At 40.6% G+C, this 115,343-nt stretch carries 110 protein-coding genes, 1 tRNA gene and 3 pseudogenes (2 of these 114 running past the window's edge); 49 read left to right on the top strand and 65 right to left on the bottom strand.

Features of this window, described 5'->3' with window-relative positions; translation table 11 throughout:
- Both FCN25_RS12260 and FCN25_RS12255 read right to left on the bottom strand, forming a co-directional pair.
- On the bottom strand, positions 1-41 hold the beginning of the coding sequence (locus FCN25_RS12260) for a hypothetical protein (RefSeq protein ID WP_137225157.1). 1,159 nt of this gene lie to the left of the window's left edge; only the first 41 of its 1,200 coding nucleotides appear in the window; it begins with the start codon at positions 39-41; the stop codon falls past the left edge of the window.
- An 88-nt stretch (positions 42-129) separates the two neighbouring features.
- Positions 130-420 carry an ABC-type zinc uptake system zinc chaperone gene (locus FCN25_RS12255; RefSeq protein ID WP_137225155.1) on the bottom strand — a complete coding sequence of 97 codons (291 nt, stop codon included), beginning with the start codon at positions 418-420 and terminating at the stop codon, positions 130-132.
- A gap of 236 nt (positions 421-656) precedes the next feature.
- Here FCN25_RS12255 and FCN25_RS21260 point away from each other — a divergent pair, with 236 nt between their 5' ends.
- Positions 657-782: a hypothetical protein gene (locus FCN25_RS21260; RefSeq protein WP_276611785.1), complete on the top strand. Its 126-nt coding sequence runs from the start codon at positions 657-659 to the stop codon at positions 780-782.
- A gap of 6 nt (positions 783-788) precedes the next feature.
- Here the strand turns inward: FCN25_RS21260 and FCN25_RS12250 are convergent, their stop codons facing one another.
- Positions 789-1,118, bottom strand: a complete 330-nt coding sequence (locus tag FCN25_RS12250; protein ID WP_137225153.1) for a hypothetical protein — start codon at positions 1,116-1,118, stop codon at positions 789-791.
- Between the two features lie 124 nt (positions 1,119-1,242).
- On the opposite strand from FCN25_RS12250, the gene FCN25_RS12245 reads away from it, so the two are divergent.
- Together FCN25_RS12245 and FCN25_RS12240 are read left to right on the top strand one after the other, a co-directional pair.
- Entirely contained in the window at positions 1,243-2,883 is a 1,641-nt protein-coding gene (locus tag FCN25_RS12245) for a mechanosensitive ion channel family protein (protein WP_137225151.1), read from the top strand.
- 102 nt (positions 2,884-2,985) lie between these two features.
- Entirely contained in the window at positions 2,986-3,876 is an 891-nt protein-coding gene (locus FCN25_RS12240; protein WP_137225149.1) for an aldo/keto reductase family oxidoreductase, read from the top strand.
- A 241-nt stretch (positions 3,877-4,117) separates the two neighbouring features.
- Here the strand turns inward: FCN25_RS12240 and FCN25_RS12235 are convergent, their stop codons facing one another.
- Both FCN25_RS12235 and FCN25_RS12230 read right to left on the bottom strand, forming a co-directional pair.
- Positions 4,118-4,951: a MaoC/PaaZ C-terminal domain-containing protein gene (locus FCN25_RS12235; RefSeq protein WP_137227399.1), complete on the bottom strand. Its 834-nt coding sequence runs from the start codon at positions 4,949-4,951 to the stop codon at positions 4,118-4,120.
- A gap of 486 nt (positions 4,952-5,437) precedes the next feature.
- Positions 5,438-6,346 (bottom strand): TraB/GumN family protein, encoded by a 909-nt coding sequence (locus FCN25_RS12230; protein WP_137225147.1) that lies wholly within the window; start codon positions 6,344-6,346, stop codon positions 5,438-5,440.
- A gap of 52 nt (positions 6,347-6,398) precedes the next feature.
- Between FCN25_RS12230 and FCN25_RS12225 the strand changes: the two genes are divergently transcribed.
- The gene (locus FCN25_RS12225) at positions 6,399-6,707 is read left to right on the top strand and encodes a prephenate dehydrogenase (RefSeq protein WP_137225145.1); all 309 of its coding nucleotides are present in this window, start codon (positions 6,399-6,401) and stop codon (positions 6,705-6,707) included.
- 387 nt (positions 6,708-7,094) lie between these two features.
- On the opposite strand, the gene FCN25_RS12220 is transcribed toward FCN25_RS12225, so the two are convergent.
- Together FCN25_RS12220 and FCN25_RS12215 are read right to left on the bottom strand one after the other, a co-directional pair.
- Positions 7,095-7,619, bottom strand: coding sequence for a DUF3016 domain-containing protein (locus tag FCN25_RS12220; RefSeq protein ID WP_137225143.1), 525 nt, complete (start codon positions 7,617-7,619; stop codon positions 7,095-7,097).
- 208 nt (positions 7,620-7,827) lie between these two features.
- A complete protein-coding gene (locus FCN25_RS12215; RefSeq protein ID WP_137225141.1) occupies positions 7,828-8,337 on the bottom strand; it encodes a DUF4240 domain-containing protein in 510 nt (169 codons plus the stop codon).
- Between the two features lie 66 nt (positions 8,338-8,403).
- On the opposite strand from FCN25_RS12215, the gene FCN25_RS12210 reads away from it, so the two are divergent.
- The 5 genes from FCN25_RS12210 to FCN25_RS20930 all read left to right on the top strand — a co-directional run bounded on the left by FCN25_RS12210 (position 8,404) and on the right by FCN25_RS20930 (position 11,672).
- The gene (locus FCN25_RS12210) at positions 8,404-8,802 is read left to right on the top strand and encodes a hypothetical protein (RefSeq protein ID WP_254693637.1); all 399 of its coding nucleotides are present in this window, start codon (positions 8,404-8,406) and stop codon (positions 8,800-8,802) included.
- A 116-nt stretch (positions 8,803-8,918) separates the two neighbouring features.
- Positions 8,919-9,716: a response regulator gene (locus FCN25_RS12205; RefSeq protein ID WP_137225137.1), complete on the top strand. Its 798-nt coding sequence runs from the start codon at positions 8,919-8,921 to the stop codon at positions 9,714-9,716.
- A gap of 152 nt (positions 9,717-9,868) precedes the next feature.
- On the top strand, positions 9,869-10,141 hold the full coding sequence (locus FCN25_RS12200) for an HU family DNA-binding protein (protein ID WP_137227398.1): 273 nt from the start codon (positions 9,869-9,871) through the stop codon (positions 10,139-10,141).
- A 363-nt stretch (positions 10,142-10,504) separates the two neighbouring features.
- Positions 10,505-11,191, top strand: coding sequence for a TorF family putative porin (locus FCN25_RS12195; RefSeq protein ID WP_137225135.1), 687 nt, complete (start codon positions 10,505-10,507; stop codon positions 11,189-11,191).
- 304 nt (positions 11,192-11,495) lie between these two features.
- The gene (locus tag FCN25_RS20930; protein ID WP_167496055.1) at positions 11,496-11,672 is read left to right on the top strand and encodes a PA3496 family putative envelope integrity protein; all 177 of its coding nucleotides are present in this window, start codon (positions 11,496-11,498) and stop codon (positions 11,670-11,672) included.
- Between the two features lie 86 nt (positions 11,673-11,758).
- On the opposite strand, the gene FCN25_RS12190 is transcribed toward FCN25_RS20930, so the two are convergent.
- Positions 11,759-12,736: a PDC sensor domain-containing protein gene (locus FCN25_RS12190; protein WP_137225132.1), complete on the bottom strand. Its 978-nt coding sequence runs from the start codon at positions 12,734-12,736 to the stop codon at positions 11,759-11,761.
- Positions 12,737-12,969: 233 nt separating this feature from the next.
- Between FCN25_RS12190 and FCN25_RS12185 the strand changes: the two genes are divergently transcribed.
- Complete coding sequence (locus FCN25_RS12185; RefSeq protein WP_137225130.1) at positions 12,970-14,322, top strand: flavohemoglobin expression-modulating QEGLA motif protein; 1,353 nt, start codon at positions 12,970-12,972, stop codon at positions 14,320-14,322.
- A 177-nt stretch (positions 14,323-14,499) separates the two neighbouring features.
- Here FCN25_RS12185 and FCN25_RS12180 read toward each other — a convergent pair whose 3' ends face one another.
- The 11 genes from FCN25_RS12180 to metB all read right to left on the bottom strand — a co-directional run bounded on the left by FCN25_RS12180 (position 14,500) and on the right by metB (position 26,258).
- Positions 14,500-14,898: a hypothetical protein gene (locus FCN25_RS12180; RefSeq protein WP_137225128.1), complete on the bottom strand. Its 399-nt coding sequence runs from the start codon at positions 14,896-14,898 to the stop codon at positions 14,500-14,502.
- A gap of 92 nt (positions 14,899-14,990) precedes the next feature.
- The gene (locus FCN25_RS12175) at positions 14,991-16,355 is read right to left on the bottom strand and encodes a sodium:alanine symporter family protein (protein ID WP_137225126.1); all 1,365 of its coding nucleotides are present in this window, start codon (positions 16,353-16,355) and stop codon (positions 14,991-14,993) included.
- Positions 16,356-16,571: 216 nt separating this feature from the next.
- Entirely contained in the window at positions 16,572-17,105 is a 534-nt protein-coding gene (locus tag FCN25_RS12170) for an SRPBCC family protein (RefSeq protein WP_175405864.1), read from the bottom strand.
- Positions 17,106-17,328: 223 nt separating this feature from the next.
- On the bottom strand, positions 17,329-17,694 hold the full coding sequence (locus FCN25_RS12165) for a cupin domain-containing protein (RefSeq protein ID WP_137225122.1): 366 nt from the start codon (positions 17,692-17,694) through the stop codon (positions 17,329-17,331).
- A 49-nt stretch (positions 17,695-17,743) separates the two neighbouring features.
- Entirely contained in the window at positions 17,744-17,935 is a 192-nt protein-coding gene (locus FCN25_RS12160; protein WP_254693777.1) for a cysteine-rich CWC family protein, read from the bottom strand.
- A gap of 310 nt (positions 17,936-18,245) precedes the next feature.
- Positions 18,246-19,367, bottom strand: coding sequence for a c-type cytochrome (locus tag FCN25_RS12155; protein WP_137225118.1), 1,122 nt, complete (start codon positions 19,365-19,367; stop codon positions 18,246-18,248).
- Positions 19,368-19,377: 10 nt separating this feature from the next.
- Positions 19,378-20,010: a c-type cytochrome gene (locus FCN25_RS12150; protein WP_137227397.1), complete on the bottom strand. Its 633-nt coding sequence runs from the start codon at positions 20,008-20,010 to the stop codon at positions 19,378-19,380.
- A 149-nt stretch (positions 20,011-20,159) separates the two neighbouring features.
- Positions 20,160-21,044: a methylenetetrahydrofolate reductase gene (gene metF / locus FCN25_RS12145; protein ID WP_137225116.1), complete on the bottom strand. Its 885-nt coding sequence runs from the start codon at positions 21,042-21,044 to the stop codon at positions 20,160-20,162.
- Between the two features lie 540 nt (positions 21,045-21,584).
- A complete protein-coding gene (locus FCN25_RS12140) occupies positions 21,585-22,070 on the bottom strand; it encodes a VOC family protein (RefSeq protein WP_137225114.1) in 486 nt (161 codons plus the stop codon).
- Between the two features lie 460 nt (positions 22,071-22,530).
- Positions 22,531-24,924, bottom strand: a complete 2,394-nt coding sequence (locus FCN25_RS12135) for a bifunctional aspartate kinase/homoserine dehydrogenase II (protein WP_137225112.1) — start codon at positions 24,922-24,924, stop codon at positions 22,531-22,533.
- Between the two features lie 170 nt (positions 24,925-25,094).
- Positions 25,095-26,258 (bottom strand): cystathionine gamma-synthase, encoded by a 1,164-nt coding sequence (metB, locus tag FCN25_RS12130; protein ID WP_137225110.1) that lies wholly within the window; start codon positions 26,256-26,258, stop codon positions 25,095-25,097.
- Between the two features lie 207 nt (positions 26,259-26,465).
- Here metB and metJ point away from each other — a divergent pair, with 207 nt between their 5' ends.
- From metJ to FCN25_RS12105, 5 genes are all read left to right on the top strand, one after another.
- Positions 26,466-26,780, top strand: a complete 315-nt coding sequence (metJ, locus tag FCN25_RS12125; RefSeq protein WP_137225108.1) for a met regulon transcriptional regulator MetJ — start codon at positions 26,466-26,468, stop codon at positions 26,778-26,780.
- Between the two features lie 75 nt (positions 26,781-26,855).
- Positions 26,856-27,596 carry a sulfite exporter TauE/SafE family protein gene (locus FCN25_RS12120; RefSeq protein ID WP_137225106.1) on the top strand — a complete coding sequence of 247 codons (741 nt, stop codon included), beginning with the start codon at positions 26,856-26,858 and terminating at the stop codon, positions 27,594-27,596.
- A gap of 378 nt (positions 27,597-27,974) precedes the next feature.
- Positions 27,975-28,304 (top strand): cytochrome c, encoded by a 330-nt coding sequence (locus tag FCN25_RS12115; RefSeq protein WP_137225104.1) that lies wholly within the window; start codon positions 27,975-27,977, stop codon positions 28,302-28,304.
- A gap of 144 nt (positions 28,305-28,448) precedes the next feature.
- The gene (locus FCN25_RS12110; protein WP_137225102.1) at positions 28,449-30,161 is read left to right on the top strand and encodes a DUF3373 domain-containing protein; all 1,713 of its coding nucleotides are present in this window, start codon (positions 28,449-28,451) and stop codon (positions 30,159-30,161) included.
- A gap of 56 nt (positions 30,162-30,217) precedes the next feature.
- The gene (locus FCN25_RS12105; protein WP_137225100.1) at positions 30,218-31,612 is read left to right on the top strand and encodes a tetrathionate reductase family octaheme c-type cytochrome; all 1,395 of its coding nucleotides are present in this window, start codon (positions 30,218-30,220) and stop codon (positions 31,610-31,612) included.
- A gap of 115 nt (positions 31,613-31,727) precedes the next feature.
- Here FCN25_RS12105 and FCN25_RS12100 read toward each other — a convergent pair whose 3' ends face one another.
- From FCN25_RS12100 to FCN25_RS12090, 3 genes are all read right to left on the bottom strand, one after another.
- Positions 31,728-32,693 (bottom strand): pseudouridine synthase, encoded by a 966-nt coding sequence (locus FCN25_RS12100; protein WP_137225098.1) that lies wholly within the window; start codon positions 32,691-32,693, stop codon positions 31,728-31,730.
- Positions 32,694-32,808: 115 nt separating this feature from the next.
- Positions 32,809-33,387: an LON peptidase substrate-binding domain-containing protein gene (locus FCN25_RS12095; protein WP_137225089.1), complete on the bottom strand. Its 579-nt coding sequence runs from the start codon at positions 33,385-33,387 to the stop codon at positions 32,809-32,811.
- A 228-nt stretch (positions 33,388-33,615) separates the two neighbouring features.
- Entirely contained in the window at positions 33,616-34,671 is a 1,056-nt protein-coding gene (locus FCN25_RS12090; RefSeq protein ID WP_137225087.1) for an alpha/beta hydrolase, read from the bottom strand.
- A 105-nt stretch (positions 34,672-34,776) separates the two neighbouring features.
- Between FCN25_RS12090 and FCN25_RS12085 the strand changes: the two genes are divergently transcribed.
- Both FCN25_RS12085 and FCN25_RS12080 read left to right on the top strand, forming a co-directional pair.
- Positions 34,777-35,238, top strand: coding sequence for a YhcH/YjgK/YiaL family protein (locus FCN25_RS12085; RefSeq protein WP_137225085.1), 462 nt, complete (start codon positions 34,777-34,779; stop codon positions 35,236-35,238).
- Between the two features lie 442 nt (positions 35,239-35,680).
- Entirely contained in the window at positions 35,681-36,604 is a 924-nt protein-coding gene (locus FCN25_RS12080) for a manganese-dependent inorganic pyrophosphatase (RefSeq protein ID WP_137225083.1), read from the top strand.
- A gap of 98 nt (positions 36,605-36,702) precedes the next feature.
- Here FCN25_RS12080 and FCN25_RS12075 read toward each other — a convergent pair whose 3' ends face one another.
- The 4 genes from FCN25_RS12075 to FCN25_RS12060 form a co-directional block, all read right to left on the bottom strand.
- Positions 36,703-37,107, bottom strand: coding sequence for a DUF1850 domain-containing protein (locus tag FCN25_RS12075; RefSeq protein WP_137225081.1), 405 nt, complete (start codon positions 37,105-37,107; stop codon positions 36,703-36,705).
- Positions 37,107-39,164 (bottom strand): TRAP transporter permease, encoded by a 2,058-nt coding sequence (locus tag FCN25_RS12070; protein WP_137225079.1) that lies wholly within the window; start codon positions 39,162-39,164, stop codon positions 37,107-37,109. Before FCN25_RS12070 ends, FCN25_RS12075 begins: the two co-directional genes overlap by 1 nt.
- A 182-nt stretch (positions 39,165-39,346) precedes the next feature.
- A complete protein-coding gene (locus FCN25_RS12065; RefSeq protein WP_137225077.1) occupies positions 39,347-40,300 on the bottom strand; it encodes a TAXI family TRAP transporter solute-binding subunit in 954 nt (317 codons plus the stop codon).
- A 341-nt stretch (positions 40,301-40,641) separates the two neighbouring features.
- Positions 40,642-41,919 carry a glycerophosphodiester phosphodiesterase family protein gene (locus tag FCN25_RS12060; RefSeq protein ID WP_137225075.1) on the bottom strand — a complete coding sequence of 426 codons (1,278 nt, stop codon included), beginning with the start codon at positions 41,917-41,919 and terminating at the stop codon, positions 40,642-40,644.
- 110 nt (positions 41,920-42,029) lie between these two features.
- On the opposite strand from FCN25_RS12060, the gene FCN25_RS12055 reads away from it, so the two are divergent.
- From FCN25_RS12055 to FCN25_RS12040, 4 genes are all read left to right on the top strand, one after another.
- Positions 42,030-42,689, top strand: a complete 660-nt coding sequence (locus tag FCN25_RS12055) for a DsbA family protein (protein ID WP_254693636.1) — start codon at positions 42,030-42,032, stop codon at positions 42,687-42,689.
- A 138-nt stretch (positions 42,690-42,827) separates the two neighbouring features.
- Positions 42,828-43,508, top strand: coding sequence for a monofunctional biosynthetic peptidoglycan transglycosylase (mtgA, locus tag FCN25_RS12050; protein ID WP_137225073.1), 681 nt, complete (start codon positions 42,828-42,830; stop codon positions 43,506-43,508).
- A gap of 274 nt (positions 43,509-43,782) precedes the next feature.
- Positions 43,783-45,717 (top strand): radical SAM protein, encoded by a 1,935-nt coding sequence (locus FCN25_RS12045; protein ID WP_137225071.1) that lies wholly within the window; start codon positions 43,783-43,785, stop codon positions 45,715-45,717.
- A gap of 229 nt (positions 45,718-45,946) precedes the next feature.
- Positions 45,947-46,381 (top strand): dCMP deaminase family protein, encoded by a 435-nt coding sequence (locus tag FCN25_RS12040; protein ID WP_137225069.1) that lies wholly within the window; start codon positions 45,947-45,949, stop codon positions 46,379-46,381.
- A 267-nt stretch (positions 46,382-46,648) separates the two neighbouring features.
- On the opposite strand, the gene FCN25_RS12035 is transcribed toward FCN25_RS12040, so the two are convergent.
- The 11 genes and pseudogenes from FCN25_RS12035 to FCN25_RS11990 all read right to left on the bottom strand — a co-directional run bounded on the left by FCN25_RS12035 (position 46,649) and on the right by FCN25_RS11990 (position 55,671).
- Complete coding sequence (locus FCN25_RS12035) at positions 46,649-46,978, bottom strand: hypothetical protein (protein WP_137225067.1); 330 nt, start codon at positions 46,976-46,978, stop codon at positions 46,649-46,651.
- A gap of 169 nt (positions 46,979-47,147) precedes the next feature.
- Complete coding sequence (locus FCN25_RS12030; RefSeq protein WP_137225065.1) at positions 47,148-47,690, bottom strand: hypothetical protein; 543 nt, start codon at positions 47,688-47,690, stop codon at positions 47,148-47,150.
- Positions 47,691-48,009: 319 nt separating this feature from the next.
- A pseudogene (locus FCN25_RS21165) lies at positions 48,010-48,126 on the bottom strand (transposase); the annotation flags it as partial.
- 285 nt (positions 48,127-48,411) lie between these two features.
- Positions 48,412-49,188 carry a transposase gene (locus tag FCN25_RS12020; protein ID WP_254693635.1) on the bottom strand — a complete coding sequence of 259 codons (777 nt, stop codon included), beginning with the start codon at positions 49,186-49,188 and terminating at the stop codon, positions 48,412-48,414.
- 523 nt (positions 49,189-49,711) lie between these two features.
- The gene (locus tag FCN25_RS12015; RefSeq protein ID WP_137225064.1) at positions 49,712-50,437 is read right to left on the bottom strand and encodes a hypothetical protein; all 726 of its coding nucleotides are present in this window, start codon (positions 50,435-50,437) and stop codon (positions 49,712-49,714) included.
- A 106-nt stretch (positions 50,438-50,543) separates the two neighbouring features.
- On the bottom strand, positions 50,544-51,170 hold the full coding sequence (locus tag FCN25_RS12010) for a DUF4272 domain-containing protein (protein WP_137225061.1): 627 nt from the start codon (positions 51,168-51,170) through the stop codon (positions 50,544-50,546).
- A 123-nt stretch (positions 51,171-51,293) separates the two neighbouring features.
- The gene (locus FCN25_RS20925) at positions 51,294-51,461 is read right to left on the bottom strand and encodes a hypothetical protein (RefSeq protein WP_175405863.1); all 168 of its coding nucleotides are present in this window, start codon (positions 51,459-51,461) and stop codon (positions 51,294-51,296) included.
- Between the two features lie 113 nt (positions 51,462-51,574).
- Positions 51,575-52,006: a hypothetical protein gene (locus FCN25_RS12005; RefSeq protein WP_137225059.1), complete on the bottom strand. Its 432-nt coding sequence runs from the start codon at positions 52,004-52,006 to the stop codon at positions 51,575-51,577.
- Positions 52,007-52,349: 343 nt separating this feature from the next.
- Positions 52,350-53,459, bottom strand: a complete 1,110-nt coding sequence (locus FCN25_RS12000; protein ID WP_137223011.1) for an IS91 family transposase — start codon at positions 53,457-53,459, stop codon at positions 52,350-52,352.
- Positions 53,460-53,463: 4 nt separating this feature from the next.
- Positions 53,464-54,300, bottom strand: a complete 837-nt coding sequence (locus tag FCN25_RS11995) for a site-specific integrase (RefSeq protein WP_137223013.1) — start codon at positions 54,298-54,300, stop codon at positions 53,464-53,466.
- A gap of 414 nt (positions 54,301-54,714) precedes the next feature.
- Positions 54,715-55,671, bottom strand: coding sequence for an IS1595 family transposase (locus FCN25_RS11990; RefSeq protein ID WP_137222847.1), 957 nt, complete (start codon positions 55,669-55,671; stop codon positions 54,715-54,717).
- Positions 55,672-56,024: 353 nt separating this feature from the next.
- Between FCN25_RS11990 and FCN25_RS11985 the strand changes: the two genes are divergently transcribed.
- Positions 56,025-56,600, top strand: a complete 576-nt coding sequence (locus FCN25_RS11985; RefSeq protein ID WP_137225057.1) for a protein tyrosine phosphatase family protein — start codon at positions 56,025-56,027, stop codon at positions 56,598-56,600.
- A gap of 155 nt (positions 56,601-56,755) precedes the next feature.
- Here the strand turns inward: FCN25_RS11985 and FCN25_RS11980 are convergent, their stop codons facing one another.
- From FCN25_RS11980 to FCN25_RS11970, 3 genes are all read right to left on the bottom strand, one after another.
- A complete protein-coding gene (locus FCN25_RS11980) occupies positions 56,756-57,715 on the bottom strand; it encodes a hypothetical protein (RefSeq protein WP_137225055.1) in 960 nt (319 codons plus the stop codon).
- Between the two features lie 233 nt (positions 57,716-57,948).
- On the bottom strand, positions 57,949-60,633 hold the full coding sequence (locus FCN25_RS11975) for a TonB-dependent receptor (protein ID WP_137225053.1): 2,685 nt from the start codon (positions 60,631-60,633) through the stop codon (positions 57,949-57,951).
- 85 nt (positions 60,634-60,718) lie between these two features.
- The gene (locus FCN25_RS11970; protein ID WP_137225051.1) at positions 60,719-63,553 is read right to left on the bottom strand and encodes a hypothetical protein; all 2,835 of its coding nucleotides are present in this window, start codon (positions 63,551-63,553) and stop codon (positions 60,719-60,721) included.
- 564 nt (positions 63,554-64,117) lie between these two features.
- Here FCN25_RS11970 and FCN25_RS11965 point away from each other — a divergent pair.
- Positions 64,118-65,326: a potassium/proton antiporter gene (locus FCN25_RS11965; protein ID WP_137225049.1), complete on the top strand. Its 1,209-nt coding sequence runs from the start codon at positions 64,118-64,120 to the stop codon at positions 65,324-65,326.
- A gap of 61 nt (positions 65,327-65,387) precedes the next feature.
- Here FCN25_RS11965 and FCN25_RS11960 read toward each other — a convergent pair whose 3' ends face one another.
- The 4 genes from FCN25_RS11960 to FCN25_RS11945 all read right to left on the bottom strand — a co-directional run bounded on the left by FCN25_RS11960 (position 65,388) and on the right by FCN25_RS11945 (position 67,957).
- On the bottom strand, positions 65,388-66,605 hold the full coding sequence (locus FCN25_RS11960) for a M56 family metallopeptidase (RefSeq protein WP_137225047.1): 1,218 nt from the start codon (positions 66,603-66,605) through the stop codon (positions 65,388-65,390).
- A complete protein-coding gene (locus tag FCN25_RS11955; protein ID WP_137225045.1) occupies positions 66,605-66,979 on the bottom strand; it encodes a BlaI/MecI/CopY family transcriptional regulator in 375 nt (124 codons plus the stop codon). Before FCN25_RS11955 ends, FCN25_RS11960 begins: the two co-directional genes overlap by 1 nt.
- 274 nt (positions 66,980-67,253) lie before the next feature.
- The gene (locus FCN25_RS11950; protein WP_137225043.1) at positions 67,254-67,430 is read right to left on the bottom strand and encodes a DUF3012 domain-containing protein; all 177 of its coding nucleotides are present in this window, start codon (positions 67,428-67,430) and stop codon (positions 67,254-67,256) included.
- Between the two features lie 161 nt (positions 67,431-67,591).
- On the bottom strand, positions 67,592-67,957 hold the full coding sequence (locus tag FCN25_RS11945) for an STAS/SEC14 domain-containing protein (RefSeq protein WP_137225041.1): 366 nt from the start codon (positions 67,955-67,957) through the stop codon (positions 67,592-67,594).
- A 302-nt stretch (positions 67,958-68,259) separates the two neighbouring features.
- Between FCN25_RS11945 and arfB the strand changes: the two genes are divergently transcribed.
- The 5 genes and pseudogenes from arfB (at position 68,260) to FCN25_RS11920 (ending at position 71,031) form a co-directional block, all read left to right on the top strand.
- Positions 68,260-68,676 (top strand): alternative ribosome rescue aminoacyl-tRNA hydrolase ArfB, encoded by a 417-nt coding sequence (gene arfB, locus FCN25_RS11940; RefSeq protein WP_137225039.1) that lies wholly within the window; start codon positions 68,260-68,262, stop codon positions 68,674-68,676.
- Between the two features lie 96 nt (positions 68,677-68,772).
- Complete coding sequence (gene aroQ / locus FCN25_RS11935) at positions 68,773-69,225, top strand: type II 3-dehydroquinate dehydratase (protein WP_137225037.1); 453 nt, start codon at positions 68,773-68,775, stop codon at positions 69,223-69,225.
- A 3-nt stretch (positions 69,226-69,228) separates the two neighbouring features.
- Positions 69,229-69,564, top strand: a complete 336-nt coding sequence (locus tag FCN25_RS11930; protein WP_137225035.1) for a DUF3859 domain-containing protein — start codon at positions 69,229-69,231, stop codon at positions 69,562-69,564.
- 283 nt (positions 69,565-69,847) lie between these two features.
- A pseudogene (locus FCN25_RS11925) lies at positions 69,848-69,931 on the top strand (DUF3859 domain-containing protein); the annotation flags it as partial.
- A gap of 92 nt (positions 69,932-70,023) precedes the next feature.
- A complete protein-coding gene (locus FCN25_RS11920) occupies positions 70,024-71,031 on the top strand; it encodes a class I SAM-dependent rRNA methyltransferase (protein ID WP_137225033.1) in 1,008 nt (335 codons plus the stop codon).
- 82 nt (positions 71,032-71,113) lie between these two features.
- On the opposite strand, the gene FCN25_RS11915 is transcribed toward FCN25_RS11920, so the two are convergent.
- Positions 71,114-72,877 carry an alkaline phosphatase gene (locus FCN25_RS11915; protein ID WP_137225031.1) on the bottom strand — a complete coding sequence of 588 codons (1,764 nt, stop codon included), beginning with the start codon at positions 72,875-72,877 and terminating at the stop codon, positions 71,114-71,116.
- Positions 72,878-73,244: 367 nt separating this feature from the next.
- On the opposite strand from FCN25_RS11915, the gene FCN25_RS11910 reads away from it, so the two are divergent.
- Positions 73,245-73,667 carry an organic hydroperoxide resistance protein gene (locus FCN25_RS11910; RefSeq protein ID WP_137225028.1) on the top strand — a complete coding sequence of 141 codons (423 nt, stop codon included), beginning with the start codon at positions 73,245-73,247 and terminating at the stop codon, positions 73,665-73,667.
- Between the two features lie 122 nt (positions 73,668-73,789).
- Here FCN25_RS11910 and FCN25_RS11905 read toward each other — a convergent pair whose 3' ends face one another.
- The 3 genes from FCN25_RS11905 to FCN25_RS11895 form a co-directional block, all read right to left on the bottom strand.
- Positions 73,790-74,800 (bottom strand): LLM class flavin-dependent oxidoreductase, encoded by a 1,011-nt coding sequence (locus FCN25_RS11905; protein ID WP_137227395.1) that lies wholly within the window; start codon positions 74,798-74,800, stop codon positions 73,790-73,792.
- A gap of 34 nt (positions 74,801-74,834) precedes the next feature.
- Positions 74,835-75,359 (bottom strand): DUF3087 domain-containing protein, encoded by a 525-nt coding sequence (locus FCN25_RS11900; RefSeq protein WP_137225026.1) that lies wholly within the window; start codon positions 75,357-75,359, stop codon positions 74,835-74,837.
- A 175-nt stretch (positions 75,360-75,534) separates the two neighbouring features.
- The gene (locus FCN25_RS11895; protein ID WP_137225024.1) at positions 75,535-76,302 is read right to left on the bottom strand and encodes an SDR family NAD(P)-dependent oxidoreductase; all 768 of its coding nucleotides are present in this window, start codon (positions 76,300-76,302) and stop codon (positions 75,535-75,537) included.
- A 105-nt stretch (positions 76,303-76,407) separates the two neighbouring features.
- Between FCN25_RS11895 and FCN25_RS11890 the strand changes: the two genes are divergently transcribed.
- On the top strand, positions 76,408-76,743 hold the full coding sequence (locus tag FCN25_RS11890; protein ID WP_137225022.1) for a helix-turn-helix domain-containing protein: 336 nt from the start codon (positions 76,408-76,410) through the stop codon (positions 76,741-76,743).
- 43 nt (positions 76,744-76,786) lie between these two features.
- Here the strand turns inward: FCN25_RS11890 and FCN25_RS11885 are convergent, their stop codons facing one another.
- Entirely contained in the window at positions 76,787-78,259 is a 1,473-nt protein-coding gene (locus FCN25_RS11885; protein WP_137225020.1) for an MBL fold metallo-hydrolase RNA specificity domain-containing protein, read from the bottom strand.
- A 371-nt stretch (positions 78,260-78,630) separates the two neighbouring features.
- On the opposite strand from FCN25_RS11885, the gene FCN25_RS11880 reads away from it, so the two are divergent.
- Positions 78,631-79,839, top strand: coding sequence for a porin (locus tag FCN25_RS11880; RefSeq protein WP_137225019.1), 1,209 nt, complete (start codon positions 78,631-78,633; stop codon positions 79,837-79,839).
- A gap of 147 nt (positions 79,840-79,986) precedes the next feature.
- On the opposite strand, the gene FCN25_RS11875 is transcribed toward FCN25_RS11880, so the two are convergent.
- Together FCN25_RS11875 and FCN25_RS11870 are read right to left on the bottom strand one after the other, a co-directional pair.
- The gene (locus FCN25_RS11875) at positions 79,987-80,496 is read right to left on the bottom strand and encodes a peptidylprolyl isomerase (RefSeq protein WP_137225017.1); all 510 of its coding nucleotides are present in this window, start codon (positions 80,494-80,496) and stop codon (positions 79,987-79,989) included.
- A 349-nt stretch (positions 80,497-80,845) separates the two neighbouring features.
- Positions 80,846-82,192, bottom strand: a complete 1,347-nt coding sequence (locus FCN25_RS11870; protein ID WP_137225015.1) for a M20 family metallopeptidase — start codon at positions 82,190-82,192, stop codon at positions 80,846-80,848.
- A gap of 147 nt (positions 82,193-82,339) precedes the next feature.
- Between FCN25_RS11870 and FCN25_RS11865 the strand changes: the two genes are divergently transcribed.
- On the top strand, positions 82,340-82,858 hold the full coding sequence (locus FCN25_RS11865; RefSeq protein ID WP_137225013.1) for a GNAT family N-acetyltransferase: 519 nt from the start codon (positions 82,340-82,342) through the stop codon (positions 82,856-82,858).
- Positions 82,859-82,961: 103 nt separating this feature from the next.
- On the opposite strand, the gene FCN25_RS11860 is transcribed toward FCN25_RS11865, so the two are convergent.
- Both FCN25_RS11860 and hcp read right to left on the bottom strand, forming a co-directional pair.
- Entirely contained in the window at positions 82,962-84,158 is a 1,197-nt protein-coding gene (locus tag FCN25_RS11860) for a hybrid-cluster NAD(P)-dependent oxidoreductase (protein WP_137225011.1), read from the bottom strand.
- A gap of 113 nt (positions 84,159-84,271) precedes the next feature.
- Positions 84,272-85,930: a hydroxylamine reductase gene (gene hcp / locus FCN25_RS11855; RefSeq protein ID WP_137225009.1), complete on the bottom strand. Its 1,659-nt coding sequence runs from the start codon at positions 85,928-85,930 to the stop codon at positions 84,272-84,274.
- 301 nt (positions 85,931-86,231) lie between these two features.
- On the opposite strand from hcp, the gene FCN25_RS11850 reads away from it, so the two are divergent.
- Positions 86,232-86,918, top strand: coding sequence for a DUF3157 family protein (locus FCN25_RS11850; RefSeq protein WP_137225006.1), 687 nt, complete (start codon positions 86,232-86,234; stop codon positions 86,916-86,918).
- Positions 86,919-87,020: 102 nt separating this feature from the next.
- On the opposite strand, the gene FCN25_RS11845 is transcribed toward FCN25_RS11850, so the two are convergent.
- Positions 87,021-87,281, bottom strand: coding sequence for a DUF5062 family protein (locus FCN25_RS11845; RefSeq protein ID WP_137225004.1), 261 nt, complete (start codon positions 87,279-87,281; stop codon positions 87,021-87,023).
- A gap of 293 nt (positions 87,282-87,574) precedes the next feature.
- On the opposite strand from FCN25_RS11845, the gene FCN25_RS11840 reads away from it, so the two are divergent.
- The 3 genes from FCN25_RS11840 to FCN25_RS11830 all read left to right on the top strand — a co-directional run bounded on the left by FCN25_RS11840 (position 87,575) and on the right by FCN25_RS11830 (position 91,659).
- The gene (locus FCN25_RS11840) at positions 87,575-89,731 is read left to right on the top strand and encodes a M3 family metallopeptidase (RefSeq protein ID WP_137225002.1); all 2,157 of its coding nucleotides are present in this window, start codon (positions 87,575-87,577) and stop codon (positions 89,729-89,731) included.
- Between the two features lie 212 nt (positions 89,732-89,943).
- A tRNA-Ser gene (locus FCN25_RS11835) sits at positions 89,944-90,033 on the top strand.
- Between the two features lie 351 nt (positions 90,034-90,384).
- Positions 90,385-91,659 carry an AAA family ATPase gene (locus FCN25_RS11830; RefSeq protein ID WP_175405862.1) on the top strand — a complete coding sequence of 425 codons (1,275 nt, stop codon included), beginning with the start codon at positions 90,385-90,387 and terminating at the stop codon, positions 91,657-91,659.
- Between the two features lie 392 nt (positions 91,660-92,051).
- Here FCN25_RS11830 and FCN25_RS11825 read toward each other — a convergent pair whose 3' ends face one another.
- Positions 92,052-93,149, bottom strand: coding sequence for a glycoside hydrolase family 5 protein (locus FCN25_RS11825; RefSeq protein WP_175405861.1), 1,098 nt, complete (start codon positions 93,147-93,149; stop codon positions 92,052-92,054).
- Positions 93,150-93,551: 402 nt separating this feature from the next.
- Between FCN25_RS11825 and FCN25_RS11820 the strand changes: the two genes are divergently transcribed.
- The 3 genes from FCN25_RS11820 to FCN25_RS11810 all read left to right on the top strand — a co-directional run bounded on the left by FCN25_RS11820 (position 93,552) and on the right by FCN25_RS11810 (position 94,885).
- A complete protein-coding gene (locus FCN25_RS11820; protein WP_137224996.1) occupies positions 93,552-94,010 on the top strand; it encodes a nuclear transport factor 2 family protein in 459 nt (152 codons plus the stop codon).
- A 13-nt stretch (positions 94,011-94,023) separates the two neighbouring features.
- On the top strand, positions 94,024-94,482 hold the full coding sequence (locus FCN25_RS11815) for a DUF1499 domain-containing protein (RefSeq protein ID WP_137224994.1): 459 nt from the start codon (positions 94,024-94,026) through the stop codon (positions 94,480-94,482).
- 211 nt (positions 94,483-94,693) lie between these two features.
- Positions 94,694-94,885, top strand: coding sequence for a DUF3185 family protein (locus FCN25_RS11810; protein ID WP_137224992.1), 192 nt, complete (start codon positions 94,694-94,696; stop codon positions 94,883-94,885).
- A 228-nt stretch (positions 94,886-95,113) separates the two neighbouring features.
- Here the strand turns inward: FCN25_RS11810 and FCN25_RS11805 are convergent, their stop codons facing one another.
- From FCN25_RS11805 to FCN25_RS11790, 5 genes are all read right to left on the bottom strand, one after another.
- Entirely contained in the window at positions 95,114-95,710 is a 597-nt protein-coding gene (locus FCN25_RS11805) for a 2-hydroxychromene-2-carboxylate isomerase (protein WP_137224990.1), read from the bottom strand.
- A gap of 299 nt (positions 95,711-96,009) precedes the next feature.
- Entirely contained in the window at positions 96,010-97,254 is a 1,245-nt protein-coding gene (locus tag FCN25_RS11800) for an ectonucleotide pyrophosphatase/phosphodiesterase (protein ID WP_137224988.1), read from the bottom strand.
- 87 nt (positions 97,255-97,341) lie between these two features.
- The gene (locus FCN25_RS21360; RefSeq protein WP_368074069.1) at positions 97,342-97,854 is read right to left on the bottom strand and encodes an alpha/beta fold hydrolase; all 513 of its coding nucleotides are present in this window, start codon (positions 97,852-97,854) and stop codon (positions 97,342-97,344) included.
- The gene (locus tag FCN25_RS21355; RefSeq protein ID WP_368074068.1) at positions 97,793-98,215 is read right to left on the bottom strand and encodes an alpha/beta fold hydrolase; all 423 of its coding nucleotides are present in this window, start codon (positions 98,213-98,215) and stop codon (positions 97,793-97,795) included. Before FCN25_RS21355 ends, FCN25_RS21360 begins: the two co-directional genes overlap by 62 nt.
- Positions 98,216-98,247: 32 nt before the next feature.
- Positions 98,248-98,550: a helix-turn-helix transcriptional regulator gene (locus FCN25_RS11790; RefSeq protein WP_137224986.1), complete on the bottom strand. Its 303-nt coding sequence runs from the start codon at positions 98,548-98,550 to the stop codon at positions 98,248-98,250.
- A 102-nt stretch (positions 98,551-98,652) separates the two neighbouring features.
- Here FCN25_RS11790 and FCN25_RS11785 point away from each other — a divergent pair, with 102 nt between their 5' ends.
- From FCN25_RS11785 to FCN25_RS11765, 5 genes and pseudogenes are all read left to right on the top strand, one after another.
- A complete protein-coding gene (locus tag FCN25_RS11785; protein ID WP_137224984.1) occupies positions 98,653-99,567 on the top strand; it encodes a permease in 915 nt (304 codons plus the stop codon).
- Between the two features lie 99 nt (positions 99,568-99,666).
- Positions 99,667-100,757 (top strand): annotated as a pseudogene (locus FCN25_RS11780) (GGDEF domain-containing protein); the annotation flags it as partial.
- A gap of 18 nt (positions 100,758-100,775) precedes the next feature.
- Complete coding sequence (locus FCN25_RS11775; protein ID WP_368074088.1) at positions 100,776-101,648, top strand: EAL domain-containing protein; 873 nt, start codon at positions 100,776-100,778, stop codon at positions 101,646-101,648.
- A gap of 194 nt (positions 101,649-101,842) precedes the next feature.
- Positions 101,843-102,589 (top strand): sulfite exporter TauE/SafE family protein, encoded by a 747-nt coding sequence (locus tag FCN25_RS11770; protein ID WP_137224979.1) that lies wholly within the window; start codon positions 101,843-101,845, stop codon positions 102,587-102,589.
- Positions 102,590-102,614: 25 nt separating this feature from the next.
- Positions 102,615-103,244 (top strand): flavin reductase family protein, encoded by a 630-nt coding sequence (locus FCN25_RS11765; protein WP_137224977.1) that lies wholly within the window; start codon positions 102,615-102,617, stop codon positions 103,242-103,244.
- Between the two features lie 261 nt (positions 103,245-103,505).
- Here the strand turns inward: FCN25_RS11765 and FCN25_RS11760 are convergent, their stop codons facing one another.
- Positions 103,506-105,041, bottom strand: a complete 1,536-nt coding sequence (locus tag FCN25_RS11760; protein WP_217495307.1) for a peptidoglycan-binding protein — start codon at positions 105,039-105,041, stop codon at positions 103,506-103,508.
- Positions 105,042-105,823: 782 nt separating this feature from the next.
- On the opposite strand from FCN25_RS11760, the gene FCN25_RS11750 reads away from it, so the two are divergent.
- The gene (locus tag FCN25_RS11750; RefSeq protein WP_175405859.1) at positions 105,824-106,813 is read left to right on the top strand and encodes an aminoglycoside phosphotransferase family protein; all 990 of its coding nucleotides are present in this window, start codon (positions 105,824-105,826) and stop codon (positions 106,811-106,813) included.
- Positions 106,814-106,987: 174 nt separating this feature from the next.
- Here the strand turns inward: FCN25_RS11750 and FCN25_RS11745 are convergent, their stop codons facing one another.
- Positions 106,988-107,506: a hypothetical protein gene (locus tag FCN25_RS11745; protein ID WP_137224973.1), complete on the bottom strand. Its 519-nt coding sequence runs from the start codon at positions 107,504-107,506 to the stop codon at positions 106,988-106,990.
- Between the two features lie 7 nt (positions 107,507-107,513).
- Complete coding sequence (locus FCN25_RS11740; protein WP_368074067.1) at positions 107,514-108,260, bottom strand: transcriptional regulator; 747 nt, start codon at positions 108,258-108,260, stop codon at positions 107,514-107,516.
- Positions 108,261-108,770: 510 nt separating this feature from the next.
- On the opposite strand from FCN25_RS11740, the gene FCN25_RS11735 reads away from it, so the two are divergent.
- Both FCN25_RS11735 and FCN25_RS11730 read left to right on the top strand, forming a co-directional pair.
- The gene (locus FCN25_RS11735) at positions 108,771-109,592 is read left to right on the top strand and encodes a cytochrome C (protein ID WP_137224969.1); all 822 of its coding nucleotides are present in this window, start codon (positions 108,771-108,773) and stop codon (positions 109,590-109,592) included.
- A gap of 10 nt (positions 109,593-109,602) precedes the next feature.
- Positions 109,603-110,199, top strand: coding sequence for a hypothetical protein (locus FCN25_RS11730; protein WP_137224967.1), 597 nt, complete (start codon positions 109,603-109,605; stop codon positions 110,197-110,199).
- A gap of 198 nt (positions 110,200-110,397) precedes the next feature.
- Here the strand turns inward: FCN25_RS11730 and FCN25_RS11725 are convergent, their stop codons facing one another.
- Positions 110,398-112,491, bottom strand: a complete 2,094-nt coding sequence (locus tag FCN25_RS11725) for a prolyl oligopeptidase family protein (RefSeq protein WP_137224965.1) — start codon at positions 112,489-112,491, stop codon at positions 110,398-110,400.
- Between the two features lie 286 nt (positions 112,492-112,777).
- Between FCN25_RS11725 and FCN25_RS11720 the strand changes: the two genes are divergently transcribed.
- Positions 112,778-114,283, top strand: coding sequence for a BCCT family transporter (locus FCN25_RS11720; RefSeq protein ID WP_137224963.1), 1,506 nt, complete (start codon positions 112,778-112,780; stop codon positions 114,281-114,283).
- Positions 114,284-114,359: 76 nt separating this feature from the next.
- Positions 114,360-114,638: a peptidylprolyl isomerase gene (locus tag FCN25_RS11715; protein WP_011639051.1), complete on the top strand. Its 279-nt coding sequence runs from the start codon at positions 114,360-114,362 to the stop codon at positions 114,636-114,638.
- A gap of 181 nt (positions 114,639-114,819) precedes the next feature.
- Here FCN25_RS11715 and FCN25_RS11710 read toward each other — a convergent pair whose 3' ends face one another.
- Positions 114,820-115,343, bottom strand: partial view of an arginine N-succinyltransferase gene (locus tag FCN25_RS11710; protein WP_137224962.1) — the 3' portion only. 208 nt of this gene lie beyond the right edge of the window; the window shows 524 of its 732 coding nt (coding positions 209-732); its start codon lies off the right edge, out of view — the gene reads right to left on this strand; it ends in the stop codon at positions 114,820-114,822.

Genomic DNA, 115,343 nt, shown 5'->3' with positions numbered 1-115,343 from the left:
GCCAGTGCCAATAACGAAACACGTGTGTTTAACGCAGACATGATATCTCCAAAATACAACAAGTAGCCGTTTACCTGGGGTTGATATCAACCAACAGATAACGGAAAAATAATTAATTAATGTGTTGGACTAACGAGATAAAGGAGGGGCACGACTTTGGTAATAAGCTTTAAATACGCTAAATGAAAAAGGCAGCGTATATTGCTGACGCTCAAAGGTTTGTTTAGTAACAACAAACACAATATTGGAAGAATGAATCGTTTTATTAAGCTGGTGTTGATGAAAGCACAGGGCACAATGATTTTGTACACCATCATTAAGATGTCGTACAGAATGCGCAGACGCAGCAATAGACAATACAATCAAAATGGCACTAAGCCAGATTGCAATAGTTTGTCTTATTTGGATGCGGGCTTTCAAGTACACTATTCCAGTAAGTTAATAAAAGTGAGCATAAGTGTAAAAGACCGTAGCTGAAATGCAATCAATAGATTGTGACAATTCATGAATTTTTTATGAAACATTAAAATGAATTGAGATCAACGCATACATGACAATCAATTAAACTCGTTTTAAGCTAGGCTTAAGTTGTCATTTATATTATGGCAACATTAGTCTATACAACATTAGTGTTCCATCAGTACAGGACGTAAAACATGCCACAATTTATTCGTGAAAATATCGGGGTTATTTTAGTGATGATCATCGTTGCTATTGTCGTACTAGGCGGGATTTACTACGTTGAAACGTCACTAGCAGGCCAAGTTATTGAAGTTAAGTAACAATAGTTATTTAACGTTAGTTTCTGTAGTTGGATCATTTTCAGGGGATTCTATAAGCTGTAAATGATCCATAATGTGCGATAAACCAATCATTATAACGGCTAATATAACCACAGGAGTGGTAATAAACGTCACATCCTCAGCAAAGTAACCTATTGCTGCGGCGGTTACACCACCATAAAACCCAATCATTTTGGCAAATGATAGAAATTTATTATGTCCAAGCCACGCTGCACAATGAGGGCATTGCACTTCTACTGACAAACCTTTACCGCGACTATCAGCCACCTTGGCAATTGAAAAAGATTTATAGCAATGGGCACATTGCAGCGACATGGTTATTTCCTCGGTTCCGTAATGACGACAAGTGTAACAAATTACCCTACAGATTGCTGTATTTGGTGCTTACAGGGGTTTTCCACTATCATATGCCCAACTTAAGACTACAGGATGGCCTTACATGCTCCGAATTTTACTTACCTTAATATTACTTACCGCGACATTTATATCGCCATCACTTCATGCTGAACAAGATTCTGTGGACCCGATTATTGTTAGTAATGAGCTAACAGAGACTCAAAAGCAAATTACTCGCTTGCAACATACTATCGAGCAAGAGACTCAATTATTGTTAAAGGAGAAAGGTGAGCTTCGTACATTTACTGAATATCGCATTAAGAACAAGTCATCTGAATTAGGTGATAAAATTGGCCAATTAATTGCTTCACCTGATGCTGATAAGCAATACCTAAAGAACTTAGTGCAAAACCGAATGACATTTTTGGGAAATATTAGTCACTACTTAGACCAGCAAATTATGAACATGCGTCTTGGCGTAAGCCAAGAAGATAGTAATAAGATTATCTTAGCTATCTCACAACGTGAAGTTGAACGCGATCATTATCTCAAGGCGCAATTTACCACTCTGCAATGGGCTGAAAATTTGAGTATGGATGTCAGTGTCCAGAAGCAAAAACTGACTGAATTTATGCTCAAACGAGCCGACAAATTCAATAGTTTTGTGCATTACACTCAAGATGAGTTACAAAAAGCCGTTGCTGAAGCCGAAAGTGCTGGAGCAGATATTAGCGCTGAACAAAAATCCCAGGTTGTAGCATTAAAAGAGCGCTTGGAGCAAAGCAGCTCGAGTTTAGCGGTTTCTGCTGGAATACTCGAAACACTAGACCAAGATGTATCGCAGTTTAAACAAACATTGTTTAGTGTATCGGGTGATATTACTCAAGATGTATTGAATTTCAGCGTTGCGTCTAACTTGCTACAAGGTTGGGGGAAAACGCTTAAAGATCAAACCATCAATAATGGCCCTAGCCTGACATTTAAAATTCTGGTGTTTTTGTTAATCCTATTTGTCACCAGTTTAGCCGCAAAAGTTGCCACTAAAATTATCGCGAAAACAGTAAGAGCATCAAAATTACAATTTAGCCAACTACTGCAAGATTTTTTCATCTCGTTGTCCGCTAAAATTGTTTTTGCTGTAGGTTTGTTAATCGCATTGTCGCAGCTCGGTTTTGAACTCGGCCCGCTACTTGCTGGTTTTGGTATTGCTGGTGTCATTATTGGTTTTGCGCTACAAGATACTTTGTCAAATTTCGCATCGGGAATGATGATCTTAGTCTATCGTCCATTTGATGTGGGCAATTTGATTAATGCTGCAGGAGTGACTGGCCGAGTCAGCCACATGAGCCTTGTATCAACCACCATTAAAACATTAGATAACCAACGCCTTATCGTACCAAACAATAAGATTTGGGGTGATACCATCAACAACATCACCGCTGAACACCAGCGCCGAGTTGATATGATTTTTGGCATTAGTTACAGCGACAATATTGAACATGCTGAAACTATTTTACAAAGTATTGTCGAGCAACATCCAAAAGTACATGCAGAGCCTCTGCCCATTGTAAAACTACATACATTGGGCGAATCGTCTGTCGACTTTGTTGTTAGACCTTGGGTTAATCCAGATGATTATTGGGAAGTCTATTGGGATATCACTCGTTCAGTTAAAATGCGCTTTGATGCTGAAGGTATTAGTATTCCATTCCCGCAACGCGATGTGCATATTTACCAAAAATAATTCAAGGGGTTATCGATTTAAGTCAGATGCATTCGTATGTTATCTGGCTTAGCTTTTCTTATCTGCTAAAGTATTATGACCTTCGATAATAAGTAACTAATCATGACTTCACCTGCATTTATGTTTTCAGATTTTATAGCCGGCTTTTGGCGGATTGATTCTTGGAATATGTCATTACAACAACGCCTTGGCTTAATAGAGCATTATCTTGAACTTGGTGTAACCAGCATGGATCATGCCGATATTTATGGGGTGTATCAATGTGAAACCCTATTTGGTGAAGCTTTAGCGCTAAAACCGCAATTACGTCAACAAATGCAGCTAATCAGTAAGTGTGGTATTAAACCAGAATTTAATGGTTATGATGGTCGCTACGTCAATCATTATGACACCAGTAAAATAAACATTATTCAAAGTGTTGAAAATTCTCTCACCAAATTAAAAACCGAATATTTAGATGTGCTACTGATTCATCGTCCCGATCCATTGATGAACGCAGACGAGATAGCAGAAGCTTTTGAGTTATTGCATGCCCAAGGTAAAGTCAGCCATTTTGGTGTATCTAACTTTACCACTAACCAATTTAATTTATTACAATCACGACTCCAAGCTCCGCTGATCACAAATCAAGTTGAAATATCGCCTTTGGCCATGCAAAGCTTGCATGATGGAGTGCTCGACCAATGTCAACAACACCGTATAACACCTATGGCATGGTCTTGTTTGGGAGGTGGGGAATTATTGTCCTCGAACACACCTCAAGCACTGCGCATTCGCAACACCTTACACGATGTCGCACAAAAAGTCGGAACAGAAGACATTAGCCAAGTGATCTACGCTTGGATTCGTATGCATCCTAGTTGCCCTGCGCCTATTATCGGCAGTGGTAATCTAGAACGCATAACCAGCGCAGTAAATTCAGCCAACATCCACTTAGACCGCCAACAATGGTTTAGTATTTGGCAAGCAGCAATGGGCCATGCGGTACCTTAAACAGCCATAAAAAAAGCTCAGGTAATTAACCTGAGCGGTTCTGCCACGGCAATTTAACTCATTTTCATTCTAATGAGATAGAGTCACTCATTAAAAATAGAATTAATTCAAGTCTACAATATCAAGCTTGTCATATGTTTTACCCAATAGGCATATTAACGCGTCAATATGCCTATTGTCAGTCGGCACTAAGCTGATGGCGAAACAAAGATTATTGATTCCAGAACTGAGGGTAGTATGCTTATAAGTAAGTCATGTTGCCCTGTAAATGTGGTCTACGACCTTTAACATCACGCATTTCAAAACGCTTACCATTTTCAATGCTTTCGAATGCAAATGTCACTTCAGATGGCATAAATACCGGCAGCTTAAATTCGACATCCACTTGAAAAGGTCTCTCACCGATAGACGGCATTAAGTGAGATAAGGCACGCGCCTTAGACCACATACCATGCGCCAACACTCGATCAAAACCAAAGCGTTTTGATAATAAAGGGTGTAAGTGAATTAAGTTATAATCACCCGATGCTTTAGCATAACGACGACCTAAATCATCAGTTAAACGCCATTGCTGTACGTTTTCCCATGCCATCTCAGAGGCTTTAGGTGGACGAGTTCGACGTCCAGCTGACCCAATGCGATATAAGTAAGTTGATAGCGCTTGCCACACCAATTCTTCGCCGACAAACACTTTAGAGACTAACTCAAACTCAAGTCCGGCATCAGTGGTGCGGCTTGCAGCAAGCTCACATTGTACAGTCAAGGTTTCATCCGCTCTCACGGGGCGAAATACACTGATACTATTTTTTAAGTGGATCATTCCAAGCAACGGAAAAGTAACTGCTTTATGTATAAATATCATTGCATGTAAACGAAATGCCCAGACATACAAATACGTTGGCGGCAACACTACACCATCGTATTCGAAACCACACACTTCAGCATATTGGCGAATTTTATCTTGAGACAAGATCACATTTGGTGCTTGTACATAAATATTAGGAAGCGGTTGATGATCCCATCCCGGTTTACGCCCAAACAGGATTTTGCGATACAAAGACAAAAGCGAAGGCATCGCTTTTAATTCGATAGCGTAGTCGTGGCTCACAATGTTGTACCTTAAATAGGCAGCAAAAAGTATGTGCTGCAAAACGGTTAGTAGATCATTATACCTTAGAGTCTTGGTATTGCTAAACCGCTAATTGTTGAATACGTTTAAAACAGTATGTCGTTACCAATGAGATTGCTTAAACCAGCACATCATTGCTCGACGCAACTATCCCGGCAACTGATATAAAACAGCTAACTTAACTTTCCTAGCCAATATGATGCAACATAGAAATGTTGATAATTTCAATCAAAAAATTTTTGCATAATAATTACGTTTCTACTAAGAATAATTACGTTGCAACGAAGAGTGGATTCCGCGAGCCATATTTTCACAACACGTCTCTAACACAGATAATATCTTGCAAATCACAATATGCATTGCTGACGCGGGCGGTAAATTATCACTAAAAATTAAGTTGTTAGACTAAAACCACACCTAAGCGAACCAACATTAGCACTGCAAGATGGTACAACGAGTGACAGTTGCACCTTGTTGTATCAGTAAATCAGGAATGGCTTGTCGACCCACAATATGGCCCGCTCCTACAACTATGAATAATTGCTTTTGGGTTTTATTTTGTAACAACTGGATGATTTTGTGTGTCATGGTTTGATTACGTTGCCAAAGTAACTTTTCAAGTAATTCATCAGTGTCGCCTGCTTGTGCTTCCATAATTGTCGCCAGCGCACTGTCATCCCCTTGTCGCCATGCATAGATTAAATCTAGCATTTCAGCATCGCTCGCATTTATCGATTCGTCGAGCATTTGTAACTGAGTCGCCGTTGAAAATGACGAAATCAATTCAAACTGAAACTGAATACTCTCAAGTTCAATCAAAGCTTTATCACCGCGATTTGCCATAAAATAAGCATCCACCCCTTGCTCGGCGCTGTAACCTAATTGCGCAAAACGGCCTATACTAATTTGCGCTGACTGCAACCAAGGTGCATAAGGTGCTAACGTTTGACACAAGGCCTGATTACTTTGACAAAAAATACCTCTAGTCGCATCTACGTCTGCGGCAATATGAGCAGATAAACCTCCATATTGCTGCAATAATGCGCCAGTATCACCTTGGCTAACATCAGCTTCAACCACCAATGCGTCCGATTGTGTAAATGCTGATTCAATATGCTGCGCTAATGGGTAAAAATCTTGACGACCAATGTGTATGGAACCTAATAAATAAGCCTGCTGTTGCTGATATTGAATTTTATAAAATACTGGAGAGTCAACAGCTGCTGCAGGGGCAGAGACAAAACACAATGCAAGTGCCACTAACCCGTAGCAATCACGTTGTAAATGACGATAAATCAAACTGATATTGAAAATAAGCGGACTTTTCCTTGTTGCCGGCATAACAGCTCCTTATAATTAGCCTTATTCTTAATACATGCACTATGAGGCAATTATGCCGTACACCAATGTTTTTCTACAAATAAAAGAAAACCTGCAAATAGCCTATAGACAAGCCATTGATTCAGACGCTCGCCTAGATGAACTGCGTAAAGCAGGTCACGGGAAATTTGTCGCGATTTTTACTGAAGAACAAGGTTTTACTCAACAGAGCAACCGCTTTCTACCTTATGTTCAGGAACTAGTAGCAGAATTCGATGAAATGCAAAACAGCACTCATGTTGCCCCAGAAACACTTGAAGCCTTTGTTAAAAAGCTAGCAACATTACTGCAAACCCTGCAAATATTTAAACTTGCCAAATAATGACATGCTCAGCCCTCCAATACTTGAAGATGAGGGCTTTGCTTAATATGGCATAATCTTGTCATTATTTCGTCATAGACTTGTTTCTTTGTAGCAACAATACCGAACGTAATATTGCTGGATAATTGGTCTAACTAGAACAATAAATTACGGCTATACAGCTCGTAAGCGAACTTGACAGTATTATCGAAAAAGAGTCTATAGAAGCTGTATCCTTTGGGGTTGTTTTCCATCGGTATTCTTTACCACCACAAGTGAAACAACAAGCAACAGAATACCAATTATCAACCCTGAGTTCTCAAGCAAAAAAACAGGCAAAACTTGCGTTGAATGGGTTTTACCTGCTTGACGAAAAATAAAACACTAATTAATAATTTAAGCGCGATTTTATAATTTAGGCGCTATGGTCTTGTTCAACCAATCATCAAACAAAGTCGTTTCATATTGAAACGGTTTATTGTTTAAACGACGAGTGTTGTACATAAAACTCATGTCAGTTATTTTTTCGTCCCCGGCAATAATAACGTTGCCGTTCTCAGTAATGGTATAACTAAATGTCGCTCTGGGTGGGTAGAGATCTTTAACCACACGAAGATCGCTTGGTGTAGCACCAAAGGTCGGACGCATATCACCTGCCAAATCAAAGTTGGTCACAATCATTTCCAGTTTTTGATTTGGTTTTAAGATTTTTTCAGCTTGTTTGTTAATATTATTGGTTAAAGTTTCAAATAACCGAGTTTCAAAACGTGATTGGAGTTCATTAGAGGTTTTGATATCACTGAAATCTTTTGGGTTTTGCCATTCAATTTTAACCACCCCAACTTCGATAACAGGATTAGCTGTTACCTCTTCCTCTGCATTGGCTACACAACAAAAAAATATTGACGCTAACAGTAAATATTTTACGTTCATAATACACCTCCAAAGGGTTTAAAATACCTGCAGTGCTACCTAATCAAACCGTGATGTCGGTAGTGACAAGTTGTTCGAGCAATTTTTCATGCCGCGAAATACATTGTCGTAAAATAAAAAATAATCAGTACTACATTGTATGCAATGATTATAACGCGCTGAAGCTAAAACAACGCTTAACCCTCCCAGTAGTATATGTTTCATACAACTAAAAAGGAAACCGTGCGCTCAGTAATGGATAAGTTTGGCGCATCACCTTCGGTTTGGTGCTAAATTTTTTGCCAACTGGCGAGTTTAGCCCTGAGGGTACGAATGGCAGTTCGTGTCCGGTGCGGTCTTCGTAAATTTTACCAGCAATCAAATCATAGTCTTCCACAAATGGGTAAGCGTAATCATCCACTAACGGCCATTGTTCTAACTCACCCAAACAATCAGGGTTGGCAATAATTTTGTCGTACCATTGTTGACCTAGTGACAATAAAAAACATCTAAACTCAGCAAAACCATAATCGGAATCGCAGCCTGTAACAATGTATGCCGCCCCCCAAATCGACCATAAATAACTGCGGCGTAATTGTTGGCCTAGCATTTTATCAAATGCTTTGAGTGCCTCATCGTCTAAAGTCTGCAATGTTTCACGTAAACGCAATTCAAGCTCAGCAGAAGACTGCTCGGGCTTATCACGTGTCACTAACGTCCAAAAATGTGTTTCTGTCATCAAAATATACCCATCATTCGATTTTGTGAGATATTCTACCTCAAATTATCCGGCTCGATGACCAATATGAATCAAAACAATGAACCCAATATGCCAATTAGAGTGATGCTTCTTATATCACTCTATGTTGTAGTCTCCGTTATTGCAATTTGGCGAGCAAGCACCTTTCAAGCGTTTGATTTAATAACGCTGGGGGTGATACCTGCCTTAATTGGTTTAGTTAAACGTGCCCCATGGACAAAAGTGTTATTACTCAGCTATGCAGGATTACAAACTCTTGGGTTTGCCGCCATCACTACAACAGCCATGATTGCCTATCAAATCACTCCTGATGACGTAAAACTTGTCTTTCAGGGTTATAACATTCCACTGTTCCCGTTATGGTTATTGCTGCTAAGCCTGGTGGTATTTCAATGGTGGGTAGGGTTATCGATCGCCACTAGAGATTATCTTATTGAAAAATAAACATATGCCACTATTACGCGGTCGGTATGTGATTTTTAAAGTATTTTTTAGTGTATAATCTGACAATATGCAACATTTAGAAAACAAAAAATCAACACGTCTGTGGGACGAGAATTATGACTAGTTTATCTCCAAGTGAATTATCAATCTTATTACTTGAGCCTTCTGAAACTCAACGTAAAATTATTATTACTCGTCTTCAGCAAGAAGGTGTAACAAGCATCCAAACTGCCGCAACGATTGCTGAAGCAAAACAAATAATTCAACGCCATAAACCTGACTTAATTGCCAGTGCGTTGCATTTTGTAGATGGTGAAGCGACAGAGCTACTGCAGTACATCAAAAGCACACCCTCATTAAGCGACATTCAATTTATGCTAGTGTCTAGTGAATGCCGTCGTGAACAACTCGAAATATTCAGGCAATCTGGCGTTGTTGCTATTTTACCTAAGCCATTTAATGCCGATCACTTAACCACGGCACTTAACTCAACAATTGACTTCCTCAGCAATGACGAAATGGATTTAAGCCATTTTGACGTGCATAACATTAGAGTATTAGTCGTTGACGATAGCCGCATGGCACGTAATGTGATTAAACGCACTATTAGCAATTTAGGGATGCAACTGATTACAGAAGCTGTTGATGGTGAACAAGCGATAAACCTGATGAAAGAAAACATGTACGATTTAGTGATTACCGACTACAACATGCCATCGGTAGATGGATTAGCATTAACTCAATATATCCGAAATCATAGTCAGCAATCGCATATTCCTATTTTGATGGTTTCTTCTGAAGCTAACGACACCCACCTAAGTAATGTATTTAGTGCGGGGGTTAACGCCTTATGTGATAAACCTTTCGAACCACAGTTAGTAAAGAAAATTCTGTACCAACTGCTAGAAGAGTAAATAAAGGGTAAAGAAAGACAATATTTGTAGGTTTTTTGCTTTAAAACTATTACCGATACTGAATTTATAAGATAAAGTGCTTTTAAACCTGCATGGCTTGTGGCATGTTAATCATGTTAAAAACACTTCTATGGAAAGCAGAGAATATCAATATGAACAAAAGTGAATTAATTGCAAAAATCGCAGAAAATGCAGAACTAACCAAAGCTGAAGCTGGCCGCGCACTAAAATCTTTTGAAGAAACGGTAACTGAAGCCATGAAAAACGGTGACAAAATTTCTATCGTTGGTTTTGGTTCATTTGAAACCACTCAACGTGCTGCACGTACTGGCCGTAATCCGCAAACTGGCAAAGAAATCCAAATCGCAGCAGCGACAGTGCCTAAGTTTAAAGCGGGTAAAACCCTAAAAGATAGCGTTAACTAATTATTGCGCATAATTTTTTTGATAAAAACCTCCTCTGTGGAGGTTTTTTTATATCTGTATTTTAATCTTCTTCTGACACTTAAATTAACAATAACTTTACCTTAAGTGTATCAAGCCAATAAAAGCCTGACCGTCTCTTAAGCCAATATCTCAGCATACATTACTGTTGCACAAAAAAAGTGCAGCCATGCATCATAAAGCGGCAACAAAACCATAACAAAATGTTCTAGATATATATAAGCACCTAATTATTAAGAAAAAACCAAACTGGCATGAGTTTCGCTAATTATTCTCCAAACAAACTAACATTGAGTTCATTTTATAAATGAATGTTCAGTGATAATAAAACGTTAAGGGATGAAGATGAAAAAATCACTATATCAAGCAATTGCATTATCAACCGGCTTACTACTAAGTGCCTCAGCCCTTGCAGAAGTCACTGGCAATATTGGCGCGACATCAAACTATTTATGGCGTGGTACTACGCAAACCAGTAATGAAGCAGCCATTCAAGGTGGTATTGATTATGCTCATGAATCTGGTTTTTATGCGGGTACTTGGGCATCTAATGTCGATTTCGGTGACGAGACTAGCTACGAATTAGACCTTTATGGTGGTTACGGTGGTAATTTTAATGAAGATTTCACTTACGACATTAGCTATCTTTATTATGCTTATCCAGATGCAGGTGGCAGCATTGATTTTGGTGAAGTTGCGTTAGTACTTGGATGGAAATGGTTGGATGTTGGTTATTCTCAAGTAATCAATGCTGACTCTGATGTCTCTGGTGCAAGTGACGAAACAGACTGGAACTATATTCAAGCCAACGCCAGCTTTCCGTTAACAGAAAAACTTAGCCTTGCACTGCATTATGGTTATTCACAAGGTGATGTTGTAGAAGATTTATTTGGTGATACTTATGCAGACTACAACGTTACATTAAGCGCTGAAACAGATTTGGGTACAGTATCATTTATGGCGTCTGACACAGACTTGCCAGACAGTGATGCAAAAATTGTTTTAGGCTATTCATATGGATTTAGTCTATAACAATTAACACAACCTCAAGTTAGATATAACTTTATTAATGCCACCTCTTGAAAGGTGGCATTTTTTATCTGAATTTATAACGTTCACCATCAAAACATCAATGATATTTGATACCAAACACACTCTAAGTCACGGGTTTACGGCTTTACTAGCAAGAAATATATTTACTGCTAAGCTAAAGTAGAAAGGTAAAAATAGCTGTCCAATAGAGACAAAATATTTTGCTTTCCAATTGATCAGTTTTTAGTTAAAAAATGCTCATTGAATTAATTCCACGTTTTTATTCAACATGAGGGTATCGCGCATGGCTAATCTTACAGATAGAGTGCCTGATGACACAGAAATTGACGCGATGACAGCGCCTAGAAACGTTAAATCCGCAGAAACATTGCTACATAAACGTCAAGTAAAACGAAGATTAGAAGACTTTCTCGAGCAAGCTCAATTACGTAAAGCAATTGGCGACGACGACTTTTTCTAAAAAATAGGGATAAACGAACATATCGTTTATCCCTGTCTAGTTAAAATCAGTTGTCTAAAGTGATTGTTAAGCGTTTAAAGTCACTGTTACTCGCTTTTACCTTGTCCTATTCGAGTGTGCTTACCTGCTTGTGCTTGCGTGAGCAGTAGCTCTGCTTTAGCACCTAAATAAACATATACCCCCAAACCCACTAATAATCCCACCACGGCTAACATCATTAAAATTGCCGGTTCAATGTATTGTTTCTCTCCAAGCGATGCTTTAAACATGGTTAAAAGAGCTTCAATTGAAATCGCAATCAAGATAGTCGAAATAAATCGAGTAATAGTTCTGCGGGTCGAACTGTGACGGAAGATATCTTTATGCATTAGCACTTCTTCTTCCAAAATGGTTTTGCCCAAATCAAAAATCGCTAATGCTAGCGTAAGAAAAATGATAATACCAAACGGCTGCAGCGGATTAGGAGTCTCGGTTATTTGGCTAAATAAAGTATAAATATCACGAATGACGGTCGACATTAATACGCTCACTAATACAAAAAGGCAGATGACAATTACAGCATAAATACTTTTAAAAAAGGGAGACATTTTACGCCTAGCACTGTCACCCATCATAAACTCGATCAATCGGGTTAGGTTGACATCAATAACCACAATAACAACTTGCCCAGAGGTCGATTTAATCATTTGCGATGCAGACAAACACAGGCCTCCACCAGCGTTCGACAAATACGGTCGAGTAATGTGGACTTTATCGAGTGCAGTTAATTGAGTAAAATAAGGTCGCTGACTTCGATCTGCATGATGACCACAGGCTAATAACTTTACTTGTTGATTAACAACGCTGATATTTGGACAAACCTGAATTCCTTGTTCATCAAGCAAATAAATGAGCTCCACAAAAGGATAGCTTATTGCCATGTCTTCAAAAACTTTTGCTGAAATAGGTTGCTCGAATAAATTAATATCACCCACACCAATCAAAATAGATTCTAATAATTCATGCACTAAGTGTTCATATTCATGATAACGCTCAATCACACTTAAATAGCTCATCGCTGCCATAAATGTTCCTTTCAAATATACCTACTTTAGACAAAGCAGTTTTAATGCCAAGAAAATAAGTCAACATTTTAAGTCACTTAAATAAAATACTTATGAAGAATTGCGATGTAAAGTGATGCGTTGCACTAAAAAAGTGCTTATAACACTGCATTTTTTCATTGCTGTTTTATGCTCAACATCTGCTAACATGAATGCCAGTGCTGCTGACAACATTATCTAGATTAGGGAAAACAATGTCTGACTCTTTATCGCGTTATCAACAAGATATTCGTCGTTTTTCTGATGAATTAATCCGTATTCAAGCTCCGATTAAAATCCTAGACTCGATAAAGTGGCCTAGGCAAATTGAAGAGGATTTTTTAGCAAAGCAGAACAAACAGCTTCCCAGTATTAGTAATGACTTTTATCAATCTATTCCTTTATCATTTAACCCACAGCAAACCCAAACCGACCTACTAAGCTTAAAAAGTGCCATTGAGCGAGGCTTAGGTAAACGCGATAAATTAGCCAAAATTCTACTGGCAAACATTGATCAATATCGGATCGTGATAGACATGCTCCACAATCGCGGTAAACCCATGTTTGGTCAACTCAGCCAAGAACTTTACGGCAGTGCAAGCCACAAATTACACGGTGATCGTCATACACTACGCCAACTTGGCGATCGCTTAAGCCATATATTTTCATTGCCCGCAGCGCGCCACATGAGTCACCGTCATCCTAAGATTATCACCGCTCCAGAAGCGGTAAATGTACTCAGCGAGCGCTTAGTGAAGTATTTTCATAACGATGAAATTCACGTAAAGTTAAGCGATGGTATTGTGTCAGATGCCGCCGTAGGTGGAGATACTGTCAAAATTAACACCCGTGCCATGTTCAGTGAATCCGATCTTAACGTCTATGAAGTACATGAAGGCTGGGTCCATGTGGGCACCACACTCAATGGTCGTGCCCAACCCCATGCAACTTGGCTAAGTGTTGGCTCACCACGAGTGACCGCTTCACAAGAAGGATTAGCAGTGTTAATGGAAATGCTCACCTTAAGCTCTAATCCAGGACGTGCTCGGCGTATTAGCGACCGAGTATCCGCGGTTGATATGGCTGAACAAGGTGCCGATTTTATTGAAGTCTATCGCTACTTTAGAAACCTTAATCTCAGCTCAAAAGAAAGCTATCGTGTTACTCAACGAGTATTTCGTGGTGGCATGGTGGGCGGAGGTAGCTTTTTTACCAAAGACATTTCTTATGTGCGCGGTTATGTAGAAAACATTAACTTTATTCGTAGTGCCATCAGCACTGGGTTACCTGAGCTAATCCCAATGCTATTTCTCGGAAAATTAGCCATTGAAGATATTCCTGTACTGTATCAGGCCTGCCAAGAAGGCATTATTGCTCAACCCAAATATTTGCCTCCAATGTTTGCAGATATTAGCGGTCTTTATGCTTGGTTTGGCTTTGCATCAGGGATTGGCAATATCGATCTTAAAGGCGTGCAGCGTCATTTTGCTCGCCAATTCAAACATGTTACCCCAACCTTTGCGGTCGATTTATTTGAAGATTCAGAGTTTGATAACAACTTCGAATAGAATGTTCGGCTTAACCGAACAGATCAAAAGTGGCAAGCTTCAATAAAGGGTCGCGCGCCCTATTGTTCTTCTAAAGCTAATATTGGCAAAAGTATTGTTATTAGCTTAATAAAATAAATTAACGCCTATTGCAGATCTGAATAGGCGAATTCAATAATTTATACCAATATCATTAAATTAAAAACCGCGGTCAATAACATATGCCTCACCGTTGCACTCCAAATACACACTACAAACTGGATAACTGACTTTACCGCATTGCTTCATCACGATAGCGTTACCACCGCGTTGAGCTACCTGTAATTTTAATGACTGAGTCAAGGAGGAAAGGCTCGGTATATCATTCAAGGTATCGGGGTTTAATGACGTTTCGCAATATGAAGTCGTCACATCACCTAAAAACCGCGCTCTGAAATTCGACATTTCTGACAAAGTATAAGTATTGACATCTTTTACTGTAGCGTTGCCAATTGCTATTTCACCAGCATTAGTTCGTAAAGATAAATTAGAACAACCAGACAACAACAAAGCGCTTAATAGTGCTGAGATTGATGCTGCAAAAAAAGTGTGTTTCATAAAAATCCCTTTTAAAAAAGTATATTCATCAATGTGGATGAATATACTTAACATCGTTACTGCTTTGTGAAACTAGCACACTATTCCCAGAATTAAGCTTTGACTTTTAATGCCCGCTGCTTAATAAAATACTCACGGGTTAAGCTAAAGACCACTGGGCTTAATAGCACTAAGGCAATTAAGTTTGGAATCGCCATCATCGCATTCAATGTGTCGGCTAATAACCAAATAAATTCTAATGAGCTCACTGCGCCAATAGGCACAACCAAGGTCCAAATAAGACGGAATGGTTTTACAGCTTTATCACCTAATAAATACTGAACACACTTTTCACTGTAAAAACTCCAACCTAAAATAGTGGTAAAGGCGAACACGGCTAATGCAATGGCCACAATGTAATTACCCATAGGTAAAGCATGAGAAAACGCCAGAGAGGTTAATGACGCGCCGTTTTCGCCAGAGGTCCACGCACCGGAAACCACAATAGCCAAACCAGTAATAGAACAGACGATAAGCGTGTCAATAAACGTACCTAACATGGCCACTAAACCTTGCTTAACCGGATTATTAGTTTGCGCGGCAGCGTGAGCAATGGGCGCACTACCCAAACCCGCTTCATTTGAAAACACCCCGCGCGCCACACCAAAACGAATTGCAGCCCATACCGCCGCACCAGCAAAACCGCCTTGGGCAGCGACAGGGTTAAAGGCACTTTCAATAATCAACATAAAAGCAGCAGGTACTTGTGCAGCATTAACAATCAATACGGCTAAACCCGCGGTGATATAAAACACTGTCATTAATGGCACTAGCTTACCAGCCACTTCAGCAATGCGCTTAATCCCGCCCATTAACACCGCGCCAACCAACACCATCAACACCAAGCCGGTCACCCAATTGGGCACCCCAAAGTTACTGCTCATAGCATCGGCAACTGAGTTAGCTTGCACGGTATTACCTATACCGAAACCGGCAATCGAACCAAAAATTGCAAATGCAGTGCCTAACCAAGCCCACTTACTGCCCAAGCCATTTTTGATATAATACATCGGGCCGCCAACATGATTACCGTTAGCATCGTTTTCTCGAAATCTCACTGCCAGTACAGCTTCGGAAAATTTGGTTGCCATACCAACCAATGCAGTACACCACATCCAAAATAGCGCTCCTGGACCACCAATAAAAATCGCTGTCGCCACACCTGCAATGTTACCAGTACCTATGGTCGCTGATAACGATGTCATTAAGGCATTAAACGGACTGACATCACCTTTTTCTGTTTCATCATTAACCTGACGACCCGACCATAATAATTTAAAGCCTCTATTTAGCTTTAAAATAGGCATGAACTTTAAGCCAACGGACAGAAACAGTCCGACGCCTAGAATCATAACCAACATGGGGACGCCCCACACTATACTGTTGATCATGCTGACAAAATTTGTGACTGCTTCCATGTAAAACCTCATAATGAGTAATGACTAATGTCGAAGTTATTATTAAATGTTTAGTTATTATTATAATTTTGGTTATTTTTATTACAGCTGCAACAGCCCAACTCCATTGCAACTATTTAATTTTTAGGTTACCCCGATTAAGTCAATCATGGCAAGACAAGCTAAGACCTAATAATTCATCTCCTCGATAAATTATCCTCGCCAACGTAAAATAGACTACTTTTCTAATACTACTTTTAACGTATCCAAACCTTGCTGTAAGTCAGAACCTATCATGGTTTCAAAGTCGAAAAAGAGAAACATTAAATTTGCAGGGTAGTCAAAATGACCGCTAAAACCCCAATCCACTTTTGTTTGATTAGAGTTAATTGTTGCTGTGGTCATATAAGCAGGTTCATTCGCTTCAAAAGGTGAAATAAACCGTAATTCAAAGTCGATCCGTTTGCCTTCATCTATGGCGATAATTTCTTGCTCGCCTACACCTACATCGGGATTTTCACTTGCCCATGCAGATACAAACCCCAATGTCGCATCGGTACCACGATAGGTTTTCACCATGTCGGGTTCCATTAGTGCCCACTTGCTAAAGTTATCTTGATTTTTTAGATGTTTAATATAATCAAAAACCTCAGTAACGGGTTTATCTATGGTAATCGTGCGGGTGACTGAATAGTCTTTTTGAACAAAAAGAGCCACGACAAAAGGGATCGCAATAATAGCGACCACGACAACAAGAATTTTTCTTAACATTACTATCCTCTGGTATAGATAAGGTATCTACTCGTGCTTTAGGCTTACTTGCCAAAAAACAATATTCTCAGTATACCGACTAACGACAGGCTAACAATAAAAAATTAACATAGAATTAACAGTAATGTCCTATAAAACAACACGCTTAAGTACCAACAAGCAGTCGCGCTAAATTGCAATCATGTTAGTCAAAGCCCGTCTCCAATAATTGTATCAGTCACCACTATATCCACTGATCATTTAATGCAGTGAGGTCGCTACCAATCTCGCCGGTATTGACCACACCTCGAGGTTCAATAATCATAATGTTACATTGCTCATTCGCCATTGGTTTATGCTCAACACCTTTAGGAATAACCACCATTTCACCTGTTCGCAGCGTAACCTCCTTATCACGAAAAGCTATTTTTAAGGTTCCTTCAATAACAATAAACACTTCGTCTGTGTCGGGATGATCATGCCAAACAAACTCACCCTCAACCTTGACCAATTTAAATTGATAATCATTCATTTCCGCAATAACACGAGGAGACCAATGATCGCTGAACTGCGTAAACTTATCGTTGAAATTGATGACTTTCGCAGGCATAGAAACTTCCCTAATAAATGATGGCTATGGTTCTAATTTAGGCCCTTAGTTATGGCATATATATTTCGACGGAATCTATATCGGATTGTTGCATCAATTTCAGCATACATGACTGGCAGATACATTGGTTGTCGGGAAAGCCTGCCAAAAAATTTATGGTTTTGTTCTGTGCAATAACTGATGGCATGTGCAATGGTTGCTTAGCACACCAGCATGCACTTATGTCTAATCCTTGTACCATGGCACAATCATTCGCTTGTTGGCAGAGTGGACAAGTTTGTGCTGTGGAGATTAGTAGTGTCATAGCCTAGCCTCTAATAAAATAAATAGATGAGTCAATATCGTCACTAAATTTACTCTAATTAACAGATGGTAAATAAAAGACAAAGTTAATATATAAAGATAATCCCGAATTTAACTCCGAGATCCGACATTCTTCACCATCTTAAATAAGCTCTATATTGTAATAAAAACCAAATAATCTTAAAAAATACCCATTAAGCAATAACTCGATGGGTATTTTTAATCACATTACTTTTATAGAAAAAACATCACTGTTTAACGGTATTTTTAAGCGGAAAAACCGGATAAGACTCAGAACCTAAAATAGGTTTACCCGCCACAGACTGACCATAATACCCTTGATGCTTATGATAGGTTGCCTGTGTTTTGCTGACATCACCTTCAAAACGAGGATCTTGCGGGCGATCAAACGAATTAATGTATGCTGCGACATCCCAAGCTTGCTGAACAGTGAGCTGGATACTTTTACCAAACGGCATATTTTCATAGATAAAGTCAGTAGCGGTATTCACTCGGTGCATTCCCGCCCCCCAATTAAAACTTTGTGGTCCCCATAATGGTGGTAATGCGGCGACACCAGCAATCATTTGTCCCTCGCCATCTTCACCATGACACACTTGGCAATGTGTTTGATACACGGTCATACCACGAACTGGTGAATATGCTAATTCTGGTTGCGGAGTTTTCGGATAACCACGTCCAGGAAGCTGACTTAATGCTGTAATATCTTGATGTTTGGCGATGGCTGCAGGCATAGGAAAATCATCTCGCTTTGCACCTTTAACTAACTCAACATCTGACAATTCAGGCACTGGACCTGCAACATTATATTGCGTCATTAATCCACTCATACCTAACCAGTATGAATACGCAGATATTGCCACTAACTCAGGTGAGCCTGATGCTGGCGCTTTACCATTCATCGAATAAGTAAAACAGCCTTGAATCCGCTCCTGAAAAGAATTTACTTTATCGTTTTTCTTGCGATAAGCAGGATAAGCAAAATATGCAGCCCATAAAGGCGATGCATTCGCTTTCATTCCGGCATTCATATGACAATTGACACAATTAAGATCATTGCCAACATACTTATCTCGAAGTTGTTGAGTATTCACAAACAGTTGATAACCTAAACGAACTTTATCGCCAAACGCGCCCGCGGGAATATCAGTTAATGACGCAAGTTGTAAATATTCATCAGTTGTTTTTTTCTCGACTGAGGGCAACGCAGCTTGACGATCGGGGAGTGTCGTTGAAGAGTCAGACGATTTTACCGAAGCAGGCTTAGGCGAAATGTCAGTTAATAATTCATTGGCCTGTAAGGGCAAGCTACACAGGATACCAATGCTCAATATCGATAATAATTTCATCGCTATGTCCTTATTTTATATTGGCAAAAAACTGAGATAAACCATCAATTTCAGCAGCCGTTAATTTCACCGCTATATTGCCCATCATGTTATCAACATCGCCTTTTCGAGTACCATTTTGCCATGATAATAATTGGGTTTTAAGGTAACTGACTTCTTGGCCCGCTAAACGAGGAAATTGACCACCACCTACTCCGGATGGACCATGGCAACTAGTACAAGCTGGAATGGTACGCGACCAATCACCTTGAAAGGCTAATGCTTCGAAAGGATCGCTAATGGCAACCTTGTCACCACGAAATTGTAGCGGAATATCTGCAACTAGCTGTTGACTAAAATATTGTGAAACCACAGCAATATTGTCTCCCTGAACCGTAGCAGCCATTGCTGACATGGTAGGGTTTTGACGTTTACCTACGTGAAATAACTTAAGTTGATTGTTGATATACTCGGCTGATAGCCCCGCTAAACGAGGGCCGGTAATACCAATGCCTTGACCTTGAGCACCATGACAGGATGTACATAGCTGAGCGGCGGCTGGAGTAGCTTGTTGTGGGGGAGATATTTCTGCGGCTTCAGCTGCCATAACATTACACATTGTTAGGCCTGCCAATACACTGAGCATATAAAAGGATGTTTTCATCATCACACCTCTTTATTGATTAATTATTGTTCTACCACCATAGACCTAAAATGTTCAAAAAAGAATACCCAAAATGTCGAATCGTTAAACAAAAAAACCATTAAAATATTCATTAATGGTTTTTTTAGGTGGTAACTATTTGGTGTTTTTTACTTTGGACGCACACCTAAAGTATGGCAAATCGCATAGGTTAATTCTGCACGGTTAAGGGTGTAAAAATGGAAATCTTTAACGCCTTCACGGGACAATACTTTCACCATATCAATAGCAACGTTTGCGCCCACTAACTGACGTGTCGCGGGGTCATCATCTAAGCCTTCAAACTGGCGATGTAACCAATGCGGAATAGCCACATTGGTCATGTCAGCAAAACGTTTAGTCTGCTTAAAGTTAGTCACGGGTAAAATCCCCGGAATAATTTCAACATCAATGCCTGCTGTCACGCAGCGATCACGAAAACGTAAGTATGATTCAACATCAAAGAAAAACTGGGTAATGGCGCGATTAGCTCCCGCATCAATCTTTTTCTTTAAGTTGATTAAATCCGCTTGAGCATTACGCGCATCGGGATGTACTTCAGGATAAGCCGCAACCGAAATATCAAAGTCGGCAACTGAGCGTAATAAACGCACTAAATCATTAGCAAACCGAGTCGGCTTTGGGCTGCCATCAGGTAAGTCACCACGTAAAGCCACTATGTCTCTTACGCCTGAATTCCAATAATGCTTTGCCAGTTCAACTAACTCTTCATCACTGGCATCAACCAAGGTTAAATGCGGCGCAGCAACTAGATTGGTCTCCTTCTGGATACGTTCAATCACGCTATGAGTACGATCTCGCACTCCTGAGTTGGCACCATAAGTCACTGAGACAAATTTAGGGTTTAATGGCTCTAAACGACGAACAGAATTCCACAAGATCTCTTCCATTGCTGGAGTTGAAGGCGGGAAAAACTCAAAAGACACATTAATATCATTCAGCTCAGACAAGCTCTGATTTAACGACTGGGCATGTTGCGCATGATGAAAAGCCATAATGTATTCCTTCAACTTCTGTAAAACTGCGGAGTCTATACCAATCAACTAATTTAACTCACTTAATTTAAGTAATTTAGCCGTTTGGACGTCTATATGTCCATATACTAGTTTAACTGCATCCTAAGTCAAGCTAAAAAACCACCAATAGACTAATTTAAGTCTACGCCTAAACAACAAACAATAAAGATAGTGCTAAATAACCAGCAAAATCCCTTGAACCACTATGCATCTAGTAAATTATTCATCGTATTCATTTGAGTGCACAACCAATCAATTGAATTACGGATACACCAACGTGTATAGGCAAATCGTGACCAAACAACCGAGCAATAAACCATAGAGCTAACAACGGGAATTTCGTATGCGACTGACTGGAAGCTAAGCGTTACTTGACTAAGCTTTCTAAGGTGTTTGATGGGCTAAAGTGAACTGAGTGTCTAAAGCAGAAAGGTCACGCAAAGCAACCTAGAAAATGTATCGCCAGACATAAAAAGCTACCATTTAGGTAGCTTTCAATTAATGTGTAACCAGATAAACTTACTCGTAATCAGTAGCGTAAGTTTCTTCATAAGTGTGTGAGTAAAGCTCAAACAAGTTGCCAAATGGGTCTTCCAAGTACACCATTTGCGCTAGATTACTGTCGTCTTCTGGATGGTAGCGCATAATATCCATACGCACTTTACCGCCATATTGTTCAGTACGCGCAATGGCCCCTTCAAAGTCATCTGTTTGCAAACAAAAGTGGAAGATACCAAGACGTGTGAAATCAACTTCATGACGTTCTTGGCGCTCTTTCATTTCAAACATTTCAACACCAATGCCGTCACTCGTCACTAGGTGGGCAATGTTAAAGCCTTTAAAACCTTCACCAAATACAGCCACACACATTCTGCCAATAGCAGTCTCACGCTCTTCTTGAACCTTAGTGTTACCCATTACAACTCTTAAACCCAGCGCTTTAGTGTAAAACTCAACCGCTGTATCCATATCGCCAACCATTAAACCTACGTGATTCATTTTCATAACTAACTCCAAAAATACTATTGACTGATTCGTCATTTGTTTCGATGGAGCCATCTTACGACGAACAAAATATAAATAAAAATTATCATAATTTATCAAATTAATAATTTTTATTTATACTTATGACCATTGCTAACCCTAGAGGAAACAGTTATCAAGGAATAGTTGCACCTTAATCAATAGAACAAGCTCAGAATCCAAAAAACTTGATGAAAATCAGATAGGAAAAAATGAAGTTAAAAGCTGAATAAATCCCCATAGCGACCCTTTCGCTTCTGTTGTTTACGCAAATAAGGAAAATGTTGCGGGTGACTGAGTTAATTTATTAACCAAGAATCAAGAGAGACAGCCGTTGGTTTTCTATTGGTCTGGTGTGGATAAAGCGCCACGACGTTAGTGGCCGCAGGCCATAAAACCTAAACAATAAAAAGGCCATTAATAATGGCCTTTTTCAACAAAACTACTCTTGAAGTAAGTCTTTACAAATATGCACTAAATCCGATTGCACCGCAGCTGCAGTCACCTCACGCCCAGCGCCAGGGCCACGAATAATCAATGGGTTGCCTTGATAAAACGCACTGCGAATAACAAACACATTATCGCCCGGGGTTAAATTAGCATAAGGATGATTGTTATCAACCCACTGCAAACTCACTTCAGCTTGCATTTTCCCCTCGATTTTATCTAATGAAGCCACATAGCGCAGCACTTTGTTTTGCTCGGCAGCTGCAACATACTGCTGTAATAAATCATCATCTAACTCGCTAATACGAGGCAAAAAGTCTTCTAATGATAGCTCGGCTAACGCTTTAGGTACTAACGAGTTAAGACCAATATCGTTTAACTCAACCGACAAACCTATCTCTCGGGCTAAAATAAGTAACTTACGCTGCATATCTCGGCCGGACAAATCATCACGAGGATCGGGTTCCGTTATCCCTAAGCTCCTAGCCTCTAGTACCAATTCAGAAAAGGGTTTCGTACCATCATAGTTTTCAAACAACCAACATAAGGTGCCAGAAAAAATACCACCGACAGCTTCAATAGTGTCACCACTGTTTCGCAAATCATTTAACGCATGTTGTATCGGTAACCCAGCACCACAACTGGCATTATAACGCCAAAATAAGCGACGATTACTCAACTGTTGTTTTAGTTCTCGGTAAAAAGGGAGCGGCCCAGAGCCTGCTAATTTATTGGCGCTAACCACGTGAATACCACGAGCAAATAATTGTGGGTATTGCAGTGTTAATGTGGCGCTAGCGCTGATATCTAACGCGACAATTTCGTCACAAGATAATTGTGCCAGCTGTTCAAATAACTGATCATAATTCCACTCTATGGCGTTGGCTTGATAATCTTGTTGCCAGTTATCAAGGTCAATCGCGTCATTTGAAATCAATGCTTTTTGCGAACCTACCACACCGATTAGTTCAACTGAGGCTTCTAATTCAAGATCTAAAGTTGGTCGTGCACGCTTAAATAACTCTATCCATGCTTCTCCAATATTACCGACACCCAAAAGTAACACGCCGATACGCATTCTAGGTCCTGCACAACGACGATGAACCTTTTGAGTCAGTAAGCTGACCTGTGCTTGTGGGACCAAAGTCACTAAGCTGAGTGCATCCTGATAAACCGGCTTAGCATCACGACTTAATAAGCGGGCAAAACTGCGCCTAAAGTGATGCGCATCGGCACTGACTAATGCCACTAAGCCTAAGTCGGTTTGCACTGTGACGTCGTCAATCAATAGTTCATTGCCATGCAGAGCCAATAATGCCAACAGTTGCTTTTGGCTTTCGAGGGTAAATGCTAATTCAAATTTATGTTGAGCTAATTCCCAATAGGCTAATGGCGTTAGCCCTGCCTCATTAAATATAGTCAGTAAAGGTGCAAGAGCAGAGCCCATTTTAAAACCAATCAATACCACTTCGTTTAAATTAGTCACAACAGGAGCACTGGCCGATGAACTCTGCGGCGCAATAAGCGTAAAATCGGTATGCGAGGCATAACTTGAGCGCACAGCAAGGCTAACGTGGGTATTAAATAATGGTTGTAATGTACGAGAATGTAATACGGGTGAGCCTAAACGCGCTAAACGGTCGGCTTCTGCTAGAGACATACTCTTGAGCAACTTAGCGTCATTGATTTTATTCGGATCGGCATTAAAGACCCCTTCAACATCGGTCCAAATCGTCACACGTTCAATGTCCGCTAAACTGGCAATTAATGTGGCACTAAAATCTGAACCATTGCGGCCCAGTAATAAAGTATCACCATGACTATTTGCGCAAATAAAGCCCGTTATCACTAAACGCTCTTGTGGATGTCGAGCTAATAAGGTTTGCACTTTCTCACGCGATTGCGCCACTAAAATATTAGGAATAGCACCTTCATCAGCAACTAAAATAGAACATGCATCAACATTACTGGCTGCTACGCCCATTTCTCGTAACAATGCAGCCATTAGGCGAGCGGACCAACGTTCACCAAAACTCACCACATGGTTTAATTGGTAATCATTATGTTGTTCTAAGGACAACAAACTGACTAACTGAGATTTATCAGTCGACAAACGTTCACGTAAATCACGTGCTTGTTCATTTGACAGTAATTGCTCAATTAACGTCTGCTGATAACTAATCAGTACTTGTAGCTCTTCTTGCCACAATTGACCACTGTCACGAAGGCTCAGTAATTTGTATAAGAAGTTAGTCGTTTTACCGGCGGCGGATACCACCACAAGATCATCACTTTGACCGTGGGTAAGCAAAATATGTGCAACACGGCGATAGCAGTCTGCATCCGCTAAACTAGAACCACCAAACTTATGTAAATGACTTCGCGCCATTACTGACTCCTTAAACAACTACGACTTTTATTGCGACGGCTTCTTGTTGCAATTAATGCTTTATGCAATAAATAGTGGTGCAATGAACTCTTTTTTGCATTTTAATCGTGCCACAAATGCATATTTTGTTATTTTACTCAAACCACAGCTAACATAAACTCAAATTAAGCTTATTTAATTGCCGCTACGGCAGCTAAACCAGCTTTCAGATCGGCAAGCAGATCTTCAGCGTCTTCAATACCGACTGATAGTCTCAATAAAGTCTCTTTAATACCAGCCTCTTGCCTTGCTTGTGGGTCCATTGCTCTATGGGTCATAGTGGCCGGAACGGCGACTAAACTTTCCACTCCGCCTAAACTTTCAGCAATACTGAACAAAGACAATGCCTGTAAAAATGCAACAACTTCGGCTTCACCGCCCTGCAATTCAAAACTTAACATAGCGCCAAAGCCTTGTTGTTGTTTTGCCGCAATGTCGTGACCTGGATGATCTTTTAAACCCGGGTAGTAAACCTTGGTAACCACATCACTAGCGGTAAGTAGCTCAACAATCTTTTGCGCGTTACGTTGATGCTCACGAATTCGCACAGCAAGCGTTCGTAGGCCACGCAGTGTTAAGTAACTGTCAAACGCAGACCCAGTTAACCCAAGGGTGTTTGACCACCAATGCAATAATTCACCTAATTCAGGATCTTTAGCCACAACCGCGCCACCGACGACATCGCTGTGACCGTTGATGTATTTAGTGGTTGAATGGATCACTATGTCAGCACCTAATAATAAAGGTTGCTGTAATATCGGTGATAAAAAGGTGTTATCTACCGACACCAACGCGCCAACGTCATGGCAAGCATGACTGACTGCTTCGATATCAATCACTCTAAGTAAAGGATTTGAGGGGGTTTCTAACCACACCATTTTAGGTTTCTGGGCAATGGCTTTACTCAATGCTTGGCTATCTGTTTGATCAACAACTAACAACTTAAATTGGCCTTTTTTCGCCAAATTAGTAAATAAACGATAACTGCCACCATAACAATCGTGCGGTACAACCAATAAATCATCAGGGCCAAGTAAGCTGGTGACTAAAGTAATCGCCGCCATACCAGTACAGGTCACCACACCAGTAGCACCTTGTTCAAGTTTGGCGAGTGCCTCCCCTAAAATACACCGAGTAGGATTACCTGAACGACTATAATCAAACTCACGAGGATTATTATGACCATCGAATGAATAATTAGTCGATAAATAAATAGGCGGTACAATTGCACCATGTTGTGTGTCTGTTTCAATACCTTGGCGAACGGCCAATGTGGCGCTTTTATGTTTTGTCATAATTGATTCCTAAAATGTCACAAACACACAAGTAGATGTCTAGACGTCCAAATTTACCGAAAAGTTCTGCATCCGTCAACAAAATAGACGCGTAGACGTCTAAACATCAAGAAATCTATTTGCATCGAGGTTAAATAGTCGCAATAATTTGACTAGAGCTTGTAACGGTTTAAAATCCGCACCGTATTTATCGTTAAGGGTAAGTTAATGACTGAATGGAATGGCGAATATATTAGCCCATATGCCGAACATGGCAAAAAAAATGAACAAGTAAAAAAGATTACAGTTTCGATACCGCTAAAAGTATTAAAAATACTAACAGATGAACGCACTAGACGTCAGATCAATAATCTGCGTCATGCAACTAACAGTGAACTGCTATGTGAAGCATTTTTGCATGCATATACAGGTCAACCATTACCTTATGACGGTGATTTATCAAAAGATGAACCGGACAGCATTCCAAGTGAAGCTAAAAAGATAATGGATGATATGGGCATCGAATGGGAAGAGCTGGAATAATCCACAGGTTAGTGACAACGTCATCGACTTGGAAACTACCCTAATACGAAGTAGTCTTGTTTTAAAAGAGAACATATGATGTCGTTTATCGATCCTACAACCTTGATACTGGCATCAATTATCATTTTTTTAGGCGCGTTAACCCAGAGCTTAATTGGTTTTGGGTTAGCCGTTGTTGCTAGTCCCCTGCTGTATATTGTTAACCCTCAACTAGTGCCAGTACCAATTATTGCAATGGGATTTGCCATTTCTGCAATGACCTTATTTAGAGAACGCAACCACCTGCAATTTAATGGTTTACAATATGCTTTGCTCGGGCGGATCCCCGGCGGATTTTTAGGCGCTGGGTTATTACTGTTTGCACCACAAGCCATATTAGGTTTAGTGATTGCCGCTATTGTATTTATTGCTGTGATATTAAGTATTTATCGCATTACAGCCCCCATCAATCGCATCAGTTTATTTATCGCGGGGGTATTTTCGGGCATATTTGGCAACATCGCCGCCATTGGTGGTCCACCTATGGCGATTTTACTTGCAGGCCAAGATCCTAGTAAATTTAGAGCTGCACTGTCTGCATTCTTCGTACTCAGTTCACTGATTGCTTTAGCTATTCTAGCCATAGTCGGCTTGGTTGAGATGAAACATTTGTGGTTGTCGCTAATGTTATTCCCTTCCGTTGTTACCGGTTACTTGGTCTCTGGATTGTTAATTAACCATGTCGATAAAAATAAAACCCGCATTGTGACCTTAATATTATGTAGTATCAGTGCGACTTTGTTAGTGGTTAAATCGACCAGCGCACTAATCAACTAATCAACTAATCAACCCAGTAACTCATAATGAGCTAACTATTCTCTCATTATGAGTTATTAAACCTTACCCAAAAAATTTTCTCCTAAAGACTTCCACCCAAGTAATACACCAAATTATTTTTCCCTATCCATAATTGTTGTTCCAAATCCACTGCGAAATTTTTTATCCCAATAGCAAATTGAATATTGTCACGAAAGAGATCCACATCACATAAGTCCATTAGATTTGTTTCAATTAACTTTTTTTCAATTAGATTTTTCTCATGAACATGATCTACTTCAAATTAACACTACTCACTTTTAGGTAACATTATTCACAGCAAAGAAATAAACATAAATTGCAAACGCACCACTAATAAGAAGCCCAATAGAGGATAAAATGATGAACACATACGTTAAAGTTGGTATCGCACTCGCTATTGCATTATCACTAGGTAGCCAAGCAATGGCAGCCGAAGGTGGTAACCCTAAAAAAGGCAAACATCTTTACAAAAAAGAATGTAAAGCTTGCCACAGCGCCGATAGTGAAGGCCCAGAACTTACTCCTATGGCTAAAACTATGAGTCAATGGGATCGCTTTTTCTCTCGAGATAAACATAAAGCTAAACCTGCCGTTTTTGAGGCTCTATCAGAAAAAGACTTGAAAGACATTCAACAGTTTTTATATGACCACGCAGCCGATTCTGATCAGCCAGCAACTTGTGGCTAAATCATAAAAGCTGAGAGCCTTTCGCTCTAAGTAAATCATAAGCAAATAAACAATCTAAAAAATTGGGGCTTCGCCTCAGGGACTTTTACAACAAAAATTTGCCAGATTGAGTTAATTCATTTGGCAAATTGGGGGAGCAAGACTATGAGAACTCTCATATCAATACTCGTTGCAAATGCACTCTTTATGAGTGGTGCTAGCCTAGCGGCAGACACAGATGCACAAAAGATTGCCGATCTAAAACAACAACTCGCGACTATTAACGAAGATCTTGATGATTTAAATTCACGAGTTGACAAAACCGAGCGTCACACTGCGTTAGACAGAATATCCATTACTGGTGATTTTAGAACCAAAGCACATTCATTACATTACCAAAATGTCACTTGGAACCCGGCCATGAATGTCAATTTTACTGACTTCGCTACAAAAGCCATGTCAGGTGTATTTGGTGACCCGAGTAGTTCTACCTCGTTATTAGGCCAAATGATGATGGCCAACCCTGATCTAGCCACCGCGTTTCAAAGCGGCCAGCTACAGGGCGTGATGCCAATGGTGTTAGGTCAAAAAACTCAACAAGATATTGATAATGATATTTTTTACACCACTCGATTACGCCTAAATATTGATGCAAAAGTATGGGACAACGTCAGCTTTGCCGGACGCTTAACCATGTTTAAGAGCTGGGGAGACTCTACTGGAGTTAAAGTATTTGATTCATGGAACTCATTCACAATGGACGGCACAAGTAGTGGCAGCACCAGTGGTGATGAGTTAAAAGTAGAGCGTGCCTATTTTAACTGGAAAGACATTAACGGCAGCGGCACTTACCTTTCTATCGGACGTCGCCCTTCAACATATGGTCCACCAAGTCATTATCGTGAAAATGAGCTACGAGGCGGCACACCATCAGGTCACTTAGTCAATTTCAACTTCGACGGTTTAACCCTAGGTTACAATTTGGGTGATATCACGGGTATTGAAGGCCAAACGGTACGCTTCTGCTATGGTCAAGGCTTTGAATCTCAATACGGAAATGGCGAATTGTTCGGTGACATTATCACCAAAGACACTCACCTAGGCGGGTTTAATATCGACGTCATCAATGACGGTAACCACTTCCTACAATTAACTTTGTTCGGTGCTAAAGATGTTAATGATGGCTTTACAGGCACCATGGCATTCCCTACTCAACTCGCGAGTATCTTTGCCCCAACAATGTATCAAGACATGCAAAAGTTTGAAAACTTTAACTTCGTTACTCGTGTACAACCAAGTGGTGTAATTGGTGATATGTACTTAGGTGGATTAGGTTATGCCTATGAAACTGATGACGATTTAAAAATGTTTGCTTCACTTGGTTGGACTCGTGCTGAACCTAGCGGTAATGCAGGTTTGTTCGGTGGTATGTTAAGCGATGCAGTATTTGAAGCAGAGTTGAATAGCACTGCTACTGAAATCATTATGGTGCCAAAAGAAACAGTTGATAATGACACTAAAAATGGTTACGGCGTGTATATGGGTATACAAGTACCTGCTCCATACGGAAAATTCGGCTTGGAATATAACTACGGTTCAAAATACTGGAGTCCTTTCACCCAAGCGCAAGACGACCCTATTGGCAGTAAGTTAGCTACTCGCGGTCATGTTGCCGAAGCGTATTATATCTTTGATATCAATCCTAAGATGTTCATCAAGTTAGCAGGTTTGTATTACGACTATGAATATACCGGAAGTGGCTCACCAGTAGGTGCACCACAGAAAGTTGATGATGTAATTGCCGGTACTGCATACTCAATGTTACCAGTGATCGACACAGCCTATGACGTCAATGCATCAATAACAGTTAACTTCTAACTTGAACTTCTAATTTAGTGCCCCTGAGTGCAAGCTCAGGGGTGAGGATAATTATCATGAAAATATCATCAGCACTGGCTGTATTATTGATATTAAGCAGTAGCGCACAGGCTGCCTTTAACCACAAAGAGGCGTTGCCAGGGCCTTTTGCTAATGGCCCTGAAGTGACGACACAATGCTTAACATGCCACAAGGAACATGCCGAAGAGTTTATGAAATCTTCACACTGGACTTGGGAATTAGAGCAAAAATTACCTGGCCGCACAGTTATGCGCGGTAAAAAGAACAGTATCAATAACTTTTGTGTTGCAATAGCGGGTAACGAACCACGTTGTACTAGTTGCCATGCAGGTTATGGCTGGAAAGATTCTACATTTGATTTTAAAGACATGACCAAAGTGGATTGCTTAGTCTGCCACGACACAACAGGAACTTACATTAAAGATCCTGTTGCTGCGGGCGAAGTATTTGCCACAGTCAACTTAGCCAACGTAGCACAGAATGTGGGTACTCCCGTACGTGATAACTGTGGTACTTGCCACTTTTATGGTGGCGGTGGTGATGCAGTTAAACATGGCGACTTAGACTCATCAATGTCTTATCCAGACAAAGCTACCGATGTCCATATGGACGCAGACGGTAATGACTTCCAGTGCCAAACGTGTCATGTCACCGAAAATCACCAGATTACTGGTAATGCGATGGGCGTATCACCTGGAGGAGAAAACAATATTGGTTGTGAAAACTGCCATGACGCAGCACCTCACAAAAATAAAACGCTCAATACACACTCACAAACAGTAGCGTGCCAAACTTGTCACATACCAACATTTTCTAAAGTTGAACCAACAAAAATGCGTTGGGATTGGTCACAAGCCGGACAAGATCTACCTGACACGACAGATAAATACGGCAAGCACACTTTCAATAAAAAGAAAGGTAGCTTTATTTGGGAAAAAGACGTTATACCACAATACACTTGGTTTAATGGCCGCGCCGATGCTTACATGCCTGGCGACAAAATGGACCCGACTAAAGTGCTTAAACTTGCCTTCCCACTCGGAGATATTCGCGACCCTAAAGCTAAGATTTATCCTTTTAAAGTGCATACAGGTAAGCAAATCTATGACACCGAACTCAATATCTTACTAACACCTAAAGTTTATGGTGAAGGTGGTTACTGGACTGAATTTGATTGGGACTTAGCAGCCAAATTGGGAATGGAAGCTAACCCAACCATGGTAGAAAAAGGACTCAAATACAGTGGTAAGCATGGTTTTGTTGAAACTGAGATGTGGTGGCGTATCAACCACATGGTGTCACCAAAAGACAAGGCGTTACAGTGTAATGACTGCCACAATAAAGGTGAGCGTTTAGACTGGAAAGCCCTAGGTTATGACGGTGATCCAATGAAAAATCGCAAAGGTGTTAAACACACTAAAGCTAAATAACAATGCTATAAGCAACTAGTGTAAACGACTAGTGTAAAATAAAAAAACCGCCATCAACTTTTACGATGGCGGTTTTTTATTAACTAAATGTTCTGAATTCGGGATAAATAACAAACTAAAAATTCAACCCCTGGCATTGAAAATCTTGCGAAATACCACTAATAGGGTCGGTAAAACGTAATCGTTTAGCCAATAGCTGTAATGGCTTATCAAAATTATCCGGCCCTTTAGGCTGTAAAACTGGATAAAATCGGTCATGTAAAATCGGCATACCTAAACTTTGCATATGCACTCTTAATTGATGAGTTTTACCAGTAATCGGGCTTAACTCAAACAAACCAAAGCCGTCTTTTACCGCCACTAAACTGATTTCTGAATGGCTATTGGCCTCACCTTCAACTATCTGCATAGTAAAGCTGGGATTTGCTGCAACAATCCGATTTTTAACCGTCCAATGCACTGGCAGTATCACTGTGTTATCCGCTAATTGAGCCAGCAACTGCGGCGTTAATGTAGCAATAGCCTGATAATCCTTGGTGATCTTGTCATCTAAAAAAAGCTGATGATAGGCATGCCTAGTTTGCGGGTTTAATGTCATTAACATTACCCCAGCAGTATCTTTGTCGAGCCGATGGGCTGGTGCAACGGTATCAATTTGAGTTGCGATACGTAATCTATGCACTAAGCATTCATTAACGTAATTACCACCAGGGGTTACAGGTAAAAAATGCGGTTTATAAACAACAATGGTGTCATTGTCTTGATATAACACTTGCTCAGCAAACGGTACTTTCGTTTCGGCCAGCACTTCACGATAATAATATACCCGCGCAGTGGCTTGATAGATGCTGTCTGCAGTAATTAACTCACCATTTTGCCAATGCACCTTGCCAGCTTCAATCCGTTGCAACCAAACACTGGCATCAATTTGCTTAAAATGCTCTATCAAAAATTCAAGTACCGTGTGGTATTGCTTACCCGCTAACTCACTCACGCGCGGCAACACGACATACGATGGTTGCGCTGCAATAGCGGTAGTTGAAGACAATGATTGATCGTGCGGATTTGATAAATTCGGCATAAAAGGGCTATTAAGGAAATGAGATGCAAAAAACAATATCACTATGTTATCAGGCTAGCCTATAAATGTATCTGTATTAGCGTGTATCGGTAGGTAGCATTCTTTATAAAAAAACCTACACATCCACATAGGATTTAAGTAAGTGCAACACAAAATCCATGGTTTTATGACAGTTAGGTTGTTCAACTAGAATCAGCTTATCACGATTATACATAGGTAAAACCTCTAACCAACGTTGGCTGACCCACGCAGCATCTTCTAAATGAGTTTGTGAATATAACTCCAGTAAATTAGGATTCACTTGATAAAATTGCTCCAGTGCGGCGCTAATTATTTCAAACTCACCCACTATGGGTTCTTGGGTCCAATTAGGACAAGGTAGTGCGCGAGCTATCCAGCAACCATTACGTTTTTTTGCCGCCGATAAGATTTTAAGGCGTTGTGACCCTTCGATAATAATACTTAAACAACCGTTATCTAACTGATTAAAATCAATGATATTGCATTGAGTCGCCGCAATATAACAAGGTAAATCACTATTCACTTTTAAGGGGGCAAATGCTAACTCATAGTAACCTTTTAGCACATCGGCAACCACGCACAAATCACTGGGAGTCACGACACTAATTTCAAGTCGTCCACCCGGTAATAGCACTGCATCTTGAATAAATAATGCCACTTCTTTTGTTCGCATAACAGCCTCCGACACCAAAGGTGAAGTTACTGAGCTAAAGTCAAATCAATAAAACAAGTGTAGCAGTGGTTAATAATTCAACAACTTGAGAAAATGTAAATAACACAGATTGCCGACATCACCACTGCTTACACTAGGGCCTGTTTACACTAGGTTCTATTTAATAGACCTTATTTTATACGACTACATTTCAAAAAAGAGCAAAAAACATACAATTACTACGCTAATTTATAAACGTTCAATACGGTCCATTATCGTGCCAGAAGCGACAATATTGGCAAATTCGTCGGCTAATACTTGGCTTTGTTGTACACTTTGCTGCCAATAAGCAATCCGGCTTTCGGTATCTAAATGCTTAAAGTCTTCACGATCAGGAATTTTACCAAAGGGTAAGCTGGCAATAAATTTCTTACTCGGCGCTAAAATTAATCCATTGTGGTAATTGGCTTTCGCTTTACGCCACAACAAGGATTTATCGAACCAGCCAGGGCTCATATAAGGATAAAAGTGCGGATATAAACTTAGCCCAGTTGCTGCAGGTAATGGCATATCAAAATGATAATCGGTTATTCCCCCATCGTAATATTGACCTTTGGGCGATCCTTGCAGATCGTTAACTGGGTCGAGCAATAACGGGATCGATCCGCTAGCCAATAAACCATGGCGGATATTGTCTTGGGTCAACTTAACCTGTTTAGTGGGTAAATCTTTCAATCGCCTAAAAGGTGACGCATCGTCTTTATGACTTAATATCACCCGCTCAAAATGCCAGCCTAAACTTTTACGGTTTACCACATTGCTTATCGCCGCCATCGACAAGCCCATCATTAAAGCAAACTTGGCATGAATGCGATTTAAATGGCGAGCACGACAAGCCACCATATGATGACGAATTAATGGGTTAGCAATAATATCCGCACCTTGTTGCTCACCTAAAATACCATCCACAATTTGCAATACTTGGGCACTAACCTGCTCTCGGGAAGGCTTTTTATCGTAGCGCTGATGAATATAAAAATGCTCTAACCTTGCATAAGCCGCGAGTGGATCTTGTTGCGCCATACAGGCCAAACGCCACGCACCCGATGACGCACCCATGGTATAGAGTGGGTCTTCGCGTCCCTGAAAAAATTCACTGAATAAATACTTATCTAAGCCTGCGATGGCCAGCCACTTAGGGCCACCAGAGGCCGCAAAAATTTGCGTAAATAATGATTGGTCTAAGCCATTCGCTTCGAGTTGTTCGTAAGCTGTTGGTCCAGCAAGTAAACGTAATGCAGGCAATGTACAATCCTTATTATATTTGTAATGCTGTTATCTTGGTAAAAAGGTATGCTTTAGGGTTAATACGCTAGCATGCTTTTATGATTTTTATCTTACGGAATTTTTATGATTGTTGATACTCTTGCAAATCGTCACTTATACACTCAACTGAGCCCGAGACTAGCCAAAGCTCTAGCCCATCTCGCGAGCACAGACTTTAGCCAGCTTGAAGTCGGAAGTTACTCACTTGAAGGTAAAGATATTTTCGTTATCGTTAATGATTATGAGACTAAACCTAAAGAAATAGAGCCATTCGAAGTGCATCAACAATATATTGATGTGCAATATGTGGTGAGTGGCGAAGAAGAGTTTGGCTATCTGCCCTTAGCTAATCAAACGCCTTCTAAGCCCTATTTTGACAAGCATGATTATGCAGAATACGACTATGAATCTAACCGGCATGATGCGGCGTTTATTCCTCTAAAAGCGGGCATGTTTGCTTTATTTTTTCCTGGTGACATCCATATGCCGGGCACTAGTGCTAAACCTCAGCAAGTTCGTAAAGTGGTGATAAAAGTACGGGTATAGCGATGCCATTTTAATCAATGACAAATATTCAGTACTAAGGCTAAACCACTAGCAATAAGTCATTAACAATATTCATGAGCAATAAAATCGCTATTTGAATGAAACCTACTAAAGTTAATTCGAGCACGGTATTCAAGCACAATAAACACCTATACAGAGCTATTAGCACTTAAGATAGAGCGTTTAAGATGGACTCAATAGACTACTGAATAGATAATTCAATAGCGTTGTAGCCCCCAAGCTAAAGACAAATATACACTTACCCTGTGTAAAATAGAAAAAACCCCGAGACTCTCCGCTCAGGGCTTTTTTTGTCAATTACAGACACATATCATCATTGATAACACTCATATGGTAAGTTGAACCTTTGAAGTGGTATTTTTTAATGCGATGAAGATCAATCCTTGTTAAAATCAGGGCAACTTTATAGGAGAGTCTTTCAATGGCAATGTATGTAGTGGGTCACAAGATCCCTGATTCAGATTCAATTTGTGGTGCTATAGCATTAGCATATTTAAAAAACCAAATCGGTGAGCCAGCAATAGCGGCCCGTTTAGGCGAATTATCACCAGAAACCGCATTTATTTTAGAGAAATTTGGTTTTGAAGCGCCAGAATACAAAACCAGTTACGCGGGTGAAGAAGTCTATATTGTTGACCATTCAGAAATTACTCAAGCGCCAGATGATATCGCTCAAGCAACTATCGTGGGCATTGTTGACCACCATAAACTAGGCGATTTAACCACTTCTACTCCGCTAGAATGTTGGATCCGTCCAGTAGGTTGCAGTAACACAGTCATCAAAATGATGTACGATTTTTACCAAGTAGAAATCCCTGCGAACATCGCTGGTATCATGATGTGTGCCATTTTAAGTGACACTGTTATTTTCAAATCGCCAACCTGTACCACCGCTGACATTCGTTGTGTTGAAGCCTTAGCTAAAATTGCTGGTATTGAAGATTTTAAAGCTCTCGGTATGGAGATGTTTAAAGTAAAATCAGCAGTTGCAGGCACCCCTGCGCGTGACCTAGTAATGCGTGACTTTAAAGACTTCAACATGAACGGAAACTTAGTCGGTATTGGCCAATTAGAAGTTATCGATTTGTCTGTATTTGACGATATCAAAGCTGACTTAGAAGCAGATATTGCTAAATTAAAAGTCGAAGGTCATCGCCACAGCGTATTATTACTGCTAACCGACATCATGAAAGAAGGTTCAGAAATGTTAGTGGTTTCTGATTTACCAGACTTGACTGAGCGTGCTTATGGTAAACCTACCGTCAACGGTCGTGTTTGGCTAGACGGCGTACTAAGCCGTAAAAAACAAGTGGTACCTGCACTACAAGATGTGTTTGCAAAGTAAATCGTTGTGAACGTCTTGAAAAAAAGAAAAAGCTGAATCAATTGATTCAGCTTTTTTATACTTTAATACCAATCATTAATCTGTCTCATTACCGTTCATTATTCAGGTATATCACAACCCCATAGCTCTATTGATGGTTGCTTTGCCGTTGGCTCGCCAATCCAATAACTCATTGGATGACACTGTTGCTCGGTCTGAGTCGATGACACACATAACTGATAATCGCCTGCTTCTGGGGTGCGGCCTAACTTTAGCATTGGCAACACGGGTAAATGCGGTTTGTAATGCCAGCTGCCGTCTTTTAACACCGCATCGGCAGGAATTTCCATCCCGGCACCACTGCCTTTAACCCTTGCTTGCTCTAAAATAAACCCCTCGTTAATTAAGCGATAATCTTCCGCCCAACGAATTTTTTCAATAGTATGAGTCCACGACAATGTCATTTGCTCTGCAGGCACTTGAGCCCATATTGAACCTGCTAGCCCTAGGCATAAACCTAACATTATTTATCCTGTGCTAAACGTTGTAACTTACGAGCACGCCATAAATGTTGTAAAATAAACGCCACGACCAAACCAAAGCCTAACTCATCACTTAACGGTGTCGCCATAATCAAACAACCACCAGCAATAAAACCTAAAACACGCTCCCACCAATAAAGGTTTTGTAATAAATACCCTGTAAATATCACACCCCAAATGCCAATCGCAACCGCCGCTTTAAGTACCACAAAAATGGTATCCAGTATGCCGCCACCTTGAAGCATTAATGCCGGATCATATACCGCCATAAACGGAATAATAAACCCTGCTATAGCAATTCGAATAGCCCATAAACTTATTTTTAAACCCTTTTCTTTCGCAATAGGTGCCGCCGCAAAACACGCCAATGCAACCGGTGGTGTAAGGTCAGCCATAATGCCAAAATAAAACACAAACATGTGCGACACGATCAACGGCACACCTAAATCTAATAATGCTGGGGCGGCAATGGAGCTGGTAATAATATAATTAGGGATGGTTGGGATCCCCATGCCTAATACCAAACACGTCACCATCGTCAGCAATAAAGACAAAAATAAATTATCTTGCCCGACGGCTAAAATATAACCTGCAAACGTAGATGCTATACCCGTAAGTGACACAATCCCAATAATCACCCCAACCAATGCACACGCAATACCAACAGGCACAGCGTGACGAGCACCTTCAACTAACGCGTGCAAACATAAGGTTAGGGTTTCTTTACCACCTTTAACAAACCAACAAATCACCACAAGCATAGCGATAACGCCAAACATTACCCCAATGCCTAACTGAAAAAAGCCAGCACATATCACCCCTAGCGCTATCCAAAAAGCAAACCGCATTGCGGCTGATGATAGATTAAGGATAATCGCTGAACCTAAAATCACAATCGCAGTGAGTGCTAAACCAACCATGCCAGAAAACAGCGGTGTACGACCGGAAAATAACAAACCAATCAAAATAAATAGCGGAATGAGTAAGTACCAACGCAACTTAATTGCCGCCCACGGATCAGGACATTGATCTTTGGGTAAGCCAGATAAATTGGCGCGTTTAGCTTCTAAATGCACCATCCAGAACACCGAACAAAAATACAATACTGCGGGGATCATCGCCGCTTTAGCAATTTCAATAAATTGCACATTAATGGTTTCAGCCATAATAAAGGCTACGGCACCCATAATCGGCGGCATAATTTGGCTGCCCATACTGGATGTGGCTTCTACTCCCCCCGCAAAAGCAGAGCGATAACCAAAACGCTTCATTAATGGAATCGTAAACTGGCCAGTTGTCACTACATTGGCCACCCCCGAACCCGTAATGGTACCCATGAGTGCCGATGACACCACCGACACTTTTGCAGGCCCTCCTACTTTATGGCCAAATAAGCCCATAGCAAAGTCGGTAAATAAGCGGATCATTCCAGCCTGCTCTAAAAAGGCACCAAACAGAATAAACAAGAAAATATAGGTCGCAGATACATAGGTTGGTGTACCATATAAGCCTTCTGTACCAAAGGCCAACTGGTTAATAATTTGGTCAAAACCATAGCCTCTGTGCATCAATTCACCAGGCAAATACTCACCAAACAACCCATAAGCCAAAAACAAACCGCAAATGATCGGCAGTGCAATCCCCATCACCCGTCTTGCTGCTTCAAACAATAACACGACCAATACGACACCTATTATCATGTCATTTTGAGTTAAGTCACCAGAACGTTGAATTAAGTCTGCTTCAAATACCCATTGATATACAGCGGTTGTCATCCCCGCTAAACCGAGCACCCACGCCAATGGTTGCCATGGCTGACTCTTGCCGATGCCTGGATAACTAATAAACACCACTAATAATAAAAAACCCACGTGCACGGCGCGTAATACTTGGGTCGAAACAGGATGAAATGCCGCTGTGGTAATTTGAAAAATAGAAAAAATAAGTGCTACAGCAAACAAGGCTTTTGGCCAATTACGAGTGTCGGCGCTAAGGCCTTGCTCATGCTCGTTTGTCAGGTTATTGGTTTGATCGTTCATGAAATGCCTCTACACTTATATCACTAAATAATCTCAACTTTGGGAAAAAATAAGTAAACGATTAATAATGGCCTTAATTGAGCAACGCTATTTATTATCCTAAGTTAAAGAATAAAAAATACAACCAATACAAAAAGCGCTTGCTGGGTTACCAAACAAGCGCCAATCAAAGGACTCATATTCTATAGCGCATTCACTTCTTTATAATAACGTTCTGCACCAGGGTGTAATGGAATAGGCAGATCTTTGGCCGCCGTGGCTAAACTGATAGCCTTCGCAGCCGAGTGTGCAGTACCTAAACGGTCTAGGTTCTCAAACATCAACTTAGTCATTTGATACGCAATCTCGTCCGATACACCACTGTGACTTACAAGCAAATTCTGAATTGCTACCGTACTGATATCTTCTGTTTGGCCTTCGTAAGTATTAGCCGTAATCACCCCAACTTGATAAGCAGGATTATTAATTTTAGCCACAACATCTGCAGGGATAGCCACAAAGTTGATATCCATTGTTGCGGCTAAATCACGAATGGCTGCCATACCTAAACCAGATGATTGTAAAGTTGCATCCAGTTGGCGATTTTTAATCAGCTCAACAGATTCGGCATAAGGTAGAAATTCCACGTTACCCATATCGTCGTAACTCAACCCTGCGGCTGCAAAAATGGCACGTGCGTTGAGTTCAGTACCTGACTTAGGCGCCCCGACAGAAATACGTTTGCCTTTTAAATCTGCAAGGCTGTTAATACCAGCATCTTTATTGGCGACAATTTGGATATAGTTAGAATAAGTTGCCGCAATAACACGTAATTTGTCTAACGGCTTTTTAAAACCAGCCTCTGTGTCACCTTTCCATGCAGCCGATACAGAATCACCTAACGCAAGCGCTAACTCACCGCGACCAGCTTGTAATAAGTTAAGGTTTTCGACAGATGCTTTGGTTGCTTGCACAGAGGTTTTAGAGCCCTCAATGCCATTGCTGTAAAGTTGAGATAAAGCGACACCAATAGGATAGTAAACGCCACTAGTGCCACCAGTGAGAATATTAATAAAGGTCGGTGCTGCCATCACTGCGGTACTGATAGATAACACAGCTGCTGCGCCGATCATGCAAAATCGTTTGGTTAATTTCATTTACAATATCCTTATTTTTTATATGATTATGAATTTTATTGTGTTGTTACACTACCACTGACATCCTAGGCAATCTATATAGACTAAAGGCTAATAACAGCGTTAAAATATCTTTTTCCAAACTATTTCAGTAACTTCGCTAATTCCCTCAAAAGCATCCTTAGCTTTTATCATCACCAACACCCTCATAAACTTAATTTATAACTCGATTGAGTGAACAATAAATACGCCTCATTCTTGAGTATAGTGATTAGCATAAAAAAGGTGCCAACAATGTCGGCACCTTCTTTAAGTATTTGACTGGTTCCTTGTCAGATAATAGACAAGAATACTGTTGGCCGTTACATATCCATGCAGTTAGCGTAATAAGTCACTGTAGCTGGCCAGTCAGAAAACACACCCATTACCCCAACATCTTTTGCCAGTACATCTAGCAGTTCAAAAGTATCACCCTCATTGTCTATGGCATCTGCAATACTTTGATAATACCAACCGCCACCGCCTTCGCTAAGTGGACCCGAACGCTCTAATGACCACGCAATAATTTTTAACCCTGCAGCACTGGCCGCTTTAGCATATTCAGAAGGCACGATGGCCTTGTTAGCATCTAAGGTCACCAGCATCCATAACGGTGGCGCGATAATCTTTACTCCATCAGCGGCTAAAGTATCCATGCTTGGTGACCAAGTTGTACTATTTTGCGGATCAAAACCACTCAGATCATAACGATCATCAAGGTATACCGCCTGCTCTGCAAATTCTGGAGCATTGGCGATCCAATATTTTACGTCGTCTAAATTAAACGATTGCGGAAATACCTGCGATGCATCCACACCAGCCAAAGCATATTCATCTAACATTTTTTGCGCGTAATCTTGTTGGGTCAATCCATCATATGGCATGCTGACACTGGCCGACTTAAGCTCTGGGGTCATCTTTACTCCAGCAGCTTTAAACAAGGCAATACTCTCAGCATGAGTCATTAAGGTGCCATTACCTGCATACAAATCGGTGCGCCAATTTGGCGTGCCATCCATAAACTCTTCTACTGTGGTGGCATTGGGATTAAAGCCATCCATTTTACCTTTTAAGGTTTTAAATTCAGCTAAGCTGATATCACTCGTACAACAGGTTGCTGTCGCGCTAACGCCATTGGCGGCATCCGCTGGTGAAAAAGGCACTGAACATTTATTGGCAAGTTCAGGAATAGCTAAAATATTAGTGGTAGTCGCTAAATCACACTGCGAGTGACGGCAAACTAACTCTTTATCTGCGGTAAACGTCACGTCACATTCCACAATACCTGCGCCCGAATCGATAGCAGCTTGATAAGCTTCTTTGGTATGTTCAGGAAATTGCATTGACGCACCACGATGGCCAATTGAAAAGTCAGTACGATAGAATGAATTTGAAGCACATTGAGCTAATTGATTTTTTAACTCACTATCTTGCATTTGATCAATTAAAAACAATGGTCTAGGCCCAACTTGAGCACTAATACTTTTATCAATATCTACCGACGTTGTATTATCGCTATCGTTACTATTACAGGCTGATAAACATATTAGGCACGTTATTACCGACGCCACACTCAGTAAAGCCCTAGTATTCCCTGTCATGTTATTGCTCCATATTATTATGCTAATGATTTGATGTTAGTCAAGAATGATAACTTGTTGTTTATATGGCATAGTCTACGGACTGAATATGAATGAAATAGCGAATTTATATGACAATTGAATCAACTCAAACAACTATGCTTAATCCGACACTGTATTATGTTCATGATCCAATGTGCAGTTGGTGCTGGGGATATCGCCCCACTTGGAATGCCTTACAAGTTCAGCTACAACAACAGTTTGGCCAGCAATTGAGCCTACAGTATTTGGTCGGTGGTTTAGCTCCTGATTCTACTGAACCTATGCCAGAACCGATGCAGCAAATGTTACAACAAACCTGGAAAAATATTACACAACAACTGGGAACTGAATTTAACCATGACTTTTGGCAACGTTGTCAGCCAAAACGTTCGACTTACCCAGCTTGCCGAGCCAGTATTATTGCTCGCCAATTTGGTCAAGAACGTGCAATGATCAGTGCCATTCAACAGGCCTATTACCTACAGGCACAAAACCCATCTGATATTGAGGTATTGTGTACATTAGCTGAATCCTTGGATATGAATGCAGCAATGTTTAAACAGCAACTACTCAGTGAAGATATTGATCAACAGTTACAACAAGAAATAGCCTTTACCCGTCAACTGCCAATCCAAGGATTTCCATCATTAGTATTAGTGGTTGATAATCGTGCGTACCCCATCACGCTTGACTATCATCAATGGCAAACCAGCATGGCAGATATTCAGGCCGTGTTGTCTGAACACTAATTCTTCATAAAGAATCCACAAAAAAGGCTATATCAACTGAGACTTTGTTCATCCATTGATTAGCCTTTGGCCTTAACGCCCAATATCCTATACTCTTGCCAACAAAACCCCAAAAGCAAACTAAACACGAGGCAGTGAATGACAAATCGTAAACGAGGATTTTTCGGTTGGGCATGGTTTGTCATGTGGCGTTTTTTGCTATTACTGGCGCTATTGATACTGCTGCTGAGATTTGTGCCACCACCAACGACGTCATTTATGCTGCAAAGTGATTATCCGGTGAGTCAGCACTGGATAAGCATTGATGAACTGCCAGCACACATGCCATTAGCCGTGGTTGCCGCAGAAGATCAGTTGTTTCCCGAACACTTCGGGGTCGATGTTAACTCCATCAGTAAAGCTCTTAACCAATACGACGATGGCGAGGGCCTTCGTGGCGCCAGTACCATCACCCAACAAACCGCGAAAAACCTGTTACTTTGGCCGGGGAGAAGCTTTGTTCGCAAAGGATTAGAAGCCGTGTTGGCCGTGAGCCTCGAAGCTATTTGGGGTAAAAAACGTATCTTAGAGGTGTATTTAAACGTCGCTGAATTTGGTAAAGGTATTTATGGTGTAGAGGCGGCTAGCCAACATTATTTTAATAAATCGGCCCGTTATTTATCCAACAACGAAGCTGCGCGGTTAGCGGCATTATTGCCGAGTCCACGCAACCGAAACCCTAACAATTTAACCCCATACCTGCGCCAAAGAGTGGCTTGGGGTGAAAAGCAAATGCGCCAACTTGGCTCTGGCTATCTAAAGTCTATTTTGGCCAATTAACGGCAATATCATACGAGTAGCTATCGCCCTATTCTAAGGGCAATAACTACTCGAGCTAAACCCCATACTGACATGAGAAAAACATTGCTCATTGTTAAGCAATTAGCCTCTTATATTGCTCAAAAAATACATTCTCCCTGCAATAGTCATCACACACCGAAAGACATGATGCCAAGCAGTAAGCCTGATGAAAGCCGGAATTAAAGGGCTTTGCAGCGTTTTTACTGTTAGAATACGACCTCATTTTTATCCGCTTTTACGATCAAGGCAGGCTATGACCGTTCTTCTAATGACTCCACCGATGACCCAGCTGAATACACCGTATCCAGCAACAGCGTATTTAACCGGTTTTTTACGCTCACGAGGCTATGAGGCGGTTCAACGAGATCCTGCGATTGAGCTTTTCCTTGAGATGATGACAGCACCTGCGCTGGACATTATTCGTCAGCACGTAGAAGAAAACTTCGAACATTTTGAAGACGATGAACTGCCTGATGTTATCTTTAATTTTCTGGCTGAATTTGAGCGTTATCATCTCACCGTAGAACCTGCCATTCGCTTTTTACAGGGCAAAGACCCCAGCCTTGCAATGCGGATTAACACCCGCCGCTTTTTACCCGAAGGCCCAGCGTTTGATGCTATTGCTGAGATGGAGGCTGTGTCTGGTGACGTATTGCAAGCGGCCTTTGGTAATTTAGGCGTACAAGATAAAGCCAAATATCTGGCCACCCTGTTTATTAACGATCTGTCGAACGTCATAACTCAAGGTGTTGATCCCTACTTTGAAGTCAGCCGTTATGGCGAGAAATTGGCCGCGGCCAACCCAAGCTTTGACAACCTTTACGACACCTTAATGGGTGAACCAAGTTTTAGCTCTGAAATTTTGGAGCAGTTGGTCGAAATGTATCTGGAAGACACGCAACCTAGCGTCGTCGCATTAACCGTGCCGTTTCCCGGTAATATGTTGGGCGCGTTACGTATTGCGCAAACCTGTAAAGCCATTAACCCAGACATTCCTATCGTCATCGGCGGCGGGTTTGTTAATACCGAGCTACGTGCACTAAAAGATCCTCGTGTATTTGAGTTTATTGATTTTATCTGCCTGGACGACGGCGAACGCCCGCTTATCACTCTGCTGGAATATTTTGAAGGCAAACGTGAAGTCGATGAGCTAGTACGTACTTACTTTTTGGCAGAAGATGAAAATGGCCAACCTTATGTTCACCTCAATCAAAATACCGAGCTACACGATATTCCACAAAGTGAAGTTGGCGCACCCATTTACGATGGCCTGCCACTGAGCGATTATCTGTCTTTATGTGAAATGCTTAACCCGATGCACCGCATTTGGAGTGACGGACGCTGGAACAAACTGACCATAGCCCATGGCTGTTACTGGCGTAAATGCAGCTTCTGCGACGTCAGTTTGGACTATATCGACCGCTACGATACCGCTGGCGCTGATGCCTTGGTTGACCGCATTGTAGAGCTGGTTGAAGAAACCGGACAAACTGGCTTCCATTTTGTCGATGAAGCCTTACCGCCAAAAACCTTATTTGCGTTTGCAAAACGCCTCATTGAACGCGGCGTAGTGATCAGCTGGTGGGGCAACATTCGTTTTGAGCGGACATTTAGCCCGGCGCGCTGCCAATTACTGGCAGACTCAGGTTGTATCGCGGTTAGCGGCGGCCTTGAAGTCGCGTCGGATCGTCTATTAAAACTGATGAAAAAAGGCGTGAGTGTTGAGCGAGTCGCCCATGTTACCAAAGCCTTTAGTGATGCCGGTATTATGGTTCACGCCTATTTGATGTATGGCTTCCCAACACAAACAGAGCAAGAAACCATAGACTCACTAGAAATGGTGCGACAAATGATGGAGCAAGGTTGTTTCCAGTCAGCCTACTGGCATCGTTTTGTCGCCACCATTCACAGCCCGATTGGCATAAACCCAGAGCAATTTGGTATCACCCTTGCGGAACGCCCTGAGATTTTATTTGCTGAAAACGATGTCGACTTCACCGATCCAACCGGTACAGATCATGAAATGCTTGGCGAAGGCTTGCGTAAAGCAATCTACAACTACATGCACGGTATCGGTTTTGATCAACCAATGAGTTTCTGGTTTAACCAACCCGTTACCCGCACTTCAATGAAAAAAGACCTAATTTCAAAAGCGATTAGCAACTTTATTCTTAGTAATGAAGAGTAGGTAATAACGAATAACCTGGGCTATCTCATTGGAATAAGTAAACGCAACCTAAAAAATGGGCAGTCAAATTCTGCTATACAGGCGCACTACGACCCTACTTATATAACAAAGGGTAAGTGAGTTTAAGATTAGAATATTGAAGGTTGATTTATCATTGTTCTCCATAGAGAATAGCGCCTAATTGAAATAATAGTTAACGTGATACATAAAGCATAGGAACGGCAATAAGATGATGACAAAATGGGCGAAACGCTTTTTACAAATGGCCGAGCTCGTAGCATCTTGGAGTAAAGATCCCTCCACCCGAGTTGGCGCGGTAATCACCGAAAACAACCGCATCGTCTCTTTAGGCTTTAATGGTTATCCTCACGGAATATCAGATAGTGCTGAAACCGATAACCGTGAAATGAAACTGCTAAAAACGCTCCATGCAGAAGAAAACGCCATATTGCATGCCAAACGAGATCTCAGTAGCTGTGAGATTTGGGTGACCCACTTTCCTTGCCCAAACTGCGCCGCCAAGATTATCCAAACTGGATTGCGCACTGTGCACAGCCCGCAACCCAACGAAGATTTCCTGTCGCGCTGGGGAGATAAGATTAAAGTCAGCCAAGATATGTTTGAGCAAGCAGGCGTTCAAGTCGATTGGATGCAAGTAGATTAACCCTACTTTTTCACCGTCGTTCCGGCAATGCGGTTGAGCCGGAATCCAGGTGTTTATTCTTTGCATTTATGGCCTGCGTCGCACTTCATCATAGTAAAGGGTGAACAGTCTAGCTTCACTTTACTAGCTGGCTTTAAAAGGCTAGGTAAAAATTTAACAACGGATGCCATGATTAACTCGTGTCGTTTACAAGCTTTCTAAGAATATTTGCCAAGTAAAAAATAACAACCACAGAAGGCCAAGCATAAAAGCAACATCTTCTTTAATCTATGAGCCAAACTCTGAGCTATTATCACCAAAAAAGTAACCTACCGGTTTGGAGTATATTACTGCCGCTAAGCATAAACCTGGCACAAGATAATACAGCACCCAATCTTCTAAATACGTGCTTGTTTCATCGACACCCATTACAACGTAACTGTGCCCATACATCAGCAAATAGACTATGTATATTTGTACAAGAATTACGGCAAAATACTTACCCCATTTCCATTTTTTTAAGTTATCCGAAAGCGATAAATCGAATTCATGATTTGAATAAATGCCAAAAAAGATCAATGGCAGCATCAGTAAACAAATGCCTAGAAAAGTACTCAAAATACAGCTCGCTCCAGAAATTTAACGGTGGGTGGCATGGTTTAACGCCTTTACCCTGCCCCCACTAACTCACCTTTAAATTTACTTTTACCACTTTTATAAGCGATTAAAATAAGTAGTGAACGATCAATATTTATTGTCCTGCTTTAATGGCTTCTTGTACAAAAAATTATTCTTTCTTTGTTAAATAATTAACATAGTTAATTTCACTTGTATGATTTGACTCGAAAGCATAGCCTTCATAGGTAATTGATAAGTTATTTGATAAATACAAAAGGTTATTATAAATTTCTACGTTTACAGTCATTTCCCATAGAGGCTCTTGAAAAACTTCGACAACAATAAATTTATCATTTGTATCACGATTCGATTCGGGATAGCTGTAGGGATTAATTGTTTGTGAAATAGATTCTACAGGGGTTCCTGCACAATCAGAGGTATCATATTTATGTTGAATTATTTCTAAATTGACACTATTTATGACTAATTCATTTGTATAATATGCCAAATTTTTCCTTTCGCCACAATTTGATAACCATGAACCAGTAAGGTCGAATGTATCATCAATAGGCACAGAAACAATGGGAGGAGCTATACTTTCGTCTTCCACTTCAGAAGTGCCGCCACAACCGTACAATGTTACGAAGGCAATGCAAATGATGAACCTAATGAGAAAATAGTTAGTGAAATTTATTTTAATATTAGAATACACAGAAAATTCCTTTTATATATGTGAAGTAGATAGCACCCGCCTAACACTCAATGTGTAGACGTGGCTTTTAGCATTGTTTGCTAAAACTATAACCAACAAAACCATGCCACCCATAATTTGCATAAGTAATATATCTTGTTTTCATTGCTTTGGCGAGAGTTCAGCTCAATGCACTCAACTCATCAACTTCAATCAATATGTCTAAATCATTAGCGTTATATGAGTGGTTTATTCGTCATCAGCAGAATTCAGCACAGCTGAAAAACTTGATGTTAATCAAGTTCAAGGTGAATTGTAATTTGGGGGAGGAAGTTAAGACTTAAGCGCACAGCCAGCGCTGGCAATTTGCAGCACCTTGTCGTCGTTTTCGGTCTAAATGCTCACAATATTCAGTTAATGCGGGTAATGCACCAACAGCGCCTTTAAATAACGCACTAATGGATTGTGGGTGGCAGAAATTTATCGGTGGGCGGCATGGTTAACACTTGGGATATGGACGACTGTTAACTATGCCACCCATTTTTTGAACAAGTAACATAGCTCGTTTTCATTTCTTTGGCGAGAGCTCTGCTTGACTTACTCAACAGATCAATTTCAATCGATATGGCTAAAACATTAACGCTAAATGAGTGATTTATCCGACATTCGCGGAATTAAGCACATCAGAAAATCTTGATAGCAATCAAGGATAAGTTGAATTATGATTTTGAGGAATTAATGCTTAAGCACACAGCCAACGCTGACAATTTGCAGCGCCTTGTCGCCGCTTTCGCTCTAGATGTTCACAGTATTCGGTTAAGGCAGGCAAAGCCCCTACCGCACCTTTGAATAATGCACCAAACTCTGTGGTGATTTTCAACCAGTTTTCAGCAGGAATATTTAATCTATTAAGAATGTCTTGGCTACTTGCGCTAATAGCGCCTCGCTTATCTTCACGAATAATCCGACCGGTATCTTCGACTAGTACTATGTAATCTTTCACACTGAACATTAGCCCGTTAGGCATGTTTAGTCGTTCATTACCCACAAACGGTAATAGTTCTGTTGGTTGCTCACCTTTAATCGCTGAATTTATACGTCGTTGAATACTGGTGTAGCCTGAGTTTTCAGGGGTGGTAGCCATCCTGGCACGAATAGGATTTAAATCGACATAAGCCATACAAGCTAAAACGGCGGCTTCATCAAGCAAAGCCTGCGATTTAAACCGCCCTTCCCAGAAACGGCCAGTGCACTTATCTTCTTTATTGGCCTGTCTGGCAATCGGTTCATTCAAGGAGCGCATAAACCAACTGATATTGACTAAGCGTTGTCGGTATTGGTTGATACAGTCATTTACCGTCTTTAACTCAAATTCATTCAGGTCTTCACCTTTTACAAATTTATGTGTCAGTAAGGTACCTTTAAAACCTTTATGCCACTGTATCAGCACATCTTTATCTAACCAGTGTTTTGCTTTATCTGCATCGACTTTAACGACGACATGTAAGTGATTGCTCATCACTGCATAAGCACAAATATCAATAGCAAAGATGGTAGCAAGTTCAAGTATACGAGAATCAACCCATTCACGTCGATGTTCAAAATTGTCCCCTGTCTAGTTATCGATACCACACAAAAAGGCTTTACGCACTACACGCGAGCAACAATGATAAAAAGGAGTGTCTTCTAAGCTAACGATAGTTTGTCTTGGTCTGGCCATCATTCATTACCTACAAGTAAATAAAGATAATTAAAGACTAGACCAATGCTTAAATATTCGCCAACTATCTTGGGTGGCCATGTTTTTATTGGAAAGAATTCAACTCATCTAGTGACTTAATTCCGTTATAAATGAAAGTCCCTGATGCATCTAGTTCGGTACCTAATGCAAAGTTTTTCCACCATTTTTCTGGATTCATAACATATTCTCTCTAGAGGCATAACGCCACGCTAAGCGGATTCAAATAGTGGGTTAAAATGTGGAGCGAAGCGAAACGTAACCCACTTTTAGTTCCGTTTAAGCGTCTCTTGTTAGGCATTTTTTACCACACTGTAAACTCTTTTAGTTCAATGTTTTCTCTTTTCCCAATTTGTGCAATGTCAAAAACAATATTTTCATAGTCATCTTTTGACTTAATTTGTGAAAAGCGAGAACGCATAATTACTAATTCTTTATCTGTAGCCAAAGGCGCTATGATGGAAAGTGACTGCTCATAATGAGTTATAGCGGAATTAATATAGGTTGCCTTAACTGAGCTAATAGTCATCCACGCATAAAAAGCAACACCAACAGCAAAACAAGCATATGCGGTTTTATTCAAAATGCTGGCTTTAGTTGCTGTCACTGAATTATTCGCACGTAGTCTAGAAATACGTTCGTGAATACTCTCTTCAGGTTCATTCGAACTATTGTCTTCACTATCTATTGCTTCTTCAATGTCATCTAACTCTTTATCTATAGAAGTAACATTAGACACTAAATCCTTTGTTTTTCTGGTAAAAAGGAAAAAAGCGAAAGCAACTGCCACCCCAACCCAATAGTAGATATCATTCGCCAAAGTAAGACTTGAAGCTTCGTGAAAACCTTTCGCTATTTCGTTATATAAATCATCTTTGAATGCTTCCACCCCCAAAGTGGCAACATTTAGCGTCGCAGATATACTCCATGCAAATACAGGTTCAAAAACATACTTCCATATGCCGTTCCCTAAACCACCAACTATAAGTGCCAGAATCACACCTACAACTGCTTTCTTACTAAAATTCACTGAACATCTCCTAATGCCTAACGCTTTTTATAAATGGCGCGCGTTTTTTGCGCGTCCAGTGAAGGCCGCTTTTTGGCCGTAACGATATTTAATAAACTTGTTAGAACTACGTATCCAACTGTACCTCATCCCAATTATCTTCTACACCGTAAACCCAATCTATAGCTTTACGCCTTGCTTCGATAACTCCTAGATCAAGCTTGCTAACATCACCTTCTCGATAGCATTTTTTTGTGTACCAATGCAGTCGATAGAGTAAATCGCACTCTCTTTGTATTTCTTCAATCGGTCGTAACTCTGCACTTTTAATAAAGTTGGATGGATCTTTGCCAAGTGGAAAATTATCAGCTAAATCCTCATCACAGTAATTGAAATGATCTAGTTCGACTAGTCCAAGGCACCAAGCCAAAGCTTGAATTGATTCAGGTAACCAAGAGTATTCATTTTTAACTTTATCGCTAATTTGTTCGACTTTAAGGGATCTCTTTTCTGCACTGGTTACAGACTTCCCCCATAATTGATATTGCTCTAACTGTTCAATAAGGTCTTCCCTATCTGCATCATAAATTAAGCCAACGACGTAACCGATTGCACATGCTCTTGAGGCGACTTGTCGAGAGGATTTAGGTTTGACCTCAGATAGTCCCTCAATTGTTGGGAGATTAAGATTTGTTTCAATTTGCAAAGAAACTAAATATTTTTCATTTTCTTCCTTGAGCTTGACAAGATCCATTGCAGTTACCTAGTAGTTCTAACGCTTTGCTAAGGGGCAAATAATGGTTTGCTATAATGCGCGAAGCGCAGCAAACTGTTATTTGTCCGTTTGAGCAACTTGTTAGTTGCAACAGTAAATTGATTATATTTTTTTCTTATTTTTACGAAATAATCCTATCCAAAATAAGCTTTCAAAAATTACGCCTAAAATTATAAACACAAATATTCCAGTTGCATTACCATAACTGTATGAACTTAGTGCGGCAAAAATTAATACCGCGAGGATTAAGAATCTAGTTATTTTATTCATAAAACTTCCTTTTAATAGTCTTGCAACTAACGCCCAATTAACGGGCTAAAAATTGTGGGCTAAAATGGAGCGAAGCGAACAGCCCGCTGTTTTTAGTCCTGTTGAATTGCTTGTTAGCAGTACATTACTCGGCTGCTAGGGTCTTTGTTTATATAGCCGTACCCTTTAATGATTACTGATTGACTCACTAAACCATAAATAGGAACTGAAGTGGCTACAACTGGAAAATTAAGTTTAGTTAAATCAGCTTCATTAGGCTTAGAAATACCGAACCAAAAGTTGATTGCCTCGCCTTTTACGAACATACAAGGCTGGGAATACTCAACTTCAGTTAAACCGTAATTAATATAACCTACAAACTCAGAACCAACAGCATCAATAAATTTAGCCTTAACGATCAGTTGAGAGTTAGGATTTAAAGCATCATTTTTAGTTGCAGGAATAACAATTGTTTCGTCACAACTATCATCTTTCCACATCGGAAATTGCCAAACAGCATGTTCTGATAAATCTTGAAGAGTAATATCCCAGAGATGCTTGCTCATAACTTTCCTTGTACTGCTAACGTTTTAGTATTTATGCGTTGCGCTGTTTGCAAAGCATAAATCGCTTGTTGGACTTGGCCGATGCCACATCCAAATTAATCGGTATGTTTTATGCTATAGGAATTTGCTTTTTAACGGTAGTGGTATTTTGTACAACCTTTCGGCTAATCGTCTGTTCTGATTACACCTTTTAGGGTCGATTTTGTTGGCTTTCATCTTTTTCCATTACTCGATTATTGCCTTATTTACTGATTTCTCGATACCAAATCGTGTGCCATCGTCCCACCTAATCCAAGATTAGCTGAGCCTGCTTTATTTGCTGACATCCCCCCACTTAATCTGACTAACCTGACAGCTTCAACTTTGCTTCACGCGCTAACATCGTTAGCAGTGGCACCAGTCCCATAAACATTAGCCGTCCATTGGGGCACTGCGGACAACACCAGTGGCCTAATGTGTCAGTGATTGCTGCTGGGATATCTTTCGCTTTACTCCCCAGTTGCTCTCTAATTTTGGCGAGCCTTTTACGCCGACAGCTGTTGGCTAAAAAACCAAAATGCCTTATCCGCATCACCCCTTTAGGCAGTACATGTAATAAGTAACGCCTAATGAGCTCTTCAGGAGTCAGTTGCATGATTTTACGTTGGTTATTGACATAGTCTGTGTAGCTGATATCAACACGCTCTTTGGTGACCGCCTTAAGCCGTGATTCATGCAGCATGCCTTTTCGAGTGTAACGCCCGAGATAAGCCACTACGGTTTCAGCTTTATAAAGACATGCTTTACTGTATACGCACCACGCCTTATTGATGAGGTTATTGGCCTCGGGAATGGTCAGTTCACGCTGGCGCAGAGCAGCCAACATCTTAGCTTTGAACACGGTTGAGACCGCCTTAACAGGAAATAAATAGTCTGATTTAACGCCGCGCCACTGACCTTGCTCAGTGACCACTCCGCCTGGGATTAAACAGTGTAAGTGGATATGCTGGGTTAAGGTTTGCCCCCATGTATGCAGTACCGCTGTGCACCCTAACTGACCTTGTAAGTGTTTACGGGTCATGCCAAATCGGCTTAAGGTTTGCCAAACGGCTTCAAATAACGCGCTGTACACAAGCTTTGCTTGCTCATCGGTATGAGTGAGCGCGTTGAGCTCATGGGGCAAGGTAAACACCAAATGAAAATAGCGACAATGCAGTACTTGTTGTTGCTGTTTCTCTATCCATGCTTGGGTTTGTTTACCTTGGCAGCGTGGACAATGTCTGTCTCGGCATGAGCAGAACACGCTTTGCTGATAGTGACATTGATTACATTGCCACTGCTGTTGACCAAGTGCGGCTGTGCGGCAAGCCAAAATACGCTGACACACCAAACGCTGTTGCTGACTCAGTCGATGATGTTGCTGGTAGTGACCATAGTGGGTTTGCAATATGTCACTCAAGTGATAATGCGCCATCTCATCACCCCAAGTCAGCGAGTAAATCGCCCCCTTTATGCCCAAGCTCTGGCGACCAGTGCAGATATCGCTCTGTGGTTTTAATGCTTTTGTGACCCAGTTGATGTTGGAGTTGATTCAGTAACATGCCAGCGGCCAATTGATGTGTCGCATAGGCATGGCGCAAGCTGTGCGGGCTGCAAGGTTTGGTGATCCCTGCGGCTAACGCCGCTTTCTTGAGGGTTTTACGCACGCTTGATACATCTAACGGGTAGGTGTTGCCATGGGAATGCACACCAAACAGCCACGTTTGCGGATGATACTTAAGCCAGTAATGGCGCAATAAATTAAGCAGTGAGGGAGAGATGATAACTAAACGGTCTTTAGCACCTTTGCCCTGACACACTTTGAGTAACTGCCGCTGACCATCAATATCACTGACTTTAATATTGACCAGCTCACTGACGCGTAATCCACAGCCATAGCACAGCGCTATCATGGCGTGATATTTCTGATTAGGGCAGTACTGCAACAACTGACCAATATCTTGCTTACTGAGCATTTGCGGCAGTTTTTGGCTAGGACGAGGCAAACACACGTCAATTCTAAATTGACGCTTTAAAATGTGTTCAAAGTAAAAGTGAATACCGTTCAGTTGAAGCTGAATAGAGGCTCTTGATAGTTGCCTTTCAAGGTTTAAATAGCGGAAATAATCACTTAACTGCGTATCGGTAACAGTATCAACTGGTTGATGATAGTGTTCTGCCAGTTTAGTAATGGCATACAGATAAGCTTTACGGGTTCGCTCAGAGTAGCGTCTAAGCGTAATTTCATCATGGAATAATTGAGTGTGTACTAACATGACTTACCTCCTTGATAGTGGGAAATCCACTGAGGTAAGTGTGGTTCAAATCACGGGTCTTTGGGCTCCGCGCAGCGGCTTAGTTCAACAGCTTATTGAACGGCTCGCCCAATAAAGCCGACCGTTTAAGTTATTGATTTATATCATCCTACATTCTCTATCTCATTGATGTAAAGCAATTTAATGACTCTGAACCTCCAATATAAAACTTCGTTTGCGCGTTAAAAGTGTCGAATTTAAATGCTAAAAAATTAAATTAAACAATATCAATAAATTAGAATTATTCTATTTCTCTCACCGTACTACTTTAGTTCGATTTTCAATTACGTTTTGTTGTTATTCAATCAAAACCCATTATAACTGTATATAAAAAAGGGCTATCCACTTAGCACAACCAACCACTATATGTTGTGGTTATCGATTTTTAATTGATTGGTACGTTATCGGCTTAGAACGCACTGCTTGTTCAAGCAACCTGTAGAATAATAATCCCCGAGAATCTGACTTTCTTCTATTGAAGCGAAATGTAAACTCATCTAAATAATAATCAAGTTGCTTAGCCTTTACCGCGCCTTGATATGTACCTAAAAGCCATCTTTTACATAATGATGAGACTCGATGTACCCCAGCCATTGTTTCATGTGCAGGTACAGATGAACCTAAATGCACTATTCGGTTATGCTTATATCCTTTCTTGTCTATTTGTTTGTATGCTTGAGAGCCATCACTACAAATTGTACTACCAGGTTCAATTACATCTTGAATGAATTGATGGATATGTTCTTTGGTTGCACTTTCCACTTGCCTTAAACGTATCCGGCCAAATCCAGAGGGTGATAGCAGCTCAACAGCGACCAAAACTACAGCCTTACGCTTACCCTGTTGATTTTTAATAGATGATTGGGGAACGACGCCACCTATTAGTGTTTCGTCAACCTCTACGATGCCGGACAGTTTATCCCTTTCAGGATCAACCATGGCATGTCTTAACTTGTGCATTAATGACCAAGCGGTTTGATAACTCCCAAGACCTAATAACCTTTGAACTCCAAGAGCGCTGACCCCATTTTTTTGATTTGTAATAAACCAGACGGCAGCAAACCAACTTTTCATGGGGGTTCTTGTTTTGTCAAAAAGTGTACTTGATGTTACTGAACACTGAGAACGGCAAGCATGACATTTTAACTTGCCATTACTTAACTGATAAGGTGATTGATGGCTTGAACAGCTTGGGCATATGAATCCGTTTGGCCAACGAAGTTTGTAAAGGTAGCTAATGCAGGATTGTTCATCATGAAACCAATCAACAAATTCGCCCCAACTTGTAGGGTAATCTACACCCGCTTTTAATAAATACGATGAAGTTTTCATCACTACATATTGACACTGGTGGCGCTAAATGGATAGCCCTTATATAAAAACAGTATGGATAACATAAAGGGGGATGTGATGACGGTAGGGGTATATATAGAAGCGATTTTACCCACACACATTGAGTAATTTTTATGTTTCTAGCAAACGAACGGCGTGCTTCCAGTGGTACGCAACAAAGCGCTTTGTGTTCATTTTCGTTTGAAATTAATGGAGTCAGAATAAACTTTACTGGTTAGCAGCCAATCCAAAATTTTCATCACATTTGACTATCATTAATGGCGCCGTTAACTTGAACAGAGTAAAAAACTCATCACGCGTTATCACGTATCAGCTCAATCCAAAGGAATCACATGAATATACTGCAACGTTATAACCTACTGTCCACCAGCATATTAATGTGTTGTGTCTTTTTTAGTGTGGGTGTGTTCAGTGCGGAGAGTGCGGCTAACATTGACACCAGTAAACTTGGCAACATAAAAGCGATTAAATTTAATAACCAGCAAGTGATTACCGCAGGCTTACCCACAGAGCTGCAATTTGCACAACTCGCTCAAGCAGGTATCAAAACAGTGATTAATCTTATTCCTAATGACAATCCGCATGCATTACAAAATGAGCAGCAAATCGTCACTCAACTCGGTATGAATTATCACAATATTAGCGTGGACTGGCAGCACCCAACCCAAGAAAATCTACAGCAATTTTTTAGCCTGATGGAGCAAAATGGCGACGCACCGGTGCTAGTGCATTGCGCGGCTAATTATCGTGCATCAGCATTTTATTATTTATACCAAATTCGCCAAATCAACGCGCCGACGATGGCAGAAGCACTAACACCTTGGGGCGACTTACAACAAAGCTTTGCTGAATATCCTCAGTGGCAACAACTGATAGAAGACGCAAAACAGCAGTATCAAACTCAATAGCCAGATTGAAAAAATCCAAAGAAAGAGTTGGCGCTCTCCAGGCAACGCTTAAAAAACCGGGAATCTAAGCATTCGGGATTATAGCTTAAAGCTATGCCCTGTCTGTGACTGTATCTGGTCTGTTTCTGTTTCTGTGCCTGTGTAAATAACGTTATCTACTGCAGCGTACCAGCACTGTTCAAATCCATTTTATACAATGGCGCTGGCAGTCGTTCCGAAGTGATAAAAATACTGCGGCCATCTTGGCTAAAACCCACCGCTTCGGCTTGCTTTATGCTTGGCAACATTATCTGTTGCGGCTGTGTAGCAAACAAGCTTAACCAATCGCTGGGCTGTGGTTGAGTAAAATAGAACGCGTGGGTGTAAGTTAATACCACAGCCGATAAACCATCAGCTGATATATCCATTGCTGTAGGCTTGCCGGCAAAACCAATCCAAGTATAAATACTGGCGTAATCGAGCATAGCCGTGGGTAATGGCGCGATTTCACCCAGCCTTTTGGCTTGCTTGTTAACCATTTCAACCGATGAATTATTTGAAGCGTTTTGCCCTGACGGAGCTATTAATGGCAGCTCAAATAATATTGGCAGTTTATCGCGTTTAGTCAGTAACAATATTTTTTGCTTGGCTAGATCAACGGCTACGGATTCACAATCGTGTGCGCCATCTGGATAAGTAAAAGTCATGCTCCAACTGGGTTTCACCGACAGTGTTTTTTGTCCATTCAGTTGGCTTAAATCAGGTTCTTTGATTAGATGTAATTGGTACTGCGATCGTTTCGCTTGGTTATCACCCACGTCGGCGATCAATAAATACGATTCACCTTGATAAACAAACGAGGCGATATCTTCCCAATCAATGTTCTTTACACCAGTAATGTTGACTGTCGCCAGCGGATTACCTTGGGTATCGATGGCAAAAATTCTTGCGGTGTCACCACTGTCGTTATGCAGCCACAATATTTGATCATTAATACGCGACACAGCTAATCCGCTGGCTTCGTCAATAGACGGAGCAGTAATGCTACCCGCTTGAGTCATGCCTGTCGGCATAGCGCACGCACTGGTCGAAATAGCCAATATTAAGTATAAAAACAGGTAAGAACGTTTAAACATAATGGTTATTAACTCGGACTGCTGTTTACAAAAAAGTAGGCGTATTCTAACAACAATGTTTTCAAAAAGATTGATTTAACTAAAAGACTCACAACCTATGGGATGACTGAAGTTACACACTAAAAGGCCACTTTCTTTGTTGCGAAGAAAGTGGCCTTATCAGTTTTTAGCTATTGGTATAATGAGTCATACCGTTAAAAAGGTACGTTTTTCAACCTTGTTGTTTAAGTGTATTAATACTCATAACTAAACTGCAAGGTGAACTCTGTACCTGGGTCTTTGGCATAAACTTCAATATCTTGTTGTTGATACTCAGTGGTTTCACCTAAAATATTCTTCGCTTTTAACTTCACTGTGGTGCTAGTGCTCGGGAATAAAGTATAGGTAAAATCAAGGCTATGGAACGGTTTTTCAAATACATCATCCAAACCACCTCGTCCGCCATAAGCAATACGTTCACCAAACACGTTATACACCAATGTGGCACTGTGATAACTGTCTGACGAGTCGTAACTTAACTGTAAGTTGGCTACCCATTGTGAATGGCCAGTCATACGACGAGTGTTATTAGTCGGGTCAATTTCACCATTGGCAGCAATATCAATTTCTGAGTCGCCAACCGTTAGGTTACCCGCTATAAAGAAGTCTTGCCAAATGCTGTCTTCGCCGCCTAAAAACTCAAGCTCTTGTAGAAACTCGGTTTCCAGACCGTACACATAACCAGACTCGGCGTTATAAAACTTAAGCTGACGACCCGCTTCTGAAATACGTTGAATCGGTTCAATCGGTGCATCTACATCTTTATAGAATGCGCCCATGCTGAAGTTGTTGCCAGTATCAGAATAGTATTCCCAACGTAAATCAAGATTGAGAATGTCTGAGCTTTCAAGTTCTGGATTACCGAAGAAGTCAAAACCAGTAACCGGATCTTGGAATCGAACCGGTGATACTTCACGAAGATCTGGACGAACGATAGTTTTACTCGCCCCAAAACGCCATTGAGTGGTATCGGTTTGTTTCCAGGTTAATGACAGCGATGGGAACCAACCATCTTCAGCGATCACATAGTCAGTAAGATCATAACGACCGCCTTCATCAGATATTTCACCTTCTGGGTCAATCGGTAATGTCACACGACGGAAGTCTTCATAACGAATACCGGCATAGACTCGCCAAACATCGTCGAAATCGATATCCATGCTCACAAACGCAGCATCGTTTTTCTCTGCGGCGATGTAGTCTTCCGTGTCAGTTGATGCGTCTTTAAGCTCCAGTCCTAAGGTGTTATTGCTAATGTTTTCATCAGAGAAAATATCATTAAAATCACCGGATAAAATAGCGCCATTGGTATCAGTAGGGCTTAAATCGACATCAAAACCTAAACGAGTGGCATAGCTTTCACGAGTGCGTTCAAAGTATTCATAGCCGGTAGTCAGCTTAACCACTGCGCCGTCTAAATTAATTGGGTACATAAAGTCCCAACCATAGTTTTGGCTGTCATCTTCTAAGCGACTGTAAACATACTTTGGTGCATCTTGAGTATTAAGATTACGTGATAATAACTGGTTGTTATCATCTAAAATCACGTTATAGGTATATGACACTTCATTAGGCGCATAACGTTCTGAACGTGCATCAGAAAACTTCCAATTAAATTCAGCGTCGTTTAACAACTCAATAAAGTGATGACCTTTAATCTGATTACTGATTAAAGTGCGCTCTTCATAGTCAATTGAATAAACTTGCAATGCATTAGGCTCACCCAATGTATCAATGGTTTCTTCAAGTCCTATCGAGACATCATCAGAGGTGTCTTGCAAGTAAGTGGTAAAGGTTTCAATTTTATGGTTGTAACCAATCTCTAAACCCAAGTTAAGCATACCAGACACTTGTACAATTGAGTCTGTACCCACGATGTCTTTCTGGTTTTCAACTTGTACTTGGCTACTGTCGCCGTCAAGTTCAACTTCACGTTTGGTATAGTTTTCAGCTTGTTTTTTATATGACACAGCTGATAACGCACCAAAAATAATGTCGTCGGTAATGTCCCAACGATCACCAATGGCGATATCACCGCGCATTGCGGGGTCTGTACTTTGGCTATGTATCGTCATGTCGCGATACATATCTAACGCCAACTCACGGTTAACTTGTTGTGCTGCGGAATAATCTAAACCGCCATTTGAGCCACTCACCATGTCGATTGGGCTGATACCACCATATTGGTTGATGGTGTTGTTAATACTACTCGACATACTGCGAGTGCCATCATCTTGGCCAGTCCAATCATCGCCACCACCGTTATAGGTGTAGCTGTCATTTGAGTCATTGGTGTTATAACGACCGCCCACTGACGCTTTAAAAAAGAAGTCCGCAGGTATAGATTTAGTACGAATATCAACGTGTCCGCCACCAAAGGCCGCTGGCGAATTGGCAGACGCTGACTTTTGCACCGATAACGATTCAATAATCGATGCAGGGAACATATCTAGTGGTACAACATTACGGGTTGGATCCGGTGATGGCACTGTCGCGCCATTAAGCGAGGTACTTGAATAACGCTCACCAAGACCACGAACATAAATGAATTTGCCATCTTTTAAGGTCAAACCCGTAACACGACGAAGCGCTGCGGCTGCGTCACCGTCACCGGTTCTTGAAATTTGTTCTGAGCCCATAATATCGGCTACAGCAATTTGTTCACGACGCTCTTCGGTAGCTTCTGAAGCTGAGCTACGTAAACGTCCTGTGACTGATATCACTTCAATCGGTTCAATTGGAATCACTTCACCTGGGTCACGTGCAGGTTCTGGTTCTTGCGAGTATACGGGGGTAGCTGTTAATAATGTCGCCGCAGAAATAACAGAGAGAATGGCAAGGCTTAACTTATTAACGGTAAAACTCGGCTTGGTTTTCATACTTATACTATCCTGTATGCGGTTCAGAGATAGCCGCCCTTTCGAGCGGCTATTAATAGGTCACAGATTTACGTTATCGAGGTGATTACTCTGGCTCGTAAGCCCAACCTTGACGCCAGTCAGTCTGGCCATCGAATGCACCAATAAAGTTGGTTGATTCGAAGAAGCTATCTTCTGTGCTTAAGTCTTTACCATTACCCAGTAGCGTTGTATCCGTTGCTGCTGGCATACCGTCAGTAATAGTCACTGCTGTTGTAGAGTTACCATCTTGGCCTAAGAACCAAGTTTCTACATTTACAGCATCTGCTGTAGCGGCATTATCTGAGCTGTATTTAAATGGCTCGTTACAGTCGATAATTGAGTGAGACATAGTCAGGGTGCTGTTGTTTACGTTATCAACCAAGCCTTCATAAGTCCCATCTAGCTCTAAACACTCGCCAGACTCTGTTTCAGCAGTAGTGCCTTTACGACCTTGTACTAGCACGTTGTATAACTCACCTGCTGTAGCAACACGAAGCAAGATACCTTCACCTTTATCGCCACTGCCGTTAGCCGTGTCTGTACCAGGTAAAATAGTGAAGTTAGCTAACATAGGTGCTGATACTGGCGTATCTGTGGCACCTTTATGGCTGTCGCCTTCAATACCACGGTTTGCATTGCCATCTTCATGGGTGATGTACACAAACTGTGCTTTACCTGTCCAACCGTTAGTCCAATCTAAGCTGTCATCAAAGTTTTCAGTTAGGTAGACATATTTCAAGTTAACTGCACCACCCCAGAACTCAACGCCATCATCGCCGTTAGCATGTACTTGGATATGGTCAACTTGGGTACCGCTACCTACTGCAGCAAATGAGATACCGTTCATTTCTTGAGTATCATTCACTTTAAAGCCAGCATACTTAATCACTACGTAGCTGATTTGACCGCTGTTATCTGCGTTGTCGTTACCGCCATAAGGGAAGTCACCGACTTCAAACGACGCTGAACAGGCATTATGATCAGGACATGTATTGGTTAAACCATTACCCAGAATGACCAATCCACCCCACTGACCGCGTTCACCTTCTGCACCAGTAATAATGTCTTCTTCAGAAGTCATTACGATTGGATGTTCAGCGCTGCCTTGAGCCATAATTTTAGAACCACGGCTAACGGCAATATAGCTGTTAGATGTAGCAAATAATTTAGTACCCGCTTGAATAGCTAATGTTGCAGATGTAGTTTTGTCAGCACCGACAAGCACTGCGCCACCATCAATTTTGTACATTACGTTTTGACCAGCAAGCAAGGTAGTGTTGCTCAACACATTACCTTCAAGGGTACAAATTAGCGTAACAGATGAGTCTTTGTATAAACCCTCTGTAGCCGCTGAAGCTGTAGTGCCTACAGGGCAAGACGTCAATACTGGTAATTCTGTCGCCACTGGGTCTACGTCATCATGAATAGCCGTAGTCCAACCTGTGGTCCAATCGTTAGTACCGTCAAATGCGCCAATATATTCGGCATCAACTAGGCGATCATCTAAGTTAGCTAAATCTGCTTTACCACCTGTTAATGCAACTGAAGATGAGTTAGGCATGTAATCAGTTAAATCAGCAGCCGCGACTAAGTTACCGTCTTGCCCCTTGTACCAAGCCTCTACATCTAGTGCTAAAGTACGGCCTTCAGCAGCATCAGCCGAGGCATTTTTAAATGGCTCAACACAATCAATTAAACTGTTTTGCATCGTTAATTCAGCAGTGTTGGCGTTGTTAACAGTATTGTCATCGTTAACTTCTAAACATTCGCCAGAATCAACATCACCTTTAACTAGGATGTTATAAGCATTAACGCCCGTGCCTTTACGGAATAAAATACCTTCTGCATCGTCACCACCACTATTCGTACCGTTAGCCACTTGAACAGTAACGTTAGCTAACGTCGGTTTTGACATAGGCACTGCGCTGGCATCACTGTTACTGTCGGCTTCAATACCACGGTTAGAAGCATTATCAGCCAGACGAATATAAACGTGCTGTGCACTACCTTGCCAACCGTTTGTCCAATCTAACGAATCATCAAAGTTTTCAGTCAATACGATGTTTGATACTGAAACATTGCCACCCCAGAATTCAAAACCGTCATCGTTATTCATGTGAACTTGTACGTGGTCAACTTCAGTACCCGCACCCACACCGGCAAAACTGATGCCGTTCATTTCTTGGGTGTCATTGATTTTGAAACCACCAAACTCAACCCGTACATACTTAATTGAACCTGAACTGTCTTCAGTATCGTTTCCGCCGTAGCTGTGGTTACCCACTTCAAAAGACGCTGAACAATTGGTTAAATCAGGACATGTATTGACTGGCGCATTCCCCAGCAACACTAAACCACCCCACTGGCCAGCTTTACCTTCTTCACCTAGAGCGGTTTCAACAGAAGTAAATACGATTGGAGCAGCTTCAGTACCTTCAGCCATGATTTTTGAACCACGACTAACCACTAAGTATGAATCACTGCCGCCTAAAATTTTGGTGCCTGGTAAAATAGATAACTCAACAGCATCGGCATTGTCGCTACCCGCTATTACTGCGCCATCAAGTTGCCATACAACGTCATTACCCAATACAATTTTGTCGCCATCTTGGCCACCGGTGGTAATCGTTGATGATTCAGTAGAAGGTGCTAACGTACCCTCTAAGATCCAAACTTCTTTTCCATCCACAGCAGTAATCGCAGTGCTTTTAGTTGCAAAGCCACTGTATGATTTTTCTTGATCTGTCTGAGTTGGTGTAGTTGGAGTTGTTGGCGTAGTAGGTGTAACAGTATCGCTACCCGCATTGATATTAATATCACCACCACAACCAGCAAGCCCTAATGTTGCAGCAAGGGCAGTAGAAAGCGCAGTAAGTTTAAAAATGTTTTTCAGTTCCATTGTCATCTCCGAAGACGGATTTAAGCGTGTGAGTTAGTTGGCTGGATGACAAACTAACCTGCGAAAATGACAAAAAGACTGCGCTTATGTGACACTCACATTTCATTTACATTGCAGAAATATGCAAACTTAATGCGGCTGCGGCTTAGAAGGCGTTTTGGTAGGCTTAATATTTTAACAAAATAGACAAAAAAATAACGTTATCATTGTTTATATAACAAAACAGGATGATTCACACAGAGCAAATAGCACAGAGCAGTTAACTGGTACTTGGTATACCGTGCACAAACCAAATCACGGCAACTACTAACAACAGCTAACAACAATTTACCTTATACTTCAAACACCAATGTTGTATTAAGCATTATCGGTATCAAATAACAATGCCGACCCAATAACTAACCGAGAGAGCAAATAAGCCAAATATTTTGATTTCTGCTTACTTATCTCATTTCTTAACTTTTTAGAGATTAATAATTAAAAAATGCTTATAAAACGTAGTTGGGCTAATTTAATGCTAAAATAGCCATTAAGTACAATCTTCATCACACAAGGAGTGCCCATATGCCACCAGATATCATTATTTTAGGGATCTCCATACTTATTGCGATTGGCATTTTACTCCATCACCCGTCTAAAACATTGGGTTTACCTTCATTATTGATTTTCATGGCCGTAGGCCTTGCTTTTGGCAATGGTGAATTTGGTTTTGTATATGATGATCTTCAACTTACCTCACTCATTGGTACCCTCGCGTTAAACACCATAGTATTTGTTGGTGGTCTGAACACCCCAATGACACACATTCGTTTTGCCTGGAAAGAAGGCGGAATGTTGTCTACTGCAGGCGTGATCCTTACTACCATTATTTTTGGTTTTATCTTGAATGCGTTACTCGACTTTAACCTCATTACTTGCATGTTGTTTGCCGCGGTAGTGTCATCTACCGATGCGGCGGCAGTATTCTCTATTTTAGAGTCAAAAAAACTCAAATTAAAACACGGTACTGGCACTATTTTAGAATTCGAATCGGCTACCAACGATCCCATCGCATTAGTAATGGTAGTCATGCTAACCGACTATATTATCAATAGTGCCAATACCACACCCACGGTTCTGTCGGTACTTTCTACTCTAGGACAACAAATTGGTGTAGGTACAATTATTGGATTATTAATGGGTAAAATGGCCGTTTGGGCACTTAATCACATTAAACTGCCTGAATTTGGACTTATCCCCGTTTTTATTTTAGCCAGCTTTGCCATCACAGTATCAAGCACCGAAATATTAGGTGGTAACGAACTTATTGCGGTTTATATTGCAGGGGTGATAATCGGTAACTATTTAAAGAAGGGCGCCGAAGTCAGTAAGCATTTCTTTAATGGCTTATCGTGGTTAGCTCAGTCATTAATGTTTATCATTTTAGGTTTACAGATATTCCCGCAGCAATTATTGCCTGTATTTATAGCATCGCTGCTACCTGCCATATTACTTATTGTCGTCGCACGCCCATTAGCTGTGCAGCTGTGCTACTTGCCATTTAGACAAGCCAATTGGCGCAAGCGTTTGTTTGTTTCTATGATCGGATTAAAAGGTGCAACCCCAATTGTATTTGCGCTTATTCCCGCAGCGGCTGGCGTAGAGGGATCCCGTGAAATGATCCACATGGTATTTTTCATCGTGTTGTTCTCGGTCATCATCCAAGGTACCGCAATTGAGCCGCTCGCCAATAAACTAGGGCTAAAACTGCAACCCAAAAAGCCTGATCTATAAAAATGATTCAATGCCCCATAGCAATGAGGCATTGAATCATTTTCAGCATCTCTAATATTAGTTATTTTACAGTGATTCTCTCAACTGATTTCTCAGGCTGATGGATAACATAGTCTAACTGTACTTGTAGGTCTTTAAACCCATTCGCAGAGGGTTGATACTTCCATTGTTCAAGCGCCTCAACAGCCGATGCATCAAACACTTGTTTCGGCGACGACTTAGTCACCCTAACATTGTTCACACTTCCATTTTGACTGATATCAAATGACATTTGAACATAACCATTAAGCCCTTCTTTAGCAGCATCAATTGGATAGCTAGGCTCAATTCTTATCACAGGCATTGCCATAGCTTCGGCTTTGTTTTCAACGCTAAGATTATTGCCTGCAAATACTTGCTGATTAAACATAAAGGCACTAACACCAATAGCAAGTGTCATTCCAATCAATGCTAAGGTGCTTTTTCCATGTTGTTTTTTCATCTGTAAGATCCTCTCTTTTAAGATGGTTTTATCCCCATAATGGGTGTGTAACATGCTCAACGGCGCATGCTGTGAATAGGCCAATAGTGTTCTGCTATAGGCAATTTTAGCTTGGGCTTTCATGTCGGCAGTGACTTGCGCATCGCATGACAATTCTTGATCTTGTCTAAATCGGCGGTAGCTCAACCACATCAACGGATTGAACCAAAACAAAACGGTTAATCCATAAGCCAAGGCATTTGCCCATAAATCACCACGTTGATAATGATAAACCTCGTGCTGAATAATGGCTTGCTGCTGACTTTCATCTAGTTGTATAAAGCTCGTTGGCACCAAAATACTGGGAGTAATAAACCCTGCGAGCATAGGTGATTCAATGTCTGGATGGACTAATACCTTAAGCTTTGTAGAGGGAATATCTAGCTGACGCCCACGCTGGATTAGTCGTTGCAGGTAGCCGTATTCCATCACTATATTAGCGACTAATAACGTGATAACGGCACCGTAGAGATAAGGCAGGTATAACAGGTCAAGTAAGCCTGCCGACAACGCAGCGGTATCGCTAGCAAACACATAATATTGCTGGATGATTGAGGCTGCGTTATTACTGCCAAACCAGTTAACGTGGTGAGGCAATATCATTTGCAGTAAATCTGCAATGATTAATAGTGGCACTGATATCCACATAAAGTAGGTATAGTGCGCTCCAAATCTAGACAATAACAACCTGTGCATTACCAGCAAGGTTAAACACACCACGCTCAATGAGATGGTTTGTTCCATAAACCAATTAATCATCACTTTTGTTCCTTTTGCCAATCATCAAGTAAGGTTTGCAGTTCGGCGACATCTTCTGCCGACAGCTTGTTCTTCTGCGCAAAACCGGCAACCAATGGGGTTAACTTGCCAGCAAACATGCGATCCACAAAAGAAAGCGATTCTTTAACGGTATAGTCTTGCTCAGCAATTAATGGTGAGTAATGGTAAACTCGGCCTTGTTTTTCAAAACTGACGGCTTGTTTTTTGACTAAACGATTAAGCAAGGTTTTAACCATTTTTTCATGCATATCATGGCTTTTCTCTAACGCATCAACCACTTCACTCGAGGTTAATGGTGAATGTTGCCAAAGCTGTTGCAACACGACTAATTCACTATTGCTGATTTCTTTCATGCTATACCGCTCATTTGTTGTTAGAACTTGTTAGGCTAAAAATGGATTACAGATGTAATCCATTCATTTAAATTACAGTTGTAATCTTAAATAAGCAAGTGTTATTTTTAAGCAATTTACTAATTAAAATGAAAAAGCCTAATCGGATGATTAGGCTTAAAATTGAGTATCACCTAGCGAGTAGGCTTTATGTCGATAGTTATTTTGTTCTTCGTTGCAGTGGCCAACCTGTAATAGATGTGCAGCGATATTAACCATCACAGAGAAAATGATATTATTTAAATACGCAGTATTTGGCGTAATCAGCTGCTTCATTGGCAGTCCAATCACCACTCTCTTTTTCTTTCATTTGCTTACACCAAGCATCGCTGCCCACTTCTGGTGCACATGCCGTTAAGCTAAGGGTTAACAATAACGCACTTGATGCGGCAAACAATTTTGATAATGACATAAGCTATTTTCCTAAAATAATAAAATCAACATTAGAGTTAGTTGACCTTTCGAGATGAATTTTGCAGTAGTTAGTGACAATTTACTACAAAGTGGAGCTTATAATAGGTAGTTTTTTACCCAAATAAGCAATAACGTAGTAAATAAGCCATTAAGTTGCTTCTAGCGATGAGAGCGTTTGGCAATCCAAGCTACCGCATCTTGTTTATGCTCTAATGAAAACCATGCAACTTCGCCTTGCATAAACGGCCCCATAAGCCTAACTGCATTGCCGACCCAATCGGGGCCGCCAACAAATACTAAAGCATCAAACTCGGGTAACTGTACTTCACCACTGCCAGTGAGCGAACCAAACTCCCAGCCTTCCAATAACACATCGGCTTCAATATAAAGACACACTTGGTCCCAGTCTTTTCGGTAACTCTTAATGGCGGGTTGTAAATGAGTACGATAATCGTGTGCCGATAAACGGCCACTGACAAATAAACTAATGACACCTTTGGTAATATCAGGTATTTGACATAACATAACGGCAACTCCAGCCTTGTGATCAGGCCATAGAATAGACTTTATACGGTGATGTTATCGTGTAAAGCAGCAATGGTCGTATGATAACAAAACTATTCTATTCATTTCATTAAATATCTAATATCTCAGATCCTAGTCAGACTTTTTATATCAAGCATCACGGATCTATCACGACAAAATGCCAACACAAGACAAGGCTGAAAAATTTCTGAGACTACGGTAAAATAAATATTAGAAAGATAGAATAAATTCTCATGCTATAGAAAAATTAATAGCTAATTTAAGGGAACCACCACAACCAAATGATACAAATTACCCAACGAGTCATACTGCAAGACAATGAAATTGAATGGCAGTTTGTTCGTTCAAGTGGTGCTGGTGGTCAAAATGTCAATAAAGTGTCGACCGCAGCCCAACTCAGTTTTGATATTGCCTCATCGTCTTTGCCTGAGTTTTATCAACAAAAGCTATTAGCCAAAGCTGACCACCGTATTACTAAAAGTGGCAAAGTCATCATTAAATGTCAGCAATCTCGTAGCCAAGATTTTAATCGCCAAACCGCGTTAGAACAATTTATCGAGTTAGTAAAAAGTGTCGGTATTGTGCAAAAAACCCGTATACCTACTCGAGCAACAAAAGGCAGCCAAACGCGACGTATTGAAACAAAAAAACAACGTGGTGCCACCAAAGCCATGCGTCAAAATAAGTCAGACTATTAATTTTCCTTGGTAGCTGAAGATTTTGAGGTTTACCAAACGGTTATCTTCAGTAAGAATGAAGGTGTTTAGTTTATTGCCCACCACACAGGAAGTATCATGAGCAGCATAGCCAAAATTTTAATTATCAACGGCCCTAATCTTAATTTGCTTGGCCGCCGTGAGCCTGGGCATTATGGCCATCAAACCCTAGCCACCATAGTGAGCGATCTCACTGAAACGGCTAGTAAAGTTGGCGTAACCTTAGAACACATTCAGTCAAATGCTGAACACCAGCTTATTGATGCGATTCATGCTACCGATGCACAGTTTATTATTATCAATCCTGCCGCGTTTACCCACACGAGTGTAGCCTTGCGTGATGCGATACTCGGCGTAGCTATTCCGTTTATTGAAGTGCATTTATCTAACGTACATGCCCGTGAGCCATTTAGGCATTATTCGTATTTTTCTGATAAAGCCCAAGGTGTTATCTGTGGCCTCGGTGCACAAGGGTATGACTTTGCGCTGCAAGCGGCAATTAAATACCTAAAAGAGAACGCTAAAGGATAAGATTTGAGTAAGTTAAAAGCCGATGTAAGTATTATTTACAGCGGCATATTCAGTCAATGGGACACTCAAAGTGATGACTTGCCGCGTTTGTTACAGGCAACCGTTCATGTGCCCGCGATTATCGACACCGAATTTGGCTTTATTACTCGGATCAAAAAAGCCAAAAACCAAGTACTCAGTTACTGTATTTATCATCCCGATATACCAGATGACAACGGCCATATCCGCCCACCATTTGATGGCGAAGTTTATATCAAAGAAAATGATTGGCGCTTTTATCTGGGCGATTGTATCTGGGCGCCAATATACCAATCCTTATTGAAGTATGGTCTATTTTAGGCGTTGTCACAGTGCCAAGTACAATTCAAATGACTGATGGTGTAGTCATCTCCATCGAGGGCATTTGAGGCAGTAATTGGTATTGTGACACCGCCCCCGAAGGGCGAATTTATTAGTGCGCTCTTCTTTGTTAGTCTTTCTTGACGTACGACTGCATGGATGCAGGAGGTAGAGCAACGCAGGAGCAGTTGCCGAGAACAACTATGGCTTCAAAAGACTGCCGCGAATACCACGCTAATAATTTTCGCTAAAAGAACAAACTTCAATGCGGATTGGTATTTACAAAGTGGGTAATTGGCGCATGACACTAACATTAAATGGCAAAATTATTGCCGACAAAACCTTTAAAGTGCATCTACCAGATTAATTGCGCCCCTCTAATAGTCTCTGTAGCAACTTCACTAAGCCAGAATGTTTGCTATAATCCGCGCCAATTGCCCCACCATTTAACGAGCATCCATGTCGATTCAAGCTGTTGTAACCGAAGCACTAGCCAAACGTGCGAGTTTTATTGAGCAAGCAAAACAAAATAACACCGATTGTTATCGGGTATTTCATGGCACTGTTGAAGGTGAGAATGGCCTAAATATCGACCGTTACGGTGATGCATGGTTAATCCAAACCTTTCATCAAACATTAACGGCGCAACAACTTGAAGACATATCAAGCATACTTACCGCCCACGCAGACTACCATATCGTTTACAACGATCGCTCAGGCAGTCATTCTCGTGTGGTAAATAATGTCGAAAATGAAGCCCAAGACTACTCACAATCAGAACAAGTTATCCATGAAAATGGCATTGCCTTTACTTCCAAACTGCGTCATGAAGGTCAAGACCCACTGTTATTTTTAGACATGCGTATCGGCCGTGAATATGTTTGCGACAATAGCCAAGACAAGACGGTATTAAACCTGTTTTCATACACTTGCGGTATTGGCACTGCTGCAGCAATGGGCGGTGCTCGTAGAGTCATGAATGTCGACTTTTCATCATTTGCATTGGCTGCAGGGCAAAAAAATGCTGAGCTAAACAATGTCACCGATGTGTGTGAATTTGTGCAAAGTGATGCGTTTCCGGCATTACGTCAATTAGCGGGTTTACCCATTGGTGGTCGTCGTAATCAAAAACTGCCTAAATACCCTAAACTGCGCGCAACTCAATTCGATTTAGTGTTTTTAGATCCTCCACGTTTTGCTAAAAGTGCATTCGGGATTGTCGACTTAGTGAATGATTACCAAGGCTTGTTTAAACCAGCAGTATTAACAACAAAAGTTGGCGGTAAAATTGTCTGTTGTAATAATGTCGCTAAAGTTGAGCGCCAAGCATGGTACGACAGTCTTGTACGCTGCGTAGAAAAACAAGGCCGTAAAGTGACCGCGACTCAATGGTTAGCTTGCCATCCAGACTTTCCCGCATTTGATGACAATCATCCATTAAAAATCGTGGTATTGACTATAGATTAACGTTAATGATTTGATTATGTGTATAAACAATTCAGCCACCTTTACGGTGGCTGAATTGTATCGGCGAATTCACATCAACGCATTAAGACACCGACGTGACTTTTGGGCTACCTGCGGTACTCGTGGCGCTGTAACCACGGGCATCTAACTGAGTAAAAGTCTTATCTAAAATAGTGTCGACATATTGCCAATCACTGCGCACTTCATCTTGAGTAAATGTCAGTAATAAATAACCACGATCTTTTAAATTTGCGTATTTAAGATCGCTAATTAAACTCACTATCGCCGCTTCTGTTGCTGGCATTTCATCATCAGCTAAGCCTAAGTAATACTCAAGCCCAGGTGATGACACAGAGCTAGTGGCAAACTCAACACCAACCACATCACCATTGATGTCGGTTAAATCACTTGCCCAAGCGTTATGGGTGTCACCAGCAATAACGACTAAATTCTGATTTAGCGATTTTGCCGTTGCATAAATCACTTCACGCTCATAGGCATAGCCGTCCCACGCATCTAAATTGTATGGAATTGAAGGCAATTGTAATAGCGCTATCACCTCTGGGGTTAACTTGTCTTGATTCGCTTGCAAGTACGTAAGCTCTTCAACCGTTAATGTTGAGTCACCCGCTTGTGCACGAGCCGCTAGTTGAGCTAACCCGGCAAGCTCAGCAAATTGTGGAATACTCATTTGTTGAGTAGCAATAGCCGCAGGCATTAACATTTTACCCATCAAAACTTGCTGACCTAGCACTTGCCATTTAGCTGTAGACTGCAATAACGTTTGCTGTAACCACAGTAACTGAGTCTGCCCAAGTAATGTACGGTTGGTATCGGTCACATCAGCTGCAAATGTCGAGCTGTCAAATGATCCTGTAGCAGAGTCAATATAATTTCCGTACTCTAGCTGTTTATCGCGAGCCAATACTCGAGTATCGAGCATGTGCAAATCAACCAAGTTACCGTAATTAAAACTTCTGTAAATTTCTTCATGGTTACCTTCACTCCAAGGGCGTATTGGCAGCCATTCAAAGTAAGCTTGTAGTGCAGCTTGTTTGCGCTCATCAAAATCGCCTTCGCCGTCATTATGATTTTCGGCACCGTCTTTCCAAGTATCGTTTGCTACTTCGTGGTCATCCCATACGGTAATAAACGGCACTTTAGCATGCAGTTTTTGTAAGCTTGAATCGCTACGATATTGGCTGTAACGAGTACGATAATCTTCAAGTAAAAACAACTCGCCTTCTGGTAACACTTCACGATCTAACTCAACGGCATGCTCGCTGGCATATTCACCACGAGCATACTCATATAAATAGTCACCTAAATGCACCACAGCATCTAAATCATCTTGCTGCGCAGCCATTTCATACACATTAAAATAGCCTGCTGGGAAATTAGCACATGACATTACCGCTAACTTTACCGAATCAACACTGCCCTCAGGTAATGTACGAGTCTGGCCCATTTCCGATACTGTGTCACCAGCTTTAAAGCGATAGTAATATCGTTGACCAGCTTCAAGTCCTACCGCGTCAACTTTAACGGTATAGTCTCGGCTTTGGTTCGTAACAGTTTCGCCATTAGTCACTAACTGACTAAAATCACTGTCGGTGGCAACTTCCCATGACACGGTAATATCACCCTCTACATCGGGTGTCACTCGGGTCCATAAAATGACTGCATCAGTTGCAGGATCACCACTGGCGACACCTTGTAAAAATTGGCCTGATACTAAATCGTCATCATCACTACTGCAGCCCATTAATCCATACGACACGACTACAGCACCTACACCTTTGGCTGATATTGCAAGAAAATCACGACGAGTCACAAACCGTTTCATAGCCTATCCTTTATATCATTAATTGTTTATATGGCTGTGCTTAGCAAAGCCTAAGAGGTCTAATGAGACGCTATTGTGAGAGCTAATGATGACATAAAGGTGACAGAAGAATGACAAGCTAATCAAAATGATATTGAGCTACGGATAAAGGTTCAACACCGTCAGGTGACTGTAAATACAAATTCACACAAATTAAATTGTACACAATTTAGTTGCCATAATAAGAATCTAGCGTTATAGTAAACACAATTAGATTGTGCGCAACTTAAACTGATTGATGATGAAGTCTACTGCATCTAGATATAAGCCATAGCAATCGACTGAATTGATACAACCAACATCTTTAACATACTTTATGAGGTCTATTATGAAAGCGTTATACACCACTTCAGCTACAGCACTAGCAGGTCGTAATGGCCAAGTTTCTACTGAAGACAAAAAAGTCGACTTACAATTAAGTTACCCAAAAGAAATGGGTGGCAGCGGTGAGTTTACTAATCCAGAACAGTTATTTGCTGCAGGGTATGCTGCGTGTTTTTCTAACGCAATTCTACATGTAGCAAGTCAAACTAAGATGGCTATCAAATCGGCTCCAACCACAGCGACTGTAGGTATCGGCGCCAATGACGCAGGTGGTTTTGCACTCACAGTTGCACTTGCTGTCGAACTTGAACTCGACCAAGCAGAAGCTGAAAAACTGGTTAAAACAGCTCATCAAGTTTGCCCATACTCAAATGCAGTGCGTGGCAACATCGATGTTAAACTGACTGTAAATGGCCAAGCTATTTAAGTTTGTTGAGTTAATTCTGCTGATGTAAACATAAAAAAACCAAGACATCAGTCTTGGTTTTTTATGTTTTAAGTAACTAGCAACTTAGCACTTACTCAATAAACTAGCTGACTTTGGCTTCGTTATTGCTTCACGTTCATTAAAATATCCAAGGCGCGTAAACGATGCTCGTTGTCATACAAGTCATTAGTAAACATCAATTCGTCTACTCCAAGCTCCTCAACAAACATCTCTAATCGATGCTTAATGGTTGTTGGGCCGCCACAAATAGACAAACTTAAAAAGCTATCAACATAGTTCTTTTCTTGCTCGCTCCACAAACCATTCATGCTAGCGATTGGCGGTTTAAGCCACATTTCTTGACCACGAATTAACGCTAAAATACGCTGTTTAGAGGTAGTACTAAGATGCTCAGCTTCTTCATCTGTTGGTGCAGCAACTAAAGGTAAGCCGACCATGACATAAGGTTTAGCTAACACTGCAGAAGGGGTAAATTCACGACGATAAAGTGCGATAGCTTCTGACAGAAAACGCGGTGCAAAATGGCCTGCAAACACATATGGCAAGCCACGTTCTGCTGCTAATTGTGCACTGAACAAGCTAGAACCTAATAACCAAATTGGCACATTAGTATCTTCGCCAGGGATCGCTCGCACCGCTTTATAGTTAGTATCTTGGCGCTGTTCACGTGGGCCAAGTAACGATTGCAACTCGCTTACCTCATCAGGAAAATGTTCCGCCCGTTTATTATCACGGTTGAGTGCTAAGCTGGTCACCGGATCGCTCCCCGGAGCACGGCCTAAACCTAAATCAATTCGATTAGGATACAAGCAGGCTAACGTGCCAAATTGCTCAGCAACCACTAACGGTGGATGATTGGGTAACATAATTCCCCCAGCACCAACACGCATTCGCGCTGTGCCACCAGCAATGTAACCAATTAAAATGGATGTAGCAGAACAAATAATGCCCGGCATATTGTGGTGTTCGGCTAACCAAAAACGATTTACTCCAAGGCTTTCGGCATGTTGAGCATAACGTAAACTGTCTTGTAGGGTTTCTGATACGGTTGAATCTTCACGCATCGGCGCGAGTTCGAGTAATGAAAAAGGAATATCTGCCAGTATTGACATCATGGCTCCTTATTTAAGGTATGAATAGGTTGTACTAAAAGGCTTGTAGCATCTCGGGAGAAAACTCATCCACATCAATCGTAAACCCTGCTGCATCGATGCGCTGTTGCAGTTTATCTAACTCATTATTTACGTTCGACATGGTTAAGGTGTTGTTATCTAAGTCATATACTAACGCCAAGCTTTGATAATAAAAACTCAATATCACTAACGCATCGCGATCATTATTTTTGGCGGCTTGTTGAATCGCTTTTAGTTTGCGGTAGATTTTGTTCTGCAATTGCTTGAGTTGCCATACATAATACACTTCGTAAAACTTGGGTTTGTGACGAAAGTTGCGCACCAATAAACTACACACCATTACGGCTAAAATAACCCCACCAAAATTCAAATGAAAATTACCCGTCGATTCAGCGCCCGCTATCGGTTTTACGCCCAAAAAATAAATCATCAATTGGCCAAATACTAGTGACAAAATAATCAATATAGCGACCAAGCCTATCTGCATCTGGTTATTATTCGAACGGTATCGGGTTTTATCTATTTTAACTAACTTCATCACGCAGCTCATATCACTTATTTGCGTATAGTTTAACGCGTCATAGCGATTTATAGAATGAAATATTAACGCTTATTAAGTGTGATTAAGTCTACTGGGGGTAAGTTAGCTGATAATAAGGAGCGATGAAGATCGCTCCCCAAACATTCATACTTCAAAAAAATAGATGCCTCTATTAATTACGGCCAGCTATCACGCCACCATCAACATCCCATATTGCACCCGTCACCCAAGATGCTTTATCTGATAATAAAAACACTATGCTGTTTGCCACATCGGTAGCATTTCCAATTCGTCCGATAGGATGAAATTCATTGAAGCTTTCAAGTACGCTAGCCATATCTTGAGGTTCAATAAAGGCTTGATAAATTGGCGTACTGACCACGGCTGGCGATACTGCATTGACACGAATATTATGTGCAGCCAATTCCATTGCCATGTGTTGTGTCAGTGCATGCAAACCGGCCTTAGCCATAGAATACGCACTTGATGGCGTAGCTTTAATGGCTTGTTTAGCCCACATAGAACCAATATTCACAATACTGCCACCTTGATGTTTAACCATGTTTCTGGCAACAGCTTGAGAAATAACAAAAATAGCTTTGTTAAGCTCCATGTAAATATCGTAATCACTCACTTGATGGTCTAAAAATGGCTTGGGACTAAAGTACCCAGCAGCATTAACTAAATACGTAATCTTGTTATCGGTTGAGTCGATCATATTGATCAAACGCGCAAGATCTTGGCTGTCGTATAAGTTAGTTTGAAATCCACTTACACGGCCTAGTGCTGACAGTTGTATCACAGCTTCGTTGAGCTTATCCGCTTTATTACCAACAATAATGGTATCAATACCTTGAGCAACTAATTGCTTGGCAGTTTCAAAACCAATACCACTTGTACCGCCAATAATAAGCGCTGTTTCTTGAGTTAACTTCGTCATTTGTTCACACCTAATATAAGAGTAAGTGTGGTAAGCTTATTGGCAAACTATCCGATTGAATAGTAAGTACAAATCGGTTGCATAGGTACTTTTAGGTACATATTAATGAATACAAACGAAAAATTATTTGCGCGAAAATCGGCCCCAGAAAAAAGTGCCCGCATGGTCGAAACCATTTACGGCTGTAAATGGTCCTTAACTGTGTATCAGCTATTGGCGAACAAGATTAATCGTCCTGGTGAAATGGTCAAATCCGTTGAAGGTCTCAGCACCAAAGTGTTGAATCAATGCTTGAAGAAAAATATTGAATTCGGCATTTTACATAAAATCAACTATCCCGAGATCCCCCCTAGAGTGGAATACGAGGTAACTGAATTTGGGCAAAAGTTTATGCGTATTTTAGATGATATTGAAAAGCTGCAAGACGAAATTGATGCTTAGCCCGCAGCTAATTATTATTCCACTAGTCCCACGTTCACTTGAATCAACGTTCTGATGGCTCATTGGATTCACTTGCCGTAGTAAGCCACACCAACTGAGGTAAAGCATTTAAGTCTAAGCAATCTCCTCGTTTGGCAATAGCGCTATGTTTCGGTTTAGTCGCGGGGTCTTTATTCAGTGCTTCAATCAATACTTGCTGTGCTTCTGGTTCACCATGTACCAATATCACCGCGGGTGATTGCTCAAAATGACGATACCAAGACAATAATTCGGCTTGGTCTGCATGGGCAGATAAACCACCTACAGTATGAATACTTGCAGCAACCTTAATACTTTGACCATGAATGGTCAGCTCTTCTGCACCGTCGACTAATAATCGTCCGGGTGTGCCCATCGCTTGGAAGCCACAAATAATAATGTCAGTTTCTTTGCGCCATAAGTTATGTACAAAATGATTACGAATACGACCCCCATTACACATACCACTACCGGCAATCACAATCAGCCCTTCATGAATATCGTTTAGCTCAATCGATTCTTCAGTACTGTTAATGAATTCAGCACAAGATAATAACGGATGTTGTCCCGGAGATTGACGGGTAAAACGTTTAAAGTCTTCATCCATTAATGGGTAATTATTAACATAAACTTCTGTCGCTTTTATCGCCATTGGGCTGTCTAAACAAATACGCCAACGCGATAAATCCCACTCTTTTGCATACAAATGAAACAGATAAAGTAGCTCTTGTGAGCGGCCGACAGAAAATGCGGGGATCAATATATTACCGCGGCCTTCATGAATAGTGCTTTTAAAAATTGATTTCAGTTCAACCAATGTGTCTTGCCAGCTTCGGTGTAACCTATCACCATAAGTACTTTCCATTAGCACCAAATCAGCTTGTTCGATAAACGTTGGATCGCCTAGAATCGGCATACCTGCACGACCTAAGTCACCACTAAAAACCAGTTTTTTCTGTTCGGGTTTATTGCCTAACCATAACTCAACCACAGCAGAGCCTAAAATATGTCCTGCATCGGATAAACAAACCTCTACTCCATCGGCAACCTGCACGCGTTGGCCGTAATCAACCACCTCAAATTGCGCCATCACGAGATCGACATCTTTCTCAGTAAATAACGGTTCAAGCAGCTCTAAATCATTTTTTGCACGCTTTTTATTTTGTCTGTCGGTATCTCTCTCTTGCAACATGGCCGCATCACGTAACATGACATCACATAACTCCGCGGTGGCTTTTTGAGTATAAATGGGGCCAGTAAACCCCTGATTAATTAAATAAGGCAGACGACCGGAATGATCAATATGTGCGTGGCTTAACACCACTGCATGAATTTTTGACGCGTCGAATGGAAAGGGATCGTGATTACGTAACGAGTCAGCTTTACTCCCTTGAATTAATCCACAATCAAGCAACACTTGCTGCCCATTGACTGTGAGTAAATGGCAAGATCCAGTAACCTCTTGAGTTGCGCCGTGAAACTGCAAAGTCATGTTCATAATGTCACCCTCGATAAAATCAATAACAGGCCCTAAATTAAGCGTAGGACATTGGTGAAATAATGTAACGATCTACATCAAGTAAACCGCTAAAAATGATTTGTTTTTTAAGGCGCAATAAAAAATCACTTTAAGTGCATAATAAACCACAAATCAACATTTCCTTACAATAACCAACAAAATACAAACTAATTATTAACAAAAAAGTTTGCTAAACCATTGAACGATGAAATTTATGATATATATCGCCTTTTGTGAACATATTTCACTTTATGAGTGGATGGAGGGTTTGCTACTCTCCGTCGACTCAATAGAAAGAATGTTAAATGAACTAAGCTGTGCTTATCCAAACAACAAGACAAGAGATTAAAATGAATAAAACTTTAGTTGCAGCGTTGATTTCAACTGTTCTGGTAACACCTTCGGCATTAGCCACCGAAATTTTTAAAGATGATGTGAACGCAGTTAGCATTGGCGGTTTTGTCGATGCGCGAGTGATCAATACTCAAGGTGAAACTGAAGTCGTTAACGGCGCGTCACGCATTAATTTTGGTTTTGATCGTCAATTACAAGATGGTTGGAAAGCGTATGCAAAATTAGAATGGGGTGTAAACCCTGTGGGCAGCACAGACATTGTTTATAACAACCGCTTTGAGTCAATTCAAGATGAGTTTTTTTACAACCGTTTAGGTTATGTCGGTCTTGCACATAACACTTACGGTAGTATCACAATTGGCAAGCAGTGGGGTGCTTGGTATGACGTGGTCTACAGCACAAACTATGGTTTTGTATGGGACGGTAACACGGCAGGTGTTTACACTTACAACAAAGATGATGGCGCGGTAAACGGTGTCGGTCGTGGTGACAAAACCGTCCAGTATCGTAATAGTTTTGGCGATGTTAGCTTCGCTGTACAAGTTCAGCTAAAAAACAGTGAGTTCTATACCTGTGATATTGAAGACATTACTCAAGAAGCTTGTGAAGATTTATGGACAACAGGTTCAGCAGAAGCTCAGCAAGTTGAATATAACTATACCTATGGTGGTGCAGTAACTTACCAAGCGACTGAAAAATTAGTCCTAACGGCGGGTATTAACCGTGGTGAGTTTGATGTGACCTTTGGTAACGGTCGCGCATCCACTGCCATTGATCTCATTTACGGTATGGGTATCACTTGGGGTAACTTTGATCAAAATGGCTTTTATGCCGCCGCCAACGTGAACAAAAACGAAAATCATGACACCGACAATATCGGCCGTTTAATTGATGAAGCCGTCGGTGTTGAATCCTTGTTCTCGTATATGTTTGACAACAACATCCGTACGTTTGTGTCATATAACATCCTTGATGCTGGCAGTGATTATGTTATTCAGCCTAACTACAATGCCGATCCAAATGATGTGTTTAAACGCCAATTTGTGGTCATGGGTTTACATTATGTGTTTAACCCTGAAACCGTTGTTTATTTAGAAGCTCGCCGAGATTACAGTGACTTCACTAGCAGCGACAAAGACCAACAAGCCAGAATGGAACTGTCTGAAGATGACGGCGTTGCCTTTGGTATTCGTTATTCGCTTTAATCCAGTTTAATTGCTGATCAAAAAAGGTTCGACATTACTGTCGAACCTTTTTTATTGCGCTGACTTTTACTTGATTAGCTAAAGGTAGCAAAGGGTAACGAAACGCAACTCATTAACCCGCAAATCTGCGCTAGTTTTAAGCTAGCTCTATGCAATAGTCGGCTCATCAATAATAGTCACTTTCTCAATCACAATAGGCTCACGAGGCACATCATCATGTCCGGCTATTGTAGTGGTTTTGACTCGCTCCATTTGCTGAATAACATCCATACCCGCGGTGACTTTTGCAAACACCGCATAACCCCAGCCTGAATTGGTCGTTGCTGTATGATCTAGAAAATCGTTGTCGGCAACATTAATAAAAAACTGCCCTGTAGCCGAATGCGGCGCATCAGTACGCGCCATAGACAAAGTACCCACTACATTTTTTAAGCCTTTATTGGCTTCATTAGTGATAGGATCGCGAGTTGGCTTTTCTTTCATTTTGGCTGTTAAGCCACCACCCTGCACCATAAAACCTTTAATGACCCGATGAAAAATAGTCCCTTCATAAAAACCATCTTGGCAGTATTTTAAAAAGTTTTTTGACGTGACTGGCGCATGTTCCATATCAAGCTCTACAGTAAAATCGCCAAGGTTAGTGCTAAAGATAATCATATAATGCCCATGTTCCAATAAGTAAGGAGTTCCAAAAGTAACAATAACCACCATTATACGACTATTACACTTATTGATAACGAAATAACGCCCTTCTATACATTTTTTGTTATTGCGCTGTTTGATTAAATAAATCCATCGCGGATTTTGTCATAGCCCTAACCCCAGTACGGATAGTTAACTGCATAGATAACCGGGTGCAAACTGGCTTGAATGTAAACGTTCAAGTTTATTGCGCTGGTTGATTAAATAAATCCATCGCGGATTTTGTCATTGCCCTAACCCCAGTAAGGATAGTTAACGGCATAGATAAACGGGTGCAAACTGATTTGAATGTAAACGTTCAAGTTTATTGCGCTGGTTGATTAAATAAATCCATCGCTGTGCGTGTCATTGCCCTAACCCCTGTACGGATAGTTAACTGATAATCTGGCGCAAACTGGCTAGAGTGTAAAGACGGCAAGGTTTCGCCAGATGCAACACTTGCTTGATACTGTTTAGGATCAACAGCGCCGAGCCAAAATAAGGTAATAGGACGTTTCTCTGGTGTGAGTCCATATAAACCAAAATCTTCACCCGCCATTACCGGTGGTGCCACCAGCACATTATCACTGCCCAATTCAGCCTCAATACTGGCTTTCACTTTAGCGGCTAATGTTGGCTCGTTGTAGGTTGAAGGGATCGTTTCATCGTCATGCACATACACCACAGGCATGAAATCATCTGGCAAACCAGCACTGATCGCAATACCTGTAGTAATACGTTTAATCGCCGCTATTTGTTGTTCACGAACCTTAGGATTATACGAGCGTAATGTCAGCTGCAACTTCACTTCATCTGAAATAATATTGTGTTTCGATCCGCCATGAATAGACCCCACAGTGACAACATTAGGCTCTAACGGTGACACTTCACGGCTAACTATGGTTTGCAACGCAAGTACAGTGCGTGCAGCAAGTACCACGGGATCGATAGTTGAGTGCGGATAAGCCCCATGCCCGCCTTTACCCTTAATCGTAATATCGACAGAATCAACGTTCGCCAATGCATAACCGCTTACCGTGCCCACTTTACCCGCAGGAATTGACGCGCTCACATGCAAACCAATAATACTATCCGGTGTTGGGAACTTGCTAAACAACCCTTGTTTAAGCATCGCTTTAGCCCCACCGCCCACTTCTTCTGCTGGTTGGGCAACCATCATTAAGGTGCCTTGCCAATCGGCTTTATGTTTAACTAATTGCTCTGCTGTACCAATCAAACTAGTCATATGAATATCGTGGCCGCATCCGTGCATAATTCCGACTTTATTGTTGTTGGCATCTTGCGTTGTCACAGTGGACGCATAAGATTTACCGGTTTGTTCTATAATGGGTAATCCATCTATGTCAGCGCGGATCATCACCACTGGCCCCTTGCCATTTTGCAATATGCCAACCACACCGTAACCGCCAAAATTGTCTGTCACCTCAAACCCCAATTGTGCTAACTCTTGCGCCATCCGCTGACTGGTGGCTTTTTCTTGGTAAGACAACTCAGGGTGTTGATGCAAATGTAGATATAACTTTTCAAGTTTAGGTAACGCTTGAGTAACAGATTGATCAAGATCGCTCTGTGTTGCAATAGCATTAAATGATAAAGACGAAGCTGAAAACACTAACGCCAATAAGGGGTATGCAGCACGGGAGCAGATCATATTGTTATTCTTAATTGTCGGGAATTGAGTAGTTAACCTAGCATAAGCTTAAGCTACTTTGTAATTCGTTTTAGGTAATCTCAATTCGAATTAAGGGATAAAGTGATTAAATCAATAGGGATATAAAAACAATAACAAGGGAAAATAATGAAAATCATTACTGAAACACCAAGGTTGATTATCCGAGAATTTACCCTTGAAGATGCACCAGCAGTATTGCATTTTAATACACCAGAGCAAGTCAATCGTTACACTGGCGATGCAGGCGTATGTAATACCTTAAGCGATGCCGAAAACATCATTGGCAACATTTGGTTGGTGGAATATCAACAATACGGTTTTGGCCGTTGGGCGATGGTGCTTAAAGACACCAATACTGTGATTGGTTTTTGTGGATTTAAAAATGAAACCCGCATTAATGCCGTCGATATTGGTTATCGGCTCCATCCAGATTATTGGGGAAAAGGGTTAACTACAGAAGCTAACCAAGCCTGTATTGACTATGCCAAACAGCATATGGATTTAGACATAGTCTATGCCGATGTTGCAAATGCCAATAGTGCCTCGATAAACGTGGCCACCAAACTTGGTATGACCTACCACTCACAATATCAACATGGTGAATTTACGTTCAATCGTTACGAGATATCACTAAAATCTGGCTAGTATGCAGATAGTAAATTCATGCTTGCTACTGACAATAAAAAATCCCTTAGTAGCCTAACCACTAAGGGATTTTTATTGTTTAGCGTCCAAAATCTAACGTCTACTACATTTTTAACTGCACATTCGAGGTTATTTTAGTTGAACAAGCCAACACAAAACCTGTTGCTATTTCGTCAGGTGTTAACGCCATTTGGCTGGTTGATTTGACTGTTCCCGACACAACCTGACATTTGCACGCGCCACAAACGCCAGAGCGACAAGCAGCGATAATCGGTAACTTTGCAGACTCGATGCCATCCAATAACGTTTGATCGCCCGTTAACGGAATGTCTTTATCGCCAATGCTCAACATAAACTGCTCGGTTGATGGATTACTTTCCAGCGCAGCTTTCACACCCATGGCACTGCTTTCACCAAAGCTTTCTTGATTGAACTGACTCATATCAAATTCAGCGGCTGCTAACAGTAATTTTACGTCGGCCATATAAGATTCAGGGCCACACACAAATACCGTACGCTGCTGATAATCTGGTACCAATTTGATTAAGCTTTCTAAGTTTAAGCGACCAATGCCAAAGCCTGTAGCCTCATGTTTATCAGTGAGTACTTGGCTATTTTCATCTGACTTAAGCATATAATTAAGATTGAATTTTTGGCTTCGTGATGCCATTGATGCCATTGAATCTGCAAACATAATGTCATTGACACCTTTTGCGCTGTGTACAAAGGCAATATCACTATCGGTAGTGGTATCGCAAAGCCAGCGAGACATTGAATGCATAGGCGTAACGCCACAGCCTGCGCTTAAAAACAAATATTTGTCGGCAACAATGTCGACTAAATTAAAGATACCATCTGGGCCTGTGACGGTAACGTCATCGCCCACATTTAAGGTGTCGGCCAAATAATTAGACACCAAACCATCTGCGATTCTTTTCACTGTGACAACCAGCGAAAAAGGCCGAGAAGGTGAAGATGAAATAGTGTAACTTCGGTAAACCTTTTCACCATTGATATCTAGCTTAAAGGTAAGAAACTGCCCCGGTTTAAAATGAAACTTAACCGGTGTTAATCCTTGAAATCGAAAACTAACCACATTGTGGGTTTCATTCCATTTTTCAACACAGCGCAGTTGCACCTCTCCTCGTTGCCAGCTATCGGCAGCCAAAAGGGCTTCTGGGGTTGTCAAAGCTACTGGTTCAACCTTTGGCGGAGCCTCACTAACAGGGGCAGGTGATTTAGCGGCTTGGGCAGAAAGTGCTTGAGAAAAAGAAAAACCAACAGAGGGAGAGCTACTCATTTTGATACCTTTAACACAGTAAAAAAGAGAGGGGCGATATGAAGAAACTCATACCGTCTTTAATCGAAATAGTGCCTATAAGTTGGACTTAAAGGCACTATAGTTCAGACAAATTACGCTACTTTAATCATAGCTTTTAGGTCTGTTTCAACATCAGTAGTGCCGCGTAAACCAAACTGCTGCTCTAAAATGTTCATTAAGTTTTCAGACAAGAACCCTGGAGCTGTTGGCCCTGTACGAATGTTTTTAACCCCAAGAGATAATAAGGTTAACAAAACTACAATCGCCTTTTGCTCAAACCATGACAACACAATGCTCAAAGGTAAATCGTTAAGATCACATTCGAAAATGTCTTTTAACGCTAACGCTAACTGAATGGCAGAATAAGCATCATTACATTGACCCACATCTAATAAGCGAGGCACACCATTAATGTCGCCAAATTCTAATTTATTGAATTTGTACTTACCACAACCTAAAGTCAAAATAATTGAATCGTCAGGCACTGATTTAGCTAAGTCAGTAAAGTAATTACGCTCTAATTTGTCGCCATCACAACCACCAATTAAGAAAAAGTGCTTAATAGAACCATTCTTAACGTTTTCAACAACTGTAGGTGCTGCTGCCATTAATGCATTGCGAGCAAAACCGATAGTGATCATCTGTGGGATTTCATCGTAAATAAAGCCTTCAAGTTCAAGTGCTTTATTAATCACTTCGCTAAAGTCATCACCTTCAACGTGTGTCACACCAGGCCAACCCACAATACTACGGGTATAAATACGGTCTGAGTATTCGCCCACCGTAGGGTCGATAATACAGTTTGATGTCATCACTACTGCACCAGGGAAAGTGGCAAATTCTTTTTGCTGATTTTGCCAAGCGCCACCGTAGTTACCCACTAAATGTGAGTATTTTTTAAACGCTGGGTAAGCAAGAGCAGGTAACATTTCGCCATGAGTAAAGACGTTGATACCCTTACCTTCAGTTTGCTCAAGGATAAGCTCTAAGTCTTTCATGTCATGGCCAGACACTAAAATGGCCTTACCTTTAACTGACTTGGTGTTCACTTGAGTTGGCTCAGGATGGCCAAATGAGGTAGTTTCGCCCAAATCTAACATAGCCAAAATACGATAGTTTAATTGACCGATTTCCATTGAACAAGCAAACAGTTTGTCAGCATCAACAGAATCTTCACCTAAGAATGCCATGATTTTATGGAACTCAGCGGCCACATCAACGTCAGTTTGATCTAATATGCGCGCATGCTCCATATAAGCTGCTGCGCCTTTTAAACCGTATAAACATAATAAACGTAAGCCCAGAATGTCTTCATGTACGTCACCGCGATTAAGCAGTGCAACTGGCGCTTGAGCTAAGATTTCAGGTTTTGAAGTGGCGAGTAATAGTTCACCTTGTGCGCTAACCATTTCAGGCTCTACGCCTTTTTCTTTACACGCTGCGATATACGCCGCTTTTAATTGGTCACGATAGGTTTGTGCCTGATAGGCATAATCAATTAAGCGTTCATCATCAAAGTTTACGTTAGTCAGAGTAGCAAAAAAGGCCTTAGGGACAAATGCGTCGATATCGCTGTCTACAATGCCAAACTCACGGGCTTTAACTGCGTAAGCAGACACACCTTGCAGCATATAAATTAATAAGTCTTGAATATCAGACGTCGACGCTAACTTGCCACACATACCTTGCGAGTAACTACAGCCGTTACCTGCTGGTGTTCTAATGGTTTGCTCACATTGCACACAAAACATAACTCTACTCCTCAAATGCTATTCATGTATAAAGTTTACATGTTATGAATGAGTTTACTCTTTACTCTGTAAATCAAAACCCATTTTTGCTGCCAATGTTGTATTTTATGAGCCATATCACCTTCAGCATTCGCTAATATAACTGGTTATTAGCTACACTAATGTTAAAACTGAATGCCCCAAAAAAGCGACGTTATAACGTCCAGCATGAGTCGATAGGCTTGCCATCAAAATATTTTCCATTTAATTCATGAAAACACGTAGAATTAAGCGATTAAAGACTCTCAATCAGGATGAATAGATGAAAACCAAATTTAATGCGATTGCATCAGCCTTATTGTTATTATTTGCCCCTGCAGCAATGGCAGCTGATGTTGCAGTGATCACGTTGGAAAATGGCGCCAATGTTCGCTTAAAAGACGACTTCACCTGGGAATACATCATCACCGAAACGGTTACGCAACCTGTTGTAGTGACTCAAGTAGCGGCCTCGCCCGCTGTAATGGCAAAATCAGTATCATCTACGGCAACCGCTGTTGCACCTATTGCAGTAGCAAACACGCCAACAGTTAGCGCTAAAACACCAGTTGAACCTTCAATTTCCCCAGCTATCGCCACAACACGCTTAACCGCTGCAGCAATGGCACAACCCAGCTTACTTGGCAGCACAGCTAAAGACGGCATAAAAGTGACTCTAGCTAACACGCAATGGAAAGGCGACAAACTCGGACTTGTGTTTGATTTTGACAGCACGAGTGACGATCACGTTACCGTCGTCAATGTTGAAGCCAGTTTTTTTGACGATCAAGGCGGTTTAATCAAAACCGAAACCATAGAAGCGTGGGAAGCTATTTTCCGTATGCCAGAAACCTATTTACGCAAAGGTCAGCACCGTCAAACAACACCATTTTGGGTAGAAGGTATTAATAAGCAACAATGGCAAAAGCAGTTAATCAGCTTAAAAATTATTGAAATAGAGTCGCGCTAATAAAATCAATATTAGCGACTGTACAGACAGACGCTAAAGACAAAAAAGCCCAAGTGAAATGCTATTTCATTTGGGCTTAATTCATTATTCACGTCAGTAACGTTAGTTCAGTAACTCATGCTCTTTAGGCAATTGTTTACTGATCCATAAAATCAATTTATGTTTACGATTGGGACCATCATCTTTATCTTCGGCTAACGGTTGGATTAAATTGTCTTGCACTAATAACCGATAAATACATTCCACTTTATCTTTTGGCGAAATGCCTTTACCAAAATCATCAAAACCACGCTTTTGTGCATATCCCACACCAATCTCCATCGCGAGCTTGAGCAGTTTTGTATCGTGTTTACCCGCTTTCATCTATCACCCTCATCGTACGTATCTATGACTATTAAGCTACGCGAATATCCACAAATTGCCACTACAATTGCAGCCAAAAGGTTCTAAAATCTAACAAACATCACTATTGGCAATTTTAGTTACAATAATTAATCTAAGTTAATAGCATTAACCTATGCGATAAGCCATAGGCTTGGTATTGTATTAGCGTTATGACATTACATTTTTATTGTCACTATTCTACTTTACGTAACAACAACATTTTGAATAGGCATAAAAACACCCCAAAAGGGCCCAGACCCAAGGATATTTCAATGCGCAAAACTCTTATTACCACTGCCGTCAGTGCGGCCTTGATGCTCAGTGCATGTTCAGAGCAATCAGCAGATACCGCAATGACCAGTAAAACAACTGAAGATGCTTCAAAAACAATGACTAAAGCAGCTGACACTGTCGACAATGTATTATTAACTGCCAGTCCATTACCTTTTATGGCGCCACAGTTTGATAAGCTTAACACCAGCGATTATTTACCGGCCTTTGAACAAGGCATGCAAGAACAAAAAGCACAAATCGCTACGATTACTAACAACAGTGAACCCGCTACATTTGAAAATACCATTGTCGCGTTAGAAAAAACCGGTGCTATCTTAGACCGTACTCAACGTGCATTTTTCAATCTTTCAGGGCTTATTTCAGACGACAACTACACTAGTATTGAAGAACAAATCGTCCCAAAATTAACCGCACATCAAGACAATATCTACCTGAATCAGAAACTATTTTCCCGCATTCAAGCTATTTATAAAAATAAAGCCGCATTAACTGGCGAAGATTTACGTTTAGTTGAAGTGTATTACGACCGTTTCGTGCGCGCGGGTGCAGAGCTATCTGCTGCAGACAAAACAAAAATGCGTGAACTAAATGGTGAATTAGCCAAGCTGGAAACCAGTTTTTCACAGAACGTATTAAAATCATTTAAAGATGACGTGATTGTTATTGAAGATAAAGCCCTACTTGACGGCTTATCTGACAGCGACATCGCATCATTGGCAGCAGCGGCAAAAGATGCTGGTAAAACGGGTTACATGATCACATTAGTGAACACCACCACCCAACCATTGCTGTCTAGCCTTAAAAATCGTGATGTTCGTAAGCAACTATGGGAAACCTCTGCTTATCGCGCCATGGACACTAACGCGCCTTTAAACATCAAAATTGCCCAACTACGTGCAGCTAAAGCCAACCTATTAGGTTACCCAACATGGGCGGCTTATGGCCTAGGCGATCAAATGGCTAAAACCCCAGAAGCAGTTTACGGCATACTTGATGATCTAGCGCCAAAAGCCTTGGTTAAAGCCAGAATTGAAGCCGCTGACATTCAAGCTGAAATCGTTAAAGACGGTAAAGACTTCAAACTTGAACCATGGGACTGGGCTTACTACGCAGAGAAAGTACGTAAAGCCAAATATGACTTAGATGACAGCCAAGTTAAGCCATACTTCGAAATGAATACCGTACTTAACGACGGCTTATTCTTCGCCATGAACAAGCTTTACGGCATCACAATTAAACCTCGTAAAGACTTACCTGTATGGCACAAAGACGTATCGGCATATGAAGTCTTTAACAAAGATGGCAGTGCCATTGGTTTATTCTATCTAGACCCATATGCTCGCCAAGGTAAGCGTGGTGGTGCATGGATGGACGAACTGGTTACCCAGTCATTCTTGAAAAACACCAAGCCAGTAGTGTATAACGCGCTAAATATTCCTAAGCCAGCCGAAGGTCAACCAACGTTAATGACATTCGACGAAGTGAGCACCATGTTCCATGAATTTGGTCATGCTATCCACGGACTATTTTCGCAAGTTAACTACCCTAGTCTAGCGGGCACAGCTACCGCACGTGACTTTGTTGAGTTTCCATCACAAGCAAACGAAGACTGGAGTATCGACCCACAAGTGCTAGCTAACTACGCTAAACACTACAAAACAGGCGAACCTATTCCAGCAGAACTACTTGCAAAAGTATTAAAGTCGCACACCTTTAACCAAGGTTTCGGCACCGTTGAATACTTAGCGGCTGCATTACTGGATATGGAATGGCACTCAATAGCTGCGGGTACTGAAATTACCGATGTTGCCGCCTTTGAAAAGCAAGCCTTAGCAAAACACGGTTTAGATTACACTCCAGTACCTCCTCGCTACAAAACCACTTACTTTAGCCATAGCTTTGGTGGCGGTTACTCAGCGGGTTACTACGCGTACTTATGGACTGAAGTGTTTGCTGCTGACGCATTCTCTTTCATGATGTCACACGGTGGATTAACATTAGAGAATGGCCAAAAATACCGCGACACTATTTTGTCAAAAGGTAACAGCCAAGACCTAATGCAAGACTACATCGACTTTGCCGGTAAAAAACCATCGACTGATGCCTTATTAAAGCGTCGTGGTTTGGTTAACTAGTCGTTATTCTTGTCATGGCCTCTCTCGTTAGACTACTAGTCAATGAAAGAGGCCATTGGCAATCTAAAACGACATTCAAATAAATGAATAGTGTGATAAGTATAAATATTATGCGATCGTGAGCTGTTTTAGGTGATTTTGTGCATTTGTTGCGCCATTGAACACATCAAGGCTTTACATTTTCGTCAATACCCTTATTATTCACCCCGTTCGGAGGGATGGCAGAGTGGCCGAATGCACCGGTCTTGAAAACCGGCAACGGTTTATCCCGTTCTAGGGTTCAAATCCCTATCCCTCCGCCACATTCAAATAAAAAGGCTCATCAGAAATGATGAGCCTTTTTATTTGGCGAAAGATAGGACTTTGAACCCAAGGGTTCCTTTTTATTACAAGCAAGCTATCCCTCCGCAAGAACCAAGAACAACACGAAAAAGTATCATCAGGCATTGCAGATTAATTATGGATGTCATAATTAATTTAATTAATTTTCCCCTATCGCCAAAGCAATGAAAACGAGCTATGTTACTTGTTCAAATAATGGGTAGCTCAGTTTTACATGAACTAAGTATCGGCCTAGTTCTATAAGCGGCTTATGCTATAAACAGTGCAACGCATAAAGACTATTTTTTGAGTACTTATTGTTGGAAATGTTAATGAGAAGATTAAAAGCAGAAAGTATATTTACTCCTAAAGGCAATTCTGTAAACGAAAAAATGTATGTTCCTCGAAGCGAGTTAGAAACTGCTTTCATAAAAGCCCTACGTAAACCTAAACACATAATTGTTCATGGCGAAAGTGGCTGTGGTAAGACATGGCTTTATAAAAAAATTCTAGCAGAAAGAAAAATAAAATATGAAGTACTAAATGCCGCAACCGTTAATACTGCAGGATCAATTTCTAATGCAATTAGGGCTTTAACTGCTCGTTTAACTCCTTTCGAAACCAAAAGTTATGAAGAGCGTAAAGGGGCTACGGCAAGTGTTGGTGTTGCAAAAGGTGATTTGCAGCATACAAGAAAATATGACGCTTTACCTTTAGAACCATATCTTGAGTTGATCCGCATTTTATATAGGAATGCGGGGGCAAACGACTCATTTTTAGTTATCGAAAACTTAGAGCATATTGTTAAAGATGAAAAATTAGTCCGAGAGTTGTCATCAATTTTAATGTATTTGGATGATAGCGAATATGCAAAGTATAAAATACGAATTATTCTCGTAGGCACTACAAGTAACTTAAGGGATTATTTTTCTAAGATAGACTCTAGTCAAACAATTATAAACAGGACTCAAGAAATTCCTGAAGTGTCCGTACTGTTATCTGCAGATGCTAAAGCATTAGTTAAAAGAGGTTTTTTTGATTTACTAAAGGCTAAATGTTTAGTTGATCCTGCCAAAGGTTTTGATGAAGGATATTTACTTAATGCTATATCTTGGTTCTCAGCAAATGTTCCCCAGTATATTCATGAACTTTGCCTAGAATTAGCTCTTGAGATTGAAGCAAACAATTACATTATTACAAATGAATTATACACCCAATGTCTGCGTAATTGGGTCCAAGAGGCACTGGTTAGTGAAAATACCCGAATGGAAGCACATCTTAATTCTAAAGCCACAAAACACGCTAGAAGAAATCAAGTTATATTCACCATAGGTCTGATATCAAGCAATGAGTTTTCAGCTCAAGAAGTCGAAGATTCGCTAAGAAATCGGTTTCCTGATAGTACCTATGGAAAAACTCTAAATATACCCGCAATTTTAAATGAACTTGCAAGTGGCAATAGCCCGTTAATTAGAAAAACACCAAAAGGTACAAGGTTTCGTTTCCTAGATCCTAAAATCAAAATTATGGCTAGATGGATTCTTGTAAAGGATGAAGGAAAAGATACAATTACGGTGAAGAAATTTGATGAAAGTATAAAATTCTGACAAAAGACCATGGCGTTCATTTACAATTTAATCTATAAATACTTAAATGCCATATATAGACTAAGAATGTACACTTTTTGAGATGTGATTTTTCGATTAGCAATTGATTATAATGAATTTTAGTTTTATTTTGAGGTTGAGGTTGATTTATTGAGTTCTTTTTTATAAAACATCTCTATCCCTCCTCAAGATTCAAGACAAAATGCCAAATCGACAAAGATAAGGCCTTTTTATTTGAGCGAAAGATAGGACTTTGAACCCAAGGGTTCCTTTTTATTACAAGCAAGCTATCCCTTCTGCACATCAAAAGCAAAAGACTAAACATATAACGGATCGTCTTTGTTTCTGACGTTCGGTCATTGAGTTAAGACGCTCTCAGTGAATCAATATTATTATTGTACTGGAACTAATGCCTCTATCAAATGTGGTCGCCATTGCTGAGCTTTTTTGTCGTATACACCAAAGCTCGATGAGTATTCCCAATACGCCCAACTGATATTCCGTTTTTCTGCTTCACGTGCAATAAAAGCCGTCCATGCTTTTTGCTGCAGGGGATCGGCATAGCGCGAATAGACACCAAATTCACCTAAATAGATTTCAAAATTACGATTAGCTTTTGAATTCCAACGAGTCATATTATCTAATAACGTGATTAACGGTGCTGTTTCGCTCTCAGTGCCTAGCCATTTAGTCCCGATCCACTTGTTTGAACCATTAACCCATTTAGCTCCTTGGTGAGTAAAATGAAAGGGTTTGTAATTGTGCACTGTAATAATTGTATTATATTTATTTGCATAGTGTGGCAATGACAGTTTAAGTAAGGTATCAGGTACATTCCAATAAGCAGTACCTACCATAACAATACGTTGAGCATTATTTGTATGTGGGATATCTGTATCGCCCCAAATGACCGCCAATAATCGTTCGATAATGTCGTTCCAATCATTGTAGTGAATACTGTCTTGCGGCTCGTTTAGTAGTTCAAAAATTAGATCCGTTCGGGAATACTTAGAAAGCGGAAATTGCTCATTAATTTGTTTCCAGATACCTTCTAAACGTAAAATGTGTGTCATTTTTTCGTTTTCAGTAGCTCGCATCAACTCCGTGTAGTGATGCACATTGATAATGGCTTTAAGACCTGAGTTGTTGGCCCAACCTACAACCTCTCTAACACGATTCATAAATGCAGAATCAATAGTATAGGGAAAGGTTTTATCTGAATGAGCAGTCCAGCGAATAGGAATACGTACATTTTTAAAACCTGCTTTGGCAATTATTTTAAAATCATCTTCAATCAAGACCTTACCACCAGTCCAATCACCTTCAAAAGGAGCCTCTAAGTAATTGCCTACGTTAATTCCTCTACCTAATTGTGTCTGTTTTAGGCCACCACTTATATTCCAAGAATATAAGTCACTATAATAACTGTTTGGTAATACCACGGGGTCTTGTGTTGAACTCGTATTAGAGTTTCCGCAACCTAATAACATATAAATCATTGTGAAAAATATTATTAGATGTATATGCCTACCAATAAGTAAGCATGCTGAAGTACATATTTGATAAGCGAAGTGAAGAGCTCGCTGAAAATATCCTAACCTAACCCACTTATGTTGATATAACAGGTTTTCTCTCGTCATATCATCAACTTTGCATGATAAAGTTCTGTACTGCGAAGATGAGAGGTAATGGAAAGTGACGGTATTTTCTAAATCCTCGATAATTCGTCTTGGTTTAAACATCATTTACCACCAAACCAATTAAAAGATAATTAAAGACTAGAGCAGTAATTCAAAACCTGCCACAATCTTTAGAGATCTTCTCCTAATTCTGAAATGGTGCGCTAATTTTGACCACCTAACCTTGTCACTGACACATTAGGAATTAAAACGATGAAAACAATCGGTTTGGTTTTATTGGCCTTGATCTCAATGTCATCACTGGCTGATGGCAAGGCTTTGACTGACACAATGAAAGCCCTTGATACTGCAGTGTTTGACTCATTTAATCATTGTCAAAAAACTGAAGAACTTGATAAGCACTCGAGCTTTTTTGCAACTGACGTTGAGTTTTATCATGATAATGGTGGTGTAACGTGGGACCGTGAGAGCATGATTGCCAATACCAAAAACAATGCCTGTGGTCAGTACACCCGAAAATTGGTTGAAGGCTCTTTTAACGTCCACTCGATTAAAGATTTTGGTGCGATTACCGAAGGGGTGCATATCTTTTGTCAAAATAAAACCAACCAATGCGAAGGTAAAGCTGACTTTGTCATGGTTTGGCGTAAAGTAGACGACAAATGGAAAATTACTCGCGTATTAAGTTACGGTCACAGCGAAAATAAATAAAAGGATCTGAATAATGTACAAGCAAATTTCAATATTAACACTTAGCATGATGCTATTAATGGGTTGCTCTGGCACTGTGCCTACATTGGGCGTCAATAATGACAAATTAACACCGTGTCCTGAATCACCAAACTGTGTTAATAGTCAACAAGCTGCAGATGAAGAGCATTTTATCGCACCGATCGATTTCACTGGAACACAGCAAAAAGCGCAAGTGCGCCTTTTACACATACTAAAAGCTGCAGAGCGAGCAAATATCGTTGTGGTCGAGGACAATTATATTCGCGTTGAGTTTACCTCTCAGATAATGCGCTTTGTTGATGATGTAGAGTTTTATTTTCCAGCAACAGCATCCGATAAAATAACCATACATGTTAGATCGGCTTCACGTATTGGACGCTCAGATTTTGGGGTTAATCGTGAACGAATAGAAAAAATTAGACACGAATTTAACGCATTTAAACCACTTTAAAGACTGATAATCACAATATTACGATAGCTTTTTTTAATGCCATTTTAGCTAAAATGGACTCGATAAAAGCTATCAATAATTTGGAAGTTAACAGTAATGCTAACGAGGCATTTCTTATCACGAGGTATTATTAATTTGATTAACCTCGTTAATTTTAGGTCCATCAATTATGGTCTTATCAACAGTTGTCTCACCAACGTTTGGAGTAAAAATGAACAGTAAAATTATTGGGATTGTACTTGTTATTGCGGGTATTTTTTTAGCGTTGTGGGGCTACAATATTTATGATGCAGCCAGTTCTCAAGTAACCAGGGCATTAAATGGTGATACCCCTATCGAAGCGTGGGCTGGAATGGCCGGCGGAATTATTTGCGTATTAATTGGTATTACAAGGTTAAAGTAAATATCTTGTCATTAAATACTGAGCAAAGCATTCAAGGATAATCATTTCCCTTTATGCCAAAACTCAGATTTAGTGCAACATAACCTACGTGTGCTGTCCGCTCATTAATAGCCTAGTCCGACAAATCAAACCCAATAATCGCGCTTATTATCACTATTATCTAAAGAACGCTGTAAAAATGCCATTAATGGTCGCGATTACTTTGCGTTAACTCATCACTTAATAACCTTACTCACTCAACTTATCATTGAGCAAGTCCAATCTATCTTGCCCCCAGAATGGTTCATTTTGGTACACGTAAGTTGGGACGCCCAACAAGCCTTTTTCGATGGCTTCTATTGTATTTACTTCATATATTTCATCAATTTCGCTTGATAAAGCTTGCTGTACAATACTGTCGGTGTCGACATTAAGCGAGGTTAATATTTGTCGAATAACCGTTTCATCAGCAATGTTTTGATCTTGTACCCAACATGCGGCCAGTACATGCCCAAGAAACTCACTGACATCTTGCCCTGCTTGCTGTAATGCAATAGCGCATCGGTCGGCCAAACTTGGATCTGCCGGGAAAAAAGCGGGCTGCAGATTAAGGGGTAAATGACGTTTTTTAGACCAGCGAGAGAGTTCAATTAAACGATAGTCTTGTCGAGCTTGTAGGCGTTGCTTGACGGGTAACACCCCTAATTCGGCAAACAGTTTGGCTAATTTTATCGGCTTATAGTGGATGGTAGTATTGTGCTTGTTAGCCAACGAGGTAAAAGTGCTGTGGCCTAAATAAACATAAGGAGAAAGGCTGGTAAAATAATAATCTATTGCTGTAGTCATGGTTCACATTACCTTTATATTAATAGGACTATTCAGTTAACCCTATTATTTCATTTAAATTTATCGTTAAAACTGGACGTTGCATTGAGAGAAAAATAGTTCGTTATAACACCAGGTACTGGCGGTATTGAAGGTGTTAATCACCTCGAAAAAATCAAATTTACAACCATAAATACATAGGCATACTGGCCAACAAAAAATGACAATCCATTCACTTTATATTACACAACTTTTACAATCTATTGACCATTTGTGAGTAAATATTGCGGCGAGTATTAAACCACAATCATCATCTACCATCATTGAGCTAATAAAGGTGCTAACACAGTTAACTGACCATCAATAGGTTCGGTTATCGTTAATCCTAAAATATGGGCGATGAGTGGGTACAAATGAATATTGTCGGCATGGTCGATATGTTGCTGATTAAACGCAGGCCCTTGAGCATATAGCACTGTGTTCATGTCGGTTATTACACTGGCATCATAACCGTGCTTACCTGTCACTCCGGCCCCTGCATCAGTGCTAGTAATATAATGTTGATTACTGATTAACACGGCATCCTCAATCGATTGATTGTCACTAAAATGTAAGTAAGCAGGAATATCTTTCTGACGATAAAATTGCAAACCAGGGACTTTTTTAGTGAGCACTTCTAAAACAGCTAAATCTTGTTGTTTATTATCACCAAGGGCACTCACTAATGAAAATGCCGCATCATTATTAAAACTAAATTTGGCTTTTAAAGCTTCATTACCAGCAAATAGTTTATCGGTATATAAGCGTGGAAACCCCGAAACATTAGCCATGCCATGATCGGAAGTAATTATCACATTGACCTTAAACGGTAGCGCTTGTATTCCAGCCAATAATTGTCCAATAGCTTGATCAATGTCTTGCACTGCTTGATAGGTATTGTTCGATGTTGGGCCAAAATGATGCCCTGCTGTATCCACATCGGAAAAATACAAAGTCACAAACTGTGGGCGCTCAGCTTCGGGTAAATTAAACCACTGTAAAACCTGATCTACTCTTTCATTATTCGGTGCATCGTTATTATAAGCCAGCCAATAATCAGGTCGTTGGCCTGCAATTTTCGCTTCCGATCCAGGCCAAAAATAAGTCGCACTTTTTAATCCTTGCTGACCCGCTAATGACCACAATGGCACCCCATTGTAAAAACGACCGTCGGTCACTGCTTGTTTAATCTTCATACTATAGGGCTGTTGTAGAGCATGGTTATAAAAATGGTTCGAAACTATGCCATGATGAGCGGGATACAATCCAGTAACAAGCGTAATGTGATTTGGAAAAGTTACGGTGGGAAACGACGGTATAAAATGAAGAACCTTGGCAGCATGCTTAGCAAATTCAGTTAGATGCTTAGGATTATGTAGGCGGTTATAATCAAAACGGTAACCATCTATAGAAACCAATAATACATAAGGTTTTTCTGCTACTGTAGGGATTGAACCCGCAGATAAACAACTAATGCTAGAAAATAATCCGCTGGCAAAAACACAGATGATGGCAAAGGCGCGCATGATGTTTGTCTCAATAGTAAAATTAATTAGGAAATAATAATATCAATTAAGTATGACAACTTTATTGATCTCTACTGTCACGTTAGCTTACTCAATACTCTGTCTAAACTGCAAATAAGCCGTGCTAATGGCGTCTGCATCTTCAATTTGTGGATAGTGGCCCAACGTTGCCATTTCACAGATATTAGCATTAGGTATCAATTGACGATAACGGTTAATCATATGCTGCCCTGAGACAGGATCCTGCACGCCTGCGATCAGCTTTATGGGGATAGTACTGTTAATCATTGCTCCCACCCAACGCTCACGATGTTGTTGTCGTTGAGTCATATAACTAATCAGTTTATGCATTATTGCCAATCCGTTATTGTGGTTTAGCAACTGCCACAACGTATCGATAACTTCAGGATTTGGTGGTGTCGACGGCCCAAATATACGCTGTAAACTAGTGGAGAATCTCTGTTTGTTAATCAATTTAGACACCAAAAAGCCTAACGGTGACAACAACAGTTTTTGGATTAATAGCGGCTTATGGGTTTCAGGAAATAAGCCACCATTTAAAAAAACACACGCTTGCGATGTGCATATGACTATTGTCATCAACTTGTCTTGCTAGCAACTCTTGTGCGACCGTATCACCGTAATCATGGGCTAAAATATGATATTCGCTGACACCAAGCTTATGTAAAAATGCCTGAAAAATATCGGCTTGCTGACTTATCAAGTAAAGCGCATCTTTAGGCTTATCTGATAAACCAAAGCCCAACATATCAAGGGTGATAACGTTATAGTGCTGAGTGAGCGTATGCCACATACCTTCCCAATCCCAACTAGCACTAGGATAACCATGAATTAGCAATAACACTGGCGCTTGTTTACTTCCCGCCTGACGAGTAAATATTTGTTGACCGTTAATCTGCTCGAATAGTCCCTGTTGCTGCCATTCACTCAATGTTATCATTGTGACGTTATTCCTTTAATCCGCTATCCTAATCATGCTGTCGGGGTCTGCTCATCTGCACAACATTCATCTTGTAAAAAGCCAATCACGGTTTGCAAAGTATCATATTCGGCAATACAAAAAAGTGTTCTCCCTTCGCGGCGCTGAGAAATTAAACCAGCAGACACTAAACCAGATATATGATGAGATAATGTCGAGCCGGGTATTGCCAGCTTTTCTTGTAAGCCACCAACAGCAATACCTTGATACCCTGCACGTACTACCGACTTATAAATCAACAAGCGAGTCGGATGCCCTAGTTCTTTCAATGCCTTAGCAATCGCTTCAATATCCATAAAAACATCCCAATTAACTCTATATTTCGATATTACTAGAAATATCTTGATTAAGCCATCAAACACATTTATATTTCGGTAATTCTAGAAATATAGGTTTATATGATGATAACCAATAATATGCTACAAGAAACATTAAATATGTTTGTTTTTTTAACGTTAGAGTTAACTACGCTATTTCTGCTAATTAGTTATTTAGTCGGTGTTTTACAAATGTATATTCCGCCAGAGAGAATCCAATCAATACTCAGTGATAAACATGGAAAAGGCTATATTGTCGCCGGATTTTTAGGCGCGATCACGCCTTTTTGTTCTTGTTCAACAATCCCGTTTTTAAAAGGCTTATTAAGAGCAAAAGCAGGCTTTGGCACCATGATGGTATTTTTATTTGCTAGCCCTTTACTCAACCCGATTATTATTGGCTTATTTGCGGTGACCTTTGGTATTAGCGTAACGGTATTTTATTTTGTCTTGGCAATGGGAGTATCTATTATTGCAGGCTACAGTTTAGAAAAACTCGGCTTTGAGAAATATATTAAACCCGAAGCTTTCATCGTGCCTGCAACAAAATTTTGTAAAACATCATGTTGTGGTCAAACAGAGTCTGTCAGTAAGTGGACACAAATCTGGCAAACTACTTGGACAGACTTTAAAAAAGTGCTGCCTTATTTAATTGGCGGTATTGCTATTGGCTCGTTAATTTATGGTTTTATGCCCACTGAGTTAGTTATTCAATATGCCAATAAAGATAATCCATTTGCTATCCCCGTTGCGGCTGTTATTGGTATTCCTCTATATATACGTGCAGAGGCGGTTATTCCATTAAGTGCAGCATTAGCGTCTAAAGGCATGGGGCTTGGCGCTGTGATGACATTAATTATTGGCAGCGCGGGCGCCAGTTTAACCGAGGTTGTTTTACTTAAATCTATTTTTAAAAATACTTTAGTCACAACATTTCTTATCGTAATTTTGTACATGGCCATGTTGGCAGGCTATCTATATCAATTTTTGTTTTAAATTATTGCGTAGTGTCTCAAAACAAAGTGACCACCACTTAAAAAATACTATAAACGTAGTATTTTTGAGCATGGGAAGTATACTGATCATTATTCAATCATGCTGACGGTATACATGTTCATGACTGCACAAGCAGATCCGCAAATACTGAATGACCATCTAAAGTTATTATACCGTAGCGCAATCCCTGGCATTGCCGTTACCCTAGTAGCATCTGCTGGTCTAGCTTTTGGATTTGAAAATCATTCCGCAACTAATGATAAATTATTGTGGTGGTTGTGTTTATCTGGATTAATTTTATTACGTAGTGTTGATACTTTCTTTTGGTTGAAGCGAGCGAATAAAGATATATTAGGAAGTCAAAATGACTTATATCGTTATAGCGTCGGAGCAATACTCACAGCATGTTTTTGGGCATTTTATTGCTTATTTTTTTACACTAAATTAAGTATCGAAGAATTATTTTCTGCTTTGGTCATTGTGTCGGCCATGGCGGGCGGTGCAGCCACAATATTATCGGGCAATAAACTCGTATCACAAACATACACCTTATTGTTGTTGGCTCCCTTTTCAATTCAAATGATCGTTGGCGGAAATCCGGCCCATCAAATGTTAGGCTATTTAGGCCTCGCCTATGCCTTTGTTATGTTCTCAATAGCTAAGACTGCGGCTAATTTTACTGAACATTCTATTAAGCTACGGAATGAACATAATCAATTATTAAAAAGTATGGAACAACAGGTCATACAAAGAACTCACAAAATTATTGAGCTCAGCCAACATGATCCTCTAACCCATTTGTTAAATAGGCGCGCCTTTCTTGAGGCCGCCAATCATCAGTTTACACAAATAAAATACGATATTAAGTATGCTATTTTCTTCCTCGACTTAGACGGTTTTAAACTGGCTAATGATAACTTTGGCCATAATGCCGGTGATGAAGTTCTTATTGAGGTCGCAAAGCGAATTAAACAAGCTTGTCAGCATGATGAAATTATCTGCCGTTGGGGGGGGATGAATTTATTATCATGGCATATCAAACTTCACATTATCGCTTTGAAGAATTAGCCATCATTTTAAAAAAATGCATCAACGTACCAATTTTAACCTCTCAACATGTCATTGATATGGACTGCTCTATTGGAATAGCCATGTACCCTGAACACGGTCAATCAATATCAGATTTAATCAGTTTGGCAGACCAGTCCATGTACAGCCGTAAAGAGGGTGGCGCAGGCGATTATGTGATGTTTAGTAGCCAATTAAAACAAAAAATAAAATATGAAATACATTTAAGTAAAGGCATTGCCCAGGCCGTATCCGATAAACTGTTACACCTTGTTTTTCAACCGATTATTGAATCTAGCACAGGTAACATAGCCTGTGTCGAAGCATTGCTAAGATGGGATTTTGAAGGCGCATTAATTTCACCCGAGGTGTTCATTCCGTTGGCAGAAAAAAACGGTGCTATTAAAGAAATTGGCTATTGGGTAATAGAAGAGTCAATGCGTAAATTATCTGCATTACATGAGCTAAATCAGGGATTAAAAATATCCATTAATGTGTCGATAATTCAATTTGAAGACATCAATTTTGTTAATAAGGTACACAATATTGTCAGTCAACATAATATAAACCCAAGAGACGTTCATATTGAAATAACTGAATCACTCTTTTCAAAAGATAAGCTTAAATTAATTAACATGGTCAAAGGGCTACAAGCTTTGGGCTTTATGATTTCGATTGATGATTTTGGTACCGGTTATTCGTCATTATCGGTAATCCAAGATTTAGATATAAATTTCGTAAAAATTGATCGCTCATTCATCACCAACCTGCAAATTAATGGCATTGATATCGTTAAAGCGGTTATGGTGATGTCTCATGGCCTGGGCTACCAAGTAATCGCTGAAGGTGTTGAAAATCAACAACAAGCTACAACCTTAACGACGTTAGGAATCCATTATTTACAAGGATATTTATTTGATAAACCACTTGAGTTTGAGGTGTTAAAACAAAGACTGTTGAGCCGCCCAGATGAACAAGACTCACCCGCGTTGCTATCTTCAGCTAATTCTTAATTTCACCCCGCCACCAGCACTTAGTTTTCACTAATATAGTGACTTAACTTTCCTGTTAATTTACAGTCTGATTAGTCTCGGCAGTGCTGTCATTGCTGGCCCATTTACTTGTGATCAACCATCAATACACTATCTACTATAAATAATAAGCTATCAGCTAATCGTTAACTGAATAAGCATAATAGGGAGTCTCGGTGTTAACAGAACCATTATTTTGGTTAGTGGCTATTCCTGCAGTGCTAATTACTGGTATGTCTAAGTCGGGTTTTGCCGGTGGTGCTGGCGGATTAACAGTGCCGCTGTTGGCTCTGGCGATTAGTCCTGCTGCGGCCGCGGCAGTCATGTTACCTTTGCTTGTTTACATGGACTTTTTAAACGTAAAATCTTGGTGGAATAAACAAAGTAACAGCCAGTTATTGATTTTATTACCCTCGGCCATTGTCGGTATCATAGTGGCCTATCTGTTATTTGATCACCTTAATGAACAATATTTACGGGGTATTTTGGGGATAATATCATTTGGCTTTGGTTTATATGGACTAACTTTAGGTGAATGGTCACAACGTAAACCGTCACCTCTTATTGGTCGAATTTGTGGCACCATTGCCGGCTTTACCAGCTTTGTAGCACATGCCGGCGGACCACCATTAAATGCATATTTAATTCCATTACGTTTAGATAAAACTAAGTATCTAGGCACTGCGGTGATGTTTTTTGCAGTTGTTAATGCCGTAAAACTGATCCCTTACGCTATGCTGGGGCAAATTAACCTCAGTAATTTAACCGTATCAGCCATGCTCGCCCCTATCGCTTGGATAGGCGTTAGATTAGGGTTACGGATCCAAGATAAAGTTAACGACAGACAATTTAAAAAAATCATTCTTAGTTTAATGATAGTGGTTGGCTTACGTTTATTGTGGACCGCTTTTATATCTTCGTAATACCTTAAAAAAGGATCGTAATCCAATGAATAAAGATAATCGCTATTTTTATGAACCAAACAAAGGCCACGGTCTGCCACATAACCCGCTAAATGCCATAATTGGCCCGCGGCCTATCGGGTGGATTTCATCACGTAATGCCCAAGGTCAACGAAATCTTGCGCCTTACAGCTTTTTTAATTGCTTTAATTATGATCCACCAATCATAGGGTTTGCCAGCACAGGATGGAAAGACAGTGTCGCCAATATTGTTGAAACTGGCGAGTTTGTGTGGAACCTAACCACTCGCAGTTTAGCCGCACAAATGAATCAAACCTCGGCAGCATTACCCCGAGGTACAGATGAATTTGAATTTGCTGGCTTAACACCAATAGCGGGTAACATTGTTAACGCGGATCGAATTGCACAAAGCCCTGTCAACTTCGAATGTAAGCTATCTCAATGTATTCAACTGACAGCTGCTAATGGTGACAAAATAGATACTTGGTTAGTACTTGGCGAAGTAGTCGCTGTACACATTGAAAAGCATTTATTAAGTGATGAAGGTATTTATCAAACGGCATTAGCCGAACCAGTATTACGAGCTGGCGGTCCATCTGCTTATTATGGTATTTCAGACGAGTTACGTTTTGACTTAAATCGTCCTACGTTATAAACGTAAAATTAATAAGGCTGCCAATGGCAGCTTTAAATTTTCTTGTTTCAGGTCAGAATTCCAATACCAATAAAATTACGCAAACTGCTGATATAAAACTAGTTTTCATATACTTGTCTTATTTAGATTTGAATTTAACCAAATTTAGAAAATACTAAATTTAATATTTTTATATATACAAATTTGAGGTAATAAAAAAGCCCAAGTAACAGTCTGTCTAAGACTATTTTTTGGGCTTTATGTTAACGATTAGACCTTAAATTAAAGGTTAACGCCTAATGCTTTTACTGTTTCGATATTGATGTATTTATCGGTTGGTAAGTCATTATCACTTTGGAAAGCATTTACCGCTTTAATAGTATCAACACCCACTACACCGTCTATTTTACCTGGATTATAGCCTTTTGAAGCTAAAGCCTGTTGTAATTCGGTAATAGTTGAACGGGTCATGTTAGTTTCACATAAAATTGGACGCCATTCCATAAAGCCATCTTTATCAATACGACTAAGTGAAATGGTTTCAAACTCTGCAGGAATTTCAGTACGCATTTCTTTCGCGGCTGAAACCAACTTAGTCACATCCATGGTTTCATATTTAGCAGCTATATCCACTCGCTGAGTTGATGCAGGGCTTACTACTACACTACGGTTAACCGTTTCAAACTCTGCAGGTGTCGCGGTTAAACAGATTTTATTACCTGTGCGAGTGGCTTTAGGGTGTTCATCATTATGAACTTCATGCCATAAAAATTCCACATCGGCCACTTTTTGGGTAACTTGCACATTTTTATATTTAGCAGGAACCTGTGTGCGAACTTCCTTAGCTTCGCTAACTAATTCTTTAACTCGAATAGTTTTATATTCAGCGGGAATATCGACAGTGCGAGACGTGGCAGGCGACACTAAAACACGCTTAGTGAGGGTTTTATATGTGGCAGGCACTTCAACTAAACACATGATTTCGCCAGTCGCTTCATCAATTTTCTGGATAGGACCAACGCCTTTTTTCCAGATAGTATGAACTGGTACATCAACAACCTCTTCTGTCACTGTTTCATATTGAGCAGCAACTTGCTCCATACGTGTACTGGCTTCTTTAACTAAAACTCGCTTTTCTAACCAGCGGAATTCAGCTGGAATAGTTTCAACGACTTCATAAGCTTCAGCAACAAGCACTGACTCACCTTTTTGCTCATAACGTGCAGGTAGATAATGTTCATGGAAACACATACCAGCAGTGGCATTATTAAGGTTAATACCATGGTCTGCTGCCGCTTTTAGTAACTCAGCACTTGCTGGTGCACTGCCTTTACGTAAGTCAACTAACCATTGTGAACCAGCTTCACGAACTAACTTTTGCTCAGTAACAACGTCGTAAGTTGCAGGCACTGCTATCATATTAAAACTTGCGGGTTGCACTTCAATGGTTTCAGTTGTTTGCTGATACTGTGCTGGAATGATAGCAACTTTTTCGCTAGCTTCTTTTACCAGTACTGTTTCAGTGTAATGTTCATATGTTGGTTCTACCCATACACGTGCATAACATTCACCAAGCTTAGCATTAGGTGGTAGTAATTCACCTTCAGGGCTACTTTTGCCAATTAACACATCTTGAGCTTTCGCTTCACGCTCTGCGACGGCTTTTTCTCTTTCCAGTAAAGCACTGTTTCGTTGCTCTAATTCTTCTGCATTGTAAACAGAGACTTTAGCGGGTTGCGACAAGTTACTACATGCACTCAATAAAATAGCAGCAGAAAGTGTACTCAGTTTGAAAATGGTTGTCCTTGCAGTAGCCATGATTACTCCTGGATAAATTTGGCGAATTCGATAACAAATTTGTAAAACTTTGTTACATTTTGCGCACAGAGTACCGTCAATTTAATGACTATTCAATGATTGAGCTAAAAATAGCAATTTTAATATAAACAATAAGTTGAGTATTGCTCGGTTTTAACAAACATTACATAGGTCACATTTTTGACACTAATCATTCGTGATTAAAACCTATAAATGTTAAAAAAATGTTTTAAAACAGAAGGTAGGTTAATAATTAAAACAAGATGTGAACATTACTTTTATGTCAGTTCTAGTATCGTTATTACAAAAGAAATCCACCATAAATTATTTTTATAAAATTGTACAAAATTCACCCGGCGCAAATAAACTCACATATAAAATGAACATACTCTACTCATCCGTTAACAGGCTTAAGCTATACTAGCTTCCAGCATTTTCGCGATATCAATACTATGAATTTTTCTCGTTTATTCACCAGTGAATAGACTCCTTAACTTAATATATTGGAAAGTTCTAGGGCCTGCTGATCTTTACTGGTTAAATTTTATTCGAGATAAAAACGTTTTAATCGAGGCGAGTAGATTGCTGCCTAGCAATCTAAACAACTTTTACTTAATGAAGAGTGACTCAACAAAGATAAAAACGTTTTTAGTCGAACCCTTCGAGCAGCGTTTGTTGGATTCATACCTATCACTTACTACCAATAAAAATGAACAGATGCCCTAACTCAAACATACTCACAAACTTTGTTACTATTAAACCAAGATTATGACCACCACGAGATGCATTTGAATATTCCAGACAGTATTTTACAACGCGTAAAGCAAGTTATTGGGGCGACAACCTTAACTCATATTGAGTTAATCCAACCGTTATGGGGTGGTTATGGACAATTGTTTCGAGCCTATGTAACAGGTAAACCGTATTCATCTGTCATTGTAAAATACATCTGCCTACCTCAACCAGAATCACATCCTAAAGGTTGGAACACCCCACTGTCGCATCAACGTAAATTGCAGTCGTACCAAGTTGAAGTCAATTGGTATCAACACTATGCTAACGATCATAGTAAACACTCAATGAGCCCATTACCGCGATGTTTGCATGTTGAGCAACAAGCCAATGAAATACTATTAGTGTTGCAAGACTTGCAGACCATAGGTTTTACCCAAGTCAGAAAAACCGCCACACCTGCCACGGTATACGCTTGTTTAACCTGGTTGGGGCATTTTCACGCTCAATACATGCACACCACCCCAAAAGGGCTATGGCCAATTGGTACTTACTGGCACTTAGATACACGCCCAGACGAATTTGCTGCTCTACCCCACGGCCCACTCAAGTTGGCAGCCAGTCTAATAGACCAAACACTAAATCAATGCCACTACCAAACCTTGGTACATGGTGATGCAAAATTAGCTAACTTTTGTTTTAGCCCTAACGATCACGCTGCCGCGGTTGATTTTCAATATATTGGCCGAGGCTGTGGCATGAAAGATGTCGTAATGCTATTAAGCAGTGTGCTGGAATATAACGAGCCAGAAACCTTAATTAATGATTATCTCAATCATTATTTTATCACTCTAACGCAAGGATTGACGGAGTATCATCCACAAATATCACCCCAAGATGTTGAACAGCAATGGCGTGTATTATATTGCGTAGCCTGGGCCGACTTTCAGCGTTTTATAAAAGGATGGAGTGCTGAACATTGGAAGATAAATCCTTACACCGAAAAACTAACACAACAAGCCTTGGAACAACTTAGTTGAGGATAAATAGTCGTGCTTTAATCTTGCATTAGAACCACACTAAGCCATATTCAACACAATATGAGCGTAATTCCTACATAAGTAAATTTAGCTTAATAAGTATCTAACATAAAAAGGTCGATGCCATTCATCAACCTTAGTAACGCAACAAAGACACTCATTTAACCCACCAAATTAATGCACTAGACGACAACCACACACGGTATTGCTCGGTTGAAATAACACCACCGCATAATCTTTTGCTTCATCTCGCTTAAGCACTTGAAGTCTTAGTGAATGTAAGCCTTTTTCGTTCAGATTCAGGCTGCTTACATAAGACAAATAGGACAAATGTTCTGGTATATCTTGAGGATTACTCGATAGATATTCTTCTTTAGTGGTCACCGATATATCGTATATTTGATTATCTGTATCAATATCATCCACTGTTCCAGTCATTGATAATGTGCCAGCTAAATTACCTTCATAATCAAAATATCGATAGTTAATTTGCGCTTGTCCATCATTAGATACCAAATCAACTAATAAATAATGACGACGATCTTGCTCTGCCGTTTGGTGGTGAAACAGCTCAGAACTGCAACTGAGCATAAAACTTGGTACACGTATAGTGAGTCTATAAATAATTGCCACACTACTGAGTAGTAAGACTAAAATAATGATATTGACGACCCACAATCTGCTTCTAGACATAAGATAATTACTCCAACCGCTGATTTTTTTGGCCTGACTTTGCACTTATGGTGTCACAAATATTCACCTGTTTAAGCCAATCACGATTAACAAATTGTTTAGGTTGCCGTAAGTCACTGATTTTCAGATTACGGATAAGAGACTGACCTAAGAGTTCCCCTTGCATAGTAATATTCAACACTTGCTTGTCGTGAGACAGTGATAAAAATACCGACTGCCAACTGCTCACATCACAATCGGCAAAACTTTGTTGTATTTGTAGCCCTTGTTCAATAAGTAATTCATTGTTGGTTTTTGAGGGTGAAAATAGCAGTATCTCTACAGTCTTTCCCGATGACAATGTAACTGTGCTGGTACTCAACGGTTGAGTAGGCACGACATTAGGTTGCATTGCTTTCACAGCGACTACACTTGCAATGATCAACACTATTATCGTTATGATGATCAAGCCAGCATACCGACGGTTAATTGATGGTAATATGGTCTCAGTGACTTTTCGAGTGCGGTGATGCCTTAATAAGTAGCCTTGGCCTTTTACCGTTTCAATAAGTGATTCGTGTTGTGGGCCCAAAAAAGACCGTAATGTAAACACTGCTCGCGCTACCGAAGCGCCACTTAAATGTGATTTATCACCATAGCCAGATTCTAATAAGGGTTTAGCAACAACTTTCCCCTGATACTCAACTAATAAGCTCAGTACATGCAGTTCAGCCTTAGGAAGGTGCCAAACTTCACCATTGTCGAGATTAATCAAATCTCCTTTCTCTATATCAAACCTACAATGCCCCAATTGCATGTCAACGGCCCCAATACTCATCATCATTATATTTAAAGTATATGCAGAAAATCTTATGAAATCTGTGATCCTGATATCTTCAGGCTTTTATTCCTTACATTTTGTAAGGCGTAATGACTAACAATAGTGTAGTTGTGACTTAAGTCACACTATTTCATGATAATAATGTTAATAAATACACTGATAAATACGTATAAATCTTATAAATCATAAGATCCACCTCACACAAAAACTGTTTTTAGTATTTATAGACTCTATTCCTATGCCGTATATACCCAGCCAATTTAGCTATTTTTAAAGAACAGTTTTATCTGTTGTAAATCACACTTTTAATCTCCTCATTTATTATCGTTAAGTCATCGAGTTGCTAGTGCTTTTATCTAGCAGCGAATACCAAAGCAAGCCTAGCCAACAAGAGCATGAGCGCTTGAATACTAAAATAATGATGACACAAAGAGGGTAATGACCATGAGCATGAATAGACGTCAAGCATTGACACAAATTATTGGATTAAGCACCGCTGCGGCGGGGGCTACACTATTAGGTACATCAGCATTTGCTGCTACAGATGCAGATGGTAACTATCGCTTAGAATTAGGAGAAGCACTTAAATATGTGCCACTAGATGCAATGGCAACCGCTAAGCTAGCTTATGAAACAGGCGGCGGATGTATGCACCAAGTGTTCCATGCCATTATCACAATGCTTGCAGCATCTAGCAGTGCTGATGCCAGCAAGTTTGCTAGTATTCCAACAGCATTAGCAGGTTATGGTTGGGCAGGTGTTGTTGGACAAGGGACTTTATGTGGCAACCTTAATGCCGCAGGTATGTTAATTAACATTCTTGATGATATTAATGGCCAAAACAGTGCCATTATTGGTGCCTCATTCCGCTACTATGAAAGCACAGATTTACCTTTGTCTTCAGCTGAATTTGTTGCAGGGATTGGTTCCACTGATGAGAAATCATTAGAAGTAGGCGCAACCTCAATTGCCAACAGCCCATTATGTCACTCTTCAATTAGTAATTGGTCTGCGGCATCAGGTAAAGTATTTGCACTTAAAGGTGAACGTTGTAAACGCCTATCTGCCAGTATTACTCTTAAAATTGTTGAATTGTTAAACCGCGCGTATGCCGGTGAAGACATTTCTATATTACCTGAAGCTAAACCATCAGCTGAAGCACAAGCATGTCAATCATGTCATGGTGTAAGCTCAACTATGGGTTCTGCAGCCAGTGTTAAAAGCGATATGGAATGTACCACTTGCCATACTGGACACTTCAATTAAGGAGCGCGTGATGAAACTTAAATATCTTAGCGCCATATTAGCCAGCTCATTGCTAATGTTTGGCTGTAGTAGTGACGATGATGATGACGTTGTCACAGATCCAGTAGTTGTTACTGATCCTGTTGTTACTGATCCTGTTGTTACTGATCCTGTTGTTACTGATCCTGTTGTTACAGACCCTGTAGTGGTAACTGACACGGTTAAAATTGATGAAGCGAGCAGCGTGGTAGTGTCACTAGACTCATTTGATGCCGTAACAGGAGCCTTGTCATTCACCCTAGCTAATACTGAAGGTAAAGCGCTCACAGATGCAGCCAATTACAGTATTGTCTATTTCGGCTTTCCCGACCCTGCCTCACCATCTGTAAAACCTAAGGCTTGGAAACGCTGGCATGTCACTCAAAGCTATGTGTGCGATAGTGCAACTACAGATGAATGCACAGGGACATTATCAGCCACTGATACCGAAGGAGCATATACTTTTAATGTGAGTGATCTCGACTTACAAAGTAAAGCGTCAGATGATGCTGATATGATTTACAAAGTCGCGGTTCAAATTAATGGCACGCTTGCGAGTAATGAAATTGAGTTAGTTGACGCAAATTAATTGTCATCCAGCCTCCCCCCGGCTAATGACGACAAGAGATACTTTGTGCTCATTAACTTAGTACGATTTGCCGCAGTTTCATACTGCGGCTCTTTTTTAAGACTAAAAACACAACGTATTTGTTAATGATTGTGTGGAAATACAAAAAAGGGTTTCAGCACTGCTGAAACCCTTTTTATTCATCAGTCAAAACAATGTTTAACGAAGTTGCTGCATTAAATATGCGTACGCCATCGAACTTAACTCGGCTGCTTGGGTATTATCTGCCGCACCCGCATGACCACCTTCAATGTTTTCGTAATACAACACATCAATACCCATATCTTCCATTTTAGCGACCATTTTACGCGCGTGCCCAGGGTGAACTCGGTCATCACGCGTTGAGGTAGTAAAGAACACTTTAGGGTAGTTAACCCCTGATTTTAAATTATGATACGGAGAGTAAGTTTTAATGTATGCCCATTCTTCTGCTATATCAGGATTACCGTATTCACCCATCCAACTGGCACCGGCTAATAACTTATTGTAGCGCTTCATGTCTAACAACGGCACTTGGCACACTACGGCGTTATATAACTCAGGCCGACGAGTAAATGCAGCGCCCATTAATAAACCACCGTTACTACCACCTTGAATACCAAGATGCTTACTTGAAGTAATTTTACGGGCAATTAAGTCTTCTGCGATGGCTTCAAAGTCTTCATACGCTTTATGACGATGTTGCTTTAACGCTGCTTGATGCCAAGCAGGGCCATATTCGCCACCACCACGAATGTTCGCAAGTACATAAACACCGCCCTGCTCTAACCAGTTTTTACCAATAGTGGCCGAATAGGCTGGCAAAAGAGAAATTTCAAAACCGCCATAACCGTAGAGTAATGTAGGGTTGCTGCTATCAAGTTTGATATCTTTAGCCATTACCACAAAATAAGGCACTTTAGTGCCATCTTTCGATTTAACAAAATACTGTTGAGTAATAAATTTATCGGCTGAAAATTGCTGCGGCATCGCTTTAATTTTATCGGCTTTTAGACTTGCGCCATTTAAGCGATATAAACTGGCTGGTTCTAAAAAACTGGTGTAATTAACAAAAAAATCATCACTATCACGCTCAACATCAAACACACTTAAAGTGCCATTGGCTTCAAATGGTACTGGTTTACTTTGCCACTCACCTTTGTCGTTTTGCATGTAACGTACAAGTTTACTTTTTACATCATCAAGCCAGGTCACAAAAATAGCATTCTGGCTAAATGAAACTTGCGAAATAGAGGCATGCGTCGTTGGCGATACCAACTCACTAAACTCTGGCTTTTGCGCAATCAGTTTATCAACTGGGGTATAGACTATGGCACCTTGCTTAAAAGTACCTTTTGGGGTGACTAAATCACTTTTTAGCTCAATATATAACTGACCTTTAAAATAACCTTTTAACTCGGCATCTTTGGGAATAGGTAGCAACACTAACTTACTATCTTGATAAACATAATGTTTAGCAGTGTAAAAAGTTAAACTTTCTGTAACGATATTCAACGGAGTTTTATCATCAAACATCACGTAGCCAGACACTGCAACAGACGCTTTATCGCCTCTAAACACTAATTTGGCTGCAGACAAAGGTGTGCCACGTTTCCACAATTTAACCACACTCGGATAACCTGAATCTGTCATGCTTTGCGCATCACCAAAATCAGTGCCTACAAACACAGTATCTTTATCAATCCAGCTTAGCATTGACTTAGCCTCAGCTAACAGAAATGGTTGTTGAGTGTTGCCAACAAAAGTATTAGTCGTTAAATCAAATTCGCGTACTTCAGCCGCATCAGCACCACCGCGAGATAAGGACACAAAGCAACGCTCATTTTGTGGATACTGGCAGTTCATGCCTTTATAAACCCAGTTAACGCCTTCGGCTTTTCCAAGGGCATCGATATCAAGCACTGTTTCCCATTCAGGTTCGGCCTTAGCGTATTCCGCTAACGTGGTACGACGATAAATGCCACGTTCGTGGGTCTCGTCCTTCCAGAAGTTATACAAAAAATCGCCAATACGGGAGGCGTACGGAATACGTGCTTTATCATTTAGAATATCTAGACTATTTGACACCAGATGATCAAACCCTGGATAAGCCTTAATGTGAGCCGCAGACAATGCATTTTGCTGCTTAACCCATTCCATAGGCTTGACGCCTTCGACATCTTCTAACCAAATAAATTTATCTTCTTCTGCATGAACAGGTACTGCCATAGTCATCGCACTCGCTATACATAAAGGTATGATTCGCTTAAGCATTAAAATTCCCTTTTCGTTATTTGCTCGCGGTATTTTATAAACTTGCTAATACTGTAATCTATTTACTGCCCAATTGACTAATGATCGAGTTACTTAGTAACACTTCAGTTTTTTTAGGTGAGCAATACGATTGATAATCATACTATTTCACCAAATAATAATCATCGCGACCCTAGCTTCTATGCATTTCTGCCTTCAAAAACCTGCAGTGACACAAATCTCAGTACTGTTATCTAACGCCAAAGTGCGGCATAGTAAACGCTTCTATTCAGTAGCCTAAATATCCATGCTAAATACCCTGACTAATACTTTATCAATGCGTAAAACTAAGTTGCAGCGCTGGATTAAACCTCAATATGGTTTTTACTTTCCGGTGGTAATAATTGCGACGTTATTATTGATGTTTCCCTATAACACCTTAGCTATTTTCAGTGCGTTTACTCAATTCTTTTTGCAACACTTTGGTTCGCAGTTTATTCAGTTTTCAAGTTTATTATTGGTGCTGGCAACCGTCATTAGTGTCAGCCCTCTTGGGCGAATTCGCTTAGGCGGCGAACAAGCAAAAACTGAGTTTAGCTTTATCAGTTGGATGGCAATGCTATTTACGGCGGGCATGGGATCTGGATTGATTTTTTGGGGTGTTGCAGAACCCGTATATCATTTTGTTAATCCACCTGAATTTTTAAAACAAAATTTCTCCTCAATATCGGGTTCGTTAGCTATTACTTACTTTCATTGGGGGCTAAATGCTTGGGCCATTTATGCCATGGCCGGATTAGTTATGGCATGGTTTGCCTATAACAAACAACGCAGTTTACGAGTCAGTGCCAGTTTTAGTGCAGATAAACCTAAGTGGCTTAATATTCTTGATTTAATGGCGGTTATTGCCATTGTATTTGGTATTGCAGGCACCTTTGCTAACACTATCGCCTTAATCCAGACTGGTGTGGTGCAGTCACTTGGGTTCGACATTGGCTCGATTTATTTTCGCATAGGAATGATTTTAATTATCGCAGCCTTATTTACACTTTCTTCCTTAGCGGGATTGAATCGTGGCATTAAACACTTAAGCCAATTTAATTCGTTATTTATGATCGCACTACTCATCGCGGTGATAGCACTGGTTGATCCTATTCAAACCTTAACGTTAATCTTTGACTCGACCGTGACTTACGTTGAACTATTACCGAAAATGTCATTTGGTATGGGAAAACCAGAACAATGGAGCCAAGGTTGGACGGTAATCTACTTAGTATGGTGGATTGCTTGGGCGCCATTTGTGGGGCCTTTTATTGCTAGGATCAGCAAAGGTAGAACCATTAGACAATTTTTAAGTTGCACCATTTTGCTGCCAACGTTGACCTCAATTATCTGGTTTTCGGGTTTTGCTGGTAGCGTGCTAACTCAACCTTATGCACAACGAGTGATGGATGCGGTGAACCAGCAATATACTTTGGGATTATTTAGTTTCTTTGATCAATTACCCATGGGCAGTTGGCTATCTGGCGCAGCATTGTTGCTATTAGTCACCTTTTTAATCACCAGCGCCGACTCTTCAATTTACATTGCTGGTTTACTCACGGGCAGCGAAAGTCGTAACTCAAAACTGCTATGGAGCATTATTCTTATTGCCATCACCATCGCACTTGTGAGTATTAACGATGTAAATCTTAATAAACAAATTGCTATTGTTGGCGCAATCCCCTTTACCCTAGTGCTTTGTTTTCAATTAATTTTTTGGATCAAGGATTTATTGCAAAACCCAGCCCCTAAAAGAGTTAATAATAACTAAATAGCAACTATTACCAATTTTGTTGGCGAAGCAGGTATAATAATTGGCTAATCACAGTGAGACAAAGACTTACATCATGGCCAAAACCGCAGCAGCATTACACATATTAGTGAAACACCAGACTCAAGCTGAAGACATCATCAAGCAGCTTAATAACGGCGCAAAATTTGATGTGTTAGCTAAAAAGCACTCTAGTTGCCCGTCTGCCAAAAGTGGTGGTAATTTAGGTGAATTCAAAAAAGGCCAAATGGTGCCACCATTCGACAAAGTCTGTTTCAATGGCGAGTTAATTACCCCGCATTTAGTCAAAACCAAATTTGGCTGGCATGTGGTAAAAGTGCTCTACCGCACTTAACATCAATCGAACGTAGAAGACGTTTTGCTTGAATACGTATTGTTTGAATTAAGTGTTACTCGGAGTAAGTTGAACCTAAACCAGTTGTCGTTACGATGAGCCAAACTTAGACGTAATAGCACAAGAATAACCCTGTGGTGAGTTGAAGATGGGCTTAATATCAAGCCCACTGTTTAAAGATTTATTCTCGTAATTTAATAGACAGCTCGCCATCACGAATTTGAATATCATCCACACCGTCAGCAAACGCATTCCAAAAGCCTCGATCGCCAAACTCACCGACCAAATTGACATTTTTCATGTTTCCTAGCCATGCATTTGGGATCGGCACGCCCATTAAACTCACCCCCACTAGCGCGACAACGGGACGACGATTAGCGTCTAAATGAATATCAAGCCCGGTATTAACTCGTAAAATCTCCCCAGCCATGAAGGGGAAATCCTCTGGTATAGGGATCAACATTTTAGCGCTGGCTAAATTATTAGAAAAATCAATTGCGACACGTTGAGCAAAATCAGGGTTGCGACCTATCATCGAATTCACTTCTTTCTCACTAAAGGTCACTTGCCGATCAGCATCAAATTCACGATACGCTTCTGGGGTTAAATCATCACCGGCGACATTAGCATGATCAGCATTGCCAGAACCATCACGACCACTTGATGCTGCTATCCTAGAGCGTGGTTCAACTTGCCAGCCCAACT

The sequence above is a fragment of the Shewanella sp. MEBiC00475 genome (assembly GCF_005234075.1).
In the GTDB taxonomy this organism is placed as follows: Bacteria; Pseudomonadota; Gammaproteobacteria; order Enterobacterales; family Shewanellaceae; genus Shewanella; species Shewanella polaris.
Note: the sequence above shows the minus strand (reverse complement) of the source record. Positions and strands in the feature narration are given on the sequence as shown.

Excerpts from the sequence above, each read along its gene's own strand:
- FCN25_RS12140 (WP_137225114.1), bottom strand. The coding sequence starts at position 22,070 with ATGAAAATGAATCACGTAGGTTTAATGGTTGGCGATATGGATACAGCG.
- FCN25_RS12085 (WP_137225085.1), top strand. The coding sequence starts at position 34,777 with ATGATTGTTGATACTCTTGCAAATCGTCACTTATACACTCAACTGAGC.
- FCN25_RS12240 (WP_137225149.1), top strand. The coding sequence starts at position 2,986 with ATGACTTCACCTGCATTTATGTTTTCAGATTTTATAGCCGGCTTTTGG.
- FCN25_RS11990 (WP_137222847.1), bottom strand. The coding sequence starts at position 55,671 with ATGAAAACTTCATCGTATTTATTAAAAGCGGGTGTAGATTACCCTACA.
- FCN25_RS21360 (WP_368074069.1), bottom strand. The coding sequence starts at position 97,854 with ATGACAATAGTCATATGCACATCGCAAGCGTGTGTTTTTTTAAATGGT.
- FCN25_RS11970 (WP_137225051.1), bottom strand. The coding sequence starts at position 63,553 with ATGGAACTGAAAAACATTTTTAAACTTACTGCGCTTTCTACTGCCCTT.
- FCN25_RS12150 (WP_137227397.1), bottom strand. The coding sequence starts at position 20,010 with ATGAAAACATCCTTTTATATGCTCAGTGTATTGGCAGGCCTAACAATG.
- FCN25_RS11830 (WP_175405862.1), top strand. The coding sequence starts at position 90,385 with ATGAGAAGATTAAAAGCAGAAAGTATATTTACTCCTAAAGGCAATTCT.
- FCN25_RS12175 (WP_137225126.1), bottom strand. The coding sequence starts at position 16,355 with ATGGAAGCAGTCACAAATTTTGTCAGCATGATCAACAGTATAGTGTGG.
- FCN25_RS12000 (WP_137223011.1), bottom strand. The coding sequence starts at position 53,459 with ATGGCGCATTATCACTTGAGTGACATATTGCAAACCCACTATGGTCAC.
- FCN25_RS11805 (WP_137224990.1), bottom strand. The coding sequence starts at position 95,710 with ATGACTACAGCAATAGATTATTATTTTACCAGCCTTTCTCCTTATGTT.
- FCN25_RS11995 (WP_137223013.1), bottom strand. The coding sequence starts at position 54,300 with ATGTTAGTACACACTCAATTATTCCATGATGAAATTACGCTTAGACGC.
- metB (WP_137225110.1), bottom strand. The coding sequence starts at position 26,258 with ATGACAAAACATAAAAGCGCCACATTGGCCGTTCGCCAAGGTATTGAA.
- FCN25_RS12200 (WP_137227398.1), top strand. The coding sequence starts at position 9,869 with ATGAACAAAAGTGAATTAATTGCAAAAATCGCAGAAAATGCAGAACTA.
- FCN25_RS11785 (WP_137224984.1), top strand. The coding sequence starts at position 98,653 with ATGATGATAACCAATAATATGCTACAAGAAACATTAAATATGTTTGTT.
- FCN25_RS12040 (WP_137225069.1), top strand. The coding sequence starts at position 45,947 with ATGATGACAAAATGGGCGAAACGCTTTTTACAAATGGCCGAGCTCGTA.
- FCN25_RS12120 (WP_137225106.1), top strand. The coding sequence starts at position 26,856 with ATGATGTCGTTTATCGATCCTACAACCTTGATACTGGCATCAATTATC.
- FCN25_RS12245 (WP_137225151.1), top strand. The coding sequence starts at position 1,243 with ATGCTCCGAATTTTACTTACCTTAATATTACTTACCGCGACATTTATA.
- mtgA (WP_137225073.1), top strand. The coding sequence starts at position 42,828 with ATGACAAATCGTAAACGAGGATTTTTCGGTTGGGCATGGTTTGTCATG.
- FCN25_RS21260 (WP_276611785.1), top strand. The coding sequence starts at position 657 with ATGCCACAATTTATTCGTGAAAATATCGGGGTTATTTTAGTGATGATC.
- FCN25_RS12210 (WP_254693637.1), top strand. The coding sequence starts at position 8,404 with ATGAATCAAAACAATGAACCCAATATGCCAATTAGAGTGATGCTTCTT.
- FCN25_RS12010 (WP_137225061.1), bottom strand. The coding sequence starts at position 51,170 with ATGGATCTTGTCAAGCTCAAGGAAGAAAATGAAAAATATTTAGTTTCT.
- FCN25_RS11760 (WP_217495307.1), bottom strand. The coding sequence starts at position 105,041 with ATGGCTACTGCAAGGACAACCATTTTCAAACTGAGTACACTTTCTGCT.
- FCN25_RS12160 (WP_254693777.1), bottom strand. The coding sequence starts at position 17,935 with ATGGTACAAGGATTAGACATAAGTGCATGCTGGTGTGCTAAGCAACCA.
- FCN25_RS12075 (WP_137225081.1), bottom strand. The coding sequence starts at position 37,107 with ATGTTAGGTTTATGCCTAGGGCTAGCAGGTTCAATATGGGCTCAAGTG.
- FCN25_RS12005 (WP_137225059.1), bottom strand. The coding sequence starts at position 52,006 with ATGAGCAAGCATCTCTGGGATATTACTCTTCAAGATTTATCAGAACAT.
- FCN25_RS12020 (WP_254693635.1), bottom strand. The coding sequence starts at position 49,188 with ATGAGCAATCACTTACATGTCGTCGTTAAAGTCGATGCAGATAAAGCA.
- FCN25_RS11730 (WP_137224967.1), top strand. The coding sequence starts at position 109,603 with ATGAAACTTAAATATCTTAGCGCCATATTAGCCAGCTCATTGCTAATG.
- FCN25_RS11775 (WP_368074088.1), top strand. The coding sequence starts at position 100,776 with ATGTACAGCCGTAAAGAGGGTGGCGCAGGCGATTATGTGATGTTTAGT.
- FCN25_RS11815 (WP_137224994.1), top strand. The coding sequence starts at position 94,024 with ATGTACAAGCAAATTTCAATATTAACACTTAGCATGATGCTATTAATG.
- FCN25_RS11915 (WP_137225031.1), bottom strand. The coding sequence starts at position 72,877 with ATGAAACGGTTTGTGACTCGTCGTGATTTTCTTGCAATATCAGCCAAA.
- FCN25_RS12095 (WP_137225089.1), bottom strand. The coding sequence starts at position 33,387 with ATGCGAACAAAAGAAGTGGCATTATTTATTCAAGATGCAGTGCTATTA.
- FCN25_RS12105 (WP_137225100.1), top strand. The coding sequence starts at position 30,218 with ATGAAAATATCATCAGCACTGGCTGTATTATTGATATTAAGCAGTAGC.
- metJ (WP_137225108.1), top strand. The coding sequence starts at position 26,466 with ATGACTGAATGGAATGGCGAATATATTAGCCCATATGCCGAACATGGC.
- FCN25_RS12225 (WP_137225145.1), top strand. The coding sequence starts at position 6,399 with ATGCCGTACACCAATGTTTTTCTACAAATAAAAGAAAACCTGCAAATA.
- FCN25_RS12230 (WP_137225147.1), bottom strand. The coding sequence starts at position 6,346 with ATGCCGGCAACAAGGAAAAGTCCGCTTATTTTCAATATCAGTTTGATT.
- FCN25_RS12165 (WP_137225122.1), bottom strand. The coding sequence starts at position 17,694 with ATGCCTGCGAAAGTCATCAATTTCAACGATAAGTTTACGCAGTTCAGC.
- FCN25_RS12220 (WP_137225143.1), bottom strand. The coding sequence starts at position 7,619 with ATGAACGTAAAATATTTACTGTTAGCGTCAATATTTTTTTGTTGTGTA.
- FCN25_RS20930 (WP_167496055.1), top strand. The coding sequence starts at position 11,496 with ATGGCTAATCTTACAGATAGAGTGCCTGATGACACAGAAATTGACGCG.
- FCN25_RS11975 (WP_137225053.1), bottom strand. The coding sequence starts at position 60,633 with ATGAAAACCAAGCCGAGTTTTACCGTTAATAAGTTAAGCCTTGCCATT.
- FCN25_RS11845 (WP_137225004.1), bottom strand. The coding sequence starts at position 87,281 with ATGAAAGCGGGTAAACACGATACAAAACTGCTCAAGCTCGCGATGGAG.
- FCN25_RS12190 (WP_137225132.1), bottom strand. The coding sequence starts at position 12,736 with ATGGCAGCGATGAGCTATTTAAGTGTGATTGAGCGTTATCATGAATAT.
- FCN25_RS11750 (WP_175405859.1), top strand. The coding sequence starts at position 105,824 with ATGCATTTGAATATTCCAGACAGTATTTTACAACGCGTAAAGCAAGTT.
- FCN25_RS11725 (WP_137224965.1), bottom strand. The coding sequence starts at position 112,491 with ATGCTTAAGCGAATCATACCTTTATGTATAGCGAGTGCGATGACTATG.
- FCN25_RS11920 (WP_137225033.1), top strand. The coding sequence starts at position 70,024 with ATGTCGATTCAAGCTGTTGTAACCGAAGCACTAGCCAAACGTGCGAGT.
- FCN25_RS11895 (WP_137225024.1), bottom strand. The coding sequence starts at position 76,302 with ATGACGAAGTTAACTCAAGAAACAGCGCTTATTATTGGCGGTACAAGT.
- FCN25_RS11900 (WP_137225026.1), bottom strand. The coding sequence starts at position 75,359 with ATGAAGTTAGTTAAAATAGATAAAACCCGATACCGTTCGAATAATAAC.
- FCN25_RS11950 (WP_137225043.1), bottom strand. The coding sequence starts at position 67,430 with ATGTCATTATCAAAATTGTTTGCCGCATCAAGTGCGTTATTGTTAACC.
- FCN25_RS11820 (WP_137224996.1), top strand. The coding sequence starts at position 93,552 with ATGAAAACAATCGGTTTGGTTTTATTGGCCTTGATCTCAATGTCATCA.
- FCN25_RS12080 (WP_137225083.1), top strand. The coding sequence starts at position 35,681 with ATGGCAATGTATGTAGTGGGTCACAAGATCCCTGATTCAGATTCAATT.
- FCN25_RS11875 (WP_137225017.1), bottom strand. The coding sequence starts at position 80,496 with ATGATTATCTTTAGCACTAACCTTGGCGATTTTACTGTAGAGCTTGAT.
- arfB (WP_137225039.1), top strand. The coding sequence starts at position 68,260 with ATGATACAAATTACCCAACGAGTCATACTGCAAGACAATGAAATTGAA.
- FCN25_RS12195 (WP_137225135.1), top strand. The coding sequence starts at position 10,505 with ATGAAAAAATCACTATATCAAGCAATTGCATTATCAACCGGCTTACTA.
- FCN25_RS11860 (WP_137225011.1), bottom strand. The coding sequence starts at position 84,158 with ATGAGTAGCTCTCCCTCTGTTGGTTTTTCTTTTTCTCAAGCACTTTCT.
- hcp (WP_137225009.1), bottom strand. The coding sequence starts at position 85,930 with ATGTTTTGTGTGCAATGTGAGCAAACCATTAGAACACCAGCAGGTAAC.
- FCN25_RS11715 (WP_011639051.1), top strand. The coding sequence starts at position 114,360 with ATGGCCAAAACCGCAGCAGCATTACACATATTAGTGAAACACCAGACT.
- FCN25_RS11985 (WP_137225057.1), top strand. The coding sequence starts at position 56,025 with ATGAATATACTGCAACGTTATAACCTACTGTCCACCAGCATATTAATG.
- FCN25_RS12215 (WP_137225141.1), bottom strand. The coding sequence starts at position 8,337 with ATGACAGAAACACATTTTTGGACGTTAGTGACACGTGATAAGCCCGAG.
- FCN25_RS12250 (WP_137225153.1), bottom strand. The coding sequence starts at position 1,118 with ATGTCGCTGCAATGTGCCCATTGCTATAAATCTTTTTCAATTGCCAAG.
- FCN25_RS20925 (WP_175405863.1), bottom strand. The coding sequence starts at position 51,461 with ATGAATAAAATAACTAGATTCTTAATCCTCGCGGTATTAATTTTTGCC.
- FCN25_RS11825 (WP_175405861.1), bottom strand. The coding sequence starts at position 93,149 with ATGTTATTAGGTTGCGGAAACTCTAATACGAGTTCAACACAAGACCCC.
- FCN25_RS11800 (WP_137224988.1), bottom strand. The coding sequence starts at position 97,254 with ATGCGCGCCTTTGCCATCATCTGTGTTTTTGCCAGCGGATTATTTTCT.
- FCN25_RS11745 (WP_137224973.1), bottom strand. The coding sequence starts at position 107,506 with ATGTCTAGAAGCAGATTGTGGGTCGTCAATATCATTATTTTAGTCTTA.
- FCN25_RS11870 (WP_137225015.1), bottom strand. The coding sequence starts at position 82,192 with ATGATCTGCTCCCGTGCTGCATACCCCTTATTGGCGTTAGTGTTTTCA.
- FCN25_RS11955 (WP_137225045.1), bottom strand. The coding sequence starts at position 66,979 with ATGAAAGAAATCAGCAATAGTGAATTAGTCGTGTTGCAACAGCTTTGG.
- FCN25_RS11810 (WP_137224992.1), top strand. The coding sequence starts at position 94,694 with ATGAACAGTAAAATTATTGGGATTGTACTTGTTATTGCGGGTATTTTT.
- aroQ (WP_137225037.1), top strand. The coding sequence starts at position 68,773 with ATGAGCAGCATAGCCAAAATTTTAATTATCAACGGCCCTAATCTTAAT.
- FCN25_RS11960 (WP_137225047.1), bottom strand. The coding sequence starts at position 66,605 with ATGATTAATTGGTTTATGGAACAAACCATCTCATTGAGCGTGGTGTGT.
- metF (WP_137225116.1), bottom strand. The coding sequence starts at position 21,044 with ATGGCTTTTCATCATGCGCAACATGCCCAGTCGTTAAATCAGAGCTTG.
- FCN25_RS11910 (WP_137225028.1), top strand. The coding sequence starts at position 73,245 with ATGAAAGCGTTATACACCACTTCAGCTACAGCACTAGCAGGTCGTAAT.
- FCN25_RS11945 (WP_137225041.1), bottom strand. The coding sequence starts at position 67,957 with ATGTTATGTCAAATACCTGATATTACCAAAGGTGTCATTAGTTTATTT.
- FCN25_RS12100 (WP_137225098.1), bottom strand. The coding sequence starts at position 32,693 with ATGCCGAATTTATCAAATCCGCACGATCAATCATTGTCTTCAACTACC.
- FCN25_RS12170 (WP_175405864.1), bottom strand. The coding sequence starts at position 17,105 with ATGTTAAGAAAAATTCTTGTTGTCGTGGTCGCTATTATTGCGATCCCT.
- FCN25_RS12115 (WP_137225104.1), top strand. The coding sequence starts at position 27,975 with ATGATGAACACATACGTTAAAGTTGGTATCGCACTCGCTATTGCATTA.
- FCN25_RS12155 (WP_137225118.1), bottom strand. The coding sequence starts at position 19,367 with ATGAAATTATTATCGATATTGAGCATTGGTATCCTGTGTAGCTTGCCC.
- FCN25_RS11980 (WP_137225055.1), bottom strand. The coding sequence starts at position 57,715 with ATGTTTAAACGTTCTTACCTGTTTTTATACTTAATATTGGCTATTTCG.
- FCN25_RS11890 (WP_137225022.1), top strand. The coding sequence starts at position 76,408 with ATGAATACAAACGAAAAATTATTTGCGCGAAAATCGGCCCCAGAAAAA.
- FCN25_RS12065 (WP_137225077.1), bottom strand. The coding sequence starts at position 40,300 with ATGAAATTAACCAAACGATTTTGCATGATCGGCGCAGCAGCTGTGTTA.
- FCN25_RS11720 (WP_137224963.1), top strand. The coding sequence starts at position 112,778 with ATGCTAAATACCCTGACTAATACTTTATCAATGCGTAAAACTAAGTTG.
- FCN25_RS11885 (WP_137225020.1), bottom strand. The coding sequence starts at position 78,259 with ATGAACATGACTTTGCAGTTTCACGGCGCAACTCAAGAGGTTACTGGA.
- FCN25_RS11880 (WP_137225019.1), top strand. The coding sequence starts at position 78,631 with ATGAATAAAACTTTAGTTGCAGCGTTGATTTCAACTGTTCTGGTAACA.
- FCN25_RS11765 (WP_137224977.1), top strand. The coding sequence starts at position 102,615 with ATGAATAAAGATAATCGCTATTTTTATGAACCAAACAAAGGCCACGGT.
- FCN25_RS12070 (WP_137225079.1), bottom strand. The coding sequence starts at position 39,164 with ATGAACGATCAAACCAATAACCTGACAAACGAGCATGAGCAAGGCCTT.
- FCN25_RS21355 (WP_368074068.1), bottom strand. The coding sequence starts at position 98,215 with ATGATAACATTGAGTGAATGGCAGCAACAGGGACTATTCGAGCAGATT.
- FCN25_RS12185 (WP_137225130.1), top strand. The coding sequence starts at position 12,970 with ATGTCTGACTCTTTATCGCGTTATCAACAAGATATTCGTCGTTTTTCT.
- FCN25_RS12060 (WP_137225075.1), bottom strand. The coding sequence starts at position 41,919 with ATGACAGGGAATACTAGGGCTTTACTGAGTGTGGCGTCGGTAATAACG.
- FCN25_RS11865 (WP_137225013.1), top strand. The coding sequence starts at position 82,340 with ATGAAAATCATTACTGAAACACCAAGGTTGATTATCCGAGAATTTACC.
- FCN25_RS12110 (WP_137225102.1), top strand. The coding sequence starts at position 28,449 with ATGAGAACTCTCATATCAATACTCGTTGCAAATGCACTCTTTATGAGT.
- FCN25_RS12055 (WP_254693636.1), top strand. The coding sequence starts at position 42,030 with ATGACAATTGAATCAACTCAAACAACTATGCTTAATCCGACACTGTAT.
- FCN25_RS12235 (WP_137227399.1), bottom strand. The coding sequence starts at position 4,951 with ATGCCTTCGCTTTTGTCTTTGTATCGCAAAATCCTGTTTGGGCGTAAA.
- FCN25_RS12045 (WP_137225071.1), top strand. The coding sequence starts at position 43,783 with ATGACCGTTCTTCTAATGACTCCACCGATGACCCAGCTGAATACACCG.
- FCN25_RS12135 (WP_137225112.1), bottom strand. The coding sequence starts at position 24,924 with ATGGCGCGAAGTCATTTACATAAGTTTGGTGGTTCTAGTTTAGCGGAT.
- FCN25_RS12205 (WP_137225137.1), top strand. The coding sequence starts at position 8,919 with ATGACTAGTTTATCTCCAAGTGAATTATCAATCTTATTACTTGAGCCT.
- FCN25_RS11850 (WP_137225006.1), top strand. The coding sequence starts at position 86,232 with ATGAAAACCAAATTTAATGCGATTGCATCAGCCTTATTGTTATTATTT.
- FCN25_RS11965 (WP_137225049.1), top strand. The coding sequence starts at position 64,118 with ATGCCACCAGATATCATTATTTTAGGGATCTCCATACTTATTGCGATT.
- FCN25_RS11790 (WP_137224986.1), bottom strand. The coding sequence starts at position 98,550 with ATGGATATTGAAGCGATTGCTAAGGCATTGAAAGAACTAGGGCATCCG.
- FCN25_RS12180 (WP_137225128.1), bottom strand. The coding sequence starts at position 14,898 with ATGAAACACACTTTTTTTGCAGCATCAATCTCAGCACTATTAAGCGCT.
- FCN25_RS11840 (WP_137225002.1), top strand. The coding sequence starts at position 87,575 with ATGCGCAAAACTCTTATTACCACTGCCGTCAGTGCGGCCTTGATGCTC.
- FCN25_RS11735 (WP_137224969.1), top strand. The coding sequence starts at position 108,771 with ATGAGCATGAATAGACGTCAAGCATTGACACAAATTATTGGATTAAGC.
- FCN25_RS11905 (WP_137227395.1), bottom strand. The coding sequence starts at position 74,800 with ATGTCAATACTGGCAGATATTCCTTTTTCATTACTCGAACTCGCGCCG.